This is a genomic window from Pseudonocardia hierapolitana, from assembly GCF_007994075.1.
Lineage (GTDB): Bacteria > Actinomycetota > Actinomycetes > Mycobacteriales > Pseudonocardiaceae > Pseudonocardia > Pseudonocardia hierapolitana.
Genome location: NZ_VIWU01000001.1, coordinates 170,338 through 283,299, shown reverse-complemented (window position 1 = coordinate 283,299; position 112,962 = coordinate 170,338). Strand labels below are relative to the sequence as shown.

Annotated in this window: 112 protein-coding genes, 1 tRNA gene and 1 pseudogene (2 of these 114 cut by a window edge); 63 read left to right on the top strand and 51 right to left on the bottom strand. The window is 72.8% G+C overall.

Annotated elements, in window-relative coordinates:
* Together FHX44_RS01385 and FHX44_RS01380 are read left to right on the top strand one after the other, a co-directional pair.
* On the top strand, positions 1-494 hold the 3' portion of the coding sequence (locus tag FHX44_RS01385) for a sensor histidine kinase (protein ID WP_246170146.1). 796 nt of this gene lie to the left of the window's left edge; the window shows 494 of its 1,290 coding nt (coding positions 797-1,290); its start codon lies off the left edge, out of view; it ends in the stop codon at positions 492-494.
* Complete coding sequence (locus tag FHX44_RS01380; protein WP_147253778.1) at positions 494-1,123, top strand: response regulator; 630 nt, start codon at positions 494-496, stop codon at positions 1,121-1,123. The genes FHX44_RS01385 and FHX44_RS01380 overlap by 1 nt, the downstream gene beginning before the upstream one ends.
* Before the next feature lie 9 nt (positions 1,124-1,132).
* On the opposite strand, the gene FHX44_RS01375 is transcribed toward FHX44_RS01380, so the two are convergent.
* Positions 1,133-1,873 (bottom strand): GNAT family N-acetyltransferase, encoded by a 741-nt coding sequence (locus tag FHX44_RS01375; protein WP_147253777.1) that lies wholly within the window; start codon positions 1,871-1,873, stop codon positions 1,133-1,135.
* A 60-nt stretch (positions 1,874-1,933) separates the two neighbouring features.
* On the opposite strand from FHX44_RS01375, the gene FHX44_RS01370 reads away from it, so the two are divergent.
* From FHX44_RS01370 to FHX44_RS01360, 3 genes are read left to right on the top strand one after another with little or no spacing between them, the layout of a single operon-like run.
* Positions 1,934-2,227 carry a DUF6412 domain-containing protein gene (locus FHX44_RS01370; protein WP_212612289.1) on the top strand — a complete coding sequence of 98 codons (294 nt, stop codon included), beginning with the start codon at positions 1,934-1,936 and terminating at the stop codon, positions 2,225-2,227.
* A gap of 60 nt (positions 2,228-2,287) precedes the next feature.
* Positions 2,288-3,196 (top strand): membrane protein insertase YidC, encoded by a 909-nt coding sequence (gene yidC, locus FHX44_RS01365; protein WP_246170145.1) that lies wholly within the window; start codon positions 2,288-2,290, stop codon positions 3,194-3,196.
* Positions 3,197-3,218: 22 nt separating this feature from the next.
* Positions 3,219-4,328: a PucR family transcriptional regulator gene (locus FHX44_RS01360; protein WP_147253776.1), complete on the top strand. Its 1,110-nt coding sequence runs from the start codon at positions 3,219-3,221 to the stop codon at positions 4,326-4,328.
* Here FHX44_RS01360 and FHX44_RS01355 read toward each other — a convergent pair.
* Positions 4,318-5,259 (bottom strand): alpha/beta hydrolase, encoded by a 942-nt coding sequence (locus FHX44_RS01355; RefSeq protein WP_147253775.1) that lies wholly within the window; start codon positions 5,257-5,259, stop codon positions 4,318-4,320. The two genes, FHX44_RS01360 and FHX44_RS01355, sit on opposite strands and share 11 nt — an antisense overlap.
* Positions 5,260-5,453: 194 nt before the next feature.
* On the opposite strand from FHX44_RS01355, the gene FHX44_RS01350 reads away from it, so the two are divergent.
* On the top strand, positions 5,454-6,416 hold the full coding sequence (locus FHX44_RS01350) for an endonuclease/exonuclease/phosphatase family protein (RefSeq protein ID WP_147253774.1): 963 nt from the start codon (positions 5,454-5,456) through the stop codon (positions 6,414-6,416).
* Here FHX44_RS01350 and yidD read toward each other — a convergent pair.
* The 3 genes from yidD to FHX44_RS01335 form a co-directional block, all read right to left on the bottom strand.
* Positions 6,411-6,854: a membrane protein insertion efficiency factor YidD gene (yidD, locus tag FHX44_RS42625; RefSeq protein ID WP_212612288.1), complete on the bottom strand. Its 444-nt coding sequence runs from the start codon at positions 6,852-6,854 to the stop codon at positions 6,411-6,413. The genes FHX44_RS01350 and yidD overlap by 6 nt on opposite strands.
* Before the next feature lie 102 nt (positions 6,855-6,956).
* Entirely contained in the window at positions 6,957-11,651 is a 4,695-nt protein-coding gene (locus FHX44_RS01340) for an ATP-dependent helicase (protein ID WP_147253773.1), read from the bottom strand.
* 79 nt (positions 11,652-11,730) lie between these two features.
* Positions 11,731-12,657 (bottom strand): DMT family transporter, encoded by a 927-nt coding sequence (locus tag FHX44_RS01335; protein ID WP_147253772.1) that lies wholly within the window; start codon positions 12,655-12,657, stop codon positions 11,731-11,733.
* 40 nt (positions 12,658-12,697) lie between these two features.
* On the opposite strand from FHX44_RS01335, the gene FHX44_RS01330 reads away from it, so the two are divergent.
* Entirely contained in the window at positions 12,698-13,255 is a 558-nt protein-coding gene (locus FHX44_RS01330; protein WP_147253771.1) for a TetR/AcrR family transcriptional regulator, read from the top strand.
* Here the strand turns inward: FHX44_RS01330 and FHX44_RS01325 are convergent.
* Positions 13,241-13,987: an arginase family protein gene (locus FHX44_RS01325; protein ID WP_147253770.1), complete on the bottom strand. Its 747-nt coding sequence runs from the start codon at positions 13,985-13,987 to the stop codon at positions 13,241-13,243. The genes FHX44_RS01330 and FHX44_RS01325 overlap by 15 nt on opposite strands.
* A 92-nt stretch (positions 13,988-14,079) precedes the next feature.
* Here FHX44_RS01325 and FHX44_RS01320 point away from each other — a divergent pair, with 92 nt between their 5' ends.
* From FHX44_RS01320 to FHX44_RS01290, 7 genes are all read left to right on the top strand, one after another.
* On the top strand, positions 14,080-14,889 hold the full coding sequence (locus FHX44_RS01320; RefSeq protein ID WP_147253769.1) for an ArsR/SmtB family transcription factor: 810 nt from the start codon (positions 14,080-14,082) through the stop codon (positions 14,887-14,889).
* Between the two features lie 3 nt (positions 14,890-14,892).
* Positions 14,893-15,366, top strand: coding sequence for an SRPBCC family protein (locus FHX44_RS01315; RefSeq protein ID WP_147253768.1), 474 nt, complete (start codon positions 14,893-14,895; stop codon positions 15,364-15,366).
* A 199-nt stretch (positions 15,367-15,565) separates the two neighbouring features.
* Positions 15,566-16,981, top strand: a complete 1,416-nt coding sequence (locus tag FHX44_RS01310; protein ID WP_147253767.1) for a hypothetical protein — start codon at positions 15,566-15,568, stop codon at positions 16,979-16,981.
* A gap of 20 nt (positions 16,982-17,001) precedes the next feature.
* Positions 17,002-17,808: an SDR family NAD(P)-dependent oxidoreductase gene (locus FHX44_RS01305; RefSeq protein ID WP_147253766.1), complete on the top strand. Its 807-nt coding sequence runs from the start codon at positions 17,002-17,004 to the stop codon at positions 17,806-17,808.
* A 48-nt stretch (positions 17,809-17,856) separates the two neighbouring features.
* Complete coding sequence (locus FHX44_RS01300; protein WP_147253765.1) at positions 17,857-19,095, top strand: MFS transporter; 1,239 nt, start codon at positions 17,857-17,859, stop codon at positions 19,093-19,095.
* Positions 19,096-19,156: 61 nt separating this feature from the next.
* Positions 19,157-20,254 carry a Gfo/Idh/MocA family protein gene (locus FHX44_RS01295; protein ID WP_147253764.1) on the top strand — a complete coding sequence of 366 codons (1,098 nt, stop codon included), beginning with the start codon at positions 19,157-19,159 and terminating at the stop codon, positions 20,252-20,254.
* The gene (locus FHX44_RS01290) at positions 20,251-21,156 is read left to right on the top strand and encodes a DUF6807 domain-containing protein (RefSeq protein ID WP_147253763.1); all 906 of its coding nucleotides are present in this window, start codon (positions 20,251-20,253) and stop codon (positions 21,154-21,156) included. Before FHX44_RS01295 ends, FHX44_RS01290 begins: the two co-directional genes overlap by 4 nt.
* A 26-nt stretch (positions 21,157-21,182) precedes the next feature.
* On the opposite strand, the gene FHX44_RS43725 is transcribed toward FHX44_RS01290, so the two are convergent.
* Positions 21,183-21,311, bottom strand: coding sequence for a hypothetical protein (locus FHX44_RS43725; RefSeq protein ID WP_281287970.1), 129 nt, complete (start codon positions 21,309-21,311; stop codon positions 21,183-21,185).
* A gap of 187 nt (positions 21,312-21,498) precedes the next feature.
* On the bottom strand, positions 21,499-22,800 hold the full coding sequence (locus FHX44_RS01285; protein ID WP_212612287.1) for a CoA transferase: 1,302 nt from the start codon (positions 22,798-22,800) through the stop codon (positions 21,499-21,501).
* Between the two features lie 28 nt (positions 22,801-22,828).
* On the opposite strand from FHX44_RS01285, the gene FHX44_RS01280 reads away from it, so the two are divergent.
* Positions 22,829-23,023 (top strand): DUF3046 domain-containing protein, encoded by a 195-nt coding sequence (locus FHX44_RS01280; RefSeq protein ID WP_147253762.1) that lies wholly within the window; start codon positions 22,829-22,831, stop codon positions 23,021-23,023.
* A gap of 41 nt (positions 23,024-23,064) precedes the next feature.
* Here the strand turns inward: FHX44_RS01280 and FHX44_RS01275 are convergent, their stop codons facing one another.
* Both FHX44_RS01275 and FHX44_RS01270 read right to left on the bottom strand, forming a co-directional pair.
* Complete coding sequence (locus tag FHX44_RS01275; RefSeq protein ID WP_147253761.1) at positions 23,065-23,451, bottom strand: VOC family protein; 387 nt, start codon at positions 23,449-23,451, stop codon at positions 23,065-23,067.
* A gap of 44 nt (positions 23,452-23,495) precedes the next feature.
* A complete protein-coding gene (locus FHX44_RS01270) occupies positions 23,496-24,203 on the bottom strand; it encodes a helix-turn-helix transcriptional regulator (RefSeq protein WP_212612286.1) in 708 nt (235 codons plus the stop codon).
* Positions 24,204-24,432: 229 nt separating this feature from the next.
* Here FHX44_RS01270 and recA point away from each other — a divergent pair, with 229 nt between their 5' ends.
* Positions 24,433-25,473, top strand: coding sequence for a recombinase RecA (gene recA, locus FHX44_RS01265; RefSeq protein ID WP_147253759.1), 1,041 nt, complete (start codon positions 24,433-24,435; stop codon positions 25,471-25,473).
* Between the two features lie 2 nt (positions 25,474-25,475).
* The gene (locus tag FHX44_RS44000) at positions 25,476-26,702 is read left to right on the top strand and encodes a regulatory protein RecX (protein ID WP_212612285.1); all 1,227 of its coding nucleotides are present in this window, start codon (positions 25,476-25,478) and stop codon (positions 26,700-26,702) included.
* A gap of 41 nt (positions 26,703-26,743) precedes the next feature.
* Here FHX44_RS44000 and FHX44_RS01255 read toward each other — a convergent pair whose 3' ends face one another.
* Positions 26,744-27,472 (bottom strand): mycothiol-dependent nitroreductase Rv2466c family protein, encoded by a 729-nt coding sequence (locus tag FHX44_RS01255; RefSeq protein WP_147253758.1) that lies wholly within the window; start codon positions 27,470-27,472, stop codon positions 26,744-26,746.
* 90 nt (positions 27,473-27,562) lie between these two features.
* Complete coding sequence (locus tag FHX44_RS01250; RefSeq protein ID WP_147253757.1) at positions 27,563-28,507, bottom strand: LysR family transcriptional regulator; 945 nt, start codon at positions 28,505-28,507, stop codon at positions 27,563-27,565.
* A gap of 77 nt (positions 28,508-28,584) precedes the next feature.
* Here FHX44_RS01250 and FHX44_RS01245 point away from each other — a divergent pair, with 77 nt between their 5' ends.
* The 3 genes from FHX44_RS01245 to FHX44_RS01235 are packed head-to-tail and all read left to right on the top strand — an operon-like array spanning position 28,585 to position 31,983.
* Positions 28,585-29,295: a succinate dehydrogenase cytochrome b subunit gene (locus FHX44_RS01245; RefSeq protein WP_170308725.1), complete on the top strand. Its 711-nt coding sequence runs from the start codon at positions 28,585-28,587 to the stop codon at positions 29,293-29,295.
* A gap of 1 nt (position 29,296) precedes the next feature.
* Positions 29,297-31,240: a fumarate reductase/succinate dehydrogenase flavoprotein subunit gene (locus FHX44_RS01240; RefSeq protein WP_147253756.1), complete on the top strand. Its 1,944-nt coding sequence runs from the start codon at positions 29,297-29,299 to the stop codon at positions 31,238-31,240.
* Positions 31,237-31,983: a succinate dehydrogenase/fumarate reductase iron-sulfur subunit gene (locus FHX44_RS01235; protein WP_147253755.1), complete on the top strand. Its 747-nt coding sequence runs from the start codon at positions 31,237-31,239 to the stop codon at positions 31,981-31,983. The genes FHX44_RS01240 and FHX44_RS01235 overlap by 4 nt, the downstream gene beginning before the upstream one ends.
* A gap of 27 nt (positions 31,984-32,010) precedes the next feature.
* On the opposite strand, the gene FHX44_RS01230 is transcribed toward FHX44_RS01235, so the two are convergent.
* Positions 32,011-32,799 (bottom strand): hypothetical protein, encoded by a 789-nt coding sequence (locus tag FHX44_RS01230; protein ID WP_147253754.1) that lies wholly within the window; start codon positions 32,797-32,799, stop codon positions 32,011-32,013.
* A 192-nt stretch (positions 32,800-32,991) separates the two neighbouring features.
* On the opposite strand from FHX44_RS01230, the gene FHX44_RS01225 reads away from it, so the two are divergent.
* The 10 genes from FHX44_RS01225 to FHX44_RS01185 all read left to right on the top strand — a co-directional run bounded on the left by FHX44_RS01225 (position 32,992) and on the right by FHX44_RS01185 (position 40,035).
* Positions 32,992-33,792, top strand: coding sequence for a hypothetical protein (locus tag FHX44_RS01225; protein ID WP_147253753.1), 801 nt, complete (start codon positions 32,992-32,994; stop codon positions 33,790-33,792).
* Positions 33,793-33,804: 12 nt separating this feature from the next.
* A complete protein-coding gene (locus tag FHX44_RS01220; RefSeq protein ID WP_147253752.1) occupies positions 33,805-35,733 on the top strand; it encodes a fumarate reductase/succinate dehydrogenase flavoprotein subunit in 1,929 nt (642 codons plus the stop codon).
* Positions 35,730-36,485, top strand: coding sequence for a succinate dehydrogenase/fumarate reductase iron-sulfur subunit (locus tag FHX44_RS01215; protein WP_147253751.1), 756 nt, complete (start codon positions 35,730-35,732; stop codon positions 36,483-36,485). Before FHX44_RS01220 ends, FHX44_RS01215 begins: the two co-directional genes overlap by 4 nt.
* Positions 36,486-36,744: 259 nt before the next feature.
* On the top strand, positions 36,745-37,467 hold the full coding sequence (locus FHX44_RS01210; protein ID WP_147253750.1) for a hypothetical protein: 723 nt from the start codon (positions 36,745-36,747) through the stop codon (positions 37,465-37,467).
* A 3-nt stretch (positions 37,468-37,470) separates the two neighbouring features.
* Complete coding sequence (locus FHX44_RS01205; RefSeq protein WP_147253749.1) at positions 37,471-37,953, top strand: hypothetical protein; 483 nt, start codon at positions 37,471-37,473, stop codon at positions 37,951-37,953.
* Positions 37,950-38,495, top strand: coding sequence for a hypothetical protein (locus tag FHX44_RS01200; protein ID WP_147253748.1), 546 nt, complete (start codon positions 37,950-37,952; stop codon positions 38,493-38,495). The genes FHX44_RS01205 and FHX44_RS01200 overlap by 4 nt, the downstream gene beginning before the upstream one ends.
* A 4-nt stretch (positions 38,496-38,499) precedes the next feature.
* Positions 38,500-38,643: a hypothetical protein gene (locus FHX44_RS41905; RefSeq protein ID WP_170308724.1), complete on the top strand. Its 144-nt coding sequence runs from the start codon at positions 38,500-38,502 to the stop codon at positions 38,641-38,643.
* Between the two features lie 51 nt (positions 38,644-38,694).
* A complete protein-coding gene (locus FHX44_RS01195; protein ID WP_147253747.1) occupies positions 38,695-39,210 on the top strand; it encodes a hypothetical protein in 516 nt (171 codons plus the stop codon).
* The gene (locus FHX44_RS01190; RefSeq protein WP_246170144.1) at positions 39,207-39,542 is read left to right on the top strand and encodes a hypothetical protein; all 336 of its coding nucleotides are present in this window, start codon (positions 39,207-39,209) and stop codon (positions 39,540-39,542) included. The genes FHX44_RS01195 and FHX44_RS01190 overlap by 4 nt, the downstream gene beginning before the upstream one ends.
* A 103-nt stretch (positions 39,543-39,645) precedes the next feature.
* Positions 39,646-40,035 carry a hypothetical protein gene (locus tag FHX44_RS01185; protein ID WP_147253746.1) on the top strand — a complete coding sequence of 130 codons (390 nt, stop codon included), beginning with the start codon at positions 39,646-39,648 and terminating at the stop codon, positions 40,033-40,035.
* 14 nt (positions 40,036-40,049) lie between these two features.
* Here the strand turns inward: FHX44_RS01185 and FHX44_RS01180 are convergent, their stop codons facing one another.
* Positions 40,050-40,328, bottom strand: a complete 279-nt coding sequence (locus FHX44_RS01180) for a PspA domain-containing protein (RefSeq protein WP_147253745.1) — start codon at positions 40,326-40,328, stop codon at positions 40,050-40,052.
* A 180-nt stretch (positions 40,329-40,508) separates the two neighbouring features.
* On the opposite strand from FHX44_RS01180, the gene FHX44_RS01175 reads away from it, so the two are divergent.
* Complete coding sequence (locus FHX44_RS01175) at positions 40,509-42,488, top strand: S9 family peptidase (protein WP_147253744.1); 1,980 nt, start codon at positions 40,509-40,511, stop codon at positions 42,486-42,488.
* A 31-nt stretch (positions 42,489-42,519) separates the two neighbouring features.
* On the opposite strand, the gene FHX44_RS01170 is transcribed toward FHX44_RS01175, so the two are convergent.
* From FHX44_RS01170 to FHX44_RS01155, 4 genes are all read right to left on the bottom strand, one after another.
* Positions 42,520-43,386 (bottom strand): amino acid ABC transporter permease, encoded by an 867-nt coding sequence (locus FHX44_RS01170; RefSeq protein ID WP_147253743.1) that lies wholly within the window; start codon positions 43,384-43,386, stop codon positions 42,520-42,522.
* Between the two features lie 28 nt (positions 43,387-43,414).
* Positions 43,415-44,065 (bottom strand): amino acid ABC transporter permease, encoded by a 651-nt coding sequence (locus FHX44_RS01165; protein WP_147253742.1) that lies wholly within the window; start codon positions 44,063-44,065, stop codon positions 43,415-43,417.
* 97 nt (positions 44,066-44,162) lie between these two features.
* Complete coding sequence (locus FHX44_RS01160) at positions 44,163-45,065, bottom strand: glutamate ABC transporter substrate-binding protein (protein WP_147253741.1); 903 nt, start codon at positions 45,063-45,065, stop codon at positions 44,163-44,165.
* Positions 45,066-45,092: 27 nt separating this feature from the next.
* Entirely contained in the window at positions 45,093-45,821 is a 729-nt protein-coding gene (locus FHX44_RS01155) for an amino acid ABC transporter ATP-binding protein (RefSeq protein WP_147260840.1), read from the bottom strand.
* A 133-nt stretch (positions 45,822-45,954) separates the two neighbouring features.
* On the opposite strand from FHX44_RS01155, the gene FHX44_RS01150 reads away from it, so the two are divergent.
* A complete protein-coding gene (locus FHX44_RS01150; RefSeq protein WP_147253740.1) occupies positions 45,955-46,638 on the top strand; it encodes a response regulator transcription factor in 684 nt (227 codons plus the stop codon).
* 168 nt (positions 46,639-46,806) lie between these two features.
* Entirely contained in the window at positions 46,807-48,249 is a 1,443-nt protein-coding gene (locus FHX44_RS01145) for a sensor histidine kinase (RefSeq protein WP_147253739.1), read from the top strand.
* Here FHX44_RS01145 and FHX44_RS01140 read toward each other — a convergent pair.
* On the bottom strand, positions 48,227-48,688 hold the full coding sequence (locus tag FHX44_RS01140; protein WP_246170143.1) for an ABA4-like family protein: 462 nt from the start codon (positions 48,686-48,688) through the stop codon (positions 48,227-48,229). The two genes, FHX44_RS01145 and FHX44_RS01140, sit on opposite strands and share 23 nt — an antisense overlap.
* A gap of 7 nt (positions 48,689-48,695) precedes the next feature.
* The gene (locus FHX44_RS01135; RefSeq protein ID WP_147253738.1) at positions 48,696-49,580 is read right to left on the bottom strand and encodes a hypothetical protein; all 885 of its coding nucleotides are present in this window, start codon (positions 49,578-49,580) and stop codon (positions 48,696-48,698) included.
* Between the two features lie 83 nt (positions 49,581-49,663).
* On the opposite strand from FHX44_RS01135, the gene FHX44_RS01130 reads away from it, so the two are divergent.
* The gene (locus FHX44_RS01130; RefSeq protein ID WP_170308723.1) at positions 49,664-50,362 is read left to right on the top strand and encodes a TetR/AcrR family transcriptional regulator; all 699 of its coding nucleotides are present in this window, start codon (positions 49,664-49,666) and stop codon (positions 50,360-50,362) included.
* On the opposite strand, the gene FHX44_RS01125 is transcribed toward FHX44_RS01130, so the two are convergent.
* On the bottom strand, positions 50,363-51,325 hold the full coding sequence (locus tag FHX44_RS01125) for a TAXI family TRAP transporter solute-binding subunit (RefSeq protein WP_147253736.1): 963 nt from the start codon (positions 51,323-51,325) through the stop codon (positions 50,363-50,365).
* Between the two features lie 65 nt (positions 51,326-51,390).
* Here FHX44_RS01125 and miaB point away from each other — a divergent pair, with 65 nt between their 5' ends.
* Both miaB and FHX44_RS01115 read left to right on the top strand, forming a co-directional pair.
* Positions 51,391-52,863: a tRNA (N6-isopentenyl adenosine(37)-C2)-methylthiotransferase MiaB gene (gene miaB, locus FHX44_RS01120; RefSeq protein WP_147253735.1), complete on the top strand. Its 1,473-nt coding sequence runs from the start codon at positions 51,391-51,393 to the stop codon at positions 52,861-52,863.
* Positions 52,860-53,342, top strand: a complete 483-nt coding sequence (locus FHX44_RS01115; protein WP_147253734.1) for an Rv2732c family membrane protein — start codon at positions 52,860-52,862, stop codon at positions 53,340-53,342. Before miaB ends, FHX44_RS01115 begins: the two co-directional genes overlap by 4 nt.
* A gap of 259 nt (positions 53,343-53,601) precedes the next feature.
* Here the strand turns inward: FHX44_RS01115 and FHX44_RS01110 are convergent, their stop codons facing one another.
* A complete protein-coding gene (locus FHX44_RS01110) occupies positions 53,602-54,489 on the bottom strand; it encodes an endonuclease domain-containing protein (RefSeq protein ID WP_170308721.1) in 888 nt (295 codons plus the stop codon).
* A 566-nt stretch (positions 54,490-55,055) separates the two neighbouring features.
* Positions 55,056-56,336 (bottom strand): DUF349 domain-containing protein, encoded by a 1,281-nt coding sequence (locus FHX44_RS01105; protein ID WP_425469099.1) that lies wholly within the window; start codon positions 56,334-56,336, stop codon positions 55,056-55,058.
* A gap of 912 nt (positions 56,337-57,248) precedes the next feature.
* On the opposite strand from FHX44_RS01105, the gene FHX44_RS01100 reads away from it, so the two are divergent.
* Genes FHX44_RS01100 through dapF form a run of 3 tightly spaced genes read left to right on the top strand, consistent with a single transcriptional unit; the run spans position 57,249 to position 59,705 of the window.
* Positions 57,249-57,968 (top strand): class III extradiol ring-cleavage dioxygenase family protein, encoded by a 720-nt coding sequence (locus FHX44_RS01100; protein ID WP_246170891.1) that lies wholly within the window; start codon positions 57,249-57,251, stop codon positions 57,966-57,968.
* Positions 57,965-58,879 (top strand): tRNA (adenosine(37)-N6)-dimethylallyltransferase MiaA, encoded by a 915-nt coding sequence (gene miaA, locus FHX44_RS01095; protein WP_147253730.1) that lies wholly within the window; start codon positions 57,965-57,967, stop codon positions 58,877-58,879. Before FHX44_RS01100 ends, miaA begins: the two co-directional genes overlap by 4 nt.
* A 4-nt stretch (positions 58,880-58,883) precedes the next feature.
* Entirely contained in the window at positions 58,884-59,705 is an 822-nt protein-coding gene (dapF, locus tag FHX44_RS01090; RefSeq protein WP_147260838.1) for a diaminopimelate epimerase, read from the top strand.
* Here the strand turns inward: dapF and FHX44_RS01085 are convergent.
* Positions 59,696-60,928, bottom strand: a complete 1,233-nt coding sequence (locus tag FHX44_RS01085; RefSeq protein WP_147253729.1) for an MFS transporter — start codon at positions 60,926-60,928, stop codon at positions 59,696-59,698. The genes dapF and FHX44_RS01085 overlap by 10 nt on opposite strands.
* A gap of 51 nt (positions 60,929-60,979) precedes the next feature.
* On the opposite strand from FHX44_RS01085, the gene FHX44_RS01080 reads away from it, so the two are divergent.
* From FHX44_RS01080 to FHX44_RS01070, 3 genes are all read left to right on the top strand, one after another.
* Positions 60,980-61,540: an ArsR/SmtB family transcription factor gene (locus FHX44_RS01080; RefSeq protein ID WP_147253728.1), complete on the top strand. Its 561-nt coding sequence runs from the start codon at positions 60,980-60,982 to the stop codon at positions 61,538-61,540.
* 21 nt (positions 61,541-61,561) lie between these two features.
* On the top strand, positions 61,562-63,013 hold the full coding sequence (hflX, locus tag FHX44_RS01075) for a GTPase HflX (protein WP_147253727.1): 1,452 nt from the start codon (positions 61,562-61,564) through the stop codon (positions 63,011-63,013).
* A 74-nt stretch (positions 63,014-63,087) separates the two neighbouring features.
* On the top strand, positions 63,088-64,014 hold the full coding sequence (locus tag FHX44_RS01070) for a hypothetical protein (RefSeq protein WP_147253726.1): 927 nt from the start codon (positions 63,088-63,090) through the stop codon (positions 64,012-64,014).
* Between the two features lie 598 nt (positions 64,015-64,612).
* On the opposite strand, the gene FHX44_RS01065 is transcribed toward FHX44_RS01070, so the two are convergent.
* The 3 genes from FHX44_RS01065 to lexA all read right to left on the bottom strand — a co-directional run bounded on the left by FHX44_RS01065 (position 64,613) and on the right by lexA (position 66,955).
* The gene (locus tag FHX44_RS01065) at positions 64,613-65,293 is read right to left on the bottom strand and encodes a transposase (protein ID WP_147253725.1); all 681 of its coding nucleotides are present in this window, start codon (positions 65,291-65,293) and stop codon (positions 64,613-64,615) included.
* The gene (locus FHX44_RS01060; RefSeq protein WP_147253724.1) at positions 65,293-65,730 is read right to left on the bottom strand and encodes an IS110 family transposase; all 438 of its coding nucleotides are present in this window, start codon (positions 65,728-65,730) and stop codon (positions 65,293-65,295) included. The genes FHX44_RS01065 and FHX44_RS01060 overlap by 1 nt, the downstream gene beginning before the upstream one ends.
* Positions 65,731-66,217: 487 nt before the next feature.
* Complete coding sequence (gene lexA, locus FHX44_RS01055) at positions 66,218-66,955, bottom strand: transcriptional repressor LexA (protein ID WP_147253723.1); 738 nt, start codon at positions 66,953-66,955, stop codon at positions 66,218-66,220.
* 248 nt (positions 66,956-67,203) lie between these two features.
* On the opposite strand from lexA, the gene FHX44_RS01050 reads away from it, so the two are divergent.
* From FHX44_RS01050 to FHX44_RS01025, 6 genes are all read left to right on the top strand, one after another.
* A complete protein-coding gene (locus tag FHX44_RS01050) occupies positions 67,204-67,806 on the top strand; it encodes a hypothetical protein (protein ID WP_147253722.1) in 603 nt (200 codons plus the stop codon).
* A gap of 159 nt (positions 67,807-67,965) precedes the next feature.
* Positions 67,966-68,430, top strand: a complete 465-nt coding sequence (gene nrdR, locus FHX44_RS01045; RefSeq protein ID WP_147253721.1) for a transcriptional regulator NrdR — start codon at positions 67,966-67,968, stop codon at positions 68,428-68,430.
* A gap of 168 nt (positions 68,431-68,598) precedes the next feature.
* Positions 68,599-71,448, top strand: coding sequence for a vitamin B12-dependent ribonucleotide reductase (locus tag FHX44_RS01040; protein WP_147253720.1), 2,850 nt, complete (start codon positions 68,599-68,601; stop codon positions 71,446-71,448).
* A 440-nt stretch (positions 71,449-71,888) separates the two neighbouring features.
* Positions 71,889-72,929: an MBL fold metallo-hydrolase gene (locus FHX44_RS01035; protein ID WP_147253719.1), complete on the top strand. Its 1,041-nt coding sequence runs from the start codon at positions 71,889-71,891 to the stop codon at positions 72,927-72,929.
* An 80-nt stretch (positions 72,930-73,009) separates the two neighbouring features.
* Positions 73,010-73,915, top strand: coding sequence for a hypothetical protein (locus FHX44_RS01030; RefSeq protein WP_147253718.1), 906 nt, complete (start codon positions 73,010-73,012; stop codon positions 73,913-73,915).
* A 145-nt stretch (positions 73,916-74,060) separates the two neighbouring features.
* The gene (locus FHX44_RS01025; RefSeq protein ID WP_170308719.1) at positions 74,061-74,549 is read left to right on the top strand and encodes a DUF3145 domain-containing protein; all 489 of its coding nucleotides are present in this window, start codon (positions 74,061-74,063) and stop codon (positions 74,547-74,549) included.
* Positions 74,550-74,635: 86 nt separating this feature from the next.
* On the opposite strand, the gene FHX44_RS01020 is transcribed toward FHX44_RS01025, so the two are convergent.
* On the bottom strand, positions 74,636-74,986 hold the full coding sequence (locus tag FHX44_RS01020) for a hypothetical protein (protein WP_147253717.1): 351 nt from the start codon (positions 74,984-74,986) through the stop codon (positions 74,636-74,638).
* Between the two features lie 122 nt (positions 74,987-75,108).
* On the opposite strand from FHX44_RS01020, the gene FHX44_RS01015 reads away from it, so the two are divergent.
* Entirely contained in the window at positions 75,109-76,263 is a 1,155-nt protein-coding gene (locus tag FHX44_RS01015; RefSeq protein WP_246170142.1) for an IS630 family transposase, read from the top strand.
* Positions 76,264-76,734: 471 nt separating this feature from the next.
* A complete protein-coding gene (locus tag FHX44_RS01010) occupies positions 76,735-77,259 on the top strand; it encodes a hypothetical protein (RefSeq protein WP_147253716.1) in 525 nt (174 codons plus the stop codon).
* A 1-nt stretch (position 77,260) separates the two neighbouring features.
* Here the strand turns inward: FHX44_RS01010 and FHX44_RS01005 are convergent, their stop codons facing one another.
* From FHX44_RS01005 to aceE, 7 genes are all read right to left on the bottom strand, one after another.
* Positions 77,261-78,496, bottom strand: a complete 1,236-nt coding sequence (locus tag FHX44_RS01005; RefSeq protein WP_147253715.1) for a beta-ketoacyl-[acyl-carrier-protein] synthase family protein — start codon at positions 78,494-78,496, stop codon at positions 77,261-77,263.
* A 34-nt stretch (positions 78,497-78,530) separates the two neighbouring features.
* Positions 78,531-78,773, bottom strand: a complete 243-nt coding sequence (locus FHX44_RS01000) for an acyl carrier protein (protein ID WP_142099296.1) — start codon at positions 78,771-78,773, stop codon at positions 78,531-78,533.
* A 67-nt stretch (positions 78,774-78,840) separates the two neighbouring features.
* Positions 78,841-79,818, bottom strand: coding sequence for a beta-ketoacyl-ACP synthase III (locus FHX44_RS00995; protein ID WP_147260835.1), 978 nt, complete (start codon positions 79,816-79,818; stop codon positions 78,841-78,843).
* A 29-nt stretch (positions 79,819-79,847) separates the two neighbouring features.
* Positions 79,848-80,780, bottom strand: a complete 933-nt coding sequence (locus tag FHX44_RS00990; protein ID WP_147253714.1) for an ACP S-malonyltransferase — start codon at positions 80,778-80,780, stop codon at positions 79,848-79,850.
* A 152-nt stretch (positions 80,781-80,932) separates the two neighbouring features.
* Positions 80,933-82,171, bottom strand: a complete 1,239-nt coding sequence (locus FHX44_RS00985) for a PucR family transcriptional regulator (protein WP_246170141.1) — start codon at positions 82,169-82,171, stop codon at positions 80,933-80,935.
* A 150-nt stretch (positions 82,172-82,321) separates the two neighbouring features.
* Positions 82,322-82,528: a cold-shock protein gene (locus FHX44_RS00980; protein WP_147253712.1), complete on the bottom strand. Its 207-nt coding sequence runs from the start codon at positions 82,526-82,528 to the stop codon at positions 82,322-82,324.
* Positions 82,529-82,798: 270 nt separating this feature from the next.
* Positions 82,799-85,582, bottom strand: coding sequence for a pyruvate dehydrogenase (acetyl-transferring), homodimeric type (gene aceE, locus FHX44_RS00975; protein WP_147253711.1), 2,784 nt, complete (start codon positions 85,580-85,582; stop codon positions 82,799-82,801).
* Between the two features lie 194 nt (positions 85,583-85,776).
* On the opposite strand from aceE, the gene FHX44_RS00970 reads away from it, so the two are divergent.
* Complete coding sequence (locus tag FHX44_RS00970; protein WP_147253710.1) at positions 85,777-86,211, top strand: DUF3052 domain-containing protein; 435 nt, start codon at positions 85,777-85,779, stop codon at positions 86,209-86,211.
* 49 nt (positions 86,212-86,260) lie between these two features.
* Here FHX44_RS00970 and FHX44_RS00965 read toward each other — a convergent pair whose 3' ends face one another.
* Positions 86,261-87,844 carry a phospholipase D family protein gene (locus FHX44_RS00965; protein ID WP_147253709.1) on the bottom strand — a complete coding sequence of 528 codons (1,584 nt, stop codon included), beginning with the start codon at positions 87,842-87,844 and terminating at the stop codon, positions 86,261-86,263.
* A gap of 84 nt (positions 87,845-87,928) precedes the next feature.
* Here FHX44_RS00965 and FHX44_RS00960 point away from each other — a divergent pair, with 84 nt between their 5' ends.
* Positions 87,929-88,390 carry a peroxiredoxin gene (locus FHX44_RS00960; protein ID WP_147253708.1) on the top strand — a complete coding sequence of 154 codons (462 nt, stop codon included), beginning with the start codon at positions 87,929-87,931 and terminating at the stop codon, positions 88,388-88,390.
* A gap of 31 nt (positions 88,391-88,421) precedes the next feature.
* Positions 88,422-88,496 (top strand) — tRNA-Val (locus FHX44_RS00955).
* Between the two features lie 3 nt (positions 88,497-88,499).
* On the opposite strand, the gene FHX44_RS00950 is transcribed toward FHX44_RS00955, so the two are convergent.
* A complete protein-coding gene (locus FHX44_RS00950; RefSeq protein ID WP_147253707.1) occupies positions 88,500-88,700 on the bottom strand; it encodes a hypothetical protein in 201 nt (66 codons plus the stop codon).
* Between the two features lie 327 nt (positions 88,701-89,027).
* Here FHX44_RS00950 and FHX44_RS43720 point away from each other — a divergent pair, with 327 nt between their 5' ends.
* Positions 89,028-89,855 carry an AraC family transcriptional regulator gene (locus tag FHX44_RS43720; protein ID WP_170308718.1) on the top strand — a complete coding sequence of 276 codons (828 nt, stop codon included), beginning with the start codon at positions 89,028-89,030 and terminating at the stop codon, positions 89,853-89,855.
* 434 nt (positions 89,856-90,289) lie between these two features.
* Here FHX44_RS43720 and FHX44_RS00940 read toward each other — a convergent pair whose 3' ends face one another.
* From FHX44_RS00940 to FHX44_RS00930, 3 genes are all read right to left on the bottom strand, one after another.
* Positions 90,290-91,324 (bottom strand): methyltransferase, encoded by a 1,035-nt coding sequence (locus FHX44_RS00940; RefSeq protein ID WP_147253705.1) that lies wholly within the window; start codon positions 91,322-91,324, stop codon positions 90,290-90,292.
* A 66-nt stretch (positions 91,325-91,390) separates the two neighbouring features.
* Positions 91,391-91,555, bottom strand: coding sequence for a hypothetical protein (locus FHX44_RS41900; RefSeq protein ID WP_170308717.1), 165 nt, complete (start codon positions 91,553-91,555; stop codon positions 91,391-91,393).
* 926 nt (positions 91,556-92,481) lie between these two features.
* A complete protein-coding gene (locus tag FHX44_RS00930; protein ID WP_147253703.1) occupies positions 92,482-93,540 on the bottom strand; it encodes a PucR family transcriptional regulator in 1,059 nt (352 codons plus the stop codon).
* A gap of 96 nt (positions 93,541-93,636) precedes the next feature.
* Here FHX44_RS00930 and FHX44_RS00925 point away from each other — a divergent pair.
* The 4 genes and pseudogenes from FHX44_RS00925 to FHX44_RS00910 all read left to right on the top strand — a co-directional run bounded on the left by FHX44_RS00925 (position 93,637) and on the right by FHX44_RS00910 (position 99,447).
* Positions 93,637-94,534 (top strand): annotated as a pseudogene (locus FHX44_RS00925) (alpha/beta hydrolase).
* An 8-nt stretch (positions 94,535-94,542) separates the two neighbouring features.
* On the top strand, positions 94,543-95,769 hold the full coding sequence (locus FHX44_RS00920; protein WP_170308716.1) for an MFS transporter: 1,227 nt from the start codon (positions 94,543-94,545) through the stop codon (positions 95,767-95,769).
* 64 nt (positions 95,770-95,833) lie between these two features.
* Entirely contained in the window at positions 95,834-97,594 is a 1,761-nt protein-coding gene (locus tag FHX44_RS00915) for an ABC transporter ATP-binding protein (protein WP_147253701.1), read from the top strand.
* Positions 97,591-99,447 carry an ABC transporter ATP-binding protein gene (locus FHX44_RS00910; RefSeq protein WP_147253700.1) on the top strand — a complete coding sequence of 619 codons (1,857 nt, stop codon included), beginning with the start codon at positions 97,591-97,593 and terminating at the stop codon, positions 99,445-99,447. The genes FHX44_RS00915 and FHX44_RS00910 overlap by 4 nt, the downstream gene beginning before the upstream one ends.
* On the opposite strand, the gene FHX44_RS00905 is transcribed toward FHX44_RS00910, so the two are convergent.
* From FHX44_RS00905 to FHX44_RS00890, 4 genes are all read right to left on the bottom strand, one after another.
* Positions 99,378-100,157 (bottom strand): DUF899 domain-containing protein, encoded by a 780-nt coding sequence (locus FHX44_RS00905; RefSeq protein WP_246170140.1) that lies wholly within the window; start codon positions 100,155-100,157, stop codon positions 99,378-99,380. The genes FHX44_RS00910 and FHX44_RS00905 overlap by 70 nt on opposite strands.
* Before the next feature lie 84 nt (positions 100,158-100,241).
* Positions 100,242-101,426, bottom strand: coding sequence for an MFS transporter (locus FHX44_RS00900; RefSeq protein ID WP_147253698.1), 1,185 nt, complete (start codon positions 101,424-101,426; stop codon positions 100,242-100,244).
* Between the two features lie 40 nt (positions 101,427-101,466).
* Positions 101,467-102,480, bottom strand: a complete 1,014-nt coding sequence (locus tag FHX44_RS00895; protein WP_147253697.1) for an ABC transporter substrate-binding protein — start codon at positions 102,478-102,480, stop codon at positions 101,467-101,469.
* Between the two features lie 135 nt (positions 102,481-102,615).
* Positions 102,616-103,164, bottom strand: coding sequence for an SRPBCC family protein (locus tag FHX44_RS00890; RefSeq protein ID WP_147253696.1), 549 nt, complete (start codon positions 103,162-103,164; stop codon positions 102,616-102,618).
* 72 nt (positions 103,165-103,236) lie between these two features.
* On the opposite strand from FHX44_RS00890, the gene FHX44_RS00885 reads away from it, so the two are divergent.
* Positions 103,237-103,806, top strand: coding sequence for a TetR/AcrR family transcriptional regulator (locus FHX44_RS00885; RefSeq protein ID WP_147253695.1), 570 nt, complete (start codon positions 103,237-103,239; stop codon positions 103,804-103,806).
* 13 nt (positions 103,807-103,819) lie between these two features.
* On the top strand, positions 103,820-104,365 hold the full coding sequence (locus FHX44_RS00880) for a peroxiredoxin (protein WP_147253694.1): 546 nt from the start codon (positions 103,820-103,822) through the stop codon (positions 104,363-104,365).
* A 228-nt stretch (positions 104,366-104,593) separates the two neighbouring features.
* On the opposite strand, the gene FHX44_RS00875 is transcribed toward FHX44_RS00880, so the two are convergent.
* The gene (locus FHX44_RS00875; protein WP_147253693.1) at positions 104,594-105,790 is read right to left on the bottom strand and encodes a serine hydrolase domain-containing protein; all 1,197 of its coding nucleotides are present in this window, start codon (positions 105,788-105,790) and stop codon (positions 104,594-104,596) included.
* Positions 105,791-105,986: 196 nt separating this feature from the next.
* Positions 105,987-106,628: an NADPH-dependent F420 reductase gene (locus FHX44_RS00870; protein WP_147253692.1), complete on the bottom strand. Its 642-nt coding sequence runs from the start codon at positions 106,626-106,628 to the stop codon at positions 105,987-105,989.
* A gap of 78 nt (positions 106,629-106,706) precedes the next feature.
* Between FHX44_RS00870 and FHX44_RS00865 the strand changes: the two genes are divergently transcribed.
* On the top strand, positions 106,707-107,129 hold the full coding sequence (locus tag FHX44_RS00865) for a winged helix-turn-helix transcriptional regulator (protein WP_147253691.1): 423 nt from the start codon (positions 106,707-106,709) through the stop codon (positions 107,127-107,129).
* A gap of 55 nt (positions 107,130-107,184) precedes the next feature.
* Here the strand turns inward: FHX44_RS00865 and FHX44_RS00860 are convergent, their stop codons facing one another.
* Both FHX44_RS00860 and FHX44_RS00855 read right to left on the bottom strand, forming a co-directional pair.
* Positions 107,185-109,101: a primary-amine oxidase gene (locus tag FHX44_RS00860; RefSeq protein WP_147253690.1), complete on the bottom strand. Its 1,917-nt coding sequence runs from the start codon at positions 109,099-109,101 to the stop codon at positions 107,185-107,187.
* Between the two features lie 320 nt (positions 109,102-109,421).
* The gene (locus FHX44_RS00855; protein WP_147253689.1) at positions 109,422-109,688 is read right to left on the bottom strand and encodes a hypothetical protein; all 267 of its coding nucleotides are present in this window, start codon (positions 109,686-109,688) and stop codon (positions 109,422-109,424) included.
* A 92-nt stretch (positions 109,689-109,780) separates the two neighbouring features.
* Here FHX44_RS00855 and FHX44_RS00850 point away from each other — a divergent pair, with 92 nt between their 5' ends.
* Complete coding sequence (locus FHX44_RS00850; RefSeq protein WP_147253688.1) at positions 109,781-110,020, top strand: DUF397 domain-containing protein; 240 nt, start codon at positions 109,781-109,783, stop codon at positions 110,018-110,020.
* Positions 110,021-110,050: 30 nt separating this feature from the next.
* Here FHX44_RS00850 and FHX44_RS00845 read toward each other — a convergent pair whose 3' ends face one another.
* Positions 110,051-110,857 carry an SAM-dependent methyltransferase gene (locus tag FHX44_RS00845; RefSeq protein ID WP_147253687.1) on the bottom strand — a complete coding sequence of 269 codons (807 nt, stop codon included), beginning with the start codon at positions 110,855-110,857 and terminating at the stop codon, positions 110,051-110,053.
* A gap of 134 nt (positions 110,858-110,991) precedes the next feature.
* Between FHX44_RS00845 and FHX44_RS00840 the strand changes: the two genes are divergently transcribed.
* Positions 110,992-111,507 carry a mycothiol transferase gene (locus FHX44_RS00840; RefSeq protein ID WP_147253686.1) on the top strand — a complete coding sequence of 172 codons (516 nt, stop codon included), beginning with the start codon at positions 110,992-110,994 and terminating at the stop codon, positions 111,505-111,507.
* On the opposite strand, the gene FHX44_RS00835 is transcribed toward FHX44_RS00840, so the two are convergent.
* Positions 111,496-112,803 (bottom strand): TRAP transporter large permease, encoded by a 1,308-nt coding sequence (locus FHX44_RS00835; RefSeq protein ID WP_147253685.1) that lies wholly within the window; start codon positions 112,801-112,803, stop codon positions 111,496-111,498. The genes FHX44_RS00840 and FHX44_RS00835 overlap by 12 nt on opposite strands.
* A protein-coding gene (locus tag FHX44_RS00830; protein ID WP_147253684.1) for a TRAP transporter small permease crosses the window boundary here: on the bottom strand, positions 112,803-112,962 show its end. Its footprint extends 365 nt past the window's final position; only the last 160 of its 525 coding nucleotides appear in the window; its start codon lies beyond the right edge, outside the window; its stop codon occupies positions 112,803-112,805. The genes FHX44_RS00835 and FHX44_RS00830 overlap by 1 nt, the downstream gene beginning before the upstream one ends.

Genomic DNA, 112,962 nt, shown 5'->3' with positions numbered 1-112,962 from the left:
GACACATCGAGACCGCCCGCGCGCTCGCCCGTGAGAGCCTCACCGAGGCCCGCCGTTCGGTGGATGCGCTCGGCCCGCGGCAGCTCGTGGAGGCGCAGCTGCCCGACGCGATCGCCGACATGGCGAAGCGGTGGGCGGAGGGGAGCGGCGTCGAGCTGATCCTCGACACCACCGGCGATCCGCGCCCGCTGCTGCCGGAGCTGGAGGTCACCCTGTTCCGGGTGGCGCAGGAGGCGCTCGCCAACGTGGCCAAGCACGCGGACGCCGGCCGCGTCGGGCTCACGCTGTCCTACATGGACGACGTGGTGGTGCTCGACGTCCGCGACGACGGGCGCGGGTTCGTCTCCGGTGCGCGCGACGGCTCCGGGTTCGGGCTGCTGGCGATGGAGCAGCGGGTGCGGCGGGTGGCGGGCACCTTCAGCGTGGAGAGCGCGCCGGGCGAGGGCGTGGCGCTGAGCGCGAGCGTGCCGGCGATCCCGGCGGAGGTGAGGTGATGGGCCCGATCAGGGTGCTGATCGTCGACGACCATCCCGTCGTTCGCGACGGGTTGCGTGGTGTGCTCGACGGGGAGTCGGACATGCAGGTGGTCGGCGAGGCGGGCCACGGCGCGGAGGCGCTGGCGCGGGTCCGGGCCACCTCGGTGGACGTCGTGCTCATGGATCTGCGGATGCCGGTCATGGGCGGCGTCGAGGCGATCGGGGAGCTGCGCCGCGTCGCGCCCGACGCCCGGGTGCTCGTGCTCACCACCTACGACACCGACCGCGACGTCCTCCCGGCGATCGAGGCGGGCGCAACCGGCTACCTGCTGAAGGACACCCCGCGTGAGGAGTTGCTGCGCGCCGTGCGAGCGGCCCACCGCGGGGAGGCGGTGCTGTCACCGGCGGTGGCGGGCCGGCTCATGGGCCAGGTCCGCGGACCGGCGCAGGCCACACTGTCCGCGCGGGAGCTGGAGGTGCTGCGGCTCGTCGCGGCGGGCTCCACCAACCGGGAGACGGCGCAGCGGCTCTTCATCAGCGAGGCGACGGTCAAGACCCACCTGCTGCACATCTACGCCAAGCTCGAGGTGCGCGACCGCGCGTCCGCCGTGGCCGCCGGCTACCAGCGGGGCCTGCTGACGCCTTAGGGCGGGGCACTAGGACGTCGGGACCGGCGTGCGGAGCGCGTAGAGGACGTCGTCGCGCACGTGCACGAAGCCCAGCCGCGCCGCGACCCCGCGGCTGCCCGTGTTGTCCGGCGACGTCGACCAGGTGGGCACGTGGCCGCGGGCCCGGATGTCGGCGATCAGCGCGCCCGCGCACGCCGTGGACAGCCCCTTCCTGCGGTGACCGGGCTCGGTGACCACGCCGATGTCCTCGTAGGTGCCGCCGAGGTAGAACGGCACGGCGATCGCGGCGATCTGCCCATCCACGACGACGCCCCGCGCGACGCCCGCTGCGAGCATGCCGGGCACCCCGCCCCAGGTCTGCGCGATCCACCCGCTCTCGGCGCTGAGGCCGGCGAGCGCGGATGCGTCGTCGCCGGTGAGCAGCCGGACGTCCGGGGCGGGTGTCGGCGTCGCCGCGGTGTCGGGCAGCACGGCGATCAGCCGGTTCCACGGCGCGACGTCCGGATCCGACGCGCGCAGGGCGGGCAGCCACTCGGGCGGGGCGTCGACGAACCCGGTGAGCTCGGCCAGATCGGCGGGCGGCAGGTAGTCCGGGTCGCCGCGCAGCGAGAGGTTGCTCGGCAGCTCGGCGATCACCACCCGCGGGTCGGGCCAGCGGTCCACCCGGACGGTGCCGTGGCCGGTGCGCGCGACGTGTTCGAAGACCAGCGGGCCCGGGCGTTCGGGCGTGAACCAGGGGCGCAGCGCATCGGGCGCGACGGTGAGCACGCCGTGAGCCTGCCGCGACGGCGGCCCGGGTGCCACCGGGTTACCGGTACGGTGGTGGACATGACTCCGGTGTCGCGACTCGTCGCCCTCGCCGGAGCGCTCTTCGCGATGCTGGCGGGCACCACCGTCGAGCCCGCCCTCCTCGTCGGTGCCCTCGGCACCCTCGTCGTCGCGTGGGTGGTGGCCAGGGAGGTCGCGGCGGTCCTGCCCGTGCTCAGCGGCACCGGCCCGGTGGTCGCCGCCCGCGACCACCACCGGGCACTCGCCCGCAGGCCAGTGCCGCGCCACCGCGACCCGGACGCCCCCGGGCACACCCGCTCCCGAGCGCCGTCGGAGCCCCTCCCGGCGGCGTAGCGCACATCCACGCCGCCGGTCGACGCGTCCGTCCGACCCCGGCTCCCGTGGAGTGCTGCCTTGTTCGACATCGCCTTGTTCGATCCTCTCTATCTCGCCGTCTCCGGTGTCATGTGGTGCTGGCACCAGCTGTTCGGGTTCCTGCTCGGCCCGTCGAGTGGCGCCGCATGGGCCCTGTCCGTCGTGTTCCTCGTGCTGACGCTGAGGGCACTCCTGATCCGGCCGTTCCTCGCCCAGGTGCGGTCCGCCCGGGTGATGCGGGAGCTCACGCCGCAGCTCGCCGCGCTCCGCACCCGGCACGCCGACGATCCGGCCCGCCTGCTGCAGGAGACCGGGGCCCTGCAGCGGGCGCACGGAGTGAGCGCGGCGAGCACCCTCCTGCCGGTGCTGCTGCAGGTGCCGGTGTTCCTCGGCCTGCTGCACGTGCTGACGAGCTTCACGAACCCCGAGCTCGCCAACTACGCGTTCGGCCCCGACGAGGTTCGTTCGTTCCTCGAGGCCCGGCTGTTCGGGGTGCCGCTCTCGGCCTACCTGAGCATGCCGCACCTCGACGCGGTCGGGGTCGAGCGCTGGGAGGTCGCGGTCGTCACCGTGCCCCTCGTCCTGCTCGCGGCACTGGCCACGCACCTCACGGCCCGGCTGTCGCTGCGCCAGCAGCCTGCGGACGGCCCGCTCGCGGGGATCATGCGGTGGACGCCGTGGGTCTTCCCCCTGGGCGTCCTGGTCGGCGGTGCGTTCTTCCCGTTCCCGGTGGCGATCCTGCTCTACTGGCTCACGAACAGCGCCTGGACGCTGGTGCAGCAGTGGCTGGTGCTCCGGCCTACCCCGCGGCCGTTGCAGGAAGGCCACCTTCCCGCAACGACGCTGCAGGAAGGTGGCCTTGCTGCAATCCCGGCCGCTTCGAAGCCGCCGGCGCGAGTACAGCGGCGGCATTCGTCGGGGCACCGTCGGAGCCGACGGCGCCGCTGATCTGCGCCGTAGGCTGGCGCTCGTGAAGGGTCTGCTCCTGCGGCTCTCGGCGGTCGACGCCGACGCCGAGGCCGCGGTGCGGGTGATCGCCTACTTCGACGCCCTCGTGGAGCGCGGCGCCACCCCGGTGGAGCTCGTGCGCGCCACCGCGGCACTGGCCGAGTGCCCGGCGGGCATGGACCGGACGGGCACGGAACCGCTCGTGTTCCGCCCCGACGGATCGTCCGCCGGCGAGGTGGTGGTCACCGGCAGCGTAGAGATCGGGCCCGATGCCGGGCGGGTGTGGCTCGCCCGCGACGGCGGGGCCGGGCCGCTGGACGACCTCGTGCTGGAGCGGCTCGCGATCAGCGCCCGCCTGCTCGCGGTCCCGCAGCGCCGCACGCCCGCCCCGGATCTGGCCGATCCCGGCCTCGTCGAGCTGGTGCTCGCCGAGCGGGAGGCGCCGGAGGACCGCGCGCGGGCCCTGCGGCTGCTCGGCCTGGACACCGAGGTCCCGGTGCGCGCCCTCGCGGTCGCGGCCGACGGTGACCCGGGCGCGGCCGCGGTCGCGCTCGTCACCCGGGGCCGGCCCGTGCGGGCCGCGCGTGTGGCCGTCATCGGGGGCCGGGCCGCCATGCTGCTGCAGCCGCACGAGTCGGCCGCCACGGTGGTGGCGGATCTCCGGGTCGCCTTCGAGGCGCGGGCCCGCGAGCGCGCCACCGCACCGGCCGTACGGGTCGGCGTCGGCCGGCCGGTGCCGGGCCTTGAGGCCCGCACGTCCTGGATGCAGGCGAAGCTCGCCCTGCGCTTCGCCACAGCGGACGACGCGATCATCGATCACGCCGAGCTCGGGTCGCTCGCCCTGCTGGGTGAGCTGCCACCCGAGCAGCTCCGCGCCCAGCCCGACGTCGCTGCGCTGGACGCCTTGCCGGCCACCGACGTGGCCGCGCTCGAGGCGTTCTGCCGCACCGGGTCGCTGCGCAAGGCGGCGGCGCTGCTGCACCTGCACCACAGCTCCGTGGCCGACCGGCTCGCCCGCGTCGAGCACGAGCTGGGCTGGCGCCTCGACGAGCCGGGAGACCGCTTCCGCGCCCGGTTCGCCCTGCTCGCGCGGCGGTTGGCCAGTGGCCCGGTCCGGGGAACTAGAGCTTGAGGGCGCGGCGCAGGACCGCCAGCGCCTCGTCGGCCTCGCGCTTGCTCACCGCGGCCTGCTCCACCATGGCCGAGCCGTGGAACGTCCCCGGGAAGGCGTGCAGCTCCACCGAGACGCCGGCCTGCATCAGGCCCAGCGCGTACGCGATGCCCTCGTCGCGCAGCGGGTCGAACTCCATCACCGAGACGTAGGCCGGTGGCAGCCCGGTGAGGTCGGTGGCCCGGGCGGGCGCCGCGTAGATCGGCACGTCGGGAGTGCCGCGCTTCCCCGGGCCGAGGTAGGAGTCCCAGCTGACCACCGCGTTCGGCCGGTTCCAGATCGGTGTGTCGGTGAACGCGCGCATGCTCGGCGTGTCGAGGCGGTCGTCCAGTTCGGGCACGCCGAGGTACTGGAACGCGATCGAGGGACCACCGCGGTCGCGCGCGAGCAACGCCAGGCCCGCGCACAGGCCACCGCCTGCGCTCTCGCCGTGGATCGCGATCCGGTCAGGGTCGATGTCGAGCGAGTCGGCGTTCTTCGCCGTCCACACGAGCCCGGCGTAGCAGTCCTCCAGCGGGGCCGGGTAGGCGTGCTCGGGTGCGAGCCGGTACTCCACGGTGACGACCGTGACGCCGAGCTCGCGGGCGAGGCGCAGGTTCTTCCCGTCGAACATGTCGATCGCGCCGAGGATGAAGCCGCCGCCGTGGACGTCGTAGATCGCGGCCGGCGCCACCGGCCGGTCCGGGGTGTAGATCCGCAGCCGCACGTCGGGGGCGCCGTCCGGACCGGGGACGAGCTCGTCGCGGACCTGGACGCCGGAACGGTCGGGCTCGCCGTACACGGAAGCGAACATCTCGGCCGCCTGCGCGCGGGCGCTCGGGACGTCGCTGATCTCGACGACCGGCATCATCGCCACTGCTGCGGCGAGCTCGGGGTCGAACGGGTAGCTCATCTGTTCCTCCACGCTCACGGTTCGGGTACGACTGATCGTCCTCGCCGAGCGGGCCGCCGGCAGCCGCCGCGCGTCGGGATTCCGCCACCGCCCGGCCGACGATCGCGCATTCGGGTGGGCCCTGGCCGGGCGGGTATTTCTCGGCCCGGCGCCCCCTCCTGCTGTCGATCGGGCTCGAGGAGGTCCTAGCTCCGATGCCGGACTCAGTCGACATTCCCCCGGCCGACGTGGCCGACCAGCTCGCGGCGTTGTCGGGCGTGCTGGACCGGCAGCTCCGGGCCAAGACGCCGACGAACCTGCTCGTCGGTACCTGGAACGTGCGCGCGTTCGACCGGTTCGATGCGAAGTGGCGATCGGTGGGCGGGGATTCGCCGATCCGAGACCGCAGCAACGTCGCATGCATCGCCGAGATCGTCCGCCGCTTCGACGTCGTCGCGGTTCAGGAGGTGCGCCGCAGCGCCCTGGCCTTCCAGACGATGATGCGCGACCTGGGTGAGCAGTGGGCGTTCCTGGTCACCGACGTCACCGACGGCCGGGCCGGGAACAGCGAGCGCCTCGCGTTCGTGTACGACACCACTCGCCTGCGACCCTCCGGGCTGGCCTGCGAGCTCGTCGTCGCCGCGAAGGATGCCGCCGTGCCGGTCGGCAGCATGACCGAGCAGTTCGCCCGGACCCCCTACGCGGTCGGTTTCGCCCGTGACGACGTCCGCTTCACCCTCGTCACGCTGCACGTCCTCTACGGCGACGCCCCGGCCGACCGGATTCCGGAGTTGAGCGCGATCGCGCAGTGGCTGGCCCGGTGGTCGGCGAGCAAGGACCCGTGGGGTGAGAACCTCATCGCCCTGGGTGATTTCAACATCGACCGGCGCGGCGACCCGCTCTACGAAGCGTTCACCTCGACCGGCCTGCAGCCGCCTGCAGCGCTGAACCACATTCCACGCACCATCTTCGACGATCCGGACGCCGGACCCGACAACCAGCACTTCTACGATCAGATCGCCTGGTTCCCCGACGGCCGAGCCAAACTGTCGATGCCGTTCGTCAACGCGGGCACCTTCGACTTCACGAACCGGATCGTCCCGGCCGACACGGAAGTGCAGCTGTCCTGGCGGATCTCCGACCACCTACCGCTCTGGTGCGAGTTCACCACGTCATGACGAACAGCCTCGTACCCGTGCGGCGGCCAGCCGGAGCCCGCGGCGAGCGCCGTGGCGCGCGACGGCGCCGAGCGCGTACGCGCTGCAGCTCGGTGTGGAGGGACACACGGGGGTGAAGCGGCTCAGCCACCGCTGGTAGCCGAGCAGGGCTGCGCGCACCAACCCGCTCGCCCCGCGTGCCGGCACCATGGCAGCGGCCACGAGGAGCAGGGGCGACACGCGCAGGAGCGGGAAGTCGCAGGGCCCGTCGCAGCTGCACCCGTCGCTCCCGCCTCGCCCCCTGCCGAGCCGCGAGCAGCCCGTGCCGCACCCGCGCACCGAGTCGATGAACTCACAGGTGTCGCCGACCGCGTCGGCCGTGTCCCGGCGCTCCTCGCGCCGTCGCCGCCTGCGGTTCCGCCGCTCCTCCTCCGACTCCTCTCCCGCATGCTCTCCCACCCGCTCCTCCTCCGCAGCCGACCCGTTCGGGGGACGCGCCGCGGCGAGATCATCCCTGGGCGCCTCCGCCGGCCCGCGGGTGGCTCGACCACCCACCGGTCGTCAGGCCCGCAGCCGCAACCCCTTCGGCGTGACGCGGAACCCGGCCTCGGTGAGCACGTCCGCCAGGTCGGATCCCAGCGAGCCGACCCCGTCGGCGCGCTCCACCGCCAGGCTCCCGAGCCACCCCTCGTGCACGGCGCCGGCGAGGGCGTGGGCGGCCGCGACGAGCTCCTCCCGCTCCGTCCCGAACGACAGCAGGGACTTCCCGCCCCGCTCGACGTACAGCACCGGGGCACCCTCGACGAGCACCACGAGCGCACCCGCCTTGCGGCCGGGGCGGTGCTTGCTCTCGCCAACCGTGGCGGGCCACGGAAGAGCAGCCCCGTAGGGCTGGGCCGGGTCGGCGGCGGCGAGCACCACGCTGGAGGGCCGCGCCTGCGGGCCGCCCTCGGGACGCGACAGCGCCCGCAGCCGGTCGATCGCGCCGGGTACCGCGAACTGAGCGGCCCCGAGCCCTTCGACGACGTACCCGCGGCGGGCGCGGCCGGAGTCCTCCATCGCCCGCAGCACGCGGTAGACCCCGGCGAACCCGCCGCTCAGGCGCTCGGTGCCGAGCGCGCCGCGGGTGAGCACGCCGTGGCGTTCGAGGAACGCCTCGGCGCGGGCGTGGGCCCGGCGGGTGGGATCCGGCTCGCGTGCGACGGCGAGCGACCAGCGCCCGCCGACCGACGGCGGGCCGGTGCGGGTGGGCATGGCGGGGCGTCCGGCGCGCAGCTGCGCGTACCGGCCGCGGCCCGGGCCGCGCCGCGTGCGGTGGGCGGGCGCCGACCGGCCGCCGCCCCCGAGCCGGCCGCGCAGGGGCGCGAGCGTGTCGTTGGTGAGCAGCCCGGCCCAGACCAGGTCCCAGACCGCGCCGACAACCGCGTCGTCGGCCGGCGCCTGTTCCCCGGCGTCGAGCAGGGTGCGCGCCGCGCGGTCGGCGAGCTCGCGGAAGAAGAGCGCGCCCCCGCCGACGGGTGGGGCGTCGAGGTCGGGAAGGCCCAGCGCGGCCAGGACGGCGCGGTGCAGCGGGGTGGCCGCCGTGTCGGGTTCGGGCTCGGGCAGCAGCAGGTCGGCCACATCAGCCGGAGCGACGGCGAGCCAGCCATCGGTGCCGCCGAGCGGACCGCAGCCGGTCCAGGTGACCTCGCCCGCCGCGGTGAGCTCGTCGAGCAGCGCGGGCGTGTACCCGGGCAGCCGAGCGGGCAGGATCAGCGACTCCAGCGCGCTGGCCGGCAGCGGTGCCCCGGCGAGCTGCTCGACGACCCCGAGCACGTCCTCCGCGCCCGGAGCCCGGCGCATCCGGCCGCGTCGATCCCCGCCCGGCGCGGCCTGGACGCCCTGCCACGCGGGCAGGAACCGGCCGAGTGCCTGCTGCTCCACGGGCTCGACCTCGGCCCGCAGCCGCGCGAGCGACGCCCGCCGCAGCCGGCGCAGCACCTCGGCGTCGCAGTACTCGACGGGGTCGACGGCATGGGCACCGACGGGCTGCAGGGCGAGCGGGCGCAGCTCGCCGCGCACCAGCCGTCCCGCGCCGACGAGCCGGTCGAGCACGCCCGCGACGACCGCGACCCCGAGCCCGAAGCGGGCGGCGCACTCGGCCGCTGCGAACGGCCCGCGGGTGCGGGCGTAGCGCAGCACGAGGTCGCCGAGCGGGTCGGCGACCGGCTCGGTGAACGTCTCCGGCACCCCGACCGGGAGTGCGGCGCCGAGCGCGTCACGGATCCGTCCGGCGTCCTCGATGGCCAGCCAGCGTTCCTCACCCGCGATGCGTACGCGGATGGAGCGGCGAGCGGCCTCCAGCTCGTGGAGCCACTCCTCGGACACCCCGCGCGCAGCCGCTTCCTCGGTGGTGAGGTCGCCGAGGAACCGGAGCAGGTCGGCCGCGCCTTCCGCGTCGCGGACGTGCCGGTCGGGCGCGAGCCGCTGCAGTTGCGCCTCGACCTCCGCCACCACCTCCGGCTCGAGCAGCTCGCGGATGGCCTCCGACCCGAGCAGCTCGGCGAGCAGCGTGGAGTCGAGCGAGAGCGCCGCGGCCCGGCGTTCGGCGAGCGGGGCGTCGGACTCGTAGAGGAACATCCCGACGTAGCCGAAGAGCAGGCTGCGCGCGAACGGCGACGGCGCCGGGGTGGTCATCTCGACCACGCGCACCTTGCGCGACTGCACGTCGCCCATCAGCTCACGCAGGCCGGGCAGGTCGTACACGTCCTGCACGCACTCGCGCATCGCCTCCAGGGTGACCGGGAACTGCTCGTAGCGCCCCGCCACCGTGAGCAGCTGCGACGCGCGCTGGCGCTGTTGCCAGAGCGGGGTGCGCCGGCGTGGGTCGCGGCGGGGGAGGAGCAGCGACCTCGCCGCGCACTCCCGGAACCGGGACGCGTAGAGCGACGAGCCGCCCAGCTCGGCGACGACGACCTGCTCCACCTCGGCCGGGTCGAGCAACACGTCCTCGGCGGTGGGCGTGACCTCGGCGCCGGAGTCGTCGACGGCGTCGGGCAGCCGCAGCACGATCCCGTCGTCGGCGGCCGAGGCGTGCACCTCCACCCCGCGCCGCTCCCGCATCCGGGCCGCGATCGCGAGCGCCCACGGCCCGTTGACCTTGGACCCGAACGGCGAGTGCACGACCAGGCGCCAGTCGCCCAGCTCGTCGCGGAACCGCTCGACGAGAATGGTGCGGTCGCTCGGCACGTGGCGGGTGGCCTCGCGCTGCTCGTGCAGGTAGGCGACGAGGTTGTCGACCGCCCACGCGTCGAGACCCGCGGCCGTGGCCCGCTCGCGCGCGGCCTCCTCCGACAGGCCCGCCATCTCCCGCACGAACGCCCCGACAGCCCGGCCGAGCTCCAGCGGTCGCCCGATCTGCTCGCCCTTCCAGAACGGCATCCGCGCAGGCTGCCCCGGCGCCGGTGTGACGATCACGCGGTCGTGGGTGATGTCCTGGACCGTCCAGCTCGACGTGCCGAGCAGGAAGGTGTCGCCCACGCGCGACTCGTAGACCATCTCCTCGTCCAGCTCGCCGACGCGGGAGCCGCGCCCGTCGGCCCCGCCGGGCGTCATGACCGTGAACAGGCCCCGGTCGGGGATGGTGCCGCCCGAGGTGACGGCCAGGCGCTGCGCGCCGGGGCGGCCATGCAGGGTGTCGGTGACGCGGTCCCACGTGATGCGGGCGCGCAGCTCGCCGAACTCCTCGGACGGGTAGCGCCCCGCGAGCATGTCCAGCACCGCGTGCAGCGCCGACTCCGGCAGCGCGGCGAACGGCGCCGCGCGGCGCACCACCCGGGCGAGGTCGCCGAGCTGCCACGGTTCGAGGGCGGTCATCGCGACGACCTGTTGGGCCAGTACGTCGAGCGGGTTGCGCGGATAGCGCATCGACTCGATAGCACCCGACGTCATGCGCTCGGCGACGACCGCGCAGGACACGAGGTCTCCGCGGTACTTCGGGAACACGACCCCGCGGGAGACCGCGCCGACCTGGTGGCCCGCCCGCCCCACCCGCTGCAGCCCGGACGCCACGCTCGGCGGGGCCTCCACCTGCACGACGAGGTCGACGGCGCCCATGTCGATGCCCAGCTCGAGGCTGGACGTGGCCACCACGCAGGGCAGCCGGCCGCTCTTGAGCTCCTCCTCCACGAGCGTGCGCTGCTCGCGGGACATCGACCCGTGGTGCGCCTTCGCCACGGTGGGGAGCGCGCCGCCGCCGATGCCGGACTGGCCGATCGCCTCGGCCGGGAAGGTGTCGAGCACGGTGTCGAGATCAGCCGCCTCCTCGACCTCCTCCGCGGCCAGCTCGTTGAGCCGGGCCGTGAGCCGTTCGGCCAGCCTCCGCGAGTTGGAGAAGACGATCGTGGACCGGTGCTCGCGGACCAGCTGGAGCAGCCGCCGCTCCACCGCGGGCCAGATCGACGGCCGCTGGGCGGTGCCCGCCGCCGAGCCGATGACCTCCTCGTCGGAGCTGCCCACCGCGGGTTGCTCGTCGAGCGCCGCGAGGTCGGGCACCGGGACCTCGACGGACACCTCGATCGTCTTCGGGATGGGCGGCTGGATCACCTCCACCGGCCGCGCGCCCGCGAGGAACGTGGAGACCTCGTCGATCGGGCGCACGGTGGCCGAGAGCCCGATCCGCTGCGCGGGCTTCGTCAGCAGCTCGTCGAGCCGTTCGAGGGACAGCGCCAGGTGGGCGCCCCGCTTGGTGCCTGCGACGGCGTGCACCTCGTCGACGATCACGGTCTCGACGCCGCGCAGCGACTCGCGCGCAGCGGACGTGAGCAGCAGGAACAGCGACTCCGGCGTGGTGACAAGCACGTCGGGCGGGGTGCGGGCGAACTGGCGGCGTTCGTCGGCGGGGGTGTCGCCGGTGCGCATGCCGACCGCGATGTCGGGGACCGGCAGCCCGAGGCGGGTGGCGGCCTGGCGGATGCCGGCGAGCGGGGAGCGGAGGTTGCGCTGCACATCGACGGCGAGAGCCTTGAGCGGGGAGACGTACAGCACCCGGCACCGGTGGGCGGTGTCGGCCGGTGGCCCGGCGGCGAGGCGGTCGAGCGCCCACAGGAACGCGGCCAGGGTCTTGCCCGAGCCGGTGGGCGCGACGACGAGCGCGTGCCTGCCCGCCTGCGCCGCAGACCAGGCGCCCTCCTGGGCGGCGGTGGGCGCGGCGAAGGCCCCGCGGAACCAGTCCGCGGTGGCGGGGGAGAAACCGTCGAGCGCGCTCACGGGATCCATGATGCGCCCGCACCCCGACAGTCCCGGATGTGCGAGGCCTCCCCGAGGTTCAGGGAAGCCACGTTCCTGTCCTGACGGTTCAGGAAGGTGGCTTTCCTGAACTGCCGGGGCGAGCGGTCACCATGTCTCGATCGGGGGCGCGGGACGGCCTATCCCCGAGCGCGAGGGCGACGCCGACCGCGCACACCGCGACACCCGGCACGGCGAGCGGGCCGGGCACCTCGCCGAACATCACGAACGCCCACAGCATCGTGGTGGGCGGGGTCAGGTAGAGCAGCGTGCTCACCCGCACGGCGCCGCTGCGCCGCAGCACCAGCAGGTACGCGCCGTAGCCGCCGAACGACGACAGCACCACCACCCAGGCGACGGCCCACCAGAATCCCGGGTCGGCGGGCGGCCGCAGGTGCCCGCCGACCCCGGCCGCCGCGACGAAGACGCCCGCTGCGAGGACCGTCTGGGCGGTGAGGGATTCCAGGGGTGACTCGGCGGGACGCCACCGCCGTTCCAGGACCGTTCCGGTGGTGAGTGCCACCATCCCGCCGACGGGGAGCAGGAACGCCCACCACGGCGCGTCGCCCAGGCCGAGGTCGCCTGCCACGACCATGCCGACACCGACCAGGCCGAGCGCCAGCCCGACGCGACCGCGCGGCCCGGTGCGTTCGCCGAGCACGGGTCCGGCCGCGATGGCGACGAGCAACGGTTGCACGGAGGCGATCAGGGCCGTGGTGCCGGCGGGCACGCCGAGCCCGACACCGGTGACGACCCCGCCCAGGTACAGGCACTGGCAGAGCAGCCCGAGCGTGCCCTGGCGCAGCAGCGCCCGCAGGCGCAGCCGGGTGCCCAGCGCGGCGGCGAGCCCGGCCAGCACGGCGCCCGCCACGACATAGCGCCAGGCCAGCAGCGTGTCGGCGGGGGCGTAGCGGGTGCCCAGCTCCGCCCCGATGAAGCCGGAGCTCCACAGCACGACGAGTGCCGCGCCCGCCGCCGCGTCCGTCCGTCGATCCATGAGCTCGAGGTAACCACACCGGTCGGTATACTCGCAGTCTATGAGCACCGGTTTCGAGGTCGCACCGCTCACGCCCGCGGGGGAGCGGCTGCTCGACGCGGCGGCCGAGCTGTTCTACCGCCGGGGGATCCGCGCGGTCGGCGTGGATCTGATCGCCGACGTCGCGGGCACCACGAAGAAGACCCTCTACGACCGGTTCGGCAGCAAGGACGCGCTGGTCGCGCTGTACCTGCGGCGGCGGGCGTGGCGGTGGCAGGCGTTCGTCCGGGAGTACGTCGAGCGGGTGCCGCCGGGGCGGGAACGGGCGCTGGCCGTCTTCGGCGCGCTCGAGGAGTGGCTCGCCGAGCAGGACCGCGGCTGCGCGTTCGTCAACGCCCACGCGGAGATCGGCGGCACGGACCATCCCGGGGAGCCGGTCATCCGCGCCGAGAAGGCGGCGATGCGCGCCCTGTTCACCGAGCTCGTGGACGGCGCCGAGGACCTCGGTGCGCAGCTGCACGTGCTGTACGAGGGCGCGAACGTCGCCGTGACGGCAGGCGGGCAGGCCGATGCAATCGAGCAGGCCCGTCGCGCCGCCGCGCGCCTACTCGAGGCCTGACAGCGCCGCGACCAGTCCGGCGAGCTCCCGGTGGGTTCCGCTGCCGGGCCGGTAGGTGCACGCGATCCCCACCGCGGCGACGCCACCCGCGGCGACGACGGTCCGGACGGCCGCGGTCACCGCCGCGAGTGAGGGCCCGCCGGGCGCGGGGATCATCAGGCCCGGCAGGTCGTCGGGGTCGGTCACGTCGACGTCGACGTGCAGGTACACCGGCGCGGGCGGCAGCGCGTCGCCGACCTCCTCGACCGGCACCTGCCGGATCGCCGCGTGCGCGAGGTACTCCACCTCCGGCGGGTCCTGGTCGCGCGCGTCGACCAGCACGACGTCCCCTTCCGGGACCGGACGCAGCCCGAGCCGGTCGGGGGCGGTGCGGTCCGAGCCGCCCACCAGTTGGCGCACCGGGAACCCGCCCAGGTAGCCCGACGACGTCGTCTCCGGGGTCTGGACGTCCGCGTGGCCGTCGAACCAGACCACGCGCGGATCGTGACCGGCCCGCTGCAGGCCGGCGACGACTCCGAGCGAGGCGGTGCAGTCGCCCGACACGACGACCGGGACGCGGCCCGCTCGCACCTCGGCCGCGACGGCTTCCGCCACCTCGGCGTAGAGCAGCGCCATCCGCTCCCACGGCGACCCGGCCGGCAGGTCCGGTGCGATCGTGCGGTCGGCGGGGAGCGGGAGCTCCAGGGTGGGCAGGTGCTCGTCGAGGTGGAACGGGACGGCGATCACGGTCACGCCGCCAGTCTGCGCGCGCATTGACATGCAGCCAATTGGCTGCCTATCGTGGAAAGGCAGCCGAACGGCTGCATGACCGACCGGGGCAGGGGATGGACGAGATCTTCAAGGCGCTGGCCGACCCGAGCCGTCGCCGGCTCCTCGACAGCCTCAACGCGCGCAACGGGCAGCGGCTGACCGAGCTGTGCGCGGGCCTGGAGATGGCCCGGCAGTCGGTCAGCAAGCACCTCGCGGTGCTGGAGGGGGCGAACCTCGTGACCACCGTTCGCAACGGCCGGGAGAAGTTGCACTACCTCAACGCGGTGCCGATCCACGCGATCGCCGACCGCTGGATCCACCAGTACGACCGGCGGCGCGTCGAGGCGCTCGCCGACCTCAAACAGGCATTGGAGGAGTCACCGATGGGTGAGCCCGCCTTCGTGTACACCACCTTCATCAAGACCACGCCGGAGCAGCTGTGGAAGGCGCTCACGGACCCGGCGTTCACCCGCCGGTACTGGGGCATCTCGTTCGAGACCGACTGGCGTCCCGGGTCGGCCATGGTCTGGGAACAGGACGGGCAGCGGATCGTCGACCCCGACCAGGTCGTGCTGGAGGCCGAGCCGCACCGCAGGCTCGCCTACACCTGGCACACGCCCACGCCCGAGTGGGCGAGCCTGAACGGCATCGCCGACGACGTGCGCGCCACGCTCGCCGCCGAGAGCCGGTCGCGCGTGACGTTCGAGATCGAGCCGTTCGGGGAGACCGTCAAGCTCACCGTCGTCCACGACGACTTCCCCACCGACAGCACGATGCGGGCGATGGCGAGCACCGGCTGGCCGCACCTGCTGTCCGACCTCAAGACGCTGCTGGAGACCGGGACCACGCTTCCCCCGGTGCCGGCCGAGGCGTGGAGGAGCTGAGCGATGCCGAACGTCGAGGCTTCGACACTGATCCGCCGCCCGCCCGCGGGGGTCTTCACCGCGTTCGTCGATCCCGCGATCACCACCCGGTTCTGGTTCACCAGGAGCAGCGGCCCGCTCGCGCCGGGCGCCACCGTGCGGTGGGAATGGGAGATGTACGGCGTGACCGACACCGTGCTGGTGAAGGAGTTCGAGGCGCCCGAGCGGTTCGTCCTGACAACCGGTGGGGGTGACGGCCTGACCGTCGAGTTCCGGTTCACGCCGCGGGAGGAGGGGACGGTGGTCACGATCACCGAGTCCGGTTTCACCGGCTCGCTCGACGATCCGGGTTTCAGCGGCACCGGCGACGACGTGATCGAGTACATCGCCGGGTCCACCGGCGGATACACCACCGTCCTGTGCGCTGCGAAGGCCCTGCTCGAGCACGGGATCGAGCTGGGTGCCGTCCGCGACAAGCACCCGGACAACTGGGTGTGAGCAGTCGATCAGCCGATCGCACCCATTGCGCATCCCGTTCCATGAACGACACGCGCAATTCCTGACGCCCGGCCTGCCGCACCATTGTGATGTCGTGTGGCAACCTCGCCTTGCTCTTCCGTTCAGCCACGTGCTCGAGACGAGGAGTCGGCCGATGATCGATTTCGGTGCCCGGCGGTTGCCTTTTCATCCGGTCGGAATGGTCCTGATCATTTCGACGGTTCTCACCGGCGTGAGCCTCGCCGTCGCGACGGCCGGTCCGGACCGGGACGCGCGCACCGAGCTCGCGCGCTGGCTCGACGCGCTCGGCGAGAACACCCTGCCCGCCTGGTGGAGCACCACCTTGCTCATCACAGTGGCGCTCGTGTTCGCGGTGACTGGCGCGGCCGCGAGGGCAGGCGCGGTGGCCGGGGCGGGTGCCTGGTTCACGGCCGCCGGGATCGTCGGGGCGTTCTCCCTCGCCGAGCTCAGCGGGGTGCACCGCAGGCTAGGCGGCATCGGCCGTCTCGTGCTCGGAGAGGAGGCGCTCACCCGGAACTGGTTCACGACGGCCGCCGTCCTGGTGCCGGTGCTCGCCGGGGTGCTGATCCTGCTCGCGGCACGGGTCGGCGCCCCGTCGGGCCGCCTGATGGTGGGCGGTGGCGTGGTGCTCCTGGTGTCGGCCGTGGCCGGGGCGTTCCTCGCCGCCCTGCTCGGCGGGCATGCCGAGCCCGCAGCCGTGATCGTCGCGCACCTCGGGGAGCTGGGCGGGAACGTCGGTGCCGCGCTGATGGCGGCAGCCGCGGGTCGGGCGCTGGTCCTGGTCCGCCACCGCGACGGGCTCGCGGTGCGGCACCGCGCTGCGGTCCCCGGCAGCGAGGCCGTGCCGATGCGCCCGACGGCGGTCTGGTGGTGGCTCGGCGGGGTCAGCGTGGCCCTGACGCTGCTCAGCCTCGGCTTCGTACTCGCCGATCCCGCGCATCCCGCGTGGCGCGCGCTGCGCCTGTTCGTCGACGTGCTCGTCGAGCACAACCTGCCCACCTGGTGGAGCGTGGCGTTGCTGGCCACGGCGGCGCTCGCCCACTTCGCCACGTTCGTGGTCGCGCGGAACGCCGGGGCGCCCGGCGCCGCGTACTGGCTCGTCACCGCGGCCGTGCTCGCCTTCCTCTCGCTGGACGACCAGAGCCAGCTGCACGAGCGCTCCGAGGAGCTGGGGCGGCTCGTGGTCGCCGAGACCGGCGACTTCCCGTTCTACTGGCTGATCCCGGGGACGCTCGCAGGCCTGGGCGTCGCCGTGGCGGTGACGATGCTCGCCGTCCGGGTCCACGCCCGTGCCCGTGCGCTGCTGATCGGGGGCATCGGGCTGATGCTCGCCGCCGGGCTCGGCCTCGAGGTCGTCCAGGGCATGTTCATGGCGGCGGGGAACGAGGGGATTGGCTTCGTCATGGGCTACCACGTCGAGGAGCTCGCCGAGGGCGTCGGGGTGATCCTCCTGATCGGGGCGGCGGCCGCGATGACCCGGCTCTCGCGCGACGGGGGCCTCTCGCTGACCTACGCCGACCACCCCGAACGGAGCGATCGGCGGAAATCGGACGCCGGTGTCCCGGGTCCGATTTCCGCCGGAACCGGTGGCTGACCGGCACCAGGCTCGTCGGCATGGAACTGGATTTCACCGGAAAGGTCGCCGTCGTCACCGGCGGCAGCAAGGGCATCGGCCTCGCGACGGCGCGCACCCTGCGCGCCGAGGGTGCCCACGTCGTCGCGGCCTCGCGGAAGAGCAGCCCGGAGCTCGACGCGCTCGCGGGCCCCGGCCTCGTGCACTTCCCCGCCGACCTCACGGATCCGGACGCGCCGGCCGCCGTCGTCGCGCACGCCGTGGAGATCTTCGGCGGCCTGGACGTCCTCGTCAACAACGCGGGCGGGCCGCCGCCCGGCGCGACCCTGCCCCGCTTCTCCTTCCTCCCGCTCACCGACGCCGACTGGCGGGACATGTTCGAGTTCAACCTGCTCTCGGCCGTGCGTGCGATCCGGGCCGCGATCCCGGTGATGGTGGGGCGCGGTGGTGGGTCGATCGTCAACGTGTCGTCCGCCGTGGCGCGCCAGCCCGGCGCGATGAACGCCGACTACGCCGCGGCGAAGGCGGCGCTCACCACCCTCACGAAGGCGCTGTCCGAGGAGTTCGCGCCCCAGGGCGTGCGGGTGAACAGCGTCTCGCCGGGACCGGTGCGCACGCCGTGGTGGACGGACGAGGGCGGCGCCGCGGACGTCCTCGCCGCCGCGTTCGGTGCCGACCGCGACGCGGTGCTGGAACAGGTGGCGCCGGAGGCGATGGCCGTGCGGACGGGGCGGCTGCTCGACCCGCAGGAGATCGCCGACATGATCGCGTTGCTCGCCTCGCCCCGCTCGGCCAGCACGACCGGAGCGGACGTCCTCGTCGACGGCGGCTTCCACAAGGCCGTCTAGATCGAGAACCGCCTGGCGTAGCAGGCGTCCGCCCACCAGGATCAGGGAGTGCCCGCCCAGATCGCCCTCCAGCGCCGGATCCTCGTCGTGCTCGCCGCGGCACAGGTGCTCGGCGGGGTCGGGGTGGCCACCACGATCGCCGTCAGCTCGCTCGTCGCCAGCCGGCTCTCCGGGTCGGAGGCGGTGGGCGGGCTGGCGCAGACCGGCATCGTGCTCGGCGCCGCCGCGGCGTCGTTCGTCGTCTCGCGGGTGGCGACGCGCTCGGGACGGCGGCCCGCGCTGAGCGCCGGGTACGCCGTGGCGGCGCTCGGCGGGACGGCGGCGGTGGTCGCCGTGTCGGTGGGCAGCGCGCCCGCCCTGCTCGTCGCGCTCGTGCTCGTCGGGTCGGCCACGGCGGCCGGGCTGGCCGCCCGCTTCGCCGCCACGGACCTCGCAGCCCCCGAAGGCAGGGCCCGCGCTCTCGCCATGGTCGTCTGGGCCACCACGGTGGGAGCGGTGGCAGGCCCCAACCTCGCCGGTCCGGTCCAGGGGGTGGCCGGTGCGATCGGGCTCGAACCGGCTACCGGCCCGTTCCTGCTGTGCGCCTGCGCCTTCACGCTCGCCGCGTTCGGCACGTGGGTGGGCCTGCGGCCGGACCCGCTGCTGCTCGCCCGCGGTGCTGCGACGCCGGACACCGGCCCGCCACCGCGCGCGGCCGAGGTGCGGGCCGCGCTCCTGGCCTCACCCGGCGCGCTGCTCGGGCTCGGCGGGATCGTCGTGGGTCACCTGATCATGGTCGGGCTGATGTCGATGACACCGGTGCACATGGACCACGGCGGCGCGACGCTCGCGGTCGTCGGACTGGTGATCAGCCTGCACGTCGCAGGCATGTACGCGCTGAGCCCGCTCTTCGGCTGGCTCGCCGACCGCGTGGGCCGCCCCCCGGTGCTCGCGCTGGCCGCCGCGCTGCTGCTCGGGGCAGGCGTGCTGAGCGCGCTGGCCGGACCGGCCGACACGTGGCTGCTCACCGCGGGGCTCGTGCTGCTCGGGCTCGGCTGGTCGGGCGGCCTCGTCGCCGGGTCGGCGCTGCTCAGCGAGTCCGTGCCGATCCGGGTGCGCGCCGGCGTGCAGGGCCTGTCCGACGTCGCGATGAACGTCAGCGGCGCCGTCGGGGGCATCGCGGCCGGGGTCGTGGTCGCCGGCGTGTCGTACGCGGCGCTCGGGGTGGCGGCCGCCGTGATCGCCGTCCCCTACCTGGTGGCCGCCAGCTCGGCCGGGCGGCGCACGGCCCGGCAAGCGCTTTCTTGACAGTTCGCTCCCGCGACGGCGAGGCTGCGTGCGCTCGCAGGTGGGCAGCCGAGGGAGTCGCATGAGCACGAGGTACCGGGTCGCGATCGTCGGGGCAGGCGGGATCGCCGCGGGCCGGCACATGCCGGCACTGCGCGACCACCCCGACCGGGCCGAGGTGGTCGCGGTCGTCGACGCCGACGGGGACCGCGCCGCGGCGTTCGCGGCCGAGTGGGACATCGCACACCACGCCACCGACCTGACGGCCGCCCTCGAGGCGACTCGGCCGGACCTCGTGGTCGTCTGCACCCCGCCTGCCGCCCACCACGACGGGGTCCGGGCGAGCCTCGACGCCGGGGCATGGGTGTGGTGCGAGAAGCCGCCGGTGCTGTCGCTGGCCGAGTACGACGAGCTGGCCGGCCACGAGCGCCGCGGCGGCCCGTACGTCGGCTACGTGTTCCAGCACCGGTTCGGCTCGGCCGCGCAGACCCTGCGCCGGCAGATCGCCGACGGCACGCTGGGGCGGCCGCTCGTCGGCGTCTGCCACACGCTCTGGTACCGCGACCACGCCTACTACGCGGTGCCGTGGCGGGGGAAGTGGGAGACCGAGGGTGGCGGCCCGGCGATGGGGCACGGCATCCACCAGATGGATCTCCTCCTGTCGCTGCTCGGCGACTGGCGCGAGATCCGCGCGATGATGGGCACGCTCGACCGCGACGTCGCCACCGAGGACGTCTCCATCGCGGCGGTGGCGTTCGAGTCGGGGGCGCTCGTGTCGGTCGTCAACAGCGTGCTGTCGCCGCGGCAGGAGAGCTACCTGCGGTTCGACTTCACCGGCGCCACCGTCGAGGTCTCGCACCTGTACGGGTACGACAACTCCCACTGGACGTGGACGGCCCGCGACGGCGTCGACCCGGCGGGCTGGCTCCCCACCACCGACCTCGCGAGCTCCCACAGCGTCCAGCTCACGGCGTTCCTGGACGCGATGGACCGCGGCGAGCGTCCCCCCGCCAGCGGCGCCGACGGGAGGCGCAGCATGGAGCTGATCACCGGCCTCTACGAGTCGGCGATCACCGGCAGGCCCGTCTTCCGTAACGAGCTCGAGCCGCGCAACCCGTTCTACTACCGGCTCGACGGTGGCGGTCTCTACCGCCCCGAGCGCGCGGAGGCCGCCCGATGACCCCGCTCACCGTCACCCACGAGCACGGCACGGCGATCGGGGTCGCCGCGGGCGAGGTCGAGATCGCCCGTTACGTCTACGGCGAGGACATCGCCGCCTTCGAGGCGCCCAAGCCGTACCTGCACCCGATGCGGACGCTCACCGGCGGGCTCGTGTCCGCGTACCGGCCGAACGACCACCGCTGGCACAAGGGCCTGCAGATGACGTGGTCCCACGTGTCCGGGCAGAACTTCTGGGGCGGGAACACCTACGTCCACCCCACGGGCTACACGCCGAAGGACAACGTCGGGTCGATGCGGCACGACGCGTTCGGCCTCATCGAGCTGACCGGGGCCGAGCTGACCCTCTCCGAGGAGCTCACCTGGGTGGCCTCCACCGGCGAGGAGTGGGCCTCCGAGCGCCGCTCCCTGCGTTTCCACGGCGTCGACCCGGCGCAGGGCACGTGGGTGCTCGACGTCGCCACCGAGCTCACCACCACCCGGGACGAGGCGCTCGTGCTCGGCAGCCCCACGACGGCAGGCCGCCACAACGCCGGCTACACGGGCTGGTTCTGGCGTGGCCCGCGCGGCTTCACCGGCGGCGAGGTCATCGCGGCCGACGGGGGAGGCGGCCCGGAGACGATGGGCACCACCAAGTCGCCGTGGCTGGCCTACACGGGTCAGCACGACGAGGTCGACGGCGGCGCGACGCTCCTGCTCTTCGCGGGCACGACGAGCCGGGGCCGCATCACGTGGTTCGTGCGCAACGACCCGTTCCCGGCGCTCAACCCCTCGCCCGCGTTCCACGAGGAGATCGTCCTCCCGCCCGGCGAGTCGATCAGCCTCGCGCACCGGTTCGTCATCGCCGACCGGATCTGGACGCGCGCGGAGATCGAGGCGTTCGCCGCGGAGCACGCTCCCTGAGTCCACCCGCTGGTGATCCCCTGCGGTCAGCGGCGGCGGTTGTACCACCACCAGCGCAGGAGGACGACCAGCGACGCCAGCAGCCCGAACAGGATCACCAGCCGCCCGACCGGCGAGGAGAGGCCGGTGGGGTCCTGGGCGAGAACGGACATCACGGACACGACGCTACCGGCCCATCCGAGCTCGTGGCCATCGGCCGGGACCGGTTGATCATCGGACGGGTGCACGGGCGGCCGCATGCGGCCGCGGATGCACCAGGCCGGTGATCATCGGGGCGGGGCGGCCATCGGGGGTTCGGTGCCTCGTCGGCCGAATGCGGCCAGGAACGCACCCAACTGATGATCATCTGTCGGCGGTGCCGAACCAGCGGGCCGCGGCCGTCCCGTAGGACGGGGCCGGGGCGGGCCAGGTGAGCGGCGTCCCGGCCACCGCGCCCGGCGGGGCGGCGAGGGTGAGCCGTCCGGCCGGGGCGGCGAGGTCGACCAGGTGTGGCGCCGGGTCGATGTCGGGGATGGCCTCGGGCGTCTCGCGTGGGAGGGACTGCAGCCACGCCGCGGTTCCGGCCAGTGCGAGCCGGACGTGGTGGGTCCCGCCGCCGCGGCGCTGCTCGCCGAGCGCGAGGAGGGCGCCCGCCGCCGCCAGGTAGCCCGTGGCGTGGTCGAGCAGCTGGGCGGGCAGGGCGCCGGGAACGCCGCCGGTGCCCTCGGCGTGGGCGATCCCGCACGCGGCCTGCACGATGCTGTCGAAGCCTCGCCGGTGCGCCCACGGCCCCTCGTGACCCCACGCCGACAGCGTGACGACCACCAGGCCCGGGTGTCGCCGCGCCAGCTCGGCGGGGGCGAGGCCGAACCGGTCGAGCGCGCCGGGTCGGTAGCCGCTGACCACGACGTCGGCGCCGGCCAGCAGTTCCTCGAGCACCCGACCGTGCGTCGCGAGGTCCAGCAGGGCACTGCGCTTGCCGGGCAGCGTGTCGTAGGCCTGCAGCGGGATCTCGGGCCGGTCGGATGCGTCGAGGCGCAGGACGTCGGCGCCGTGGGCGGCCAGCGTGCGCGTCGCGACGGGCCCGGCGATCACCCGGGTGAGGTCGAGCACGCGCGGCCTGCGGGCCGGGCGCGGCGGGGCGTCGCCCAGCACGCGCCGCTCGACGAGCGGGGGCGGCGGGCCTGCGGTCGCGCGCCACACCTCCTCGGTGCGCACCGCGGCGCCGACGCCGCCCGCGGCGTGCAGCGCCGACTCCAGTTCGAGCGCACCGCGATCCGCGATCGCGGCCGGGACGTCGTCCTCCGTGCAGTCCAGGACGCGCAGGGCAGCGGCCCGGTGCCACGGGTAGTTGGCGTGCAGCCGCAGCCAGCCGTCCGACGTGCGGTGGAAGGCCGACAGGGGGTCGAACGGGCTGCCGACCGTCCGGCCGTCGAGCCGGAGGTGGCGCTCGCTGCGCAGGGCCACGCCGAGCGCACGGGTGTCGACGGCCACCGGCACGCCACGCGTCGCCGCCAGCAGGCTCGCACCGACCGCGGCGGCACCCACGGCGGTGACGGGGAAGGTCGAGCGCAGCACGGCGGGCGGCCCGGTGATCCGGAGCCGGGTGAGCTCGTCGGCGGCACCTCCGAGCGACGTCCACACGGCAGACAGCAGGTCCGGCACACCGGGAGCCTGCCACTACCGTGGTCGCGTGCGATTGACCTACTTCCGGGAGCTGATGGAGACCGAGTTCGGCGTCGCCCGCGCCGCAGCCGTCTCCCGCGACCACGTGTTCTCCGAGCTCGGCGGGCGCACGGTGGAGGAGGCCCTCGAGGCCGGGCTCGAGCCGCGCGAGGTGTGGAAAGCCGTCTGCGACGCCTACGACGTGCCGCTCGCGCGTCGCTGACGACGCGAGGGCCGGAGGCACCTCGGGCCCTCGCGTTCTCGTCAGGCGGGCGGGCTGAAGACGCCGAACCGGTTGCCGGACCGGTCGAGCAGGTGGGCGAATGCCAGCCCGTTCGGTGTGGTGACGGGCGGCACGAGGACCTTGCCGCCGAGCTGCTCGGCGTCGGCGCACACGGCCGCCACGTCCTCGACGAGCACGAAGAAGGTGGCGTGGTTCGCCGCGCCGCCGTCGGTGTGAGCGATGCCGCCCGCCGGCTGCCCGCCGCCGGCGTAGCTGACGAGGTCGTAGCCCGGCCCCGAGCTCGGGTCCGGGACGACGTTCCAGCCGAACAGGCCGCCGTAGAACTCCTGGGCGGCCGCGGGCTCGTCCGTCCCGATCTGGAACCAGGCGACGGTGTTGGGTGCGGGGGCGGTGGTGTTGTCGGTCATGGCGCCACCATCGACCTGCCCGGCGACAACCCCCTGTCGGTGTTTCAGACCAGGTTCAGCGCGCGGATGACCACGTCGTCCGGTACGTCGCACTTCAGCTCCTCGAAGCTGCGGTGCGGGGCGGGCTCGTCGAGCAGGACGGCGTGGCGGATCCGGTCGGTGCGGAACACCCGGCCCTCTCCCCGCAGGCGGCACCAGCCGAGGAAGTACCAGCAGCGGCTCCCCGCGGTGAACGAGACCGGCTCCACGACGCGTTCGGTGACCGCACCGGAGCGGTCGACGTACCCGATCCGGACGACGCGCCGCGTGGCCACGGCCTCCTCCAGCACCGCGGGCACCGATGCGCGCTCGCCGGGCTCCGTCGGCGACAGGAAGCGGATGCGATCGGCCAGCTCCTGGGCCGCGGCACCGTCGACGGCCGACATCGCCGCGAGGATCTTCCGGAGGGCGGTGCGTGCGGAACGGCCGTACGGCGACCCCTCGCTGCGGCTGAGGGTGATGGCGACCGCGACCGCCTCGGTCGGGGTGAAGTTGAGCGGCGGCAGGGTGCGGCTCTTGTCGAGGGTGTAGCCGCCGGTGCGGCCCACGTCGGAGTAGATCGGCACGCCGGCCTGCTGGAGCGCCGAGATGTCCCGCTCGACGGTGCGTGCGCTGACCTCGAACCGGGCTGCCAGCGCACGGGCGCTGAGGCGGCGGGGAGCGCATGCCCGCAACTCTTCGACCAGTGCGTACAGGCGATCGGTGCGGTTCACGCGCCGACGGTAGAGCGGGCCACCGACAACGGAGCGCGCCGGCGGGCGCGGCATGGTAACCGTCCGGCGTGTCCCGTAGTCGATCGAACAGGTGTTCGCTACGATTCCATTCACATCGCGGTGCGGCTGTCCACAGATCCTCACCGCCCACGCAGATCGTCGGTGGCGCCCCCTAACGTCGACGCCGACCCGAGAAGAGAAGTCCGAGCACTGAGGTGGAGACCCGGCGATGAGCACACCCGACCGCGAGAAGGCGCTGCAGCTCGCCCTCGCGCAGATCGAGAAGAACCACGGCAAGGGGTCGGTGATGCGCCTCGGCGACGACACCCGCCCGCCGATCGGAGTGATCCCCACCGGATCGATCGCGCTCGACCTCGCGCTCGGCGTGGGCGGCCTGCCCCGCGGTCGCGTCGTGGAGATCTACGGCCCGGAGTCCAGCGGTAAGACCACGGTCGCGCTGCACTCGGTGGCCAGCGCGCAGGCCGCGGGCGGCGTCGCGGCGTTCATCGACGCCGAGCACGCGCTCGACCCCGAGTACGCCAAGGCGCTCGGCGTCGACACCGATGCCCTGCTGGTCTCCCAGCCCGACACCGGTGAGCAGGCCCTCGAGATCGCCGACATGCTCATCCGCTCCGGTGCGCTCGACATCATCGTCATCGACTCGGTCGCGGCGCTCGTCCCGCGCGCGGAGATCGAGGGCGAGATGGGCGACAACCACGTGGGCCTGCAGGCCCGGCTGATGAGCCAGGCGCTGCGCAAGATCACGGGCGCGCTCAGCAACTCGGGCACCACGGCGATCTTCATCAACCAGCTGCGCGAGAAGATCGGTGTGATGTTCGGGTCTCCCGAGACGACGACGGGTGGAAAGGCCCTGAAGTTCTACTCGTCGGTCCGGCTGGACGTCCGCCGCATCGAGACGCTCAAGGACGGCTCCGACATGGTCGGCAACCGCACCCGCGTCAAGGTCGTCAAGAACAAGGTCGCGCCGCCGTTCAAGCAGGCCGAGTTCGACATCCTCTACGGCATCGGCATCAGCCGCGAGGGCTCGCTGATCGACGTGGGCGTCGAGCAGGCGATCATCCGCAAGTCCGGCGCCTGGTACACCTACGAGGGCGACCAGCTCGGGCAGGGCAAGGAGAACGCCCGCAAGTTCCTGCGTGACAACCCCGACGTCGCCAACGAGATCGAGAAGCGGATCAAGGAGAAGCTCGGGATCGGTGCCCAGGTCGACGCCGAGGTCGAGCCGCTGCCCGCTCCCGTCGACTTCTGAGCATGGCTGACGGCCGGCGCCCGCACGATCCGGCGGCCGACGGCAGGGTGGCCCGGTTCGACGGGATCGCCGCCGGGGGAGAGGGAAGCCCCAGCGCGCCGGTCGCGCGGTTCGGCGAGCTGCTCGCGGCCGAGGCGACTCCGGAACCTGCGGACGGCAGCCCGGTCCCGGTCGGGCCCGCCGATCTCCGCGAGCTCACAGGCGCGGGAAACGCTCCCGCTGCTCCGGTAGCCGACTTCGCCCCCCGCGCACCGGTCGACGGCGAGCCCACCGTCGGCGGGCGGCACGAGCGGCAGAGTGCGGCTGCCGGCGAGCCTGGCCCGATCGCGCTGTTCGACAACCCGTCGCTCGGGGCCGACCGAGACGATGTCGCCGTGGTCGAGCTCGGCCCCGGCGCCCTGAACCGGAGCGCCGCCCGCGGTGGTCGGCAACGGACGGGCGGCGGCGCCGCGCGGGGCGGCTCCCGCCGGGCAGCCGGCGCGCCCGGCCGCGAGCCGGAGCATCGCGGGGCGGGGGAGAACCGGGGTGCGCGAGGCCGGCGGCGCCCGACCTCGCCGGTCGAGCCGCCCACCCGGTCCGACCACGATCCCGGCCGGGACCCCGCCGCGGATGTCGATGAGTCGGACGGCCCCGCGAGGGCGGATGCGGACGAGCCGCGCGGGCGTCCGCGTGACCGGCGTGGACGCGGCCCCGAGGAGCTCGACCCCGACGCGGATCCGATCGCCGTCGCCCGCGAGGTGTGCCTGCGGCTGCTCACCGACCGCGCCCGCACCCGCCAGGAGTTGGCCCAGGCCCTGCGCCGCAAGGGCGTGCCGGACGACGCGGCGCACACCGTGCTGGAGCGGTTCGACGAGGTCGGCCTCATCGACGACGCCGCGTTCGCCGGGCAGTGGGTCCGCTCGCGCCACACCCACCGCGGGCTGGCGCGCCGCGCGATCGCCGTGGAGCTGCGCCGCAAGGGGGTGAGCGAGGAGGCCGCGGGCGAGGCGCTGGCGGAGGTCGACGCCGAGGCGGAGGAGCGCCGGGCCCGGGAGCTGGTCGACCGCAAGCTGCGGTCGCTCGCCGTCGGCACCAGCGAGCAGCGCGCCACCGCCGGGCGCCGCCTGGTCGGGATGCTCGCCCGCAAGGGGTACGGCGCCGGCATCGCCTACCGCGTGGTGAAGGAGGCGCTCGCCGAACGCGGAGCCGAGGTCGACGAGCTCGCCGACGGCGAGATCCCCGACGACTGAGGGCGATCCCGCGCGCCGGCCGGACTGCGGCGCCCGCGCGCCTACTTCTTCAGCCGCCGGCTGCCGCCGTGCCAGTCCTCCAGCTCACCGACCTCGCCGTCGCGCCAGCCGAGGGCGCGCAGCTGGACGCGTTCGCGGAGGCTGCGCTTCAGCTCGGCGAAGCCGGGGAAGCGGGTCAGGCCGATCACGTGATCCCACAGCTGTGCGGCCTGCTCCTCGGTCGGCAGCCGGCTGATCACCGGTCCGAAGAACGCGACGCCCTCCGGGGGCTCGAAGTGCAGGATCGGCGTGCCGACGTCCTTGCCCGTGAGCAAGAGCGCTTCGTCGGTCTCGGCCTTCAGTTCGGCGTCCCACGACGTGTCGTCCAGGGCGTCCGCGAGTGCGGGCGGCAGCCCGACCGAGGCCAGTACCGGCTCGACGAACTCGCGGGTGCCGCGGGACTTGCGCTCCGCGCCGTCGTTCGCGGCGTCCTCTCGATCGAAGATCTTCTCCCCGAGGGCCGCGTAGAGCGGCCCGATCGCCTCCCGCCCGTACTCCGCGCGGGTGCGGGCCGCCACCCGCAGCAGCCGCAGCCCGGACGTGTGGCCGGCCTCGTACTCCGGTGGGAAGTGCGCGGCGTAGTCCACGTCCGCGTTCACCAGCCGCAGCGAGATGAACCGCCAGTCGACGCGGTAGTCGCGCTGTGCCTGCACCATCCGCACCCATTTGCTGGTCATCCAGGCGAACGGACACACCGGGTCGAAGTAGAAGTGGATGTCCGCATCGGCCATCCGTCGACGGTAGTTCCGTTCCGCCGCGGGGGCAGCGTCAGGCGGGCGGCAGGAGCCCTCGCCGGGCACGTCTGCCCCCGGCCATCCCGGTCACTCGGTCGCGGGCCGCAGGACCTGCACGTCCCCGGTGAACCCGTCGCCCGCCGACAGGACGGCGAGGAACGACAGGAGGGAGGTGCGGAACGCGCGCATGGCGTGGGTGGGGGTGAGGTCGGCGCGCCGGGCGAGCGCCACGGTGCGGAAGAGGGGCGGGGTGAGCACGGTGCGGCGCAGCCGGGGGCGTCCGGCGAACACGAGGTCGGGCACCACGGCCACACCGGTGCCCGCCTCGACCATCCGCAGCACGGCGTCCATCTCCCCGCCCTCCACGGCGAACCGGGGCTCCACGCCTGCGTCGGCGAACGCCTGCAGGGTGGTTTCGCGGACGTCGTAGCCGCGGCGGGGCACCACGAGCGACCGGCGGCCGAGCTCCCTGATGCTCATCGAGCCGCGGGAGGCGGGCGAGCGCTCCGATGTGGGCGAGGCCACCGACAACCGCTCGCGCAGCACCGGGGTGGTGTGCAGGGCGGGGTCGACGCCCGTCGACGGCACGATCACCAGCGCCAGGTCCAGCTCACCGCGGGCGAGCGACCGCACCAGCGGCTGTGAGCCGTCCTCGACCAGCTCGAGCCGGATGTCCGGGTGCTGCTCGTGGAACACCCGGAGCACGTCGGCGAGCACCCCGATGCACAGCGACGGGGTGGCGCCCACCCGGACGCGCCCGCTGCGCAGCCCGACGATCTCCGCCACGGCGGTGCGTGCGCTGTCGGCATCGGCGAGCATCCGGCGGGCGAGCGGCAGGAGCGCCTCACCGGCCGGTGTGAGCACCGGTCCGTCGCGACCGCCGCGGTCCACCAGCTCGGCACCGAGCTCCGTCTCGAGCGCCTTGAGCTGCCGCGACAGCGTGGGCTGCGCCACGCCGACGGATTCCGCCGCTCGCGTGAAGCTGCGCACGTCGGCCACGGCCAGGAAGTACGCGAGCTGCGTGAACGTCACCGGCATAGCGTACGGCTATGGACTCTGGCCCTTCGATGCATTGGACGCTCGGAGGCTGCGCTACGGAGGCTGAGCGCATGGTGACCGTGCAACAGCGCCCCGCCGTGCGCGCGGGCCGTCCGCCGCGCCGCACGTCGGTCCAGCTCAAGTTCGTCATGGCGGTCACCGGCGCGGTGATGCTGCTCTATCTGGTGGTCCACATGGTGGGCAACCTGAAGATCTTCTTCGGTGCGGAGGCGATCGACACCTACGCGGCCTGGCTGCGGGAGGTGGGCGAGCCCGCGCTACCCCACGAGACGCTTCTCTGGCTGATCCGGATCGTGCTCGCCGCCTCGCTGGTCGGGCACGTCGTCTCGGCCACGATCCTTGCGCGGCGGGCCCGCCGGGCCCGCCCGGTGCGCTACGCCCACCGCACGCCGGTGCAGGGCAGCTACGCGGCCCGCACCATGCGCTGGGGCGGTGTGATCATCGCGCTGTTCGTCGTCTACCACCTGCTCGACCTCACGACCGGCACGCTCAACCCGCACGGCGTGCACGGCGAGGTCCACGCGAACGTCGTGGCCGACTTCGCTCCCGAGCGCTGGTACGTCACGCTCGTCTACACGCTCGCCGTGGTGGCTGTCGGCTTCCACGTCCGGCACGGCGTGTGGAGCGCCCTGCAGACGTTCGGCCGGTCCAGCGCTGCCACGCAGAAGACGCTCCAGGGCGTCGCCCTCGGGGTCGCGGTCGTGCTGGTGGCCGGTTTCCTCTCCGTCCCGTTCGCCGTGCTGACCGGATTGGTGGCCTGACATGGGTTCCTACTCCGACTTCATCGTCGGCTCGCCGCTGGTGGACACCGCGGCGCCCGACGGCCCGATCGAGACGCGCTGGGAGCGCCGCCGGTTCGGCGTCAAGCTGGTCAACCCGGCCAACAAGCGCAAGATGAAGATCATCGTGGTGGGCACCGGCCTCGCCGGTGGGTCCGCCGCGGCCACCCTCGCCGAGCTCGGCTACCAGGTCAGCTCGTTCTGCTACCAGGACAGCCCGCGCCGCGCGCACTCGATCGCGGCGCAGGGCGGCATCAACGCCGCGAAGAACTACCGCGGCGACGGCGACAGCATCCACCGCCTGTTCTACGACACGGTGAAGGGCGGCGACTTCCGCTCGCGCGAGTCGAACGTGCACCGGCTCGCCGAGATCAGCGTGCAGATCATCGACCAGTGCGTCGCCCAGGGCGTGCCGTTCGCGCGCGAGTACGGCGGCCTGCTCGACACGCGCTCATTCGGTGGTGCGCAGGTCTCCCGCACGTTCTACGCCCGCGGCCAGACCGGCCAGCAGCTCCTGCTCGGCGCGTACCAGGCCCTGGAGCGCCAGATCGACGCCGGGAACGTCACGATGTACTCCCGGCACGAGATGCTCGAGCTCATCATGGTGGACGGGCGGGCGCGCGGGATCGTCGCGCGCGACCTGGTGACGGGGGAGACCCGCAGCCACCTCGCCGACGCCGTCGTGCTCGCGTCCGGCGGCTACGGGAACGTCTTCTACCTCTCCACCAACGCCAAGGGCTGCAACGTCACCGCGAGCTGGCGGGCCCACCGCAAGGGCGCCCTCTTCGCGAACCCCTGCTACACCCAGATCCACCCGACGTGCATCCCGGTGAGCGGCGACCACCAGAGCAAGCTCACGCTGATGAGCGAGTCGCTGCGCAACGACGGCCGCGTCTGGGTGCCGCAGAAGGCGGGCGACACCCGCGCTCCGGCCGACATCCCGGAGGCCGAGCGCGACTACTTCCTGGAGCGCCAGTACCCGGCGTTCGGCAACCTGGTGCCGCGCGACATCGCCAGCCGGGCCGCCAAGAACGTCTGCGACGCCGGCCGCGGCGTCGGCCCGACCGGCCTGGGCGTCTACCTCGACTTCGCCGACGCGATCTCCCGGCTGGGCCGCCCGGCCGTGGCGGCGAAGTACGGGAACCTGTTCCAGATGTACCAGCGCATCACCGGCGAGGACCCCTACGAGGTCCCGATGCGCATCTACCCGGCCGTGCACTACACGATGGGCGGGCTGTGGGTCGACTACGACCTGCAGAGCAGCATCCCGGGCCTGTTCGTGGTGGGCGAGGCGAACTTCTCCGACCACGGAGCCAACCGCCTCGGCGCCTCCGCGCTGATGCAGGGCCTCGCCGACGGCTACTTCGTGCTGCCGAACACGATCGGCGACTACCTCGCCCGCGGCGTCGAGCCCGTCGCCGCCGACGCGCCGGAGGTGCGGGAGGCCGAGGCCGCCGTGGCCGGCCGCGTCGAGAAGCTGCTCTCCATCGACGGTGACCGCACCGTCGACTCCTTCCACCGCGAGCTCGGCCACCTCATGTGGGACCACTGCGGCATGGAGCGCACCGCGGAGGGCCTGCGCAAGGCGCTCGACCGCATCCCCGAGCTGCGGCGCGAGTTCTGGCAGAGCGTGAAGGTGCCCGGCGCGGCGGCCACGCTGAACCAGTCCCTCGAGAAGGCCGGCCGCGTCGCCGACTTCCTCGAGCTCGCCGAGCTCATGTGCCTCGACGCGCTCCACCGCGAGGAGAGCTGCGGCGGGCACTTCCGCGCCGAGTCCCAGACCGAGGACGGCGAGGCCGCGCGCAGGGACGACGAGTTCTCCTACGTCGCGGCCTGGGAGTTCACCGGTCAGGGCAGCGCCCCGGTCCTGCACAAGGAGGACCTGCACTTCGAGTACGTCACCCCGAGCCAGCGGAGCTACAAGTGAAGTTGAACCTGCGCATCTGGCGCCAGGACGGCCCCGAGGACAAGGGTCGCCTCGTCGCGTACCGCGTCGACGACGCCGACGAGGACATGTCGTTCCTCGAGCTCATCGACGTCCTCAACGAGAAGCTCATCCTCGACGGTGAGGAGCCGGTGGCGTTCGACCACGACTGCCGCGAGGGCATCTGCGGCGCCTGCAGCATGGTGATCAACGGTGAGCCGCACGGTCCGCAGAAGGCCACCACCACCTGCCAGCTGCACCTGCGGCACTTCCGCGACGGCGAGACGATCACGGTGGAGCCGTTCCGCGCGGCGGCGTTCCCGGTGGTGAAGGACCTGGTCGTGGACCGCACGGCGTTCGACCGCATCATCGCCTCCGGTGGCTACATCTCCGCTCCCACCGGTGCGGCGCCGGAGGCGCACTCCACTCCGGTGCCGAAGCCGAACGCCGACCGCGCGTTCACCGCGGCCGCGTGCATCGGTTGCGGGGCCTGCGTTGCCGCGTGCCCGAACGGGAGTGCGTCGCTCTTCCTCGGTGCGAAGATCACCCACCTCGGTGAGCTGCCGCAGGGTCAGCCCGAGCGGTCCGACCGCGTGATCCGCATGGTGAAGACCCACGACGCCGAGGGCTTCGGCGGGTGCACCAACACCGGCGAGTGCGCGGTGGCGTGCCCGAAGGAGATCCCGCTCGACGTGATCTCGCAGCTGAACCGGGACTACCTGGCGGCGACGACCCACCGGCGCTAGGCAGCTGATCAACAGGCCCGCTCGGCGTCAGGCCGTGGGGTCCGCCCAGAAGGTGCGCAGCTCCTCCAGGTCGGCGCGGCCGTTCCCGCTGGGCCGGGTGAGGGTGAGGGCGCCGGTGCAGGCCGTCGCGTCCTGGTCGAAGTAGAGCCGGGGCACGCCCTCGCGATCCACGTAGCGCGCCCGCACGCCCTCTCCGCGGTCCCCTTTACCGGCCGGGATCCCGGCGCGGATGTCCGTCCCGCCCGCGACGTAGCGCCATCGCACCGACACCACCGTGCCGGGTCGGGCCTGCCTGCCCAGGACGATGTCCTGGCGCCGGTCGCGCATCGCGTCGGGTGCGATCATCCGGGAGAACGCGGCGGCGCGGCCACCACCGAGGTCGCAGGCGACGCTCTCGGTCTCATCGGGGGCCGGGGGGCGTTGTTCGCAGGACACCGCGGGCCCGGCCAGGAACGGCTCGGCGAGGGTGCGCAGCGCGGGGTCCTGGAACACGACGCGGGGGTCGGCGGGCGGCACGGGCGGAGCGGCCGTGGGGGCGGGCGTCGGGGCTGCCTCCGCAGCAGCCGTCGTGGGCGTCGAGGGTGGCGTCGCGATCTCGGGAGGCGCCGCGGCGGCGGGCGGCGGGGGACCGGCCACGGCGGGGCCCCGGAGGAGCGAGAGCGTGCCGACGACCGAGGCGACGATCGTGCCGGCGACGAGCAGCGCGGCCAGCACGACGAGCACCGCGGGTGGCCGGGAGCCGACCGGCGCCAGTGCGTGGCGCGCTGCGGCCGTCGCGTCACCGCCCGCGCCGCGCTCGCCCGCCTCGCGGCCCACGCCGGGCACTCTAATGTCATGGGCCCGGAATTGGCCCGTCCTTGCGTGAATCGCGTCACGATGGGAACGCAGAGTGACAGCCCGATACGCCGTGCGCCGCGGGGCGGTCGTAGGCTCCGGCGAGATCCAGACGTCCCGACGCCGCGGCGTGGAGCGGACGGCGTCGTACCGCTACAGAACAAGGAACCTGACGTGTCATCCACCACAGACGCGTCCGCCGGCCGGGCGCAGATCACGGCACGGACGCTGCGAACGGACCGGTGGTGGTTGCCACCGCTGGCCAACTTCGTCGGGCTGACCGCGTGGGTCGTGTACGCGACCGTGCGCGCCTTCGTCCAGGACGACTACTTCGTCCCCGAGTACAACTACCTCACGCCGTTCTACTCGCCGTGCGTCTCGTACGGGTGCGACCCGCACGCCTCGCACTTCGGGCAGTTCCTCCCCGACGTCTGGTGGTTGCCCTACGCGGCGGTCTCGCTGCCGTTCCTCCTGCTCTTCCGGCTCACGTGCTACTACTACCGCAAGGCCTACTACCGGTCGTTCTGGCTCTCACCGCCTGCGTGCGCGGTGGCCGAACCCCACAAGAGCTACACCGGTGAGACCCGGTTCCCGCTGCTCGGGCAGAACCTGCACCGCTATTTCTTCTACATCGCCGGGATCATCTCCCTGATCAACACCTACGACGCGTTCTACGCGTTCGTCCGCAGCGACGGTTCGTTCGGGTTCGGCCTCGGCAACGTGATCCTGCTGGTCAACGTCGTGCTCCTGTGGGCGTACACGATCTCGTGCCACTCGTGCCGCAGCATCATCGGCGGCAGGCTCAACCACTTCTCCAAGCATCCGCTGCGCTACCGCATGTGGGTGTACGTCTCGAAGCTCAACGCCCGGCACATGCAGCTGGCCTGGACCACGCTCGCCACGCTCGCGGTGACCGACTTCTACATCATGGCCGTGGCGGCGGGCTGGATCCCCGACCTGCGGATCATCAACTGAGGGTGGTGGCAGATGACTGAAGAGATCGAACGCTACGAATTCGACGTCGTCGTCATCGGCGCCGGTGGCGCGGGCCTGCGTGCCGCCATCGAGGCGAGGGCGCAGGGCAAGCGCACCGCCATCATCTCCAAGTCGCTCTTCGGCAAGGCGCACACCGTGATGGCCGAGGGCGGGTGCGCCGCCGCGATGGGGAACGTCAACCCCAACGACAACTGGCAGGTGCACTTCCGCGACACGATGCGCGGGGGGAAGTTCCTCAACAACTGGCGCATGGCCGAGCTGCACGCCAAGGAGGCCCCGGACCGCGTCTGGGAGCTGGAGACCTACGGCGCGCTCTTCGACCGCACCAAGGACGGCAAGATCAGCCAGCGCAACTTCGGCGGGCACAGCTACCCGCGGCTGGCGCACGTCGGTGACCGCACCGGCCTGGAGATGATCCGCACGCTGCAGCAGAAGGTGGTGTCACTGCAGCAGGAGGACTACGCCGAGACCGGCGACTACGAGGCCAACATCCGGGTCTTCCACGAATGCACGATCACCGAGATCTTCAAGGACGACGGAAGGATCGCCGGCTGCTTCGGCTACTACCGCAGCACCGGCAGGTTCGTCCGGTTCGACGCCCCGGCGATCGTGCTCGCCACCGGTGGCGTCGGCAAGAGCTACCAGGTGACGTCGAACTCGTGGGAGTACACCGGCGACGGCCACGCGCTGGCCCTCCGCGCAGGCGCCACGTTGATCAACATGGAGTTCCTCCAGTTCCACCCGACCGGCATGGTCTGGCCGCCGTCGGTGAAGGGGATCCTGGTCACGGAGTCGGTGCGCGGCGACGGGGGCGTGCTGCGCAACTCCGAGGGCGAGCGGTTCATGTTCAACTACGTCCCGGACGTGTTCCGCGAGCAGTACGCGGAGACTGAGGAAGAGGGCGACCGCTGGTACACCGACGCCGACAACAACCGGCGTCCCCCCGAGCTGCTGCCCCGTGACGAGGTCGCCCGCGCGATCAACGCCGAGGTCAAGGCCGGGCGGGGGAGCCCGCACGGTGGGGTGTTCCTCGACATCGCCTCGCGGCTGTCGCCGGAGGAGATCCAGAAGCGGCTGCCGTCGATGTACCACCAGTTCAAGGAGCTGGCGGACGTCGACATCACCAAGGAGCCGATGGAGGTCGGCCCCACCTGCCACTACGTGATGGGCGGTGTGGAGGTCGACCCGGACAGCGCGATGTCGAAGGTGCCCGGGCTGTTCGCGGCCGGGGAGGTCGCCGGCGGGATGCACGGCTCCAACCGGCTCGGCGGCAACTCGCTGTCCGACCTGATCGTGTTCGGACGCCGGGCCGGGTTCGGCGCGGCCGAGTACGTCGACTCGCTCGCCGGGGTGCGCCCCGCCGTGCGGATCGACGACGTGACGAAGGCCGTGGACCGCGCGCTGCTGCCGTACTCCAGCGCCGCGGAGGGCGGCGAGAACCCGTTCGTCGTGCAGCTGGAGCTGCAGAAGACGATGAACGACCTCGTCGGCATCATCCGCAAGGCCGACGAGATGGAGCTGGCGCTCAAGGCGCTGCAGGACATCGCGACCAGGGCGAAGACGGTGTCCGTCGAGGGCGGCCGGGAGTTCAACCCGGGCTGGCACCTGGCCCTCGATCTGCGCAACATGCTGCTGGTCTCGCTGTGCGTGGCCAAGGCCGCGCTGGAGCGGCAGGAGAGCCGCGGCGGGCACACCCGCGACGACTTCCCCGTCATGGACTCCGACTGGCGGCACCTGCTGCTCGTGCTGTCCGCGAAGGGCGAGGACGACATCGAGCTGGTCCGCCAGGAGCAGGTGCCGATGCGGCCCGACCTGCTCGACCTGTTCGAACTCGACGAGCTGAAGAAGTACTACACGGGCGAGGAACTGGGCGGGCACCGTGCCGGTTCTTCTGGGCAGGCGCTAGGGGAGAAGGCATGAGTTACGAGGCGCACTTCCGCGTCTGGCGGGGTGACGACGAGAAGGGCGAGCTCGTCGACTACCCGGTGGAGGTGAACGAGGGCGAGGTCGTCCTCGACATCATCCACCGGCTCCAGCAGACCCAGGCCCAGGACCTCGCCGTCCGCTGGAACTGCAAGGCCGGCAAGTGCGGCTCGTGCAGCGCGGAGATCAACGGCCGTCCCCGGCTGATGTGCATGACCCGGATGTCGACGTTCGAGGAGAACGAGGTCATCACGGTCACGCCGCTGCGGACGTTCCCCGTGATCCGCGACCTCGTCACCGACGTGTCGTTCAACTACACCAAGGCCCGCGAGATCCCCAGCTTCGCGCCCCCGCCGGACCTCGAGCCGGGCGAGTACCGGATGCAGCAGGTCGACGTCGAGCGGAGCCAGGAGTTCCGCAAGTGCATTGAGTGCTACCTGTGCCAGAACACCTGCCACGTGGTGCGTGACCACGAGGAGAACAAGGAGAACTTCGCCGGCCCGCGCTACCTGATGCGGATCGCGGAGCTCGACATGCATCCCCTCGACGCCGCCGACCGGCAGGAGGCGGCACAGGACGAGCACGGCCTCGGGTACTGCAACATCACCAAGTGCTGCACCGAGGTCTGCCCGGAGCACATCAAGATCACCGACAACGCGCTCATCCCACTCAAGGAGCGCGTGGTGGACCGCAAGTACGACCCTGTGGTCTGGCTGGGCAAGAAGATCTTCAAGCGCTCGGGGGCCTGAGCCCGACGCAGGAACGTCGACAGAGCCGCCGGTCACCGCCGAGACCGGCGGCTCTGTCACCCGGATGCGAATCACCGGCCACGCTGAGCCCTCGAACATCACCCGGATGCAACGCTACGTGTTGATGTGATCGCGTCACGTCACCGGTCCGTGCTCGTTGTCCCGGACGGCGCCGAACCGGCGCGGCGGACGGGAGGGCACGAGGATGACGGCGGCTACGGTACGCGGGACGGCACCTCCGGTGGGGGCACCGTTCCGGATGACGCGGATCGCGCCGTCGGGAGCCAGGGTCGACCTCGCCGTCCCTGAGGTGTTCGGCCCGCTGCGCTGGTACGCCAGCACCAGGTTCACCGGGCCGCGGACCGCCAGGCAGTTCTTCCTGGCGCCACGGGGCGAGCACCGCGTGATCCCGACGCACGTCCTGCCCGGAGCGCATCAGCGGCGGGTCGCCCTGCGGGGTGCGGACGCCGTGTTGTTCGAGGCCGCCGATCGCTCCGACGCCGCACTGGTGCTCGTCGGGCCCCACCACGAGGCCACCACCTGGTTCGGGGGCCCCGCACCGGCCGACGGCGGCCTCGCCGCGATGCTGGAGGCGTTCCGGTTCACCGACGACCCGGCGGGCGCCACCCTGGTTCCGGCGTCCGACCTGCTGCTGCGGCAGGCCGGCGTGTCGCTGATCGGCCGTGGCGATCGCGCGACGCTCGTGGCGCGGCGGGCCGTCGACGCGCTGCCGACGCTCCCGGACTGGGCCGGGCTGCGGTTGCCTGCCGGCGAGCTGTGGCGCGCGGATCGCCTCCTCGACGACGGGGCGTCGGCGCTGGTCGCCGGCACCGTCCACGAGTGGCGCTACGTGCTCGCCGGGAAGAGCGCAGCGCTCGACCTCGTCCTGCACGGCCCGGAATCGGGGCGTCCGCGCCTGGATCTCGCCGACGACCGGCTGATCGCCGCGATCGCCGCTCTCGACGCCAGGTGGGTGGGCTGAGACATGTCGGCACAGATGGCTGTGGCGCTGCTCGCCCTCCTCGTCGCGCTGTTCGCCCTCGTCGCGCTCCTCGCCGTGTACGCGCGGGTGCGCGCGTTGGAGGCCGGGCGCGAGGTCGGTCTGTCGGGATATGCGGCCGTCGTCGGCAGGCCCGCGCCGCTGTCGATCCGTCCCCGGCCCGGCCAGCGTGCCGCCATCGCGGCCGTGCTGGACGCCGACTGCGCGCTCTGCCACGCCGTGTGGGACGCCCTCGCCGCCATCAGGGACGTCGGGGTGCGCCTCGTCGCGGTCGTCGACCGGGCCGACGCCTTCGCCCCGCACCCCGGCGCGGAGCTGCTCGGCGACCCGGCCGCGCGGGCCGAGCTGTTCGAGGGCTACGCGCCCACCGTGTTGCAGCTCGACGCGGCGGGCACGGTGGTGCACCGCACCTTCGTCGACACCGATACGGATCTGAGGGCCCTGTTCCGCATCGGGAGCCCCGCATGACCCGTCTCGACGACATCCCGCGCACCTCCGCCCCGTGTCCCGGCGCCCGCCCGAGCGCCGTGGTGGCGCGGCTGCGGTCGATCCGGCCGTCCCGGCGGGCGGTCCTGCGCGGGCTCGTGATCGGGGCGGCGGCAGCGGCGCTCGTGCCGCTCGACTGGTATCTCGAACGCCGGACGGCGGCCGCCGTGCCCGGGTCCGTGAACCGGGCCGAGCACACCAGCTGCGCTCCCACGTCCTACGCCGAGGAGGCCAACAACTGGCCGTCCGACGGCCCTGCTGTCTGCTACGGCGGGTGGCGGCGCGGCGGCTACCCCTGCGCCAACGGATACCACCGCGAGGGCTTCTACGAGATCGACGGCGAGGAGATGGAGAGCACCCGGCTCGCCACGGAGTGCGAGGGGAAGAACGCTTGGCGGTGGAAGGGCTACCGCTGTTCCGATGCGATCACCGACGTCGTGTTCGCCAGCGGCGACACCTACACCGGCATCACCATCGCGGCATGCCGGCTGCCCGAGGGCGCCGGGCCGATCCTGGGCGGGTGAACCGGTGAGGATCCGCTGGCTGCTGCATCCGGTCACCGCGGCCGTCGTGTTGGTCGTGGCGGCCCTGGCGGCCGGGCCGGCGGGCGTGGTGTCGCTCCTGCTCGTCGCGGGCGCCGCCGCCGGGTTCGCCAACTCCGGAAGCACTTGAAGCCACAACTCGGCGTTCCTGCTGAGCGCGTCGGTCTGGCGCGACGAGCCCGTGGTCCGGTTCTTCGGGGCAGGCCTGTTGCTGGGTGCCCTGCTGGTGGCGTTCGTGGCGGGCGCGCTGGGGGCGCTGCCCCAGGCGCTGCTGCCCGCCCCCGTCCGGTACGCGCTGTTCGGCCTGGTCGTGGTGCCGGTGCTGCTGCGGGAGGTCGGGCTCGTGCGGTTCCCCGTCCCGCAGAACGCCCGGCTCGTCCCGGAGGACGTCCAGCACCTGCGCCGGTGGGGTGCGCTGCAGTTCGGGTTCGAGATGGGCACCGGGATGCGCACGTACTCGCCGTCCGCGCTGCCCCACCTGGTGCTCGCGGCCGTGCTGGTGGTCGTCCCGCTCCCGGCCGCGTTCGCGCTCGCCGCCGGGTTCGCGCTCGGCCGGCTCGCGATGCCGCTGATGGCAGGCGCGTGGAGTGACGACGGTTCGTGGACGCTCGTGTGGGCACGTGCGGAGCACGTCGTGCGGCCGTTGCTGGCCCTGACCTGCGCCGGCTCGCTCGCGACTGCGATGCTCGCAGCGTGATCGCTGCCGTCAGGATTGCGGCCGTCGTGGTCGTGGCCGACGTGGCCTGCCCCAGCTGCTCGCAGATCGCGCGCGAGCTGCCCGACCTGCTCCGGGTGCCCGTCACGGTGCGCTCCTGCCGTGACCCCCGGCTGGCGACGGAACACCCCACGTTGCCCGCCACCGTGCTCGCCTGCCGCAAGCCCGCCATCGGCGCCGTCCGCCCGGACGGTTCGGTGCGCTGGTGGCCCGGCCTGACCGGGGCGCTCGGGGTGCTGCCGGTGGTGCGGCCGCGGGCGCTGGGGGAGGCCCTCGGCCTGCTGTGGACGGCCTTGCGAGCGCGTCGACCCTGAACGGCGGGCGGCCGAGCGCCATCGGTCGCGTGCTACCGGCGGGTTGTGGATAACTCCCCTTGAGCACACCCGGCAGCTCGCCCGTGCTCGCTAACCTTCTCGCATGGGCTCGATGGAGGAACTGGAAGGCAGGGTCACGGCACTCGAGGTGCAGATGCGCAGCGTCCGTCAGGATGCCGCCGCTGCGCGGGTACTGGCCGGGGGTGCTGATCGCGATGTAGCGGCGCTCGCCACCAAGCTCGACGCGCACACGCGGTTGTTGGAGGCGCTGCGCGAGACGCAGGTCGAGGATCATGAGCGGATCGCCGGGCTGGAGGGGCGGTTCGACGGGCTGGAGGGGCGGTTCGACGGGCTGGAGGGGCGGTTCGACGGACTGGAGGGGCGGTTCGACGGACTGGAGGGGCGGTTCGACGGACTGGAGCACGGCCAGGCGATGATCTTGGATCTGCTGAGGCGGAGGAACGGGGAGGAGCCACCCGCCGCAGCGGAGTGAGCGGCGTCCTGGCGTCAGCCGAGTGAGCGGCGGATCTCCTCCAGCCTCGCCTTCGCCGCAGCCGCCCGCTCGGCCTCCTGCTCCTCCACACTGCGACCGGCGGCGTTGCTCTCCGCCAGCTCAGTGGCCCCCAGCGACGTGGCGTACCGGCTCTCGATCTTGTCGCGCACGTAGTCCAGGCTCGGCACGCCGTGCTCGTCGTAGTCGGGCGCGGGCGGCGCCGGCGGGGTGGGGTCCGGCACGATCTCGGCCTCGATCGGCTCCGGCGTCCGCTCCTTCGACGGCTCGGTCACGGCGGCTCCTCCCGTTCGACGTCCGGCGGTGCCCACGCTACGCGGGTGCGGGCCGCTGGGAGCCTTCGACGGTTGCTCCCAGCGTCCGCCGGTCGGCCATCAGTTCGCCCGTACGCACCCGGGCGTCGGCGGGCCGACACATCTGCGTCGGCCGGGGCGGGGGGCGGATAACGTGGCGGCGTGACGATCTCCGAGCGGCCCTACGGCTCCTGGCCCACCCCGATCACGTCCGAGCTGGTCACGGCCGCCGCGGTGCGGCTGGGCGAGGTGCGGGTGGACGGCGCCGACGTGGTGTGGGCCGAGGGGCGGCCGGCCGAGGGCGGTCGCACACAGCTGGTGCGCCGCACGCCCGACGGCGCCACCACCGACCTGCTGCCGGACGGGCGGAACGCGCGCACGGCCGTGCACGAGTACGGCGGCGCGGCATGGTGGGTGCACGACGGCGTCGTGTGGTTCACCGACTGGGCCGACCAGCGCCTGTACCGGCTGGCACCCGGCGGGGAGCCCGAGCCGATCACCCCTGAACCGGTGGCGCCGCGGGCGGACCGCTACGCCGACGGCGACGTCGCCCCGGACGGCGCCACCATCGTCTGCGTCCGCGAGCGGCACGCGGGGTCGTCGGCGGCCGACGTGCGCAACGAGGTCGTCCGGCTCGCGTCGGACGCCCTCTCGGAGCCGGAGGTGCTGGTCAGTGGCCCGGACTTCGTGGCCGCTCCCCGCCTGAACCCCGACGGCACCAGCCTGGCCTGGCTGCAGTGGAACCACCCGTCGATGCCGTGGGACGACACGCAACTCATCGTGCGCGACCTGGAGTCCGGCGAGGAGACGGTTGTGGCGGGCGGGCCGGGGGAGTCGGTCCTGGAGCCACGTTTCGAGCCGGACGGGTCGCTGCTCTTCCTGTCCGACCGCACGGACTGGTGGAACCTGTACCGCTGGACGCCCGGCGCCGACATCGTGCCGGTCGTGCGCCTGGACGCGGAGATCGGCGAGCCCGCGTGGGTCTTCGGCTCGGCCCGCTACGTGCGGCTCGACGACGGCCGGATCGTGTTCGCCCGGTGGCGCGAGGGCCGTGACGGGCTCGCCGTCCGGCAGACCGACGCCACGCTCGTCGACCTCGATGTGCCGTTCTCGGCGATCGCCGCCGTCCGCGCGGCAGGGCCGGACGCGGTGGTCGTGGTCGCGGGGAGCCCCGCCGCCGAGCCCGGTGTGCACCGGGTCGAGGTCTCCAGCTCCACCGTGGAGACGCTGCGGCCGCCGCGCGACCTCGGCCTGGAGGCGGCCCAGATATCGGTGCCCGAGCACATCACGTTCGACTCGGTGGACGGCTCCGGCGCGCCCCGGCGGGCGCACGCGCAGTTCTACCCGCCGGCCTCGGCGGATTCGTCCGGCCCGGAGGGCGAGCTCCCGCCGCTGCTGGTGCAGATCCACGGTGGCCCGACCAGCGCCGCGATGCCGGTGCTGAGCACCGGTGTCCAGTACTGGACGAGCCGCGGCTTCGCCGTCGTCGACGTGAACTACGGCGGCTCCACGGGGTACGGGCGCGCCTACCGGCAGGAGCTGCTGGGCGAGTGGGGCGTGATCGACGTGGCCGACTGCCTCGCGGCCGCGCGCCGGCTCGCCGAGCAGGGTCGCGTCGACGGCGACCGGCTGTGCATCCGGGGCGGCTCGGCGGGCGGGTTCACCACCCTCGCCGCCCTCGCCCGTGACGACACCCCGTTCGCCGCCGGCGCCGACCACTTCGGGGTGGCCGACCTGGAAGCGCTCGCGGCCGACACCCACAAGTTCGAGAGCCGCTACCTCGACCGTCTCGTCGGCCCGTACCCGCAGGCCCGCGACGTCTACGTCGAGCGCTCACCGATCCACCACGTCGAGCGCTTCACCCGCCCGCTCATCGTGCTGCAGGGGGCGGAGGACGAGGTCGTGCCGCCCAACCAGAGCGAGATGATCGTCGACGCCCTGCGCGCCCGCGGCACCCCGGTGGCCTACCTGCTGTTCGAGGGCGAGCAACACGGGTTCCGGCGGGCGGAGAACATCCGCAGGGCCCTGGACTCCGAGCTGAGCTTCTACGCCCAGGTGCTCGGGTTCGACCTGCCCGTGGAGGAGGGGATCGAGCCGGTCGTGGTGGAGAACCTCGATCAGCACTCGTCGTTCGGGTCGTAGCGGAGGCGGCGCCCGCCTCCGGGCGCCGCCGTCAGCTCGCTCCGGTGCCCGGCCCGGCGTCGGGGGGAGCGGGTGCTTTCACCACGGCCCGGGGACTGCGCCGAGTGCGCTTCTCCAGCCAGTTGGCCAGTGCCGACAGCAGCAGGCACATCGTGATGTAGATGACCGCGATGACGATCCCGACCTGCAGGATCGGACCGCCCAGCTGGCCCTGGTTGCCCAGGAAACGGGCCTGGTAGAGCAGCTCGGGGTACAGGATGATGAAGCCGAGTGCGGTGTCCTTCAGCACCACCACGAGCTGGGCGATGATCGTCGGGAGCATCGCGCGCAGCGCCTGCGGGAGCAGAACGTTGGTCATCACCTGGGTCTTGCGCATGCCCAACGCGTAGGCGGCCTCGCTCTGGCCCTTCGGTTGCGCCAGCACGCCTGCCCGGAAGACCTCGGCGAGCACCGAGCCGTTGTAGAGCATCAGGCCGAGCACCACGGCCCAGTAGGCGGAGATGGTGATGCCGAGGCTCCGGGAGACCCCGTAGTACAGGATGAAGATCAGCACCAGCAGCGGGACGGCGCGGAAGAACTCGACGACCGCCGTGGCCGGGCCGCTGACCCACCTGTGGTCCGAGAGCCTGCCGGCCGCGAAGATCGCGCCGAACACCAGCGAGAGCACCGCGGCGAGCAGGAACGCCCGCAGCGTGTTCCACAGCGCGTCGAGCAGCAGGTACTGGATGTTGATGTAGGTGATCCACTCCCACCGCCGGGGCGCGAACTGCCCGGTCTGGATGAGACGGAGGACCACGAATCCGACGACGCCGAGAACGACCAGCGTGCCGACGACGCCGAGGATGTTGTTGCGGACGCGGGCGCGAGGGCCCGGGATGTCGTAGAGGACTGCGGTCACGACGTGCTCCAGGACGGCTGGGGACGGATCACGCGGCGACCCGCCATCGCTTCTCGAGGGTGCGCTGCAGCCCGGTCAGTGGGAGGACGAGGATCAGGAAGAACAGCGCCACCCACAGCAGGCCGACGAGCACGTCGTACCCGCGCTCGGAGAGGTTCTGGTAGATCCCGCCGGCCTCGAAGACCGAGAATCCGGCCGCGATCGTCGTGTTCTTCAGCAGGGCGATCATGATGCTGGTCAGCGGCGGCACGACCGCGCGGAACGCCTGGGGCATCACGATCTGCCCGAGGATCTGGGCGAAGGTGAAGCCGAGCGCGCGGGCGGCCTCGGCCTGCCCGACCGGCACCGTGTTGACCCCGGACCGGATCACCTCGCAGACGAACGCCGCGGTGTAGACGATCAGCGCGGCGCAGGCGGCGACGAAGTAGGAGACGTCGATGAGGTCGAGGCGCGGGTAGGCGAACGCGAAGAAGAAGAAGACCAGCGTCAGCGGTGTGTTGCGGACGATGTTGACGTACATCGCACCGAAGACGCGCAGCACCGGCATCGGGCTCACGCGCATCGCCGCCAGGACCGTGCCGAGCACGAGAGACCCGATCGCCGAGATCACGAAGAGCCTGATCGTTCCGAAGAAGAACGCCTCCAGGTACAGCGGGAGGTTGTCGAGCAGGACGTTCACGGGTCTCCGTTCCTGGACGGGCGGGATACGGCGTCGATCACGCCCACGGTGGAGACCCGGGGCGGGCGGTCACCGCTGCCCGCCCCGGGCGATCCGATCAGTAGCGCTGCAGCTCCGGCGGCGAGGCCGTCGTGCCGGACAGCCCGAGCGTCGAGTCGTAGGCCTTCTGCCACGTCCCGTCGTCGTAGGACGCCTGCAGGATGTCGTTGATCTTGTTGCGCAGCGCCGAGTCGTCGCGGTTGAGGCCGATGCCGTAGGGCTCCTGGGAGAACGGCTCGCCGACGACCTTGAGCTCGTCGGGTCGCTGCGAGGCGAAGCCCGCGAGGATCGCGTCGTCCGTGGTGACCGCGTCGACCTGACCCGCCAGCAGCTGGTCCACGCACTGGCTGTAGGTCTGGAACTCGACGATCTGGTCCGTCAGGCCCTGGTCGCGCACCCGCTGGATCGGGGTCGACCCGGTGACCGAGCACACCCGCTGGCCCTGCAGGGTGTCCTTGCCCGTGATCGTGGTGTTGTCGGCCGCCACGAGGACGCTCTGCCCGGCGACGTAGTACGGGCCGGCGAACGACACGCGCTGCTTGCGGGTGTCGTTGATGGTGTACGTCCCGACCATGTAGTCGATGTCGCCGCGCTCGATGGTGTCCTCGCGCGCGGCCGACGGGACGACGACGTAGTCGATCTGGTCCTCGCCGTAGCCCAGCCCCGCAGCGATCATGCGAGCGATCTCGACGTCGAACCCGGCGTACTCGCCCGTGGTCGCATCGCGGAAGCCGAGGCCCGGCTGGTCGTCACGGACGCCGGCGACGATCCGGCCCCGCTGCTGGATCTTGGCGAAGGTCGGCGAGTCGGGCAGTGAGACGCCGGTGGCGACCGGGTAGCTGACCTCGGGGGCGGTCTCGCCGCCGGGTGCCGCAGGGGTGGTCGGGCTGCCCTCGCGCCCGCAGGCGGTGAGGGCGAGGGCGCCGACCATGAGGCCCACCGCGAGGGTGCGCAACTTCATGAGAACTCGTCTCCAGTCGTTCGGGGATCAGTGCGTGAGGATCTTGCCGAGGAAGTCCTTGGCGCGGTCGGATGTCGGGTTCGAGAAGAACGTGTCGGGTGGCGCGTCCTCGACGATCTCGCCGTCGGACATGAAGACGACGCGGTTGGCGGCGCGGCGGGCGAAGCCCATCTCGTGGGTGACGACGAGCATCGTCATGCCCTCCTTCGCGAGGGTGGTCATCACGTCGAGGACCTCCTGGACCATCTCGGGGTCGAGGGCGGAGGTGGGCTCGTCGAACAGCATGACCTTCGGCTTCATCGCGAGCGCGCGGGCGATCGCGGCGCGTTGCTGCTGCCCGCCGGAGAGCTGGGCCGGGTACTTGTCGCGCTGGTTGGCGATGCCGACGCGTTCGAGCAGTGCCATGCCGTCCTTCTCGGCGGTGGCCTTGGCGGACTTGCGCACCTTCAGCGGGGCGAGCGTGACGTTCTCGAGGATCGTCTTGTGCGCGAAGAGGTTGAAGCTCTGGAACACCATTCCGACGTCGGCGCGCAGCGCGGCGAGGGCCTTGCCCTCGGCGGGTAGGGCCTGTCCGTCGACCTCGATGGTGCCGCTGTCGATCGGCTCGAGCCGGTTGATCGTGCGGCACAGCGTGGACTTGCCCGAGCCGGACGGGCCGAGTACCACGACGACCTGGCCGGTTGCGACCTCCAGGTTGATGTCACGCAGGACGTGCAGCTCGCCGAAGTGCTTGTCGACGGACGCCATCCGGATCATGGGAGTGTCGGTCATGCAGGGCCTCCGGGCATGGCGGGACGCTAGGGCGCGGCGATGTGTCCAGTCCAGCACCTTGAGCAACCCATAGGGTTGCGCTCCTATAACGCTCTTGGTCTCGGAGAGGGTGGGAGTAGTGCACATCCTGCTGGTCGAGGACGACGATCGGGTCGCGGCCGCGCTGCGTCCGGCCCTGCACCGGCACGGGATGACCACCACCCGGCTGGCCACGGGGCGGGCCGCACCGGACCACCTGGGAGGCGTCGACGTCGTCCTGCTCGACCTCGGCCTCCCGGACATCGACGGGGTCGACGTGTGCCGGGCGATCCGGGAGAGGAGCGACGTGCCGGTGATCGTCGTGTCGGCCCGCGGCGAGGTGGACGACCGCATCCTCGGCCTGCACTCCGGGGCCGACGACTACCTCGTGAAGCCCTACGACATCGGCGAGCTCGTGGCCCGCGTCCACGCGGTGTACCGGCGGCGCCGGCTCGCGACGCCGACCGGACCCGAGGACGTCGTCGAGATCGGCGCCGTGCGCGTCGACCTGCACAAACACGACGTGACGGTCGGCGGCCGGGCCGTGAACCTCACGCGCAAGGAGTTCCAGGTGCTCGCGCTGCTCGCGACGGCGGGAGGAGCGGTGTGCACGCGCAGCCGCATCGTCGCCGAGGTGTGGGGCCGGTCGTGGGCGGGTGCCAACCGCACGCTCGACGTGCACGTGGCCACGCTGCGCACCAAGCTCGGCAACCCGGAGTACGTGCAGACCGTCCGCGGCGTGGGATACCGGCTCGGGAACCCCGCCGCTTCGGGCGCGGAGTAGCCAAGTGCGCCCCACCGGAGGTCCCGCACGTATCTCGACGGCCCAGCTTCCCGCTGGGCGCACCGGCGAGCCGACCGAGTATGCCCAATACGAGGCCGGCCCGCCGGCACACCCAGCGGAAACCTGGATCCGCCGATATACGCACCGGACCCCCGGTGGGGCGCACTAGTGGCCGCCCGCCTGCTGGTGATCGTGCTGTTCCTGGTGGGACTGCTCGCCGCCGGGCTCGGCGTGCCGCTCGCGCTGTCCTACGCCCAGGCCCGGCAGCTCGCGATGTTCACCGACCGCCTGACCGACACGATCTTCTACGCCTCGGTCGCGGAGCGGCCCATCACGCAGGCCGACACCACGGGGCTGGGCACCGAGCTCGAACGCTACGACGAGGTCTACGGGGTGGCCGTTCTCGTGCTGGACGAGGACGGCAGGCTGGTGGCGACATCCCGGCAGCCGCCGCCGATACTCGACGGGGACGCGCGGGAGCGGGTGGAGCTCGCGCTCGCCAACCGCCGCTCCGAGGTCTACCCGCTGATCCTGCCGTGGGACGAGCGCCCGCTGGTGCTCGCCGAGCCCGTGCTGGTCGACACCGAGGTGCGGGGCGTGGCCGTCACCATCTCGCCGACCGACGCCCTGCGCGCGGAAGAGCTGCGGGTGTGGTCGCTGGTCGTGGCCGCGGGTCTGGCCGCGCTGGCGATGGGGGTGGTCGTGGCGCTGCCGATCGTCCGCTGGATCCTGCGTCCGGTCCGGCGCCTCGACGAGGGCACCGGCCGGGTGGCCTCCGCCGTGCTGGCCGGGGCCGACCCGGAACCGGTGGCCGACGGGACCGGGCCGCCGGAGCTGCGCCGGCTGTCGGTCTCCTTCGACCGCATGGCCGGGACCGTGGCACAGGCGTACGCCGCGCAGCGCGCGTTCGTCGCCGACGCGAGCCACCAGCTGCGCAACCCGCTCACGGCGCTGCGCCTGCGGCTGTCCAACCTCGACGGGCACGTCGACGCCGTCGCGGCCGAGGACCACGCCGCCGCGCTCGAGGAGGCCGAGCGGCTGTCCACGCTGCTCGACGGGCTGCTGACGCTCGCGAGGGCCGAGCGCACCGCGCCGAACGTCGTGGCCGACGTCGACGCCGGGGTGGAGGACCGCGTCGACGCGTGGCGTCCGCTCGCCGAGCACATGGACCTGGACCTGGTCCGCGGCGGGGTGACCGGCCTGCGGGTGCTGGCGCCGGACGGCGCGATCGAGACCGTCCTCGACGCCGTGCTGGACAACGCGGTGAAGTTCGCACCGGCGGGCAGCGCGATCTCGGTGCGCACCGCCTCCGTCGACGGCCGGGTGGAGATCGCCGTGCGCGACACCGGTCCCGGCATGGCCCCGGAGGAGCTCGAGCGCGCGACCGGCCGGTTCTGGCGCAGCCCGGGCCAGAGCAACACGGAGGGTTCGGGCCTCGGACTGGCGATCGCCGCCCGCACACTGGAGGTTGCAGGCGGCGAGCTGGCGCTCGAGCTGCCCTCCGGTGGTGGGCTACGGGTGGTGGCGAGGTTCCCGCAGCCTCCCGAGGAAAGCGATGGCGAGGACGCCGAGTTGCAGCAAGGTGGCCTTACGGCAACGGGGCCGCAGTGAGGCCATCTCGGTGCAACCGCGTGCGAGGGAGCACGGCACGCAGCAACAGGTGCGCGAGCAGCCCGAGCGGCCCCAGCAGGATCGTCAGCACCAGCACCGGGGCCGCGATCAGCGCGTGGATGCCGCGCTCCCGGCTGTCGAGGTAGATGAATCGGCCCACGAACAGGTCGAACGCGATGAAGTGGGCCCAGCCCGCCGCGGCGCCCACGGGCGTCGCGAGCAGCGCCGCGACGCCGGGGAGTTCGGGCGACGCCACCGCCGCGAACACCGTGGTGAACTGCGGGAGCACCAGCGCGGCGTAGACGAGCACCGGCGGCACGACGATCAGCGGCGAGCCGATGATCCGACGCGTGACCGACCAGCCGGGCGCGAGGATCATCAGCGCCCAGAACGGCGCCGCGAGCGGGAACGTGAGTGTGAACAGCAGCTGGGGATCCACGGCTACCTCAGACGGTGGTGAGGACGGGTGAGCGGCGCAGCACGCCCGCGAGCGCCCCGCCGGTGGCGAGCAACAGGGCGCCGAGGGCGGCGAGCGTGACCGCGTCGGGCGCGAGCAGCGGCTGCCCGCGCAGCGCCTGCCACGTCACCAGCACGACGAGCCCGGCGTAGCCGGCCGCGACGATCTGGACGACGCGGACACGGGCGGTCTCGTCGAGCCGGGCCGGATCCAGCGCGGCGAGACCGGCGGCGAGCAGCGGCAGCAGCTGCAGGGCGTGCATGCCGATGAAGTGGCCGATCCGCAGGTCACCGCCGGTGGTGCTCCAGCCGACGAAGGGCAGGCCTGGTCCGCCGTCCGGCACACCGACGGCGTGTCCGCCGTTCGCGGAGAGGAGGAACCCGACGGCCATGCCGGCCAGCCCGACGAGGAGCCCGAGCCGCACCGCCGAGCTCGTCACGCGGTCGGCCGAGCGTTCGCGCAGGAACCGCAGCGCGATCGCCACCGTCGCCAGCCAGACGACGACGATCGTCGCGCCCATGATCGAGTAGAGCGCCACGTCGAACGCGCTGTCGTCGTTGAAGTGGCTGCGCACACCGCGCGCCGCCTGCCCGACGATGACCACCATCTCGAGCACGGCTCCGACGGTGATGAGCCAGCCCGCCCGCCACATGCCCCGCCCGGGCAGCCGGGAGAGCATCCACGCCAGGGCGGCCCCGTACAGCATGATCGAGAGCGAGAACTTCAGGGGCTTGAACCAGAGCGGCGCTCCGAGCAGCTCGCGCTGGTCGACCACGGCGAGAACCGCCGTCACGAGCGCGAGGGCCGCCATCGCGAGCGTCAGCCCGTAGAGGCCGGGATGCCCCCGCCGGGCATCCGCGAGAACTGTGCGCATCTCCGCTCCTGCCTGACGCTGTTAGTCTGTGCGAGCAGTGCCAGTATCGGGATGCTGCCTAACAGTGTCAAGGAGAACTGTCGGTGTCAGTTGAAGGATCGGTACGGGAGCGGCGGCGGGCCGAGACCGTGCAGGAGATCAAGGCCGCCGCCCTCGAGCAGCTGGCCGAGGGCGGGCCGGGCGGCCTCTCGCTGCGGGGCGTCGCGCGGGCCGTCGGGATGACGGTGCAGTCGCTCTATCACTACTTCGACAGTCGCGACGAGCTGCTGACCGCGCTGGTGATCGACGGCCACCGGGCGCTGGCCGCCGCGGTCGCGGACGCCACGGACGCCACCCGCGGGCGCCCGCAGGGCGAACGGCTGTTCGCGGCCACCAACGCCTACCGGCGGTGGGCGCTGGCGAACCGCCCGGCGTTCCTGCTGCTCTACGGCACCCCGGTGCCCGGGTACGAGCCGCCATCGCGCGCGGAGGTGATCGGTGCGGCGGTGAGCCTGGCCGAGCCGTTCCGCGAGGTCGTCTTCGACGGGTGGACCACGGCGCAGCTGGAGAAGATCCCGGTACAGCCGGGTGCCGAGCGACTCGCCGAGGCCGACACGGACAAGCTGACGCTGCCGCTCGGTGCGCTGGCCCTGTTCTACGAGCTGCGCGCCCAGATGCACGGGCTCGTGATGCTCGAGCTGGTCGGCCACCTGTCCCCGATGAACGATTTCGGCGAGGACCTGTTCCGCGGCATGATCAACCGCACGGTCGCCCAGCTGGCGGCCCTGCGCGCGGAGGTCTGATCAGGGGTCCTTCTCGCCGCGGAAGAAGCGTTCCGCCCCCGGGTGCAGTGGCACCGGCTGCGTCCCGATCGCGGCCCGCAGGTCGATCGTGAGTGCCGCCGGGCTCACCGCCGCCAGCTGCTCCTGGGCGGCGAACAGGCTTTCGACCAGGGCGTTCGCCACGTCGTCAGGCATCTCCGTCCTGACGACCAGGAAGTTGCGCACGAGCAGGGTGGAGATCGGGTCGGGGATGCCGTAGGTCTGGGCGGGCACCGTTCCCGCGGCGTACACGGGGTACGTGGCACGCACCGGCGTGATCAGGTCCTCCAGGTTCAGCAGCCGGATCGGCAGCGCCTCCGACAGTGTGGTCACCCCCCGCGTGGGCAGGCCACCGACCCAGAAGAACGCGTCGATCGCACCGCTCGCCATGGCCTCGACCGACTCGTTGATCCCCAGCTGCAGGGCCTGGAAGTCGGTTGCGGGGGAGAGCCCGGCCGCGGTCAGCAACCGTTCGGCGATCACCCGCACGCCGGAGTCGGGCGCGCCGACGGAGACCCGCGCGCCGCGCAGGTCGGCGAGGCTCGTCGCCGGTGCCGACGCGGGTACCACGACGTGCACCACGTCGTCGTAGATGCGGGCGAGGGTGCGTGGTGACCGCGGGTCGTTCTCGGCGGTGCGAGCGAGCTGGTCGGCCGCCGTGTCGACCTGGCTGAACACGACGTCGGCCGTGCGGGAGGCGAGCCTCTCCAGGTTGTCCACCGACCCCGCCGTGGACAGCACGGCCGGGCGGGCGTCGAGATCGAGCTGCGCCTGCCAGGCGTCGGCGAGCGCGTTGCCCAGGTTGTAGTAGACGCCCTGGGTGCCGCCGGTCGCGAGCGTGAGCCGGACGCCCGCGAACCGCGAGGCACAGCCCGGCACCCCGAGCAGGCCGAGCGCGGCGGCGCCGGACAGCAGGCCGCGCAGGACCGTGCGGCGATCCACCATGCGGGCATCCTGCCGTGCCCGGCCGGTGCGGTCGAACGGGCGGCAACGGCCTACCCTCATTGGCTGTGACCCGCAGCTACACCATCCGCACCTACGGGTGTCAGATGAACGTGCACGACTCCGAGCGGATGGCCGGCCTGCTCGAGGCCGCGGGCTACGAGCGGTCCGGATCCGACGACGCGGACGTCGTCGTGTTCAACACCTGTGCGGTGCGGGAGAACGCCGACAACCGGCTCTACGGCAACCTCGGCCACCTGCGGCCGGTCAAGGCGTCGCGCCCCGGGATGCAGATCGCCGTGGGAGGCTGCCTCGCGCAGAAGGACCGCGACACGATCGTCCGGAAGGCGCCGTGGGTGGACGTCGTGTTCGGCACCCACAACGTGCACGCGCTTCCCGTGCTGCTGGAGCGGGCCCGGCACAACCAGGCCGCCCAGGTGGAGATCGCCGAGTCCCTCGAGGTCTTCCCCTCCACGCTGCCCGCGCGCCGGGAGTCCGCCTACGCCGGCTGGGTGTCGATCTCGGTGGGCTGCAACAACACCTGCACGTTCTGCATCGTCCCGTCGCTGCGCGGCAAGGAGAAGGACCGCAGGCCCGGCGACGTGCTCGCCGAGGTGCAGGCGCTCGCCGCCGACGGCGTCCTCGAAGTGACGCTGCTCGGGCAGAACGTCAACTCCTATGGCGTCGAGTTCGGCGACCGCGGCGCGTTCGCCAAGCTGCTGCGCGCCTGCGGCGACGTCGAGGGCCTCGAGCGCGTGCGGTTCACCTCGCCGCACCCCCGGGACTTCACCTCCGACGTGATCGCTGCGATGGCCGAGACGCCCAACGTCTGCCCGCAGCTGCACATGCCGCTGCAGTCCGGCTCCGACGACGTGCTGCGCCGGATGCGCCGCTCCTACCGCTCGTCCCGGTACCTGGCGATCCTCGACGAGGTGCGCGCGTCCCTGCCGGACGCGGCGATCTCCACCGACATCATCGTCGGCTTCCCCGGCGAGACCGAGGAGGACTTCCAGGCCACCCTCGACGTGGTCGAGACGGCCCGGTTCGCGCAGGCGTTCACGTTCCAGTACTCGCCTCGGCCCGGCACCCCGGCGGCGTCACTGCCCGACCAGCTGCCCAAGGCCGTCGTCCAGGAGCGCTACGAGCGGCTCGTCGCGTTGCAGGAGGAGATCTCCTGGCAGCAGAACCGGGCCCTGGAGGGCCGGGTCGTCGAGGTGCTGGTCTCCACCGGCGAGGGGCGCAAGGACGGCGCCACCCGCCGGATGAGCGGCCGCGCCCGCGACGGGCGGCTCGTGCACTTCGCCCCCGGTGACCTGCCCATCCGGCCCGGCGACGTCGTGGAGGTGGCGATCGGCTACGGCGCGCCGCACCACCTGGTGGCCGACGGCCCGGTCCTGTCCCACCGGCGCACGCGGGCGGGCGACGTCCACGAGTCCGGCACCCGTCCCGGCGGCACCGCCACCGGTCTGGGCCTGCCGGGCTTCGGTGCGCCCCCTGCCCAGCCCGCGGCGGCCGCGCCCGCCTGCGGGGTGAACGCGTGACCGACGACGGAGACGAACGCAAGGTGCCCGACGAGCTCGCCGCCCTCGACGCCGAGCTGCGCCGCGCGGAACGGCGTGCCGAACACCGCATCGACCCCGGCCCGTCGGCGCTCGTCGTGTCGGTGGCGATGCTCGTGCTCATCGGCTCGCTGATGCTGCCGTGGACCGGCTCCGTGCAGGGTTGGGAGGTGCTCGCGGGCCTCGCCCCGCTCGGTCTGCTCCCACCGCTCTTCGCCGGCACGTCGCTCGCGTTCGGCCTCGTGTGCTCCGCCCTCGCCCTCGCCCTGCGCTGGTTCGGCCTGGCGTGGCTCGCGGCCGTCGGCTGCGGGATCTCGGTGGTGACCGGGGTGTGGGCGATCTGGTCGCGGCAGGTCGCGGTGCCCGCGGGCGCAACAGGGGCGGGCATCGGCCTGGTCCTGGCGGTCCTCGCCGTGCTGGTGCTCGCGGGGACCTGGGTGCGGATCGCGACGCGCCGGTAACGGGTGAGCATCCGGCGGGTGCGTGGGCGGCGGCATGTGGCCGCCAGTGCGCCAACTTGGTGATCTTCCTTGGGCGGCGCCCGTGATCATCGGCTCGGTGCTCGGGCGGCCGTATCCGGCCGCGGGTGCGCCCAGTTGGTGATCTTGATGGTTGGCGGCCGGGCCGGGCAATCCTGTGATCACCGGTTCGGGGCGTGGGTGGCAGTATCCGGCCGCCGGTGCGCCCGGCCGGTGATCTTGCCTGGGCTGGCGGGCGGGATCAGGCGGTGGCGGTGGCCGTGAAAAGGGCGGCCCGGATCTGGGCGATGACGTAGTCGGGGCGATTGGTCAGGTCGTGCCAGGTGAAGCGCAGGAGGGTCCAGCCCGCTCCGACCAGGGCGTTTCCCTTGTAGCGGTCGGTGCGGAAGCGCTGCACGTCGGTGTGCCAGGCCCAACTGTCGATCTCGATTGCGATCCGCTCGGCCGGGAAGGAGATGTCGATCTTCCACTGCTGGAACGGGAGTCCCACCTTCCAGCCGGAGAGCCCGGCCGCACGGAGAAGCTCGACGAGGATCCGTTCGGCAGCGGAGTCCGCGCGGTCGGCGGCGGCGATGAGCAGTGCGGCGGCTCGGGCGAAGCCGCGCGCTCCCATGTTGCGGCAGTAGGCCCGGTACACCTCGTGGAACGGGACGTGCTTCTGCAGGGCGCGGTCGAGGAAGGCCGAGCCGTCGGGAACGGCGATCGCGGTCTCCAGCGCCGTGAGCGCGTGGCCGCTCAGCCGGAGCCCCTTCACCTGCGTGACGTCGTCGGGATCGAGGTCCCTTCTGCGCACCGTGAAGCCCGGGTAGCCACGGAGGCCGAGGCGCCGGGGCACGGTGACCGTGACGTCGGCCGGGGCCTTCTCCAGCATCCCGTGCCACCACGCCGCGGCAGGTCCTGACACCGCGGCGGCCTCGCCGGCCCACAACCCCGCAGCCCGGATGCGGGCGCGATCGTCGTACGGGTGGCCTCCGGCCAGGTACACCCGTGGCGCCACCCGCTCCCAGTCGCCATTCTGGGTGCGCCCGCGCAGCGTCCGGGACGGGAGCCTGTGCTCCTCGGCCTGCGCGGGGGTGATGAGGCCGTCCTGCGCCTGCAGGAGGATGAACAGCGTCGGGTAGGTCGTCATGGCCGCAGCGTCGCGCGCGGGTCGGCCTCCGCGTGGCCGTTTCGCCGAACTCGCGACCAAGATCATCGGACGGGTGCATGAGCGGCCACATGTGGCCGGTGAGGCACCCACCTGATGATCTCGGTCAAGGGGCTGGCCCGGGCCGGCCGCAGGCAGAAGCCATGATCACCGGATCGGCGCCTGGACGGCCTTATCCGGCCGATGGTGCACCAAGGTGATGATCTTGCCGGCGGAGACCGCCGGCGGTCTTGTCATGATCAGCAGATCGGTGCCTGGGCGGCCGCATTTGGCCGATGGTGCACCAGGGCGATGATCTTGGCCGCCATGGCCCGCCGCCGGCCGGACATGATCAGCGACTTGGTGCTCGGGCGGCCGCATCTGGCCGGGAACGCACCGACGTGGTGATCTTTGCCCTGGGGTGCGCCCCTTGGGACTGATCAGCAGTCTGGTGCCTCGACGGCCATATGTGGCCGGGGTTGCACCGTAGCGACGATCTTTGCCCTGGCTGTCCTGCAGATCGCTGCGTGGGCGGCCGGGGTGTGGCCGCCCACGCGACGAGCCGATCATCAGCGGTGCTGGACCGCCTGCTCCGCGGTCGCCAGCCACTCGCGCCACTGGTCGGCCTGGCTCTCGGCCTGCTCGGCACGGCGGGTGTCGCCTGCGGCCCGCGCCTTCTCGGCCTGGGCCTCGAACTGGGCCACCCGCTCCCGGAACTGCGCCACGCGCGCCTCCGCCTCCGGGTCGGTGCGCTGCCACTGCCGGTCGGCCGCGTCACGGACCTTCTCCTCGACGGCGCGCAGGCGGGCCTCGAGGGGGCGGATGTCGTCGCGCGGGACCTTGCCGATCTCCTCCCAGCGCTCCTGGATCGAGCGCAGCGCGGCGCGCGCCGCGGCCGGGTCCGAGGTGTCGATCCTCTCGGCCTCCACGAGCAGCGCCTTCTTGGCCTCGGCGTTGGCGGCGAACTCGGCGTCACGCTCGGCGAACGTCTCGGACCGCCGCGCGAAGAATGCGTCCTGGGCGGTGCGGAAGCGCTGCCACAGCGCGTCGTCGGCCTCCTTCTGGGCGCGGCCAGCCGCCTTCCACTCGGCCATCAGGTCGCGGAACCGGGCGGCGGTGGGGCCCCAGTCGTCGGAGTCGGCGAGCTTCTCGGCCTCGAGCGCCAGCTCCTCCTTGCGGGCCTTGGCCGCAGCGCGCTGGCGGTCGAGATCGGCGAAGTGGGAGCCGCGGCGCCGGTTGAACGACTCGCGCGCCTTCGAGAACCGCTTCCACAGCAGCTCGTCGGTCTTGCGGTCGATGCCGCGGATGGTGCGCCACTCGTCGAGGATCGACTTGAACCGGTCGCCCGCCTGCTTCCACTGCGTGGCCTCGACGGCGAGCGTCTCGGCCTCCGCGGCGAGTGCCTCTTTGCGGGCGATGGCCGCGCTGCGTTGCGCGTCGCGGGCCGACCGGGCAGCGCCCACCGCGGCTTCCGCCTCGGCCACCAGTTCGTCGAGACGGGCGCGCAGGCCGACGAGATCGCCGACGACGGTGGCCTCGTCCAGCCCGTCCCGGATGGTCTTCGCGCTGCTCAACGTGTGCTTCGGGTCGCCGCCGCCCGCCGCGAGCCGGGTGGCGAGCAGTTCGACCTCGGTGAGCATGTCGTCGAACCGGCGGGCGAAGTGGGCGAGCCCCTCCTCGGGCTCACCTGCCTGCCACGAGCCGACGACCCGCTCGCCGTCGGCGGTGCGGACGTAGATGGTGCCCTCGGCGTCGACGCGGCCCCAGCGTCCCGGGTCTGCGCTCGCCTGGGCGACGGCGATGTGGGCCGAAGGCTCGGCGGCGGGGGCCGCCACGGGCTCGGGACGCACAGCCGCCGGCGACACGGGACGGGCCGGAGGCGCGGGCCGAGGCGGTGGCGCCGGGCGGGGCGGTGCGGGCCGGGCGGGCGCGGGCGGACGCGCAGCCGGCGGCGGTCCCGGCACCGGGCCGGGCGGCGGGACCGGTCGCTCGCCGGTGGTCGGGGGTGCACCCGGGGCCGGGTCGGCGGCAGGGGCCACACCGGCAGCGGGTCCGCCGTCCGGGAGTGGGGACGGCGCCGGGTCGGCGGCGGGACCATCGGGGTGCCCCGGTGGCGGGACCGGGCCCGGGTCAGCGGCCGACGCGTCGGTGGGCGGTGGGCCGGGCCGGGCCGGCTGCGGCGGGACCGGGGGTGCCGGGATCGGGGGTGTCGGCGCAGGGGGCGGTGTGGGCGCAGGTGGAGCGGCGGCCACAGGATCCGTGCTGTCGGGCCCGGCGCCAGGCGCCGGGGCATCGGCACCTGGAGGCGGCCCGAGGACCGGCTCCGTGACCGGTGCGGTGTCCGCCGGGTTCGCCGTGGGTGCGTGCCCGGCCGGGTGCACCGGGCTCTCGGCGTCGAAGGCGGGGGCGGTGGCCGAGGCCTCCACCTCGGCGCCGGGTTCGGCCCCGGCTCCCGCACCGCGTACCACCGGCCGCGTGACCTGCGCTTGGTCCGAGGCCCGGTCCTCAACCGGCTCCGGCGTTCTGCTCCCCTGATGCTCCGACACGGTCGTCCTCCTCGCTCCGGCCCGCCGCGAGCGACGGGCGCCCCGCCCGGAGACGGGGCCGTGCACATCGGCCCTGACCGGTTCCGCCGAACCGGTGGCCCCTCGCGATTCAAACAGCTCCGGGGGCGGACCGGAACAGCCCGGACGGGCGCTGCGCCCCGGATGGCACGTCGGAGTAGCGCAGCGGTGCCGCTTACGCTGCGCTCCGTGCTCACGATGGTCGCCGTGCTCCCCGAGCCGCCGCTGCTCGTGCCGGAGCTGGCAACCGGCGCGTCGACGGGCGTGCGGCAGCTGCGCGCGGCGGTCGCCGACGCCGCCGCGCGGCTCGCGGGGGCGGCGCGGCGCTGGATCGCGGTGGGTTCCGACCCCGGTGGACGGCGGACGGTCGGGCCGCAGGCACGGGGCAGCTTCCGCGGGTTCGGTGTGGACGTCGAGATCGCGCTCGGCCCGGCCGCCGCGGGTGCCGCCGACCTGTGCCTCCCGCTGCCGCTGCTGGTCGCGGGCTGGGCCGCGGGCGCGACCGGCGCGGCCGTGTCCGTCCGGGGAGAGCTCCTGCCGCCGCACGCCCCCCGCCCGGACTGCGCCGCGCTCGGAGCCGCCATCGCAGCGGAGTGCGCCGACGATCCGGAGCCGGTCGGGTTGCTGGTGCTCGGCGACGGAGCGGCGGTCGGCGTCGGCCGCGATCCCCGGTTCGTCGAGCTCGCGGGTGAGGCGGCGGCGTTCGACGGCACAGTTGCCGCGGCCCTGCGCGCCGCCGACGTCGACGCGCTCGCCGAACTCGACGCCGGGACGGCCGGGTCGCTGCACGCCACCGGGCGTGCGCCGTGGCAGGTGCTCGCGGCGGCGACCGGCCCGGGATGGCGCGGCGAGCTGCTGCACTCGGCGGCCCCGCACGGCGTCACCTACCACGTCGCGGTCTGGAGTCCGGGCGCATGAACCGGCTGATCGCGGTCGTCGGCCCCACCGCGACCGGGAAGTCCGACCTCGGGGTGGCACTGGCCGAGGCGTTGGACGGCGAGGTGGTCAACGCCGACGCGATGCAGCTCTACCGCGGGATGGACGTCGGCACGGCCAAGCTGACACCGCGCGAGCGGGCGGGCGTGCCGCACCACCTGCTCGACGTCCTCGACGTGACCGACACGGCCGCGGTGGCGGCCTACCAGCGGGACGCGCGGGACGTCGTCGAGCGGCTGCTCGCGGCGGGCCGGACGCCGGTGCTGGTGGGCGGGTCCGGTCTGTACGTGCAGGCGGTCGTGGACGACCTCGAGTTCCCCGGCACCGACCCCGCGCTGCGGGCGGAGCTGGAGGCCGAGCTGGCCGAGCGGGGACCCGCCGCGCTGCACCGCCGCCTCGCCGCGGTGGACCCGGCCGCCGCAGAGGTGGTGCTCCCGTCGAACGGCCGCCGGATCGTGCGGGCCCTCGAGGTGGTCGCGCTGACCGGGAAGCCGTTCCCCGCCCGGCTGCCGACCTCGGGCACGCCCCGCTACGACGCCGTGCTGCTCGGGATCGACCGCCCGACGGCGGAGCTCGACCTGCGGGTGGCCCGCCGGGTGGCCCGCATGTTCGCAGGGGGACTCGTCGAGGAGACCCGCGGGCTGCTCGCGCGTGGGCTCCGTGACGGCCGCACCGCGTCCCGCGCGCTCGGGTACCAGCAGGTCGTGGCCGCGCTGGACGGCGCGGGAGACCTCTCCGCCGCGGCCGCCGACACGGTGGTGGCCACGCGCCGGTTCGTCCGCAGGCAGCGCTCCTGGTTCCGGCGCGACCGGCGCATCCACTGGCTGGACGGTGCAGGTCCCGACCCGTTGACGGCGGCTCTGCGGCATCTGGGGCAGCACGTAGGCTCGTGAGGTGGTGCGCTTCAGCAAGGGACACGGCACGGAGAACGACTTCGTGCTCCTCCCGGACCCTGACGGCGAGCTGGACCTGACGCCCGCCCGGGTCGCCGCGCTGTGCGACCGGCGCCGCGGCCTCGGTGCCGATGGCGTGCTGCGGATCGTGCGCTGGGATGCACTGGGGGACGGGCCGCCACCGGAGCCCGGCGTCGAGTGGTTCATGGACTACCGCAACGCCGACGGCAGCATCGCCGAGATGTGCGGCAACGGCGTCCGCGTCTACGCCCGCTACCTCGAGCACGCCGGCTGGCTGTCCGGCACCGAGCTGAAGCTGGGCACGCGCGGCGGCGTGCGCACCGTGCGCGTCGCCGGTGAGGACGTCTCCGTCGACATGGGCCCTGCCACCGTCGGCGACGAGGGCACGGCCAGCGTGGACGGGCAGGCGTTCACCGGCGTGGCGGTCGACGTCGGCAACCCGCACCTGGCGTGCGTCACGGACGTGCCGCTGCAGGGGCTGGACCTCACGCGCCCCCCGGGCCACGATCCCGCCCTGTTCCCGCACGGGGTGAACGTCGAGTTCGTCAGCCCGCTGCAGGGCGACGAGGTCGCCATGCGCGTGCACGAGCGCGGAGTGGGGGAGACCCGGTCGTGCGGCACCGGCACCGTGGCCGCGGTCGTCGCGGTGCTGCGCCACGCTGGCCGGGACACCGGCACGGTCAGCGTGCAGGCGCCGGGTGGGCGGCTGCGCGTCACAGTGGAGAACGGCACCACGGTCCTGCACGGTCCCGCCGTGCTCGTCGCGCACGGCGAGCTGACCCCGACGTGGTGGGCTCAGGTCTGAGGCACGGCATCCGGGAGGTCGCGCAGCCGTCGCAGCGGTGAGGCGACCACCCACACCGGGCTGAGCACCGTGCCCACGGCCGCGATCAGCAGCGTCGCCCGCAGCCCGAGCAGTTCGCCGAGCGCGCCGCCGAGCAAGCCGCCGAGCGGGATCGTGCCCCACACGAGGAACCGGATGCTCGCGTTCATCCGGCCGAGCAGGCGGTCGGGGGTGACGGCCTGGCGGAAGCTCACCTGCGCGACGTTGTAGACCACCCCGCCGTAGGCCACGGCAGCCATGCCGAGCGCGAACCAGCCGAGGCCCGCGCCGGGAGTGGCCAGCGGGAGCACGAGCGCGACCGGCCCCGTCACGAGCAGTGAGATGACGACGGTGCGCCCCTGCCCGAGCACTCGGATCCACCGGCCCGAGGTGAGCGCGCCGAGCACGCCACCCGCGCTGCCGGCGGCGAGCACCAGCCCGATCACGGCCGGCGGCTGGCTCAGCTCGCGGGCGAGGAACAGCACCGACACGGCGGCGAGCACCCCGCCGAACAGGTTGGCCGTGCCGGTGCACAGCGTGATCGGGCGCAGCAGCGGGTGGCCGAGGACATAGCGCATGCCCTCGGCCATCTCGGCGCGCAGCGAGCGGGCCGGGTCGCGGGCGGGGACGGCCTCCCGCGTGCGCATCCGCAGGAGGAACGCGGCGGAGACGAGGTAGGTGACCGCGTCGAGGAGCACCGCGGCCGCCGCGCCGACCAGCTGCACCAGACCGCCGCCCAGCGCGGGCCCGGCCGTCTCGGCCGCGGCGCGCGTCGACTCCAGCTTCGCGTTGCCGTCGACGAGTCCGGCGCGCCCGACGACGGCCGGCAGAACGGACTGGTAGCCGACGTCGAAGAACACGGTTGCGACACCGGCGAGGAGCGCGACGACCAGTAGCTGCGCGAAGGTCAGCACCCCGAACGCCCACGCCGGCGGGATGCTCGCGAACAGGGCGAACCGCACCAGATCAGCGGCGATCATCACCGGCCGCCGCCGCACGCGGTCCATGAGCACCCCCGCGGGGAGCCCCACCAGCAGGAACGCCCCGCGCTCCGCGGCGACCAGCAGCCCCATCTCCCAGGCCGTCGCCCCGAGCGAGGTGGCGGCGAGCAGCGGCAACGCGAGGTGGCTGACCATCGTGCCGACCTGGCTGACCGTCTCGCCCGCCCAGAGCAGCAGGAAGTCGCGGTGCCGCCACAGGCTCATCATTCGATCGTGGATGACCGCTTGGAAAGCGTCAATCGGTACGGTGGCACGATGTCCGTGAAGCGGCGACCCGCCACCGAGGCCGAGGCCGCCACGCTCGCCTCCGCCGTCCGCCTGCGGATCGTCCGGCTGACGCTGCACGAGCCGCTGACCAACGCGCAGATCGCCGCGCGGCTGCACCGGGACCCGGCCACCACGCTGCACCACGTTCGGCGGCTGGTCCGGCACGGTTTCCTGGAGGCGCTCCCGGCCCGCCCCGGCCCGCGCGGGTCGACCGAGATCCCGTACCGCGGTACCCGGCTGTCGTGGTCCCTCGAGGATGCGGGGAGCGACCCAACGCTCGCCGAGGCGATGCTGGAGGCCTACCTCGACGAGGTCACGGAGGTCGGCCTGCCCGCGCTGAAGCAGAGCAGGCTCGCCGTCCGGCTGCCCCCGGCCGACGCGGCCGCGCTGCGCTCCGAGCTGTGGGCGGTGCTCGACCGCTACGCCGCCCGTCCCGAGTCCATGGAGGGCGAGGCGGTGGCCGTCTACCTCTCGATCTACCCGGGTAGCGGTGCCGTTCAGGTCGATTCGGACGGCACGCGGAATCAGAGAGGACGTCCGGAGCGTTGACGTGGGAGCATGACTACCACGATGACTGAACCCGCCCTGTCCATCCCCGCCGAGGAGCTGCGCCCCACCCAGGGCGACTACGAGCTCGAGGAGCGCAGCTCGCTGCGCCGCGTCGCGGGCCTGTCCACCGAACTCGCCGACGTCACCGAGGTCGAGTACCGCCGGCTGCGCCTCGAACGCGTCGTGCTCGTCGGGGTCTGGACCGAGGGCACCGCCGAGCAGGCGACGGCCTCGCTCACCGAGCTCGCCCGCCTCGCCGAGACCGCGGGCTCCCAGGTGCTCGACGGCCTCGTCCAGCGCCGCGCCCGGCCCGACCCGGCCACCTACATCGGCTCCGGCAAGGTCGACGAGCTGCGCGACGCCGTCGAGGCCGCGGGCGCCGACACCGTGATCGCCGACGGTGAGCTCTCGCCCGGCCAGCTGCGCCAGCTGGAGGAGAAGCTCAAGGTCAAGGTCATCGACCGCACCGCGTTGATCCTCGACATCTTCGCCCAGCACGCTCGCTCCAAGGACGGCAAGGCGCAGGTCGAGCTGGCCCAGCTGTCCTACCTGCTCCCGCGCCTGCGCGGGTGGGGTGAGGCGCTGTCGCGGCAGGTCGGCGGCCGGGCCGCGGGCGGCGTCGGCATCGGTGGCCGTGGCCCCGGTGAGACCAAGATCGAGCTCGACCGGCGGCGCATCCGCAACCGGATGGCCAAGCTCCGCCGCGAGATCTCGGGCATGAAGCAGGTGCGCGACACGCAGCGCGGGGTGCGGCGGCGCCGCGACGTGCCGTCGGTCGCGATCGTCGGGTACACCAACGCCGGCAAGTCGAGCCTGCTCAACGCGCTCACCGGCGCCGGCGTGCTCGTCGAGAACGCGCTGTTCGCCACCCTCGACCCCACCACGCGCCGTACGTCCACCAGCGACGGACGCACCTACACGCTCACCGACACCGTCGGGTTCGTGCGCCACCTGCCCCACCAGCTCGTCGAGGCCTTCCGGTCCACCCTCGAGGAGACGGCCGAGGCCGACCTGCTCGTGCACGTCGTCGACGCCTCCGACGTGCTGCCGGAGGACCAGATCAAGGCGGTCCGACAGGTGCTCGTCGAGATCGGCGAGGAGCAGGGCTCGATGCCGCGCGAACTGCTCGTCGTCAACAAGACCGACGCCGCGGGCGACCTCCAGCTGGCCCGGCTGCGGCACCTGCTCCCGGACGCGGTGTTCGTCTCCGCCCGTTCCGGCGACGGCATCGGGCGGCTGCGCGAGCGGATCGCCGCGCTGCTGCCCACACCCGAGGTCGAGATCGAGCTGCTCCTGCCGTACGTGCAGGGCTCGCTCGTCGCCCGCGTGCACACGGAGGGCGAGGTGCTGCGCGAGGAGCACACGCCGGAGGGCACCCGGATGCGTGCTCGCGTCGGGGCGGAGCTGGCCACGACGGTGCTGCCGTACGCCCTGGTCGGCGCGCCCGAGCAGAACGGCGGCATGTCCCCCTGATCGGACTGCTCGTCGCACTGGCGCTGTGCCCATCGGTCCTGGCCGGCGGGCCCGCGCCGGAGTCGCGGTGTGCCGTGGACGACCCACGGCTCGACGAGCTGTCCGGTCTGGTCGTGCACGACGGTGGGTTGTGGGCGATGAGCGACGGTGGCCGGCGCGTGCAGGTCCACCGCATCGACCGCTCGAACTGCGCCGTGATCGACACCCGGGCCGCGGACGTCGATCCCTACGACGTCGAGGACCTCGCGGTCGGGCCCGACGGCGCCCTCTGGGTCGGTGACCTCGGCGACAACGAGCGCCGCCGGGAGACCGTCGCGGTCGTCGTCCTGCCCGAGCGCGGTGACGCCCGCCTGCACCGACTGGCCTACCCCGACGGACCGCACGACGCCGAGGCCCTCCTGGTGGACTCCCACGGCCGCCCGTTCGTGATCACCAAGGAGGTCGGCCGGCCCGCCGGCCTCTACCGCACCGCCGATGCGCCCGACGGTGAGGGTCCGACGCCGCTGCTGCGGGTCGGGGAGCTGGCCCTGCCCGCGTCGGACACGCTCGGCGGTCCGGTCGGCGGGATCGGGACCCGGCTGATCACCGGCGCCGCGCTGAGCGCCGACGGCACGGTGGCCGCGGTCCGGACCTACACCGACGCGTGGCTCTTCCCGATGAGCGGAGGCGACCTCGTTGCCGCCTTCAACCAGGCCCCCGTCCGCGTCCCGCTGCCCGACGAGCCGCAGGGCGAGGCCATCGCGTTCGAGCCGGACGGCACCCTGCTGTCCGGCTCGGAGACCCGCCGCGGGGTGCGCGGCGAGATCCGCGGTGTGGCCGGTGCCGCCGCGCTCGCGGGCGAAGCCGATCCCGTAGCCCCGCTCCCGCCGGCCCCGGAGGTCGTGCCCGACCCCGGGGCCCCACCCTGGCTGCCCGCCGCGCTGGGTGGCGGCGCGGTGGTGGGGGTGTTGCTCCTGGTGACGGCGGCAGCCGCGTTGCGGGGCCGGCTGCGCCGCGGCTGACGCACCCCGGTTCCGCTGCCGCACCCCGTCTCCGCTTCCGCGCCCCTTCGATGGGGAGCGTGCGCTGCGAAATGGTGTGTGACCCGAACAGGGGCGCGCGGGCGGGTTGGTGGCGAGGGCCTCCGGTGGCGCCGCCATCGTGCGGGCCCGCCCCTCACAGCTCAAGGGCGCCTTCGGCGCCGCTTCGCGATCGCTGCGCGACCCTTGACCTGCGAGCCTCTGCGGCCCCTGGGGCATGCGGTGCGGGCAGGCCAGAGGCCTGCCCCTGGGGCGCGCGGCGCCACCGGAGGCGGCGTGCCGGACATGATCGGCGCTTTGGCGCGAGAACGGCGAATTCGACACGAGAACGCGCCGGGCCGGTGATCACGCCTTCAGAGCGACTGTGATCGACCTGAGGCGCACGGAAGCGCTGTCCGAGCAGCGGTGATGTATTGCTCGCGGTGGCCGCGACCCGATGATCGGCGCGAGGCGCACTTCAGTGCTGCCGATGCAACCGCGACGTACTGCTCGGTGAGATCACCGCGCTGTCTTCGATGCGAGTCGCACCTCAGCGCTGTTCGCCCGGCTGTGAGGCGCGGCTCGGACGCTTCTATATCTGTCAAGCGGCTGAGGACGCGTTGCTGCTTGTGGTCGTGATGGTCGCGGTGAGGAAGCGGTAGAGCTCGCGCGCGATGTAGCGCTTGAGGCAGCGTCGGATCTCTCGGGTGGTCTTCCCTTCGGCGGTGCGGCGGGCGAGGTAGGCCTTGGTCGTGGGGCAGCTGCGCATGCGGACCATCGCGATGGTGTGCAGTGCGCTGTTGAGGGCGCGGTCACCGCCGCGGTTGAGCCGGTGGCGCTTGGTGTGGCCGCTGCTGGCCTCGAGCGGGCTGGCGCCGGCGAGCGCGGCGAAGGCGCCCTCGTTGCGGCAGCGCCCGGGGTGGGAGAAGCTGATGATCGCTTGGGCGGCGGTGATCGGGCCGATGCCGCGGCGGTCGGTCAGCCCGGGAGCGAGGTCGTCCACGATGCGCTGGAGTTCGCGGCTGTTGGCCCGTAGTGCGCGGTGAGACTCGCGCAGTGCGAGAGCGAGGCGCCGGATCTCGGCCTGGCGCACGACCTGCTCGCGGCTGGCATCGCGGGCCGGACGGTGGCGGGCCAGCGCAGCGAGCCTGGTGTCGGTGAGCGTGCCACGGGCGAAGTCACGGGCGAAGTCACGGTCGCGGTCGTCGCCGCCCAGCAGCAGTGCGCGTAGCCGGTTGGTCTGAGCGGTCGAGCTGTCGGTGAGCTCGTGGCGGGCGTCCATCAGGACCCGGCGTCCATCAGGATCCGGAGCGCTTCGCGGTCACCATCGGCGCGCGGGCTCGGGAGCTGGTCGGCGTCAAGCCGCAGCGCGGTGAGCACGGCCAGGTGCGCGTCGATCGCGTCGGACTTTCCCCGACCGCGACGGGACTTGCGGTTGGGCTGCTCGCACTCGATCACCATCACACCGGCACCGCTGACTGCGCGCGCTAGTCCGATGCCGTAGCTGCGGGTGCCCTCGATCGCGACGGCGACCCGCGACCCGGGAGCGTGATCGCCGATCCAGGCCAGCAGCTCGGCGTAGCCGCGGGAGTCATTGCTGACCTGGCAGGTCGCGATCGGGGCTCCGGTCGGGAGGGCGATTTCTGCGTCGTGGGTGTCGTCGTGGGTGTCACGGTGGGTGTCGACACCGACGACGGCGTCGACACGTTCTGCCAACATGGGCACGGGCCTGGTCCTTCTGACGGGGAACGGGTCCAACAGGCGGCACCGGCCCGGGTGAGGGTCACCACGTGGCACATCTGTGACGGGTCACGCCGTAACCGGCGGACAGGCTTCTGATCAGGCCAACCGGTGAGCCGGGCCGGTGCCGGCGACCACGACGGAACAAGTCCGAGACAGGGCACGCCGAAGCGGCCAGATCGATCACGAGTCACATCGGGTCACCGGCACCGAGCCTGACGGTTCTCCACCCAGGAGCACCGCACCGACACACTCACAGATCGATCACCCCGGCTCGTCGGCCCCGTTCGCCGAGGCTCCGACTCTGCTCCCAGCCCAGCCCAGCCCAGCCAGCCCGCCGGAGCCGGCACTGACTCTGCCCTCAACCCGGCCCGCCCCGCCCGCTCCCGGCCTTGACTCTGCCCCGCCCGGCTCGGTCCGCCGGCCCCGGCCCCGGCCTCCCAACCGGCGCCGTGCCGCAACCGCCTCAGAGCCTCCGCAACACCGCCACCACCCGCCCGAGCACCGTGGCGTCGTCGCCGGGGATCGGGTCGTAGGCGGGGTTGGCCGGCATCAGCCAGACGTGGTCGTCGCGGCGCTTGAACGTCTTGACGGTGGCCTCGCCGTCGATCATCGCGGCGACGATCTCGCCGTTCTCGGCGACCGGCTGCTGGCGGACGACGACCCAGTCGCCGTCGGTGATGGCCGCCTCGATCATCGAGTCGCCGCGGACGTTGAGCAGGAAGAGGGTGCCCTCGCCGACGATCTCGCGGGGGAGCGGGAAGACGCTCTCGACGGCCTGCTCGGCGAGGATCGGTCCACCGGCGGCGATGTTGCCCAGCAGGGGGACCATCGCGGGGGCGGGGTGCAGGTCGCTCGTGGTGGTGTTCTCCGGCGCGGCGGAGGTGGTGTCGGTCGTGTCCTCCGGGCCCCGTACGTCGACGGCCCGGGTGCGGTTGGGGTCGCGCCGCAGGTAGCCCTTCCGCTCGAGCGCGCGCAGCTGGTGGTGCACCGACGAGGTGGACGTGAGGCCGACGGCGTCGCCGATCTCCCGCACGCTCGGCGGGTAGCCGAACCGCTCGACCCAGTCGCGGATCACCTCGAGGACCTTGCGCTGCCGCGGGGTGAGGCCCGCGGGCTCGGTCGGCGGGTCGGGGAACGTGCTCACCTGCGCGGTCGCCCCGGCGTCGTTGCCGTTGCCGGTGCCCGGGTCGTCCCGTGCCATCTGTTGCGCCTCCTCCTCGTGGGCGGCGCGTCGGCCGCCCGCTGGTGTGGGGTGGGTGCCGCATGGTGCGGCCGCCACCGTCGTCGCGTTAGACGGTAGCCCCGATCGGGCTTGCCGCCAAACACATGTTCGAACGACACGCCCGCGTTTCTCGATTCTGTCGGACCGGGGTGGTAGACACTTCGCACAGACGTTCGTTCGAACACTTGTTCAGCTTGCGCCACAGCGGAAGAAGCGGAGGCGGCGATATGTACGAGCGGGGCATGTACGAGCGGGGCACGTACGAGCGCGGCGCGCAAGGGCGGGGAGTGGTCGTGCAGCCGGTGCTCGACCGGCGCGTTGGCGAGCGGCGGCGCGGTCTGCGTCGACGGGGGAGCGGTCCGCGGCCCGTGCGGCCCGCGGTGAGCGCCGTGGCGGTGCGCCCCGCGGAGGTCGAGCGGCCGCAGGCGCCGTCCGGTGCCCGCCGGGTGCCGTTGCCCGTGCCTGGCCTGCGTCCGCTGGCGCGGCGGCCGCTCGCCGTGCCGCGCGGGTCGGTGCTCTTCGCCCGGGTGCGTCGGGTGCTCGCCGGGCTCGCCGTCGCGGTCGTCGCGGCCGCGGTGGTGTTCGGGCTCGGCGTGCTGGTCGACTCGGCGGCGGCGGTCCGCGCGGCGGAGGAGGCCGTCCGTGCGCCGGCGGGCACCGTCGTCGTCACGGTCGGGGTGGAGCGCACCCCCGGGGAGGTCGCGCGGCGTCTCGCCCCGGCGGCGTCGGGTCCCGAGCTCACCGCGCTCGCCGAGCGGATCGTCACCGACAACTCGCTCGGATCGGTGCCGCTGCAGCCCGGGCAGGTGCTCAGGGTGACCTTCGGCTGACGCTCTGCGGTGGTGACCTGGTGGTCTCGTGGAGTTCGTCCCGTTCGGTCGACACACCCGTACCGATAGGGGTGTCCTGCTTCCCCTGCCCCTACATGTTGTGGTTACACTCGTGTCGTTCGACAACAGGTGGGGTTCTGCAGAAGGGGGAGGAAGCCGATGCGCTGCCCGTTCTGCCGCCACTCGGACTGCCGGGTGATCGACTCCCGGGAGGTCGACGACGGCCAGGCCACTCGCCGCAGGAGGTCCTGCGCGGCGTGCGGCCGGCGCTTCACGACGGTCGAGGAGCCCGTGCTCGCCGTCGTCAAGCGCAGCGGGGTCACCGAGCCGTTCAGCCGGGAGAAGGTCGTCAGCGGGGTCCGGAGGGCCTGCCAGGGGCGGCCCGTCGACGAGGACGCGCTCCAGAAGCTCGCCCACCGGGTGGAGGAGGCGGTCCGCGCGGGGGGCACCGCCGAGATTCCCAGCCACGAGGTGGGTCTGGCCATCCTCGGCCCGCTCCGCGAGCTCGACGAAGTGGCGTACCTGCGCTTCGCCAGCGTCTACAAGTCGTTCTCCTCGATCGAGGACTTCGAGAAGGAGATCTCCGACTTGCGCAGACCACCGGGCGCCGACCCGCCCGACTGACCGCCCGCCCCATCCCGACCGAACCGGCACCGCCGGCCGGTGATCCGGTATGCCCGACCGAGGCCGGACGACGTCGAAATGCACCGCCGCCACACATCCGCCGCACCGCAGGAAAGCGCGCATCCGTGGACCCCAGCCCGCAGATGCGCGCGCAATGAGAGGGAGAGCATGACCGAGACCGTCGGCGCCGCATCCGGACGCGGCAAGAGGAGCACCGCGAAGTCCGGGAAGCAGGCAGGGCTCACCGTCGAGCGGCTCTACACCACCCCCGGTGTCCACCCCTACGACGAGGTCACCTGGGAGCGCCGGGACGTCGTCATGACCAACTGGCGTGACGGCACGGTCAACTTCGAGCAGCGCGGCGTCGAGTTCCCCGACTTCTGGTCGATCAACGCCACCAACATCGTCACCAGCAAGTACTTCCGCGGGGCCGTCGGCTCTCCCACGCGTGAGTCGAGCCTGCGACAGCTGATCGACCGGGTGGTCGGGGTCTACCACCGGGCCGGGCTGGAGCACGGCTACTTCGCCACCGAGGAGGACGCCGAGGTCTTCGCCCAGGAGCTCACCTGGATGCTGCTGCACCAGGTGTTCAGCTTCAACTCCCCGGTGTGGTTCAACGTCGGCACGTCGAGCCCGCAGCAGGTCAGCGCGTGCTTCATCCTCGCGGTCGACGACACGATGGAGTCGATCCTCAACTGGTACCGCGAGGAGGGCCTGATCTTCAAGGGCGGTTCGGGCGCCGGTCTCAACCTCTCCCGCATCCGCTCCTCCAAGGAACTGCTCTCCTCCGGCGGCACGGCGTCCGGGCCGGTGTCGTTCATGCGCGGCGCCGACGCCAGCGCGGGCACCATCAAGTCGGGTGGCGCCACCCGGCGGGCGGCGAAGATGGTCGTCCTCGACGTCGACCACCCCGACATCGAGGAGTTCGTCGCGACCAAGGCCAAGGAGGAGGCGAAGATCCGCGTGCTGCGCGACGCGGGCTTCGACATGGACCTCGGCGGCTCCGACATCACCTCGGTGCAGTACCAGAACGCCAACAACTCGGTGCGCGTCACCGACGAGTTCATGCGCGCCGTCGAGAGCGACTCCGAGTTCGGGCTGCGCGCCCGGATGACGGGTGAGGTCATCGACCGCGTGCCGGCGAAGAAGTTGTTCCGCACGATCGCGCAGGCGGCGTGGGAGTGCGCCGACCCCGGCATCCAGTACGACAGCACGATCAACGACTGGCACACCTGCCCGGAGTCGGGCCGCATCTCCGCCTCCAACCCGTGCTCGGAGTACATGCACCTGGACAACTCCAGCTGCAACCTCGCCTCGCTGAACCTCCTGAAGTTCCTGGGCGACGACGGGCAGTTCGACGGTGCGCGCTTCCAGAAGGCCGTCGAGCTGATCATCACGGCGATGGACATCTCCATCTGCTTCGCCGACTTCCCCACCGAGCCGATCGCCGACACCACCCGCAAGTTCCGCCAGCTGGGCATCGGCTACGCCAACCTCGGTGCGCTGCTGATGGCCACCGGGCACGCCTACGACTCCGAGGGCGGCCAGGCGCTCGCGGCGTCGATCACCTCGCTCATGACGGGCGCGGCCTACAAGCGCTCGGCCGAGCTGGCGGGTGTCGTCGGGCCGTACGAGGGCTACGCCCGCAACGCCGACGCGCACCAGCGCGTCATGCGCAAGCACGCGGCGGCCAACGACGACGTGCGCACGCTGCCCGCGAGCGCGCCGGTCCACAAGCTGGCCACGAAGGTCTGGCAGGAGGGCCTCGCGGTCGGAGCACGCAACGGCTGGCGCAACGCGCAGGCGTCGGTGCTCGCCCCCACCGGCACCATCGGCCTGATGATGGACTGCGACACCACTGGCATCGAGCCGGACCTCGCGCTGGTGAAGTTCAAGAAGCTGGTGGGCGGCGGCTCGATGCAGATCGTCAACCAGACGGTGCCGCGGGCGCTGGCCAAGCTGGGCTACCAGGCGGAGCAGATCGAGGCGATCGTCGAGTACGTCGCCGAGCACGGCCACGTCATCGACGCCCCCGGCCTGCGCCAGGAGCACTACGAGGTGTTCGACTGCGCCATGGGCGAGCGGTCGATCGCGCCGATGGGCCACGTGCGGATGATGGCCGCGGTGCAGCCGTTCCTGTCCGGGGCCATCTCGAAGACGGTGAACATGCCGGAGGAGGCCACCGTCGAGGACGTCGAGAAGATCTACCTCGAGGGTTGGAAGCTCGGCCTGAAGGCGCTCGCGATCTACCGCGACAACTGCAAGGTCGGGCAGCCGCTGTCGGCGGGCAAGGAGGCCCGCAAGACCGAGTCGGCGGAGGCCGCCGCGCCGGTGGTGGTCGAGTCGCGCCCGGTGCGCCGCAGGCTGCCGAAGAAGCGCCCGAGCCAGACGGTGTCGTTCACCGTCGGTGGGGCGGAGGGCTACCTCACCGCCGGGTCGTACCCCGACAACGGGCTCGGCGAGATCTTCGTCAAGCTCGGCAAGCAGGGCTCCACGCTCGCCGGCGTGATGGACGCGTTCTCGATGTCGATCTCGGTGGGTCTGCAGTACGGCATCCCGCTGGAGTTCTACGTCTCGAAGTTCTCCAACCTGCGCTTCGAGCCGGCAGGCATGACCGACGACCCGGACGTCCGGATCGCCACGAGCGTGCTCGACTACCTGTTCCGGCGGCTGGCGCTCGACCACCTGCCGTACGAGAAGCGCGCTGAGCTGGGCATCTTCTCCGCGGAGGAGCGGTCGGCGCAGGTGGCGGCCGCCGACTACGGGTCGGGCTTCGGCGAGGTCGACGTGGAGGGCCTGCGGTCCTCTGTCGACGCCGCGCCTGCTGCCGACAAGGAGGCGGAGCCGAAGGGGGCTGCTCCGGCGCCCGTCGAGGTGGGCAGCTCCACCGAGCTGCTGGAGCTGCGTCTCGGCAAGGCCGCCGACGCGCCGCTGTGCATGACCTGCGGCACCAAGATGCGTCCGGCCGGATCCTGCTACCTGTGCGAGGGCTGTGGCTCCACCAGCGGCTGCAGCTGAGAACGGGCGGAATTGCAGCTGATGCAGCATTGAGCATCCGTCGCTGAGGTCACTGACCTGAACGCGGAAGAGGGAGCCGACGCTTGGGTCGGCTCCCTCTTTGCTGCGCCGGCTCCGAGTCGGCCCGGCACGCAACAGCGCCCTGTGCTCCCTCGCCGGTGGCCTTCCCGCCGCCGCCCGCGAAGCGCCGCCGGTGCGAGTGCCGGACAAATCGTGGAACGCGTCCACACCGCTCGGACGAGGGCCTCCCGCCGACTCTCTGAGCGATGTCCGCTGCCGAGCGAATCCGAGGTGTTGCCATCCAACCCGAGGCTTGGCGGGCGCTGATCGCAGCTGTCGTCGGCGATCGCCCTCACGGATGAGGCTGTGCAGCTCGCCACACCCGCGTGCGTGTGCTGCGGCGGGACGTAGCGTGTCGAGGCGTATCGAAGGAGGGCCGCGTGATCGTCGACGATGACCCGGCGGGTGACTGGACGGCGCCCGGGGTGTACCGGTGTGCACCGGGCGTGTACCGCATTCCGCTTCCGCTGCCGAACGACGGCCTGCGTGCGGTCAACGTCTACGCGCTGGCCGACGGCGACGGGCTGACCCTCGTCGACGCCGGGTGGGCGCTGGCCCAGTCCCGGGAGGCGCTGTCCACGGCGCTCGCCTCGCTCGGCGCGGGCCTCGCGGACGTGCGCCGCTTCCTCGTCACGCACATCCACCGCGACCACTACACGCAGGCGGTGGTGCTGCGGCGGGAGTTCGGCATGCGCGTAGCGCTGGGGCGCGGTGAGCAGCACGGGCTCGAGGTGTTGCGCCGGACGCGTCCCGGGCAGCGCCACCATCGCAAGCAGCTGCTCGGCCTGGGGGCCCACGAGCTCGTCCGGGAGCTGGAGCGCCACGTCCCGCCGCCCGTCGAACCGGCCGAGTACGAGTTCCCCGACGACTGGATCGACGACGGCGCCCGGATCGTGGTGGGGGAGGGTTCGGCCGACCAGCGGGTGCTGGAGGCCGTCGCGACGCCCGGGCACACCCGGGGTCACGTCGTGTTCGCCGACCCGGCCGGGGAGCTGTTGTTCGCCGGCGACCACGTGCTGCCGCGGATCACCCCGTCCCTCGGGCTGGAACCCGCACCGGCGGAGAGTCCACTCGCGGACTTCCTCACCTCGCTGGAGCTCGTACGCTCGCGACCGGACGCGGTGCTGCTGCCTGCGCACGGGCCGACCGGAATGCGCGTGCACCAGCGGGTGGACGAGCTGATCGCCCACCACGCGAAGCGGCTCGACACGACGCTCGCCGCCGTGCAGGAGGGCTGCTCGACGGCCTACGAGGTGGCCGGCGTGCTGCTGTGGACCCGGCGCGACACGCCGTTCACCGAGCTCGACCTGTTCAACCGGATGCTCGCCACCATCGAGACCTCCGCGCACCTCGAGGTGCTGGCGGAGCGTGAGCTGGTCACGGTCGAGGATCGGGACGGCATCCGTCACTACACATCGTGATAACGATTCACTCTTCGTAGAGCCCTGCCGGCGACTTTGCGACCATCCGGTCGTACCCTTTCCGCCATGAAGAGGCGGCCATGAGCGGGGCGACCGGGCGCGCGATCGCCCGTGCCGGCCTCGGGCTCGCCACGTGCGTGCTCGCCGTCGCCGCGGTGGTCGTCGCCACCGACGGCACGACTTTCCCTGCGCTCGACCCGCCCACCGTGGCGCTCGCGCCGGCCGTCGCCGCGCTGGAATGCGCCGCGGCCGGACCGTACGAGGCGCCCGAGCGGGGCAGCGTCGGCGTGCCGGCCGGCCTGCGCCTGTGCCCGACCGCCGCCCGCACGATCACGTCCGCCGGCGCCGTGCTGGACGGGTGGGAGATCCGTGGCGGTGTCGTCGTGGACGCGCCGGAGGTCGTGGTGCGCCGCAGCCGCGTCGTCGGCGACGGCACGCAGCCCTTCGGCATCGTCACCACCGGCAGGGGCTCGGTCCGGATCGAGGACGTCACGCTCACCGGCGACTTCCCGGAGGCGGCCATCGGCGGTGACCGGTGGAGCGGGGAGCGCGTGGAGATCACCCGGGTGACCGGCGACGGCGCGTGGCTCGGCGAGTCCTCGCGGCTGCGCAACAGCACGGTGCACGACTTCGTCACGCCGCCCGACCGCGAGGCCTCGGCCCTGGTGGTGCGCGGGAGCGGCCGGGACGTGCTGGTCGAGGACAACAAGGTCGACGTGGGGAGCGGACCGGGACGCGGTAGCGCCCTGCTGCTCGATCCCGACCGCGCGACGGGGCGCGGCGATGGCCCGATCGTGATCCGCGGCAACGTGCTCGGGGGCGGGCGCTACACGCTCCGGGAGGACGAGCCGGGCAGCCCGTCCGACGTGCGGATCAGCGGCAACCGCTTCCGGCGGGACGCAGGGGAGGCGCCGCTGCGGGTGTCGCGGCGCGCCGTGCTCGAGGGCAACAGCTACCTCGACGGCGCTGGCCTGCCGGACTGGTGATCGGCCCGCGACACGCCCGGAGTGGGCGGCCTGTTTGGACGTGTCGGGGTCGACCGGGCAGACTGATCACACAACCGAAATCAGCGGACCGGACGCGTACGAGGGCGTAGGGGAAGACGTTCCTCGTCGACGTTGGAGGTCTGCAGTGAACGCACGCGGCGTGGTCTTCATCCACTCGTCGCCAACTGCGGTCTGCCCGCACGTCGAGTGGGCGATCTCGGGCGTGCTCGGCATGAAGGTCTCGCTGCACTGGTCACCTCAACCCGCCGCACCCGGGCAGCTGCGTGCCGAGTGCAGCTGGACCGGGCCGGCGGGCAGCGGTGGTGCGCTGGCGGGTGCCCTGCGGGCTTGGCCGATGTTGCGCTTCGAGGTCACCGAGGAACCCAGCCACGGGGTCGACGGCGAGCGGTTCTGTCACGTCCCCACCCTCGGCCTGTGGAACGGGCGGACCAGCGCCAACGGCGACATCGTGGTGGGGGAGGACCGGCTGCGCAGCCTGCTCGCGGAGGTGCCGGCGAGCCGCCTCGCGGGGCGGGTGCACGAGCTGCTCGGCTCGGCGTGGGACGACGCCCTCGAGCCGTTCCGGCTGGCCGGCGACGGGGCCGCCGGAACGCTCCTGCACCAGGTCGGATAACGATCCGGACGCCCAGCCGGGCATACCGTACGTTCCGCTCTTCGCCGACGAGCGCTGCTCCGTTCGGGCGCTAGTGGTCCCGGTCGTTAGTTCGTCGGGGGTCTGAGGTCGTGCCAGGCCGTGGGATCGTTGAGGTAGAGGCCGCAGGCGAGGTCGAGGGCGTCTTGGCAGGTTCCGATCGGTAGCCCGCTGGGGAAGATCGATTCCTGGTAGTCGTCGTGGCTGGCCCGGTAGATCGCGACCTGCCAGTGGTGGGCGGACCCGACGTAGCGCAGTCGACACAGTGGCAGGGTCGCTGTGTCGGTGGTGGCCTCGACGTAGGTGAACACCCCGCGGTGACGCATGCGCAACTGGCTGATCTGTGGCCAACGCTCGCGGGCACGAGCGCTCAGCCTCTGCCGCACGGAGATCTTGGTCGACTCAGGGAACGTGGGCACCTGCTCATCGTGACAGTCCTCGGCCGCGCTGCTGGGCCCAAGTAGACAGCCGTCCGTCGCCCGCTCGGGTGATCATGGTGTGTCGCGGCGCTCGCGTCCTGGCGCGGGTGGACAACGCGGGGATGCCCGTCGCCAGCCCGTTCGTCATCGTGCTCACCCCGGCCGAGGAGGCCGAACTGCTGGCGCGAGTGCGCGGCGGGCGCATCGAGCATCGGGACCGGGTCCGAGCCCAGATCGTGCTCGCCGCTGCGGCCGGGGGCTCCAACGCCGCCATCGCCGCCGACCTCGGGCTGTGTGTCGACACCGCCCGCCGATGGCGCTGCCGGTTCGCCGCCGGGCGTCTGGGGGGCTTGGCCGATCGGCCCCGATCCGGGCGGCCGCGGCGGTTCACCGCGGTGCAGGTTGCGGCGATCACCGCGCTGGCCTGCGCGCTGCCCGCCGAGACCGGGATACCGCTGTCGCGCTGGAGCAGCACCGAGCTGGCCACCGAAGCCGTCGCCCGCGGTGTCGTCTCGGCGATCTCGGGGTCCACGGTGCGCCGCTGGCTGGCCCGCGCCGCGATCAAACCCTGGCAGCACCGCTCCTGGATCTTCCCCCGCGACCCCGACTTCGAGTCCAAAGCCGCCCGCGCCCTGGACCTATATGCCCGCACCTGGGAAGGCGCCCCGCTGGGTCCGCACGACTACGTGATCAGCGCCGATGAGAAGTCCCAGCTCCAAGCTTTGCGCCGCCGCCATCCCGGCCGCCCGCCCGGGCCGGGCCACACCCGGCACGTGGAGTTCGAGTACCGCCGCGGCGGGACCCTGGCCTACTTCGCCGCCTACGACGTCCACCACGCCCGCGTGATCGGGACCATCGCCCCCAAGACCGGGATCGAACCCTTCACCGAGCTCGTCGCCAAGGTCATGACCACCGAGCCCCACGCCTCCGCGCGGCGGGTGTTCTGGATCGTCGACAACGGCTCCTCGCACGCCGGGCAGGCCTCGATCGACCGGATGGCCACAGCCTGGCCCACCGCCACCCTGGTGCACCTGCCGATCCACGCGTCCTGGCTCAACCAGGTCGAGATCTACTTCTCGATCCTGCAACGCAAGGCCATCACCCCGGTCGACTTCGCCGACCTCGACGCCCTCGCAGAGCGCATCCTGGCCTTCCAAGACCGCTACAACAGCAACGCAACACCGTTCGACTGGACCTTCACCCGCACAGACCTACGGGCACTGCTCGACCAGATCGACCCACCGCCCACTTACCAGCCGCTGCCAGCCGCAGCATGACCCCCGACGAACTAACGAACCCGACCACTAGCGTCCGTCGGGTGTCCCGAGCCGGGGGACGGCGCGCCCACCGGAACCCCGCCCGACCAGGCCGAACTCGATAGGCCCCGATCGACGGGCTGACCGCCCTCACGCCCGGCAGGTGACCAGGCTCGGACCAAGGGCTCACCGGGCGGCGGCGCGCATGATCCGAACTGTCGGTTTGCCCATGGCTGTCGCCACAGCCATAGCCAACCGACACTGCGGATCTTGGGCGCAACCACTCCACACGAGTTCGGAACTGCCGAGCTCTCGGGAGCGGCCAAGACCCTCGGGCGATCTCGAGCGCGTGCAGGAGCAGCCGCGGAGCATTTTTTCATGGCCGGAACGTCACGAGATCACCACCGGTGTTTGCCCGTCTGCCGCGGCCCGGCACACTGATCGTCGACCGACTCGGAGGGGGTCTGCGGTGGATGTACGCGGCGTGGGCCGGTGACGCGCGCTGGGACGGCCGGCGTCGCGATCGTCCTCGCGGTGCTGCTGGTGGTGGGGGGCGCCGCGGCGCTCGCATCGCGGGATCGCGGAGGGCCGCCGGAGGTTCCGGCCGAGGGCGTGGGTTCGAGCGAGGTGGAGCTCTCCGCGGACGCGGCGGCCCACCCGGCGGGCGATGAGGTGGGTGCCCAGCTGCAGCGCCACTACGACGCCATCAACGACCGCGACTACGCGCAGTGGCGTGCCACGGTCGTGCCGGCGCGGGCCGAAGCGCTGGGCGAGCAGGAGTGGCAGAAGGCCTATGCCACCACGCGGGACGGCTCGATCCGGGTGGAGCGCATCGACCCGGACCCCGAGGGTGGGCTGCTGGTGCGGGTGCGGTTCATCAGCACGCAATCGGTGGAGAATGCGCCGCAGGACCTGCAGGCCGAACGCATCTGCTGGCGCTCCACGCTGCCGATGCGCGGAACGCCGCCCCTGATCGACCGGACCGGGGGCGGCAGTTCCGCGCGAGAAGCCTGTTGACTCAGGCCTTCGTGAAGGCGATCGCGGCGTTGTGGCCGCCGAACCCGAACGAGTCGCACACCGCCGCCTGCAGGTCGACCTTGCGCGGTTCGCCCGCCACCACGTCGAGCTCGACGCCGGGGTCGAGGTTCTCGAGGTTGAGGGTGGCCGGGATGATCCCCTCCTTGATCGAGAGGACCGTGATGATGCTCTCGACCGCGCCCGCCGCGCCGACGAGGTGCCCGAAGGACCCCTTGGGGGCCGTGAGGACGGGGTGGTCACCGAGGGCCTTGCGCACCGCCCTGGTCTCGCCCACGTCGCCCGCGACCGTGGAGGTGGCGTGGCAGTTCACGTGGCCGACGTCCGTGGGCTCCAGCCCCGCGTCGCGCACGGCCTTGGCGATGGCCCGTGACTGGCCGATCCCCTCCGGCTCCGGCCCCGTGATGTGGTAGGAGTCGGCGGTCAGCCCCGCGCCGGCCAGCCGCCCGTGCACGGTGGCACCGCGTGCGGCCGCGAACTCGGCCCGCTCCAGGACCATGATCCCGGCGCCCTCGCCGAGCACGAACCCGTCGCGACCGGTGTCGAACGGCCGGGAGGCGCGCTCCGGCTCGTCGTTGCGCTGCGAGAGCGTGCGCGACTGCACGAAGCCGGCCACCGTGAGCTGGGTGATGCAGGCTTCGGCGCCGCCGGCGATGACGACGTCCAGCTCGCCGTTGCGCATCAGCATGAGCGCCCAGGCCAGGGCCTCCGCGCCGGTGGCGCACGCGGACACCGGTGCGTGCACGCCGCCACGTGCGCCGAACTCGAGGCTCACCCACGCGGCGGGCCCGTTGGGCATCAGCATCGGCACGGTCAGCGGGGAGATCTTGCGCAGCCCCTGGGTCTCGAGCAGATCGTCCTGCGCGAGCAGGGTGGTGACGCCGCCGATACCGGTCCCGACCACCACGCCGAGCCGCTCCGGCTCCACCTCCGGTGATCCGGCGTCCGCCCAGGCCTCCTTCGAGGCCACGACCGCGAGCTGCTCCACCCGGTCCAGCCGCCGGGACTGGACCCGGGGGAGGACCTCGGTGGGTTCGACCGCGAGCGGCGCGCCGATCTTCACCGGCAGCTCGTAGCGATCGATCCAGTCGTAGTCGTCGTTGATCCGCCGGACGCCGGAGCGCCCGCTGAGCATGCCCTCCCAGGTCGATGCGACGTCCCCACCGAGCGGGGTCGTCGCGCCGAGCCCGGTGATGACAACGTCGACCTCAGAGCTCATGACACCTCCGCCTCCCGGTCCCGCCGCCGCGGGGTCACTGGTTCTTCGCGATGTAGTCGACGGCGTCGCCGACCGTCTTGAGCTCGGCGAGCTGGTCGTCGGGGATCTTCACGCCGAACTTGTCCTCGGCCTGCACGGCGATCTCGACCATCGACAGCGAGTCGATGTCCAGGTCGTCGACGAAGGACTTCTCGGCGGACACCTCGGCGGTGTCGATGCCGGCGACCTCCTCGACGATCTCCGCGAGCCCGCTGAGGATCTCGGTGTTGTCGGCCACGGTGTTCTCTCCTTCTGTGGGGGTCAGGGGGCTCGATCCAGCAAGTGCTGATCCAGCGCAGGGGATCCTAGGGACAGATGACGACCTGGGCGGCGAAGGACAGGCCCGCGCCGAACCCGGCGAGCAGGGCGACATCGCCCGAGCGCAGACGCCCGTCGGCGCGCATGTGGTCCATGGCGAGCGGGATCGACGCAGAGGACGTGTTGCCCGAGTGGACGATGTCGTCGGCGACGACCATGTCCTCGCGGGCGCCCTCCTTGCGCAGCCGCTTGGCCACGGCGTCGACGATGCGCAGGTTGGCCTGGTGCGGCACGAACACGTCGATGTCGGCGGGGGTGAGCCCGGCCAGCTCGATCGCCTTCAGCGCCACCGGCGCGATCTTGGTGGTGGCCCAGCGGAAGACCGCCTGTCCCTCCTGGAACAGCGCGTTCGTGTCGGGGTTGATGTGGATGGTCTGAGCCATGTCGCCGGCGCTGCCCCACGTGAGCGGGCCGACGCCGACAGACGCCTCGTCGGTGGCCGGACCCAGCACGACGGCACCGGCCCCGTCGGCGAAGATGATCGCCGTGGAGCGGTCGGTCCAGTCGATCCAGTCCGACAGCTTCTCGGCGCCGATCACCAGCACGTGCCGCGACGATCCGGCGCGAACGAGGTCGGCGGCGGTGCCGATGCCGTAGGAGAAGCCGGCGCACGCTGCGTTGAGGTCGAACGCGCCGGGTGCCGGGATGCCGATCCGATCCGCCGTCTGCGCGGCCGCGTTCGGGATGCCGCTCGGCATCGTGCAGGTCGCCACGATCACCGTGTCGATCTCGGTGGGCGCGATCCCCGCGTCCTTCACCGCCCGCGACCCGGCCTCGGCGGCCATGTCGACCAGCAGCGTGTCCTCCTTCGCGATGCGCCGGCTCTGGATGCCGACCCGCTCGCGGATCCACTGGTCGTTGGTGTCCATCCGCTGCGCGAGGTCGTCGTTGGTGACGACGTTCTCGGGCTGCGCGCTGCCCATTCCGAGGATCCGGGCGCCCGCGACGGGCGGGGCGGTGCGCAGCCGAATCCGGCCGGGCTGGGTCGATCGGGTCACGTGTCGGCTCCCGCGTGTTCGGTGATGAGGTCGACGGCCCGGTCGAGGTCGTCAGGGGTCTTGAGGGCCAGCGTCGCCGTGCCCTTGAGATCGCGCTTGACGAGCCCCACCAAGGTGCCGGCAGGCGGCAGCTCGATCACCGCGGTCACGCCCAGCTCGCGCAGGCGCGCCATGCAGGCGTCCCAGCGCACCGGCAGGGTGACCTGCGCGACGAGCCGGCGCAGCGCCTCGGCGCCGTCTGTGACGACCTCGCCGTCGGCGTTGGACAGCAATGGGCGTACCGGATCGGCCGGGGAGATCTTCTCGGCGTGGGCGCGCATCGCGTCCTCGGCGGGTCCCATGAAGCGGGTGTGGAACGCGCCTGCCACCGGGAGCGGGATCACGCGTGCGCGCTCGGGCGGTGCGGCCGCGAGCTCGGCCAGGGCGGCCTGCGGGCCGGCTGCGACGACCTGACCTGCCCCGTTGCGGTTGGCCGGGTCCAGACCCAGCTCGGCGAGCTTCGTCAGCACCTCGTCGGGTTTCCCACCGAGCACGGCGCTCATTCCGGTGGGGGCGAGCGCGCAGGCGGCGGCCATCTCGCGCCCGCGCACCGCGGCGAGCGACACGGCCGCGTCGGCGGTGAGCACCTCGGCCACCGCGGCGGCGGCCAGCTCGCCGACGGAGTGGCCTGCGGCGGGCGCGGCGGCGGGCAACGTGGCGCGCGCGGTGAGGCGGGCCGCGGCCAGCAGGGCGCCGGCGACCACCAGCGGCTGCGTGACGGCGGTGTCCTTGATCTCGTCGGCGCCGGCGGTGGTGCCGAGCCGCCGCAGGTCGAGACCGGTGGCGTCGGACCATCGGGCGAGGGTCTCCTCGGCCGCGGGGTCGTCGAGCCACGGGGCGAGCATGCCCGGGGTCTGAGATCCCTGGCCGGGTGCGAGCAGGGCAATCACGTCACGTAGCAAACCGGGACCGACCTGGGTGCGGGAATGCGTCAGGCGCACCAACTCCGTGCGCGGGTTTTGGAGGTTTCCTCCAACGAGCTACGGTCACGATCGGGTTGCGGGCCGCCGCAGCACCGGCTGAATTGTGGGATCTGCGCAGCTCAGGTGGCGTCGAGGGGATGGAGTCGGGCCGCGAGCAGAGCGATGCGGAGCACCAGGGCGTCGCGCGGATCGGTGGGGCGTAGGCCGGTGAGTTCGGTCACGCGCCGTAGCCGGTATCTCACGGTGTTGGGATGGACGAACAGGGACCGCGCGCACGCTTCCAGGGCGCTCCCGCTCTCCAGGAACGCCGCCAGCGTCGTCAGCAGTTCGCCGCCCGCCGCGGCCACCGGCTCGACGGCGGCGGCGACGAGCCTGCGGTGCGCGACCGCGTCGCCTGCGAGGGCGCGCTCGGGCAGCAGGTCGTCGGCGGCCACGGGGCGGGGCGCGTCCGGGCGGGCCGGGGCGGCCCGGAGGCCGGCCAGCGCGTCACGGGCGCTGGCGTGCGCGCCGGGGAGGTCGGCGGCCCGCGGTCCCACGACGACGGGGCCCGGTCCGAAGGCCTCGACGACGGTGCCGATGTCACCGCCGGTGTCGAGGCCGGGTGGTTCGGACAGCAGCACGACGAGGCGGTTGCCCTGTACGCCGACCAGCACGGACTGACCCGACCGGTCGGCCTCGCGGCGCAGCTCGACGAGCAGTTCCTCGTGGGCCTCAGGGGCCGGGCTGCCCACCACGACGCGCAACGGCTCGGCCGGGTCCCAGCCGAGCGCGGACGCGCGCGAGACCAGGCCGTCGACCCAGCTGCGCGCGGTGTTGCCGGACTCCGCGCCGGGCCCGCGCACCACGGCGTCGACGACGAGCGCCTCGACGCGCGCATCCCACGCGCCGCGGCTCTCCGCCTCGCCTGCGTACACCGTCGCGGCGGCGAACGCGATCTCCCGGCCGAACCGCAACACGCCCTCGACGAGTGCACGCCGCTCGGCCTCGTCGGCCGCGAGCGGCGGCAGGTGCTCCTCGAAGACCTCGGTCGCGATGCGGACGAGGTCGACCGTCTGCGACAGCGTCAGCCGGCGTGCCAGATCGCGCGGTGCGATCCGGAATGCCTCGGCCGTGAGCCGAGGTGCTCCGCCCGATTCCGCGGCCCAGCGCTTACCGATCCACGCCACGAAGTTCGCGATGCCGGTCTGCGTGACGAGCTGGACGCCCGCACGCATTTCCGCCGACAGGCGCGCGAACCACGGCTGACGCTGCGCCATGGCCGCGAGACATGCGGCGGCCAGATCACCCGTGGCCAGCTCGAGCTTGCGCAAGGTGGCCGGGGACAACCCGGAGGTCGCCCGCACCTCGTCGTCGCTCACGCGGGGCAGCATCGCACGGCATGCCGTGACGGCGGCGGTGGCTCAGCAGGCCGCCACCGGCGGCCCGGGACGGCCTCCGTACCGTCGCACGGCTGCGGAGGTGGAGGGATCAACCAGCGCCGCGGCGCCGGGACCTCGGGAGATCGGCTGTCAGCCGAGCGGAGTGACCTTGCTGGCCTGCGGGCCCTTCTGACCCTGCTCGATGTCGAACGACACGCGCTGCCCCTCGTCGAGGCTCTTGTATCCGTTGGTCTGGATCGCCGAGTAGTGCACGAACACGTCCGCGCCACCACCGTCAGGAGCGAGGAAGCCGTAGCCCTTCTCGCTGTTGAACCACTTGACGGTGCCCTCTGCCATTCCTGCTCTCCTCGTACCTGTGCCGGGGCACTGCCCCCGGCCTCGCGCCGCCTGGCGCGAACGCTCCGCGCCCCGGTCGGGACACCGTTTCGCGATCACTCGCTGGCGGCGTCGCGCCGGAGCGTATCGTGTTCGGGCCTCCCTGCCGAGAGTCAATGACCAGTGATTTTCCGGCATTTTCACAAAGGAGAGCCGCGTTCCCGCCCTCGGAAGGGCGGGGAACGCGGCTTCCCGGTGTGCGGTGTCAAGTGCCCCCGCCGGGGGCACCAGTCAGGCCACGCCGCTGTCGCTCGTCTGCGGCCCGGCCGCCTGCGGGTCGTCGATCCGGTACTTCGCGGCGGCCTCGGCCACCGCGCCGCGGTCGAACTCGCCGCGTGCGGCGAGCGTCTCCAGCGCCGCCACCGTGATCGACTCGGCGTCGACGTTGAAGTGCCGCCGCACGGCGGGCCGGGTGTCGGAGAGACCGAAGCCGTCGGTGCCGAGGCTCGTGAACGGCGCGGGTACCCACTGGCGTACCAGGTCGGGCAGCGCGCGCATCCAGTCCGACGTCGCGACCACCGGCGCATCCCCGGAGAGGGCCCGGGTGATGTACGGGATGCGGGGCTCGGCGTCCGGGTGCACCAGGTTGTGCTGCTCGCACTCGACGCCGTCGCGGCGCAGCTCGCCCCACGACGTCACCGACCACACCTCGGCGCCCACGCCCCACTGCTCGGCCAGCATGTCCCTGGCCTGCAGGGCCCACGGCAGGGCGACGCCGGACGCGAGCAGGCGGACCTGCGGTCCCTCGGCACGCGGGCTGGCCGCGTACCGGTAGAGGCCGCGCAGCAGCCCGTCGACGTCGAGGTCATCGGGCTCGGCCGGCTGGACGTAGGGCTCGTTGTAGACGGTGAGGTAGTAGATGACGTTCTCCGCGTCCTCCCCGACCATGCGCCGCAGACCGTCCTTGACGATGTGCGCCACCTCGAACGAGAACGCCGGGTCGTACGCGACGACGGCCGGGTTGGTGGCCGCGAGCAGCAGCGAGTGCCCGTCGTTGTGCTGCAGGCCCTCACCGGTGAGCGTGGTGCGGCCCGCGGTGGCGCCGACGAGGAACCCACGGGCCATCTGGTCGGCGGCGGCCCAGATCGAGTCGCCGGTGCGCTGGAACCCGAACATCGAGTAGAAGACGTAGACCGGGATCATCGGCTCGCCGTGCGTGGCGTACGACGTGCCCGCCGCGGTGAACGAGCCCACCGAGCCGGCCTCGTTGATCCCCTCGTGCAGCAGCTGACCCTGCTCGCTCTCGCGGTAGGCGAGCATGAGCGAGGCGTCCACGGACGTGTACTGCTGCCCGTTCGGGTTGTAGATCTTCTGGGTCGGGAACATCGAGTCCATCCCGAACGTGCGCGCCTCGTCCGGGATGATCGGCACGAACCGGCCGCCGATCTCCTTGTCCTTCACGAGCTCGCGCAGCAGCCGGACGAACGCCATCGTGGTGGCGACCTCCTGCTTGCCCGAGCCCTTCCGGATCGTCTCGTAGACCTTGTCGCCGGGCAGGACCAGCGGTTTCGACGTCGTGCGCCGTGACGGCAGGTCCCCGCCGAGCGCACGGCGGCGCTCCCGCATGTACTGGATCGCCGGGTCGTCGTCGCCCGGGTGGTAGTACGGCGGCAGGTACGGGTTCTCCTCGAGCGCCGCGTCGGAGATCGGGATGCGCTGCTCGTCGCGGAACTGCTTGAGGTCGGCGAGCGACAGCTTCTTCATCTGGTGGGTCGCGTTGCGCCCGGCGAAGCTCGGGCCCACGCCGTAGCCCTTGATGGTCTTGGCGAGGATCACCGTCGGCTGGCCGTGGTGCTCCAGCGCCGCGGCGTAGGCCGCGTAGACCTTGCGGTAGTCGTGCCCGCCACGCTTGAGGTTCCAGATCTCCGCGTCGGACATCGGCTCGACCAGCGCCTTCGTGCGCGGGTCGCGCCCGAAGAAGTGCTCGCGGACGTAGCCGCCGTCGTTGGCCTTGTAGGTCTGGTAGTCCCCGTCCGGCGTCTGGTTCATCAGGTTGATCAGCGCGCCGTCGCGGTCGGCGTGCAGCAGGGCGTCCCACTCCCGGCCCCAGATCACCTTGATGACGTTCCAGCCCGCGCCCCGGAAGAACGACTCCAGCTCCTGGATGATCTTGCCGTTGCCGCGGACCGGGCCGTCGAGCCGCTGCAGGTTGCAGTTGATGACGAAGGTGAGGTTGTCGAGTCCCTCCGTAGCCGGTACGTGGATCAGGCCGCGCGACTCCGGCTCGTCCATCTCGCCGTCGCCGAGGAACGCCCACACGTGCTGCTGCGAGGTGTCCTTGATGCCGCGGTGGTGCAGGTACCGGTTGAACCGCGCCTGCATGATCGCGTTCATCGGGCCGAGCCCCATGGAGACCGTGGGGAACTCCCAGAAGTTCGGCATGAGCCGCGGGTGCGGGTACGACGGGAGGCCGTGGCCCGGCCCGCCGTGCGAGAGCTCCTGGCGGAAGCCGTCGAGCCGGTCCTCCGAGAGGCGCCCCTCCAGGTACGCGCGGGCGTAGATGCCGGGGGAGGCGTGGCCCTGGATGTAGACCTGGTCACCCCCACCCGGGTGATCCTTGCCGCGGAAGAAGTGGTTGAACCCGACCTCGTACAGCGTGGCCGACGAGGCGTAGGACGAGATGTGCCCGCCGACGCCGATGCCCGGTCGCTGCGCGCGGTGCACCGTCATCGCGGCGTTCCAGCGGATCCAGCGGCGGTAGGCCCGCTCGGTCTCCTCGTCGCCCGGGAACCACGGCTCCCGGTCGGTCGGGATGGTGTTGACGTAGTCGGTGCTGGTCAGCGACGGGACGCCGACGTGGCGCTCCCGCGCCCGCTGCAGCATCCGAAGCATCAGGTAGCGGGCGCGCTGCTGCCCTGCGGCGTCGAGGACCGCGTCGAAGGAGTCGAGCCATTCGGCCGTCTCCTCGGGATCGATGTCCGGCAGGTGGGCGGCGAGCCCGTCGCGGATGACGTGCACACGCCGCGGCCCCGTCCCGGGGGTCCGGGCACTGCCGTCGGTGTTCTGGCCGGTCAAGGGATCTCCCTGCCTTGGTAGAGCTGAGTCGTTCTCTGTTGCTGTCGTCCCCTATCGTGCCCCTCGGCGCTCGATCTCGTAACGAGTGGTTGCGCGCCGGACAGTCGTCGTGTTCGGATTCCGCAACCGACGAGGCCGGGGTCGGGGGGCAGGGCACCGGCTGCGAGCAGTGCACGAGGCAAAGGGGTACACGCGTGGTCGCCGCGGATGATGCCGGACGTACGTCCGACATCGCGGGCAAGCTCGGCGTCGAGCCGGGCATGGTTGTCCAGGAACTCGGCTGGGACAGCGATGTCGACGAGGCGGTGCGCGACGCCGTCGAGGAGAGAGCAGGCGACGATCTGCTCGACGAGGATGCCGACGATGTCATCGACCTCGTCCTGTTGTGGTGGCGTGACGGCGACGGGGACCTCGTCGACGCTCTGATCAACGCCATCGGACCGCTCGCGGACAACGGCGTGATCTGGGTGCTCACCCCGAAGACGGGGCGCCCGGGACACGTCGAGCCGAGCGACATCGCGGAGGCCGCGCCGACGGCCGGGCTCTCGCAGACCTCCAACATCACGGTCAGCGAAGGCTGGGTGGGCTCGCGGCTCGTGGCGCCGAAGGCGGCGAAGTCCCGGCGCTGAGCGGAGCTCTGCGGAGCGAACAGACGGTGCTGAGCGGAGCTCATGCCGTTCACCAGCGGCCTCGGACGCGGTCGCGCCACGGCCGCCCGTCCGGGTCGTAGACGAGCCGGTAGGCCGGAACGGCCCACAGCCGGGTGAGCGTGCGCATCCGCTCGGGCCGGTGGTGGCGCAGCCGCCCGGGCGGGCGCGGCCCGACCCGGCCGCCGTCGTGCCATGCGTCGAGCGCGTCCGCCGCTGCCTCCACGGCGCGGACGGCGTCGTCGGGGTCGAGCAGGTCGGCGTCGTCGTCGCTGCGACGATCGAGGTGCTCGCGCAGCAGCGTGAGCCGTAGGTCACGGGCGAAGGGCCGGGCTCCGTCGCCCAGCCCGCCGGGGTCGCGCGGCTCGCGGGTGTCGCGGTCGTCGTCGAGAACGGCGACGGACAGCTCGCTGTCGTGGCTCCAGGAGCGCCGGTTGAGGTTGGCGCTGCCTGCGCACGCCCAGGTGTCGTCGACGACGGCGACCTTCGCGTGGACGTACACCGGGGTGCTCTCGTGGTTCTCCAGGTCGTACACGTGCACCCGGTCGGGGGCGGCCCGCTCGCACACCTCCATCGCCTGCACCCGGCCCACCTGGTTGGGCGGCAGCGCCAACCGGCCGTCCACGTCGGAGTGGCGGGGCACGACCACCATCAGGTGCAGCCGGGGGTTGCGCTGCAGCGCCTCGGCGAGCAGCCGCGCGATGTGCGGCGACCACATGTACTGGTCCTCGAGGTAGACCAGACGCTGCGCGCGGCGGAGAACCTTCACGTAGGCCCGTGCCACCGATCGTTCGCCGTGCGGGGCGAACGGGTATCCCGGCCGGACCGCGGGGTACGTGCGCAGCACCTGGACCGTCGCGTGCCCGGCAACAGGCGGGTCAGGTGGCCGCTCGGGCAGCGGGTCGGCCCGCATGTCGGTGTTCGAGAGCCGGTCGCGCAGCCACGCGATCGGGTTGTGGACGTCGACCGAATGAGGATCCTCCCAGCGCTCCCGGTACACCGCGTCGAGCAGGCCGACGGCCGGACCCCGGACCTCGAGCTGCACGTCGTGCCACGGCGGGTACTCGCCGTAGGCCACGGCCATCGGCGCGGCCTGCGGGTCGCCGCGGTGGGTGTCGTCGTCGCGGCGGGAGCGGCACAGGTCGATCCCGCCGGCGAACGCCACGTCCCGGCCCGGGTCGGCCACGTGGCGCAGCACCACGAGCTTCTGGTGGTGGGAGCCCGCCCTGCGCACCCGCTCGTCGAGCAGGACCTCGCCGCCCGCCTCGTGTACCTCGTCACCGAGCTGGCGGTTCTCCTCCCCGCTGTATGACAGCTCGTCGGCGTGCGAGCGCCACATGAGTCCCTTGACGACCACGCCGCGCCGCGCGGCGTCGCAGAACAGCTCGCCGACCGTGGGCCCATCGGGGCAGAGCAGCTCGTCGGCATCGCCGCGCCAGTCGGTGAAGAAGAGGTGGTCGCCGGGCCGCAGCGCCCACACCTCCGCCGCCAGTCGGGCGAAGTAGCTGCTGCCGTGCACGTGGGCCCGGACGTCGTTGCCCTCGCACCAGTCCGGCTGCCGGTAGGCCGGGTTGCCCCGCTCGGCTCGCGTGAGGAACCACTCCGCAGTCCCCATCCGTGCCTCCCATCCGCACCGCGGGCGACATCGCCCGACTAGGCTCCTCGACGAACGCACCGCTCGCAGCGAGGAGACCTGCTCATGGCGCCCGAGGTCGGCACCGAGGCACCCGACTTCACCCTCAAGGACCAGAACAACCAGGACGTCACGCTCTCGTCGTTCCGCGGGAGGCGCAACGTGCTCGTCGTCTTCTACCCGTTCGCGTTCTCCGGAATCTGCACCGGCGAGCTGTGCGCGATCCGCGACGACATCGGCAGCTTCCAGAATGAGGACGTCCAGGTGCTCGGCGTGTCGGTCGACCACGTGTTCGCCCTCAAGGCCTGGGCGATCCAGGAGGCCTACCAGTTCCCGCTGCTGTCGGACTTCTGGCCGCACGGTGAGCTGGCAAAGACCTACGGCGTGTTCAACGCCGACCGCGGCATGGCCGTGCGTGGCACCTTCCTGGTGGACAAGGCGGGCATCGTGCGGTTCGCCGAGGTGAACGCCCCCGGCGAGGCCCGCGACCAGGACGCGTGGAAGAAGGCGCTGGCCTCGGTGGCCTAACATCTCCTGGCCGCTCCGGCGGCCTGGACCCGGGCGCGTAGCTCAGCGGGAGAGCACTCGGTTTACACCCGAGCGGTCGCAGGTTCGATCCCTGCCGCGCCCACCAGATCTACCGGCTCTCATAGCTGGCATACGTATCGTGATCGATCATCGCCAGGCCGAAGCGTGCGTAGGTCCCGGTGTTCACGTCGGCCGGCTGCCAGAGGTCCATGTTGCACAGCCAGCTGAGGAAGCCGTAGACCGTCGCCCGGCGGTAGTCGCTCCACGCCTCGTCCAGTCCGGGGGCGAACACGCCGAACGTTGCGAGCACCTTCAGGTAGCAGTTCCGTCGATGAGCTGCACCGGCTCGGCCCGAGTGATCACAACGCCGGGGTAGCGGGTGCGGAGCGCTGCGCTCAGCCACGTGGCCGTGACGCCGTTCGCGGTCAGCGGGAGGGGATTGGCGTCGCCGAATCACCTGAGCCAGTCACACAGCACCTCCCCGGACGGCCGCGACGATAGGCGCCGGTCCGCGGGAGGTCTTGAAGGAAATTGACCTCGGAGGTTGCGAAGCGTGCCGGTCGGCGCTGCAATGGCGGACCACTCCGGTGAGGTTGGCCGATCGCAGACGATGGTCGAGGAGCCGCAGGGAGGCCACATGCCGGTGTCCAGGACGAGGATCGTGCTGGTCTCAGAGCGGGTCGAGGTGCCACGCGTCGGCGGCTCGCCGCACCCGCGGCTGCGAGGACTGCTCGCACGCGGCTACGCCGGCTTCACCGAGCCGGCCGCGCCACCCCAGGACATCGTCAGTCCGGCCACGGCGGTCGTAGGCATCGTCCTGAAACTGGACGACTCGGCATGGCGCCCCCCGGAACTCCTCATCGGCGCCCACGACTTCTGCCACGTGCACCGGGACGCCCCCGCGCACGCCTACATGCAGCAGTGGCTGACGCCGCTGGGCGCCTACCGGCTGGGCCTGCCCAACGGCGCCATCAGCGGCCAGGTCATGGACCTGGCCGACGTGCTCGGCACCGGCATCCGGCGCCTGGCCGACCAGCTCCGCTCCACACCGGACCAGCGGCAACAGTTCGCACTGCTGGACGCCTACCTGCTGCGGCGAGCCCAGGACGGCCCCCAACCCGCACCAGAGGTCGTCTGGGCGTGGCGGCGGCTGACCGCCACCGGGGGCAAGCTGCCGGTCGGCCGGCTCGCGAACGAGGTCGGCTGGAGCCACAAACACCTGATCAGCAGGTTCAAACAACAGGTCGGCCTGCCGCCCAAGACCGCCGCCCGACTGGTCCGCTTCGATACGGTGTGGCGCCGCCTGGCCACCCACCCACCCGCACGATGGGACCAGATCGCCGAGGAGTGCGGGTATGCCGACCAGGCCCACCTGATCCGCGACTTCCACCAGTTCACCGGCGTCCCCCCGGCCGCGTTCCTGGCCAACCTCCGGGCCCGGTCTGCGGTGGCCCGGCCCGCGTGAGGAAATGACCAGGTTCGTCGGGTGAGGCCGGGTTGGTTCACCTGCCCTCGGGCGCCCCCCGGACGCCTGTAGGGAGCTGGTGAGGATGGCTCCGGTCCGTGCGCGATCGGGTAGACCACCAGCTTGGCCTCGGCGCTGCCAACGATGATCATCGAGCGCCCGGGATGGACGCTGTCGAACAACCTCTCCGGCGACGCCGGCGCGTCGTCGATGAGCGGGGTCACGGTCGCGAACCCGCTGTTCGTCGACGACGCCGGCCGTGACTTCCGGCCGGCCGAGGAGGGCGCGCGACGCCGGCACGCCGACGGACGCGCCCGCCATGGGGTATCGCCGGCGTCGACCGCCCGCAGTGTTCCGGTGCCGACGTCGGCGCCTACGAGATGCCGGTCACGGCCGGCGGTGGTACCGGGACGGCCGAGCCCGTCCCGCCGGCCTCACGGGGCATTGACGGTGGCCTCGATGATCGACAGCGGGCTCACGGTGCCGACGATGCGGTCGAGGGTGAAGCCGTTCGTTGCCAGCAGGTCTCGATACTCATCGGCTTCGCGTTCCCGGCCGGGCAGGAGGCCGAGCATGGTCAGGTCGATCATCTTGATCAGGTGCGGTTCATCGCCAGGGGGAACGACGCCCTCGATGATCAGCAGCCGGGCACCGGGATCGGCGGCGGCACGGATCGATTGCAGGATGCGGCTGCAGGTGTCGTCGTCCCAGTCGTGCAGGATGAAGCCCAGGAGGTAGATGTCGGCGGTGGGGACCTTCTCCAAGAAGTCCCCGCCCTCGGTCTCGATCCGATCGGCGAGCCCTTCGCGCGCGATGGAAGCGTCTGCGGTCGGGATGATCGCGGGGAGGTCGAAGACGATGCCGCGGCGTTCGGGCCGGTGCTCGAGCAGGGTGAGCAGGATGCTGCCGTCGCCGCCACCGATGTCCGCGACCACGTCACCGTCGGGCAGTTCGTAGTCGTCGAACATGCCGGTCCGCAATCCCGCGGTGACGTCGGCCATGGCTCGGCTCATCAGTTCGGCTCGGTCGGGATCGTCGGCGATCCATTCGAAGAACGGCTTGCCCAGATACTGGGTCGTTCCGACTTCGCCGGTCCGTACGGTGTGCAGCAAGGTGCTGAACGGAAGGTAGTGGGTCTCCATCCAGAAGCGGATGAAGGCATGCATCGACTCTGGATGGTTGCGTGACAGCACGGCGCCCAGCGGTGTCGTGCTGACCTTGCCATCGCTGGTGGTGAAGATGCCGAGTGGCGTCAACGTACGGATCAGACGGCGGAGGGCCGGCTGGTGCGCGCCGGTGCGTTCGGCCAGTTCGTGGATGTTCAGCGGTCCGTCGTCGAGCTGCGTGGCGATGTCGAGTTTCGCGATCACGTACAGCGCCTGGGACACCTGGAAGCCGGCCATCATCTGGGTCATCACGGCGGACGGCGATGGTGCCGCCTGGTCGGGCGTGCGGTTTGGCGTGGTCATGATGGTCCTCCGTTCGGTCTGGCGAGGCTTCGAGTGATGGCACGCGCACCACGGCGCGCATCGGGTTCAGCGTTGGAGGTCGCCAGGTGCGTGGGCGCACAGGAGCTTCTGGGCGACGATGTGGCCGGAGCTGCCGCGGACGCCGCTTCCCGGCAACGAGGTGACAATGCCGTCGGCGGTCAGCAGCATCCGATCGAACGGATCGAAGTTCAGCTCCGGTGCGTCAGGCACGTCGCCTGCCCCTCATCGCGGATCGGCCTGTTTCTGTCGCCGGCGCCACGTTCCGCGCAACGCTTGACCCTGATCCCACAACCGCAACCACAACCGGCGACGGCCGTGCGGGCGGTCGCCGGGCACCGGCGGCGTGGCCGCGCGGGGCCGGGGGTGGGCGGTGGCCAGCGGCCGGCCGTCCAGCAGCACCAGCCACGCCCCGCACGGGCAGCGGGCATATCCGACCGCGCCCGCGGACGTTCGATGCGTGGACCGGACCGGCCACACCGCCCGCGTGCATCGGTCGCGGGCGGTGAGCCTGGGGATGATGCCATCGTCGAGCGCAACGGGGATCGGGCCCGGCGCATGGTCGGTGTCCACGAACTCCCGGCCCAGGCTCGCAGCCGCCCACGGGATCGGCCGCCGCCCGGCGATCCCGTCACAGAGTCGCTCGGTGTGACCGGTCATCGCCTCGCCCACTCCTCCCGGTCTCGAAACGCCACCTTGGACCTGCAGAAACGGCGCAACGACGATAGGCACGGCCGGCCGAGGGTGTATTGAAGGAAATTGACCGCCGTCCGGGTAGAGGCTCCGTGAGGCGTTGTCGGCGCCCTTTACACCCGAGCGGTCGCAGGTCGGATCCCTGCCGCGCCCACCACGTTCTCGCAGCGGTTCCGCGTGCACGGTCGCCTGGGGTTCGTCTGCTCGTGCCGTCGACCTGTGCGGGACGGACGTCGAGCAGCGTGCGGCGCGCGCGGTTGAGCGGCCGGCCTGCGTTGCCGTGTGGGGTCGTCCCACCACGCCGCCTCGGCGAGCTCGGTGGCGGTCAGCAGCGCTCGATCTGCGCGTCGGTCAGCGCGACCTCACGGAGAGCGCGCGCGGGGGCCGATTCCCGCAGGATGTCGGCGTGGAGCTCGAGGCGAGCCGCCGCGATCCCTACGGGCAGCTCAGCCGGGTGTTCCACCTCCTCGCGCGGAGGTGAGGAGCCGCCAGGTGGTGAGGGCGAGCCTGGCCCGGGTCAGCCCGGTGGGGTCGGTGAGGTCGATGCCTAGGGTCTTCCCGAGCTGTTCGAGGCGGCGGGTGACGCTGCTGTGGTGCAGGTGCAGCAGCTCGGCGGCCCGGCGGTGCGAGCCGGTGGCGCAGTAGGCGTCCAGGGTCTCCAGGTCGTCCGGGTTGCCCGCCAGTCGGGCGATCGCGGCCACGTCGGGGTTGTCCCACGCCTCCTCCTCGGGCACCTGAGCGAGCAGCGCCAGCGCCCCCAAGTCACCGTGGTGGACCACGGGTTGGCGGGCGCTCGTGAAGCGCAGTGCGGTGCGGGCCTCGCGCCAGGAGCGGTCGGGGCTGTCGGCGCTGCCGATCCCCGCGCGGACGCCGGCCGGGAACCGGGTCCGGTCGACGGTGGTGGCCAGGAGGACGCCCACGTCGGCCAGGGGCGCCGCCTTCACCGGTCGCGCCGGGCAGACCAGCGCGCCGACCTGGTCGAGCGGGAGCCGTGACCACACGGCGACGACCTGGACCGGCAGGTCCGCGGCGAACCCCAGGAGTCGTAGCGCCCGGCTCCTGGCCGCCTCGTCGCTGTCGGAGCTGATCACCAGCTCGACGAGGGCGGGGTCGGCCATCGTGGTGCGGGCCGGGCCGTACCGCTCGACGACAGCGGCGGCGGCGATGGCGAGCCGGTCCAGCAGCACCTCGTCGAGCGGGCCGGGCGGGCCGGGGCGTTCCAGCCACACCGTGCCGATCTCCTCCTCGTCGAGCGTGATCGGCGCGGCGGTGGACGCGGGTTGCGGCGGGACGCTCGCCTGCCTGCCGTCCGGCGCGCACCGGATCGTGCGCCCCGTGCCGTCGAGCCGGATCCCGGTCACGCACTCGGCCAGACCCGCCGAGGCCCGGGCGAGCGCCGGGAGGTCGACCCGCCTGCGCATCAGCGTGTCGTAGACCATGACGATGCGCAGGGCACCCTCGGCGTGCGAATCCAGGTTGGACAGCCGCGCGACGAGTGCCTCCACCGGCCCGAGGATAGGCGCCGATCGGTGCGTGATCCGGGCCGAACGCGCGGCGGATGGCGGGTGATCGCCGCGGCCGGGACCGTGAGGATGGCCCGCATGGACCCCGAGTTGGAAGCGTTCGTCCCGCTGCTCCCGCAGCTCGACCCGGCCGACCCGGTGGCAGCGCGCACGACGTTCGCCGAGCTGGCCGCCGCGACGCCGGCGCCGGACACCGCGGACCTGGAGATCGAGGACCGCGCGGTGCCCGCCGATCCGGACGTGCCGGTGCGGATCTACCGCCCGCAGCAGGCGCAGGGCGCCGTCGTGTGGCTGCACGGAGGCGGATGGGTCGTGGGCGACCTGGACAGCGAGCACCCGTGGGCCGCCCTGCTCGCCCGCCGCTCCGGCGCGGTCGTGATCTCGGTCGGCTACCGCCTGGCCCCCGAGGACCCGTTCCCGGCCCCCCACGACGACGCCTACGCCGTGTTGACCTGGACGGCCGAGCACGCGGCCGAGCTCGGGATCGACCCGGGCCGGATCGCGGTCGGCGGGCACAGCGCCGGTGGGTGGTCTCGCGGCCGGGGTGGCGCTGCGGGCGCGGGACGAGCAGGGGCCACCGATCCGCTTCCAGCTGCTCAACCAGCCCGGCCTCGACGACCGGATGGAGACGTGGTCGGCACGCAGCTTCACCGACACCCCGTGGTGGAACCGCGACCGGCTCGCCGCGGCGTGGCGCTACCACCTGGGAGGGACGCCCGCCTCGCCGTACGCCGCCCCTGCGCGGGCGCAGGACCTGTCCGGCCTCCCGCCCGCCTACATCGCCACCGCGGAGTTCTGCCCGAACCGCGACGAGGACATCCTCTACGCGCTGCGGCTGCTGCAGGCGGGGGTGTCGGTCGAGCTGCACCAGTGGCCCGGCACGTTCCACGGGTCGCAGGCGATCCAGTCCGCAGCGGTGTCGCAGCGCCAGGTCACCGAGCTCGGCGAGGTCGTTCGCAGGGCGCTGGCCGAATGAACGCGGCCATGGGGCGGAACAGGCCGATCCTGCTGGTCTGCCTGGCCGTGTTCGGCCTGATGACCGGGCAGCAGATGGTGAACCCGATCCTCCCGCCGTTGGTTCGCGAGCTCGGGTTCAGCGAGCTGGCGCTGGGGATCGTGTGGACGGTGGGCGCGTCCGGCGTCGTGCTGGCCAGCTCCTTCTGGAGCCGCCGCAGCACGACCTGGGGCCACCGGCCGGTCCTGCTGATCTCGCTGACGGGCGCGACGATCGGGCTGCTGGCGTTCGCGGTCGTGGCCCACGCCGGGCTGGCCGGCGCGCTCGCCGGTTCCCTGCTGTTCACGTTGATCCTGGTCAGCCGGGGTGTGGTGTTCGGCATCGCCTGGGCGGCGACGCCGGTCACCGCGCAGTCCTACGTCGCCGATGCGACGTCGGGTACGGCCGAGCGGGTGCGGGGGATGTCCCTGATCGGTGCGGCGCAGGGCCTGGGCCTCGCGGTCGGGCCCGCGGTGGGCGGGGCGCTGAGCGCCATCGGCCTGCTGACCCCGATCTACGCAGTGCCGGTCGTCATCGCCGTGATCGCCGTCCTGGTGTGGCTCGGCCTTCCCGGGCCGCAGACCCGGCGATCCCGCCCGCCCGCGGTGCGGGTGAGCCCGCTCGACCCCCGCATGTGGCCGTTCCTGACCACGGGCTTCGGTATGTACCTCGCGTTCGGGATCGTCCTGATGACGATCGGTTTCCTCGTGCAGGACCGGCTGCAACTCACCACGCAGGGGACCGGGCAGGCGACGGGCCTGGTGATGCTGGCCGGCGCGAGTGCGGTCATCCTCGTCCAGGCGGTGGCTGTGCCGCGGCTGAAGTGGGCGCCACTGCGCCTCATCAGGGTGGGCGTGGTCGTCATGACGGCCGGCATGGTCCTCATGACCGTCGCCGCGGACGGGCTGCTCCTCGGCGCCGCGATGGCCGTGCTCGGCGCAGGCCTCGGGTTCGGCCTGCCCGGGATCACGGCCGCGCCGACGTTGCTGGCCACCCGCGAGGAGCAGGGCGCCGTGGCGGGTCTGGTCGGCACCAGCAACGCGCTCACGTTCATGCTCGGCCCGCTGCTGGGCACCGGCCTGTACGAGATCGCCCCCACCGTGCCCTACCTCCTCGGCGTGGTGCTGCTGGCGGGGCTCGCCGTCTTCACGTTCGTCCATCCCGGGATACGCCTGGCACCGGAGCGCCCGAGCGGTCTGGTCGCGGCCGAGCGGTAGCCATTTGCGCTACTCTTGGTATCGATACTTCAGGTAGCGAAACTCTGAACGCCGTGGGGGCGCGATGCACGAGGCGGTAGGTCTGTCGGAACTGCTGCGGCCGGTCCGGTCGCGGCTGGGCACGGCGGTCGGCCTGCAGGCCGTTGCGGCCGTGGTCGCCGTGGTGCCGTTCGCCGCGGTCGCCGAGCTGGCCAGGGTGCTGCTGGTCACCGGCCCGGTCGACGAAGGCCGGGCATGGGCGGTCGCCGCGCTCGCGGCAGGTGCGCTGGTCGTCTGGGTGCTGCTGAGCAGCCTGGCGGGAGCGCTCGCCCACCACGCCGACCTGGACTTCCAGCTGTCGGTCCGGCGGCGCCTCGTCGACCGGCTCGGCCGGGTTCCGCTGGGCTGGTTCACCGACCGGGGCGCCGGCGGGATCGGGAAGGCCGTCCAGCACGACGTGGACACGATGCACCACCTCGTGGCGCACGCGCTGCTCAACCTCACCGCGAGCGCGCTCACTCCGCTGGTGACGCTGGTCTACCTGTTCTGGGTGGACTGGCGGATGGCGCTGATCCTGCTGATCCCGATCGTGATCGGGGTGGCGTCGTTCGTCCGGGCCGCGATGACGATGGAAGGACAGACTGCCGCGTTCGACGGCGCGCAGCAGCGCATCAGCAGCCGGGTCGTCGAGTTCGTCGAGGGCATCGCCGTGGTGAAGATGTTCGGGCAGGCAGGGCGTGCTCACCGGCAGTACGCGCAGGCCGCCGACGACTTCGCGGACTTCTTCCTCGCCTGGATCGCGAAGGCCTACCGGACGAGCGCGATAGCCGAGCTGGCTTTCAGCCCGGTCACCGTCCTGCTGACGGTGCTGGTCGGCGGGACGGCCATGGTCTCCGCCGGGCACCTCGAGGCGATCGAGCTGCTGCCGTTCGCGATCCTCGGACTCGGCCTGGCCGGGCCCATGCAGGCGCTGCACTACTACAGCCACGACGTGGAGAAGTCGAGCGCGGCGGCGAAGCGGGTGGGGGCGCTGCTCGCGGCGCCGGAACTGGTGGTGCCCGCCGAACCCCGACGGCCGGACCTCCATGACGGCGTTCGGGTGGAGCTGTCCGGCGTGGAGTTCGCCTACGACGCGGACCGGCCGGTGCTGCGCGACATCGACCTGGCGCTCGAACCGGGCACCGTGACGGCGCTGGTCGGGGCGTCGGGATCGGGGAAGACGACCCTCGCCAAGCTCCTGCCCCGGTTCTTCGACCCGACCGCGGGCGCGGTGACGATCGGCGGTGTCGACGTGCGCGACATCGCGCCGGAGCAGCTGTACCGGCTGGTGACGTTCGTCCTGCAGGACGTCCAGCTGCTGGACGCCTCCGTGCGCGACAACATCCGCCTCGCCCGTCCCGACGCGGACGAGGAGACGGTGCGCCGCGCGGCGCGGGCCGCCGCCGTCGACGAGCGCATCGACGCGTTGCCTCGCGGCTACGACTCGGTGGTCGGCCGCGACGTCCGCTTCTCCGGCGGCGAGGCGCAGCGGATCTCGATCGCCCGGGCGATCCTCGCCGACACCCCGGTCGTGGTGCTCGACGAGGCGACCGCCCACGCCGATCCCGAGTCGGAGGCGCTGATCCAGGACGCCCTGTCCGAACTGGCCGCCGGGCGGACCGTGCTCGTCGTGGCGCACCGGCTCGCGTCGGTGGTCGGCGTCGACCGGATCGTGGTGCTCGACCATGGCCGGATCGTCGAGCACGGCACGCACGAGGAGCTTCTCGCCGCCGAGGGCCGGTATGCCCGGATGTGGCGGCTGCAGGAACAGGCGGGCGCAGGCGCGCTGACGGGAGGAAGTCGATGATCCGACGGCTGTTCATCGCGCTCGGCCCGGAGCACGACCGGGCCCTGCGCAGGCTGCTGGGCCTGCTCACCGCCGCGGCGCTGCTGCAGGGGGTGGCGTTCGCCCTGCTGGTCCCGGCGTTGCGCGCACTGCTCGGCGGCGAACCGGCGCGGGCCTGGCCGTGGGTGCTCGCGCTCGCGGTGCTGTGGATCGGCTACGCGGCGGTCAACTACTCGGCGACGCTCGCCGGTTTTCGGACCGGGGCGGGCCTGAGCCGGGACCTGCACCACCGGATCGGGGACAAGGTCGCGCAGCTGCCGCTGGCCTGGTTCACGAGCGATCGCGTCGGCAGGCTCGGGCGCCTGGCCGCGCAGCGTGTCCTCGACATCATGGGGGTGCCGGCGCACCTGCTGCGGCAGCTGGTCGACGCCACGGTCACGCCGCTCGTCGTGGTGCTGGCGATGTTCCTGTTCGACTGGCGGCTGGCCCTGTCGATGTCGGTCGCCGCGGTGGTGGTCGCGGTCGTGTACCGGATGGCGAGCCGCCGCATGCAGGCGGCCGACCGCGACGCGGACCGCATCCACGCCGACGCCGCCGGGCGGATCGTGGAGTTCGCCCGCGCCCAGCCGGTGCTGCGGGCGTTCGGCCGCACGGTGGAGGGGCACGCCGCACTCGACGCCGCCCTCGCCGCGCAGCACGGGGCCGGTCGCCGGATGCTGCGCGCCGGCATCCCCGGCGTGGTCGGGCTCGGCGCCGTGGCGCAGGCGTCGTTCATCGTGCTGCTGGCCATGGGCACGTACCTGGCGCTCGACGGCTCGCTGGGCGCGGCCGAGCTGATCGCCCTGCTGGTGCTGGCGGCCCGCTTCGTCGAACCCGTGATGCTCATCGCCGAGCTCGGCGGCGCGATGCGGGTCGCCGAGAACGCGCTGTCGGAGATCAACGCGCTGCTCGCCACCGCGACGTTGCCGGAGCCGGCGGTGTCGCGGCCGACGTGCGGCATCGACGTCGAACTCGACGGGGTGCGGTTCGGTTACGACGGCACCCCGGTGCTGGACGGGCTGTCGATGCGGGTGCCGCAGGGGCGGATGACCGCGCTCGTCGGTCCGTCCGGCGCGGGGAAGACCACCGTGATCAAGCTGGTCGCGCGGTTCTTCGACCCCGACGCCGGCGTGGTGCGGGTGGGCGGCGTGGACGTCCGCGAGATGCGGACCGAGGAGCTCACCTCGCTCATCTCGGTGGTCTTCCAGGACGTCTACCTGTTCGACGGAACCGTTCTCGACAACGTGCGGATCGGGCGGCCCGACGCCACCGACGAGGAGGTCTACGCCGCGGCCCGCACGGCGCGGGTCGACGACATCGCCGAGCGCCTCCCGGGCGGCTGGGCCGCGCCGGTGGGGGAGGGTGGCAGCCGCCTGTCCGGTGGGGAGCGGCAGCGCATCTCGATCGCGCGCGCCCTGCTGAAGGACACCCCGATCGTCCTGTTCGACGAACCGACAGCGGCCCTCGACGCCGAGAACGAGCACGCCCTGCAGCAGGCGATGGCGGCCCTGTCGCGGGACCGCACGGTCCTGGTGATCGCGCACCGGCTGCACACGTTGCGCGAGGCCGACCACATCGTCGTCCTCGAGGGCGGACGAGCCGTGGAAGGGGGAAGCCACGACGACCTGCTCGCCCGCGACGGCCGGTACGCCCACTTCTGGCGGGAACGGCGGCGCGCGCAGGGGTGGCGCCTCGTGGGTCCGGGTGAGCGGCGGGACGACCGACCGGCCGACCGGATGCGGCAGGTCGGTCGCGACGGGCGCGCTCAGGGGCCCGACGTGACGTCCTGCGGCCAGCCGTCCGGCGAGTCCTCCCAGGCCTCCTGCCGGCCGTAGACGGTCAGGTCGAGGAACTGGTACGCCGTTGCGAGCCCGTCCAGGCCGCGGGCGTAGGCCGAGTAGGTGTGGTGGACGGTGTCGCCGTCGCGCAGGAAGACGCTGGCTCCGGGCCAGTCACCGTGCAGGTGCTCGGCCGGGATCCCGGATGCGATCAGCTCGTCCTTGGTCCGGTAGTTGTACTCGACGGGTGCCCGGGACTCGTCGAGCGTGACGTGGAAGTCGTAGTTGAAGTCCGACCCGTGCGATGAGAAGAACGGGAACGTCCAGCCGCGCCGGTCCCGGTAGGACCGGATGGACGGCCAGGGCGCCCTGGCGATCGCGGCGAACGCGACGTTCCGCTCCCGCAACGCGCCGAAGTGGGCCTCGTTGAACTGCCGATCGGCGGCCCGGGTGCAGCTCGGGCAGCCGGTGTCCGGCTCGTCCAGCCACATGAAGTGGTGCACGTAGAGCTGGGTGTGCCCGGCGAAGAGGTCGGCCAGACCGACCACGCCGTCCGGGCCCTCGAACCGGTAGTCCTTCCCGATCCGGACCATCGGCAGCCGACGGCGCCGGGCCGCCAGCGCGTCCCGGGCACGGGTGACCTCCTTCTCCGCGGCGAGCAGGTCCATGCGTGCGGCCCGCCACTCGGACGGGGACGCGATCGGCGGTCGGGCGACGTTCGTCGTGGTGCTCTCGGTTTTCCGCATGGTGGTGTCGACTCCCACCACGGGCCGGAATCATCGCGACACCCCGACCCGACGGCGCAACCTCGTCCTACGCCCGCGCGCGGGGGTTTCGTGTGAGCCGTGATCTCACCGGGAGGATGTCGCCCGCAGCACCGCCACCGCCAGGGCGCCGAGCGCCACCGCGAGCCCGATCAGGCCCGCGCCCAGGGCCCCTGCCGCGGCCGCGATGGCACCGACGAGCAGCGGGCCACCGGCGTCACCGACCTCCCGGCCGACCTCGGCTGCGCCCATGGTCTGCCCGAGCCGTTCGGCCGGGGTGCTCGCGGCCAGGTGTGCGAACGCGATCGGCGTCGCCAGTCCCGTTCCGACGCCGACGAGAACGGCGGAGACGAGGAGGCCCGCGGCGCCGGGGATCACGGCTCCGCAGGCCATGCCCGCCGCGGCGAGGGCGAGGCCGGTGGCCATACCGGGCCCGTCGGCGATCCGGCCGTTGTCGCGGGCCCGTCCGGCACGGGGCTGGACCAGCGCGGCCGTGGCGGCCAGCACGGACACCGCCGCGCCGGTGACCAGCGGCCCGAGCCCGCTCGCCGCCCCGGCCACGGGGAGGAACCCCACGCCCACCGCGAGCGCGGCGGTCGCGCCGGCCAGCGCGAGCGTGGGGCGGACGAACCCGCTGGTGCTGAGGCGGCGAACCAGGTCGAGCACGGTCTGCCGGGCGCGGGGGAGCGGTGGCACGGCGGGAACCGCCAGCGCCGCCCACGCGGCGACGGCCACCGCGAGCGCGGCGAGCGTACCGAACAGCAGCGCGTAGCCGCCCAGTGTGATCAGGACGCCGCCCAGGACGGGGCCGAGGGTGTACCCGATGCCCTTCCAGGCGCCGTAGCCGCCGTAGGCCTTGCCGTGCCCGGCCTGCGGGGTGAGGCGGGCGACCATCGCGCCCGCTGCCGGTGAGAACGCCGCCGCGGCCGCCCCCTGCCCGAACCGCGCCACGCCGACCAGCGCCGGGTTGCCTGCGAGGACGAACGCCGCGGACGCCGCGGCGAAGGCCAGCAGGCCGCCGAGCAGGACCGGACGTGGACCGACCCGGTCGGCGAGCGCTCCGAAGATCGGTTTGAGGACGATCTCCGCGCCGTCGTAGACCGCGAGCAGCACGCCGAGGGTGAGCAGCGAGGCGTGCTCGGCCTCGGTGTAGCCGCCGAGGCTGGCGGCGATGCTGTGGGCGCCGAACGCGGTGACGAACCCCGCCGCGTACAGCGGGAGCAGCCTGCTGCCCGCCGCCGTCGTGGACTCACCGGGCGATTCACCGCTCATCAGGGCCTCCTCGACCGGCGCGCGGCTCCTGATCGTGCCGCTACCCCTGCGGGCTCGCCACTTTCTGCAGTGCCGGCCGCAGCTGGTCGAGCAGCCAGCGGACGGCGACGACGTTCGGGGCCTGGAGCGCGATGGCCTGGTCGAGGCTGAGCGGCAGGTAGTTGCCCTCGCGGACCGGGCGCAGCTGCCGCACCAGCGGGTTGCCCTCGAACCGCGCCCGGTCGTCGCCTGCGGCGAAGGTCATGAACAGCGCGTCGGCGCTGTCCAGCATGCCGACCTGCTCGTAGCTGACACCCACGGTGCCGGGGGCGAGTGCGTTCGTGGCGGGCGCGTTCCGGAAGTTCTCCGGGACGTCCAGGCCGAGGGAGCGCATGAACACGGTGGAGAGGTTCTGCTCGCCGACCACCATGGGCAGGATGTCGCCGCGTGCCTGGCCGAAGAGGTAGGTGCGCCCAGCGAGGGCCGGGAGCTCGGCGCGCAGCGCCGCGACGGCGGTGTCGGCCTCGGCGATCAGTGCCTCGACCTCCTCGGAGGCCCCGATCGCCAGTCCGATCCGGCGCGCATCGTCCTGCATCGGCGAGCCGTACAGCGAGTGCTCGTAGACGACGACCGGGGCGATGCCGGAGAGCCGCTCGTAGGTGGCCCGGTCGAGGACCAGCGCCGACGAGACGGCGAGGATCAGGTCCGGCCGGTACGAGGCCACCTTCTCGACGTTCACCCCGCCGGTGGGCTCCTCCTCGATGCCGAGCACCTCCTCCGACAGCGGTGTGCGGAGGTACGGCAGGTTCGGGTCGCCGGTGCCGTCGGGGCTGTAGTTGCGCAGGGCCCCGACGATCGGCGCGCCCACCGCGTCGGCGATCGCGATGTCGTTGTAGCCCAGCGCCACGATCCGCTGCGGCCTGGCGGGGACCGTGGTCTCGCCGTAGGCGTGGGAGATCGTGACGGGGAACCGGTCGCCGGTCGTCGCAGGCGCCGGGGACGGCTGGGCGGCCCCGCAGGCCGTCAGGACGAGCGAGCACACGGCGGCGAGTGCCGCGACGATCGCGGAGCGCATCGATCTCCTCGCAGAGCAGGCAAGCCTAAGCTGATCGGACGGTGCGGACGATATCCGAAGCGGATCGACGAGTTCTCGCGCCCGCGTTCGCCCTCGGGCTCTGGCCGCCGCGCTCGTGCTGTCCGGCGTCCCGGGTCAGCGGACGAGGTCGCGTTCGGCGCCCGAGCGCATCCTCTCGAGGGTCGCGCTCATCATCGAGGTCATCGTCCTGCGAACGAATGCCGCCACGAAGGGCCTGGTCAGCGGGCTGGTGGGGCGGAACGAGTAGGTCCAGTGCACGTCCGTGCCCCGGGCGCGCTCGATGTAGGTGAACTCGGCGACGGCGTACCGCACCGCGAAGCGCTGGGTGCCGGTGAAGCCCCAGATCATGTACCGGAAACGGTCGGGGGTGTCGGTGAGCACCTCCTCGGCGAGGTAGGTGCCGTCGGCGAACTCCACCCGCCGCCGGTCGCCGGTGCGGTCGCGGTCGGGGTTCCAGTTGCCGCGCAGCGGCGTGGTGCCGGCGACCGCGGGCATGCCCTCGCCGGCCTCGACCAGGTCGCCGAGCTCACGCCCGTTCGCCCAGGCGAGGAACGCCGCTCGGGGTACGGGGACGGACGCCGACGCCGTGTGGCTCACGTAGCCCGAGACCGCCGGTTCCGGTCGGTCGCCCGTGTAGTCGGGCGGGTTGCGACGACGATGCATCAGATCTCCGAGGTTGACGTTGTCAACAGGGTAGGGTCGCCACGTTGACAACGTCAACCGGGAGGGAGCCGGGTGCCGGAGGAGCGCGGGACGCGCGGGCGTCTGATCGAGGTCGCCGCGGAGCTCGTCGACGAGGGTGGACCGGCCGCCGTGACCCTCCGCGAGGTCGGGGCGCGTGCCGGGGTCTCGCACAACACGCCGTACCGGCACTTCACTGACAAGCGCGACCTGCTCGCCGTCGTGGCCGCCGGGGCGCTGCGCGACCTGGCGGCGCGGCTCCGCGCGGCCTGTGCAGCACGCTGCGATGGCGCGGAGCGGGTGCAGCGGGCCGCGCTGTCCTACCTGGAGTGGGCGGCCGAGCACCCGGCGCGGTTCAAGCTCGTCTTCGGTGCGTGGGGGCCCGAACCGCACGACGAGCTCGGTGCGGCCGCCTGCGCCGCCACGGACGCCATGCACGCGTGCGTGGCAGCCGCGATCGAGGACGGCTCGCTGGTGGGGGAGCCGGAGCGGGTGTCGGCGATGGTCTGGGCGCTCGGCCACGGCGCGGTCGACCTCGCCCTGTCCGGCCACCTCGCGAAGCGCCCCACGAGCCCCACCGCCGAGGAGCTGGTTCGCGAGCTGATCGACCGGCTGTCCGGATGAGAGGAGAGCGATCATGACTCTGCCCGTGCCCGAGGACGACGGGGCCGCCGACCACCTCCGGGGGCTCGCCGCGCCGCACGTGACCCTGCCGAGCACGTCCGGGGGGAGCGTCACCCTCGACGCCCTCGGCCCCGGCCGGACGGTGCTGTACGTCTACCCCCTGACCGCCGGGCCGGACGGGGTCGTGCCGGACGGGTGGGACGACATCCCTGGTGCCCGCGGCTGCACCCCGGAGGCCTGCGACTTCCGCGACCACCACGAGGACCTGCTCGCCGCGGGCGCGGCCGGCGTCTACGGGGTGTCCGCGCAGGACACCGACTACCAGCGTGAGGCCGTCGACCGCCTGCACCTGCCGTTCGCGATGCTGTCCGACAGCGGGCTCGGGCTGGCCGGCGCACTCCGCCTGCCGACCTTCGAGGCGGGCGGGATGACGCTGTTCAAGCGGATCACCCTCGTGATCAGCGACGGCGTGATCGAGCACGTCTTCTACCCGGTCTTCCCGCCGGGCGAGCACGCCCGCGAGGTCCTCGCCTGGTTCCGCTCGGCGTCGCGGGGCTAGTGCTCCCCGCCGGAGGTTCGCCAAGGGTCTCGGCGGCCCAGCTCCACGCTGGACGCAGCGGCGAACAGCCCGAGTACGCCCGGTACGAGGGCTGCTCGCCGCCACGCCCAGCGAGAAGCTGGATCCACCGATACCCCCGACGAACCTCCGGCGGGAAGCACTAGTGCCGGGCACTGGACAGGCCGGCAACGGCTCGCAACGGCGACGGGTCCCCGGGATCTCGCCGCGTCAGCTCCCGGTGCCGTACATCTCGCCGATGATCGTCCTGGCCATCTCGGCCGCCGGGTCGCGGCCGTCGGGCGAGGGTGCGAGCGATGTCCAGACCACGACCGTGGTCTCCCGTTCCGGGTCGTGCCCGGCGAACGTGTTGAACCCCGGCAGCTCGCCGGTGTGCCCGTAGAAGGGGCCGAAGCGCGCCAGCGCGAGCCCGTAGCCGAGGCCATCGGGCCGGGCGGGGTCGATCGGTCGGATGCTGTCCAGCCGCAGCCTCTGCGTGGCGGGGCTGAGCAGCCCGCCACCGACCAGTGCCTCGACGTACCTGGTGAGATCGCCGGTTGTCGAGATGCCGGCGCCGGCTGCCCAGGCCCATGACGGGTTGGCGTTGGTGACGTCGAGCGGGGCCAGCGTGCCGGCGCGGGCGGCTTCCTGCTTCTCCGGCGACAGCACGTTCGAGTCGGTCGTCTCGACGTTGGTGCCGTAGGTGTAGCCCTGCGGGTGCGGGTCGGGGAGCGCGGCGGACGTGGTCGGGAAGGACGACTCCGTCATCCCCGCCCGGTCGAGGATGCGCCGCTGGATCTCGGTTTCCAGGGGGTTGTCGGTGAGCTCCTCGACGATCCGGCCCAGCAGGGCGGTGTTGGTGTTGGAGTAGAAGAAGCCCTCGCCCGGGGAGAACTTCGCCGGCATCGCCAGGCCCATCGCGATCAGCTCCTCGGGGGTGAAGACCGTCCCGGGTGCGGTGTCCATGGTCTGGTTGAGCTCGGGGGCCGTCGTGTAGTTGCCGAGCCCGCTGCGCATGTCGAGCAGCTGCTCGATCGTGATGTTCTCCCCGCCGGGCACGTCCGGGCGGTACTTCGCGACAGGATCCTCCAGCCGGAGCAGGCCCTCGTCGACCAGCTGGAGCGCCACCGTGCCGGTCCAGGTCTTGGTGACGCTGCCGATGCGGACGTGGTCGTCGACCTGCGTCGGATCGGTTCCGCGGAACGTCCGCGTGCCCAGCGTGGTTGTCCAGTCGCCGAGTTCCGGGGAGTGCACGTGGACGACCGCGCCGGTGACCAGCATGTCCCGGGCGAGCTGCTCGAGCTCCGGTTGCAGTGCGGTGCCGTAGGCGGGCACGTCCGGGGCAGCGGGAGGTGGGGCGGCGGGCGGCTCGGCGCAGGCGGTCAGAGCCGCAGCGGCGGCCAGGGCGGCGATGGTGCGCGAGATCATGGCGCGGACCTCCTGCGGGCGAGGCGGGACACCGGCCTCGCGCCCCGGGCGGCGCGGTCCCCACCACGGCCGTGCTGGGGGGACGCTAGACCCACCCGCGCCGTGGGCATACCGACGAACGGACCGCGACGAGCCCTTCTGCACGGCCTCGTGCGGCCGGGCCAGGTCGTCCGCCCGACCGTGCGGCGCAGGCGGCTCACCGGGCCACGGCGAGCCCGAACGGCACCGGCCCGAGCGCGTGCACGAGCGGGCGGACGAGCAGCACGAACGCCTCCGTCACCCGGGCGGTGGCGAGGCCGCCCAGGTCGATGATCCACTCCGGCTGCCAGCCGATGTCGCCGAGCAGGGCCGCGACGAGCGTCCTGGCCGCGTCGTCGTCACCGGAGAGGAACGCCGACGGCGGCGTCGCGAGCGCGTTCGGCGCGATCATCGCTTCCGCCGGACCGATGGTGTTGAGGGCCTTCACCACGCGGGTCTCCGGCAGCGCCAGCTGCAGCTGTTCGGCAACGCTCGACCCGGGGTAGCGCAGCGCCGTGGCGAACCCGTCGGGGCCCAGCCCCACCGCGTTGGCGACGTCGACGAGCACGGCGCCGTCGAGCTGGGGGGCGAGCGGGCGCAGGAGGTCGACGGACTCGTGGCCCGGGGTGGCGTTCACGACGACGTCGGCGCGCTCGGCCGCGTCGGCGAGTCCCGCGAGGGGCACCGGAACCGTCCAGCCGGCCGCGCGGCGGCCGGGGTCGCGGGACCCGGCCGTGACGGTGTGGCCTGCGCGGACGAGCGCGCCGGCGAGCGCGGTGCCGACGTTGCCGGTGCCGAGGACGGCGATCCTGGGTGTCATGGTCGCGACGCTATGGCGGGGGGTAGAACGGGTGGGAGTAGGCACTTCGAAGATCCCAGGGCACCGGAAGGAGCGTTCGTGACCACGCGAACGGCTGTCGAGCGGCAGGAGGCGCGCCGGATCGAGCACCGGGCGGCCGTGGCGGCCTGCCCCGCCCAGGAAGTGCTCGGGCGGCTCGGTGACAAGTGGGTGCCGCTGGTGCTCCGAGCACTTCGTGACGGCCCGCGGCGCCACGGCGAGCTGGCCCGCACGGTGGCAGGCGCCCGGCAGAAGGTGCTCACCCAGACGCTGCGCGGGCTGGAGCGCGACGGGCTGGTCACGCGGACGGTCACCGCAGGGGTGCCGGTGCGGGTGGACTACGCCCTCACCGCGCTCGGCCGGAGCCTGCTCGGCGTGGTGGACACGGTGTCGCAGTGGGCGGACCAGCACGTCCCGGCACTGCACGCGGCGCGGCGCGGCCACGACGAGGCCACCGGGGGGCAGGTCATCGTCGGCGCGTGACTCCCGCCCCGCGTCCGGGCCCCACCCGATCGCGGAGCAGCTCGCGCGCCGATGCTCAGCCGTGGTGGTGCGGCGGTGGTACGTCCAGTGCCGGGCTGCGGTCGAAGAAGCCCGCGGGCTGGAGCAGGAAGCCGACGTGCTGCACCGGCATCACCGGCCAGTCCTCCAGCCGCGCGACGTGGTGGGAGCCGAACGTGTACCAGACCACGACGTCGGAGTCGGCGACGTCGCGGTCGGCTGCGGTCCAGCGGGGCAGGCCGTCGCCACCGGCGTGCTGGTTGGGGTAGTCGCCCGCGGCGTGCCGCTCGTCCTCGGCGTACGGGGTGACCCACAGGTGGTGGGCCATGAACCCGGCCCGGTGCATCACGCTCGCCTCCGGGCGGACGAACGGCACGACGGTGCCGTGCGGCTTGATCGCGTACGCGGTCGGCTCGCCCACGGCGTTGCGGGCGTCGCTGCTGCGCACCTCCCAGTACCGGGCGCGGTCCAGGCTCGCCCGCCGCCGCGCTCCGAGCTCCGTGTCCAGCCGCGTGGCTGCGGTGCGGAAGCCGTTGCCGAGCGGGTTGTCCGGGCCCGCCGGGTCGGTGACGGTGTCGATCTCGTAGACCGAGTTGGCGGTCCCGTCGACGTCGAAGTCGAGCCGCATGTTGAACACGTGCTGGTGGATCGGGGCGTAGAGCCCCTCGGTGTTGAGCAGCTGGCCGTGCGTCGGCCTGGTGCCCGGCGGCACGGCGCCGGTGGACATGATGCCGGTGAGCTTGACGTCGAACTCGATCGACCCGTCCTGGTAGAGGTACCAGAAGAAGCCGTACTCGTAGTTGCCGACCGTGGCGATGAACGACACGACCAGCCGCCTGCCGCGGCGCACCTCGGTCTTCTCCGTGCGGAAGTCGGTGTGCTTCCACAGCAGGCCGTGGTCCTCCTCGTGCAGGCACACGGCGTTGGGGATGGTGAGCGGGTTGCCGTCGCCGTCGGCGAGGACGGCGTCGAAGTAGCGGATCTCCCCGAGGCAGTCGCAGCCGAGCGCGAGCGGGTTGGCGAGCGTGCCGATGTTGTACTCGCCCGCGTCGAAGGCGTTCTTGCGCCGGTGGGTGGGCGCCGGGTCGCCGTAGGGGACCACCATCTCCGAGAGCGACGCCCGGTGCAGCACGGGCCGCTCCCGGCCGCCGTCGGTGTAGCGCACGGTGTGCAGGACGAGGCCTTCGCGCGCGGTGTACCCGACCCGGAACCGCCACTTCTGCCAGCGCACCTCGTGCCCGTCCACCTGGAACGAGGTGCCGTCGGGCTGGGTGATCGAGACCGGCTTCAGGTCGGTCCTCGGCTCGACGTCGGCGGCCGTGTAGTTGCCGGGTTGCCGCGGGACCGGCACGACGCCGTGGTCCTCGAGCCGCGCGACCCGGCCGGCGAGCGTGTCGACGTAGACGACCAGGTTCTCGACGGGGTGGGCGTAGCCGTTGTCGTCGGGGCCGCCGATCTTGATCCAGACGAGGGCGCGGACCAGCCTGCCTTCGACCTCGTCGCCGTAGTGCCCGGCCGACCAGGGGTCGACCATCACGCCGTCGAACTCCGTGATCCCGCGTGCCCGCAGCGCGTCCTGCACCCCCGGGTCGGCCTTGACGATCTCCTCGCAGGCGAAGAACTCCTCCAGCAGCACCTGCGGCTGCACACCGGGCACGTGGTCCCATCGGGTGACGGTGGAGTCGGACAGCGACACGGTGGCCTCGTAGGTGCGCCCGTCGGTCCGGTCGAGCACGACCGCCGCGGCCTCCCGTGGCACGGCCGCCTCGGCGGAGTCGAACGCGAGCAGGGCCTCCTTCGCGGGCTCGCGCAGCCCGAGCGAGACGAACCGGCAGGTGGGGCCGACGTGGCCCGCGTCGCGCAGCGCGGTGGCCGCTGCGCTGATCTCCGCGGCCGAGAGCGGTTCCAGCGGGTGCGTGACGGTGGTGGACGGGCGGTGCTCGGTGGCGGTCACGGAACCTCCTTCACTCCGATGCGCCCTCCACCTTCGCCCGCTCCACCCGCGAGTACCAACCGCTGATCGGTGAGCGGGAACATCCACGTCGGGAGGTAACGAACGGGCGGCGCGTACGGAGTCAACCAGGCGTCCGCGGTGATCCCCCCGGCCGCGGGCGCGTCCGGCCGGGGTTCGCTCCGGCCGGCGGCAGCACCCGCCCTGCCCGGGCGGGTGCTGTTCGCTGTGTTGAATTGCCTCCGCTTCACTCCGGCGGGCTTCCGGCGCCCTACGAGGCGCCGCCCTGCAAGCCGGGGGTGGATCGATCCTGCCGAGACGGGTCAGCCGAGTATGCGCTGGCGTGCGGAGCGGCGTGTGGCTTCCGTGCGCTCGAGGATCGCGGTGCACAGCAGGCACGGCTGGCCGTCCGGCTCCACCATCGGCGCCGCGGCGACCATGTGGCCGCAGAGCGCCTGGTAGTGGCCGTCGCTGCGCCGGGCCGCCGCGGCGAGCTCGGCGTCGGGCACCTCGTGGGCCCGGGAGTCGATGGAGCAGGTGACCGTGATCGTGTCGACAGAGCGTCGACCAGGATGATCGCCACTGCTCATGGAACGAGTGTCCCTAGTCCGGCTTGCGGATGCAAGCGCGTCTGCAAGTACATTCGCCGCGTACATCTTTGACGAGCATCGGGGAGGCGCAAATGCACCAGATCGAGGACAACGGCATCGCGGCAGATCAGCTCGGTGCCGTGGTGTGGCGCAAGAGCAGCGCCAGCAACCCGAGTGGGGACTGCATCGAGGTCGCCGCACTGGACAGCGGTGCCGTCGCCGTGCGCAACTCCCGCGACCCGCAGGGCCCCGCGCTGGTGTACACGCGCGCCGAGATCGCGGCCTTCGTCATGGGTGCGAAGGACGGCGAGTTCGACGACCTGACGGCCTGAGACCCGGTGCCGCTGCTCTGGCACCGCGGTTCACGGCTTGCGCCCGATTCCGCCGGCGTAGAGCGTGTGCACCGGGCTCCCTGACGGCGTGAACTCGTCGGGGCGCCAGTCGTTCGCGTACACGAGGCCCGGCTCCACGAGTTCGAGCCCGTTGAAGTAGCCGCGCAGCTCTTCCCAGGTGCGGAAGCGGCCAGAACCGAGGCCACCGTGCAGGAATGCGCGCTCGAGCGCGTGGGCGCGGGACTCGTCGTCGTAGAGGAAATGCGACAGGAGCAGGTAGCTGCCGGGGGAGAGCCGATCCCGCACGAAGGCGACGATCCCACCGGGATCGTCGTCGTCGGACAGGTGGTGCACCACGCCGGAGAGCAGCACCGCGAACGGCGCGTCGAGGTCGAGCAGCCCCAGTGCGGTGACCTTGTCGAAGAGCGACTCGGGACGGCGCAGATCGGCCGTGACCACGGCGGTCTGCTCGTCCGTCGCGAGCAGCGCCCGAGCATGCGCCAGCACGACGGGGTCGTTGTCGACGTAGGCCACCCGCACGCGTGCGTCGATGGCCTGGGCCACCTCGTTGACGTTGTCCTCGCCGGGCAGGCCGGAGCCGACGTCGACGATCTGGCGGATGCCGGCGTCGCGCACCAGGTACTTCACCCCGCGGCGCAGGAACGAGCGGTTGTCCTTGGCGATCTGCGCGACCTCGGGAACGACGTTGCGTGCGGCGTCGGCGGCCCGGCGGTCGACCTCGAGGTGCTCCTTGCCGCCGAGCAGGTAGTCGTACACGCGGGCGATGGACGCGCGGGAGAAGTCGACGTCGAACGGCGCGGGCGACTGCTCGTCCACCGTTCCCCCTCCGGCCGCCCGCCCGTGCGCGCGCCGACACTAACGTGATCCATCCGCTGCGGGAAGTGTGACCGCCGGTCACACCCTGTGACACGTCGACACGTGCGCATCTCGCGGGTCGTAGGGTCGTGGGCGTGGATGTTGCCGCCTTGCTGACCGACGCGTTCTCCCGGATCGGGGAGGAGGTGCACGGTGCCGCCGACGGGCTCTCCGCGGAGCAGCTCGCCCATCGCATCGACCCGGAGGCCAACTCGATCGCGTGGCTGGTCTGGCACCTGTCGCGCGTGCAGGACGACCACGTTGCAGGGGTGGCCGGGACCGAGCAGGTGTGGAGGACGCAGGGCTGGGCCGACCAGTTCGGGCTTCCCTTCCCGGTGCGGGCGATCGGCTACGGGCACTCCTCGGACGACGTCGCGCAGGTGCGGGTGGAGTCGCCGGAGCTGCTCACCGGCTACTACGACGCGGTCGCCGCGCGCACCCTCGAGTACGTCGGAGGCCTGACCGAAGGCGATCTCGACCGCGTGGTGGACGAGGCGTGGGACCCGCCCGTCACGCTCGGCGTCCGTCTGGTGAGCGTGATCGACGACTGCGCCCAGCACGCGGGCCAGGCCGCGTTCGTGCGGGGGGTCGTGGAGCGGCTAGGACAGTAGGCCGGGCAGCCACGTCGCCAGCTGCGGGAACGCGATCATGATCGCGAGCAGGAGCCCTTCGATCGCGACGTACGGGGCGATGCCGCGGAAGATGTCGGCGAGGTCGAGCTCGGGCACCACCGACTTCATCGTGTAGAGGTTCAGCCCGACCGGGGGCGTGATCACTGCGATCTCGAGGTTCACCACCAGCAGCACGCCGAACCACAGGGGGTCGTAGCCCAGCTCCTCGATCGCGGGCACCAGGATCGGCGTGACGACGAGCAGCAGCGACGCGGCGTCGACGAGGCATCCCAGCAGCACCAGCACGATCATGATCCCGATCATGATCACCGTCGGCGGGACGTCGAGGCCCACGATGAACCCGGTGAACGCGTCCGGCACGCGGGCGAGCACCAGCATCTGGGTGAACACGAACGCTGCGCCGACGATCGCGAGGACGGCCGCGGTCACCTGCGCCGTCGAGACGAAGATCCGCTTCAGGTTCGACCAGCCGAGCTTGTGGTAGATCGCCCCGGTGACGCCGAACGCGGCGAGCGCACCGACGGCCGCCGCTTCGGTGGGGGTCGCGATCCCGGTGTAGATCGATCCCAGCACGAGCAGGATCAGCAGCAGGGCGGGCGAGATGCGCCCGATCGCGACGATGCGCTCGCGCCAGGTGAACCGGTCGGGGTCGACGGGGGCGTTCTCCGGCGCCAGCTTCGCGCGCACCACGATGTACACGATCATCATGGCCGAGAGCACGAGGCCCGGTAGGAGACCGCCTGCGAACAGGTCGGCCACGCTCTCACCCGTGATCGACGAGTAGAGGATGAACATCAGGCTCGGCGGGATCAGCATGGCGAGCGCGCCGGACGCGGCCACGGCGCCGCTCGCGAACCCCGGTTTGTAGCCGCGCTCCAGCATCTCGGGCACGGCCATCCGGCCGATCACCGCCACCGAGGAGATGCTCACCCCGGACATCGCCCCGAACACCGTGGACGCCCCGACCGCCGAGGCGCCCAGCCCGCCGGGCACCCGGTTGAACCAGCGGTGCGCGGCGCGGAACAGGTCCCGCCCCAGCCCGCTCACGGCGAGCGCCTCGCCGAGCAGGATGTAGAGCGGCGCGGCCACCAGCGCGTACTCCTGCAGCTGCGACACCAGCGCGAGCGGGACGAGCTCGACGGCGGTGAACCCGCCGAGGCCCAGCAGTCCCGCCACGCCCGCGACGGCGAGTGCCACGAAGATCGGCGTGCGCAGCGCGATCAGCACCAGCAGCAGCACCACGGCGAGGGTGACGACCAGCCCGTCCGCGACCATCACGCCACCCCCTGCGCCTCGGCCGGAACTTCCGCCTCGCCAGGTGGCGCCTGCGGCGGCGCGGCCGGGAACAGCAGGGCGACCAGCAGGAGGAACACCCCGGACACGGTCAGCACGGCGTCCGGCATCCAGAGCGGGATGTTGAAGGTGCCTGCCCCG

Coding starts and splice junctions, on each gene's coding strand:
- FHX44_RS01380 (WP_147253778.1), top strand. CDS start 494: ATGGGCCCGATCAGGGTGCTGATCGTCGACGACCATCCCGTCGTTCGC.
- FHX44_RS01370 (WP_212612289.1), top strand. CDS start 1,934: ATGACTCCGGTGTCGCGACTCGTCGCCCTCGCCGGAGCGCTCTTCGCG.
- FHX44_RS01355 (WP_147253775.1), bottom strand. CDS start 5,259: ATGAGCTACCCGTTCGACCCCGAGCTCGCCGCAGCAGTGGCGATGATG.
- FHX44_RS01350 (WP_147253774.1), top strand. CDS start 5,454: ATGCCGGACTCAGTCGACATTCCCCCGGCCGACGTGGCCGACCAGCTC.
- FHX44_RS01340 (WP_147253773.1), bottom strand. CDS start 11,651: ATGGATCCCGTGAGCGCGCTCGACGGTTTCTCCCCCGCCACCGCGGAC.
- FHX44_RS01335 (WP_147253772.1), bottom strand. CDS start 12,657: ATGGATCGACGGACGGACGCGGCGGCGGGCGCGGCACTCGTCGTGCTG.
- FHX44_RS01330 (WP_147253771.1), top strand. CDS start 12,698: ATGAGCACCGGTTTCGAGGTCGCACCGCTCACGCCCGCGGGGGAGCGG.
- FHX44_RS01320 (WP_147253769.1), top strand. CDS start 14,080: ATGGACGAGATCTTCAAGGCGCTGGCCGACCCGAGCCGTCGCCGGCTC.
- FHX44_RS01315 (WP_147253768.1), top strand. CDS start 14,893: ATGCCGAACGTCGAGGCTTCGACACTGATCCGCCGCCCGCCCGCGGGG.
- FHX44_RS01310 (WP_147253767.1), top strand. CDS start 15,566: ATGGTCCTGATCATTTCGACGGTTCTCACCGGCGTGAGCCTCGCCGTC.
- FHX44_RS01305 (WP_147253766.1), top strand. CDS start 17,002: ATGGAACTGGATTTCACCGGAAAGGTCGCCGTCGTCACCGGCGGCAGC.
- FHX44_RS01295 (WP_147253764.1), top strand. CDS start 19,157: ATGAGCACGAGGTACCGGGTCGCGATCGTCGGGGCAGGCGGGATCGCC.
- FHX44_RS01290 (WP_147253763.1), top strand. CDS start 20,251: ATGACCCCGCTCACCGTCACCCACGAGCACGGCACGGCGATCGGGGTC.
- FHX44_RS01275 (WP_147253761.1), bottom strand. CDS start 23,451: ATGACCGACAACACCACCGCCCCCGCACCCAACACCGTCGCCTGGTTC.
- recA (WP_147253759.1), top strand. CDS start 24,433: ATGAGCACACCCGACCGCGAGAAGGCGCTGCAGCTCGCCCTCGCGCAG.
- FHX44_RS44000 (WP_212612285.1), top strand. CDS start 25,476: ATGGCTGACGGCCGGCGCCCGCACGATCCGGCGGCCGACGGCAGGGTG.
- FHX44_RS01255 (WP_147253758.1), bottom strand. CDS start 27,472: ATGGCCGATGCGGACATCCACTTCTACTTCGACCCGGTGTGTCCGTTC.
- FHX44_RS01245 (WP_170308725.1), top strand. CDS start 28,585: ATGGTGACCGTGCAACAGCGCCCCGCCGTGCGCGCGGGCCGTCCGCCG.
- FHX44_RS01240 (WP_147253756.1), top strand. CDS start 29,297: ATGGGTTCCTACTCCGACTTCATCGTCGGCTCGCCGCTGGTGGACACC.
- FHX44_RS01220 (WP_147253752.1), top strand. CDS start 33,805: ATGACTGAAGAGATCGAACGCTACGAATTCGACGTCGTCGTCATCGGC.
- FHX44_RS01215 (WP_147253751.1), top strand. CDS start 35,730: ATGAGTTACGAGGCGCACTTCCGCGTCTGGCGGGGTGACGACGAGAAG.
- FHX44_RS01210 (WP_147253750.1), top strand. CDS start 36,745: ATGACGCGGATCGCGCCGTCGGGAGCCAGGGTCGACCTCGCCGTCCCT.
- FHX44_RS01205 (WP_147253749.1), top strand. CDS start 37,471: ATGTCGGCACAGATGGCTGTGGCGCTGCTCGCCCTCCTCGTCGCGCTG.
- FHX44_RS01200 (WP_147253748.1), top strand. CDS start 37,950: ATGACCCGTCTCGACGACATCCCGCGCACCTCCGCCCCGTGTCCCGGC.
- FHX44_RS01185 (WP_147253746.1), top strand. CDS start 39,646: ATGGGCTCGATGGAGGAACTGGAAGGCAGGGTCACGGCACTCGAGGTG.
- FHX44_RS01160 (WP_147253741.1), bottom strand. CDS start 45,065: ATGAAGTTGCGCACCCTCGCGGTGGGCCTCATGGTCGGCGCCCTCGCC.
- FHX44_RS01155 (WP_147260840.1), bottom strand. CDS start 45,821: ATGATCCGGATGGCGTCCGTCGACAAGCACTTCGGCGAGCTGCACGTC.
- FHX44_RS01135 (WP_147253738.1), bottom strand. CDS start 49,580: ATGCGCACAGTTCTCGCGGATGCCCGGCGGGGGCATCCCGGCCTCTAC.
- FHX44_RS01125 (WP_147253736.1), bottom strand. CDS start 51,325: ATGGTGGATCGCCGCACGGTCCTGCGCGGCCTGCTGTCCGGCGCCGCC.
- FHX44_RS01110 (WP_170308721.1), bottom strand. CDS start 54,489: ATGACGACCTACCCGACGCTGTTCATCCTCCTGCAGGCGCAGGACGGC.
- FHX44_RS01100 (WP_246170891.1), top strand. CDS start 57,249: ATGGTCGCCGTGCTCCCCGAGCCGCCGCTGCTCGTGCCGGAGCTGGCA.
- miaA (WP_147253730.1), top strand. CDS start 57,965: ATGAACCGGCTGATCGCGGTCGTCGGCCCCACCGCGACCGGGAAGTCC.
- FHX44_RS01085 (WP_147253729.1), bottom strand. CDS start 60,928: ATGAGCCTGTGGCGGCACCGCGACTTCCTGCTGCTCTGGGCGGGCGAG.
- FHX44_RS01080 (WP_147253728.1), top strand. CDS start 60,980: ATGTCCGTGAAGCGGCGACCCGCCACCGAGGCCGAGGCCGCCACGCTC.
- hflX (WP_147253727.1), top strand. CDS start 61,562: ATGACTGAACCCGCCCTGTCCATCCCCGCCGAGGAGCTGCGCCCCACC.
- FHX44_RS01065 (WP_147253725.1), bottom strand. CDS start 65,293: ATGGACGCCCGCCACGAGCTCACCGACAGCTCGACCGCTCAGACCAAC.
- FHX44_RS01060 (WP_147253724.1), bottom strand. CDS start 65,730: ATGTTGGCAGAACGTGTCGACGCCGTCGTCGGTGTCGACACCCACCGT.
- lexA (WP_147253723.1), bottom strand. CDS start 66,955: ATGGCACGGGACGACCCGGGCACCGGCAACGGCAACGACGCCGGGGCG.
- FHX44_RS01050 (WP_147253722.1), top strand. CDS start 67,204: ATGTACGAGCGGGGCATGTACGAGCGGGGCACGTACGAGCGCGGCGCG.
- nrdR (WP_147253721.1), top strand. CDS start 67,966: ATGCGCTGCCCGTTCTGCCGCCACTCGGACTGCCGGGTGATCGACTCC.
- FHX44_RS01040 (WP_147253720.1), top strand. CDS start 68,599: ATGACCGAGACCGTCGGCGCCGCATCCGGACGCGGCAAGAGGAGCACC.
- FHX44_RS01030 (WP_147253718.1), top strand. CDS start 73,010: ATGAGCGGGGCGACCGGGCGCGCGATCGCCCGTGCCGGCCTCGGGCTC.
- FHX44_RS01015 (WP_246170142.1), top strand. CDS start 75,109: ATGCCCGTCGCCAGCCCGTTCGTCATCGTGCTCACCCCGGCCGAGGAG.
- FHX44_RS01005 (WP_147253715.1), bottom strand. CDS start 78,496: ATGAGCTCTGAGGTCGACGTTGTCATCACCGGGCTCGGCGCGACGACC.
- FHX44_RS00980 (WP_147253712.1), bottom strand. CDS start 82,528: ATGGCAGAGGGCACCGTCAAGTGGTTCAACAGCGAGAAGGGCTACGGC.
- FHX44_RS00965 (WP_147253709.1), bottom strand. CDS start 87,844: ATGGGGACTGCGGAGTGGTTCCTCACGCGAGCCGAGCGGGGCAACCCG.
- FHX44_RS00960 (WP_147253708.1), top strand. CDS start 87,929: ATGGCGCCCGAGGTCGGCACCGAGGCACCCGACTTCACCCTCAAGGAC.
- FHX44_RS43720 (WP_170308718.1), top strand. CDS start 89,028: ATGCCGGTGTCCAGGACGAGGATCGTGCTGGTCTCAGAGCGGGTCGAG.
- FHX44_RS00940 (WP_147253705.1), bottom strand. CDS start 91,324: ATGACCACGCCAAACCGCACGCCCGACCAGGCGGCACCATCGCCGTCC.
- FHX44_RS00920 (WP_170308716.1), top strand. CDS start 94,543: ATGGGGCGGAACAGGCCGATCCTGCTGGTCTGCCTGGCCGTGTTCGGC.
- FHX44_RS00915 (WP_147253701.1), top strand. CDS start 95,834: ATGCACGAGGCGGTAGGTCTGTCGGAACTGCTGCGGCCGGTCCGGTCG.
- FHX44_RS00910 (WP_147253700.1), top strand. CDS start 97,591: ATGATCCGACGGCTGTTCATCGCGCTCGGCCCGGAGCACGACCGGGCC.
- FHX44_RS00900 (WP_147253698.1), bottom strand. CDS start 101,426: ATGAGCGGTGAATCGCCCGGTGAGTCCACGACGGCGGCGGGCAGCAGG.
- FHX44_RS00895 (WP_147253697.1), bottom strand. CDS start 102,480: ATGCGCTCCGCGATCGTCGCGGCACTCGCCGCCGTGTGCTCGCTCGTC.
- FHX44_RS00890 (WP_147253696.1), bottom strand. CDS start 103,164: ATGCATCGTCGTCGCAACCCGCCCGACTACACGGGCGACCGACCGGAA.
- FHX44_RS00880 (WP_147253694.1), top strand. CDS start 103,820: ATGACTCTGCCCGTGCCCGAGGACGACGGGGCCGCCGACCACCTCCGG.
- FHX44_RS00875 (WP_147253693.1), bottom strand. CDS start 105,790: ATGATCTCGCGCACCATCGCCGCCCTGGCCGCCGCTGCGGCTCTGACC.
- FHX44_RS00870 (WP_147253692.1), bottom strand. CDS start 106,628: ATGACACCCAGGATCGCCGTCCTCGGCACCGGCAACGTCGGCACCGCG.
- FHX44_RS00855 (WP_147253689.1), bottom strand. CDS start 109,688: ATGAGCAGTGGCGATCATCCTGGTCGACGCTCTGTCGACACGATCACG.
- FHX44_RS00850 (WP_147253688.1), top strand. CDS start 109,781: ATGCACCAGATCGAGGACAACGGCATCGCGGCAGATCAGCTCGGTGCC.
- FHX44_RS00835 (WP_147253685.1), bottom strand. CDS start 112,803: ATGGTCGCGGACGGGCTGGTCGTCACCCTCGCCGTGGTGCTGCTGCTG.